This is a genomic window from Streptomyces sp. NPDC002446 (assembly GCF_053595675.1).
In genome coordinates this window covers 1-99,580 of the sequence record NZ_JBSFYC010000019.1, presented here as the reverse complement: position 1 = coordinate 99,580, position 99,580 = coordinate 1, and the positions used below count along the sequence as shown (strand labels likewise).

Here is a 99,580-nt window from a genome sequence, read left to right as displayed (position 1 = left end):
TGCCGTTCCGGCGAACCTGACCGACGCGGTTGCCGTTCCGGCCGTGCCTGCCGTTCCGGCGAACCTGACCGACGCGGTTGCCGTTCCGGCCGTGCCTGCCGTTCCGGCGAACCTGACCGACGCGGTTGCCGTTCCGGCCGTGCCCGCGGACCTCGCCGACCTCACCAACGCCGCCAACATCCCGGCGCTGCCGGCCCTCCCGGCCCAGCCGGCCGTCCCGACCCTCCCGGTCCAGGGCGTCTGAGCCGCAGCCTGACATCACCGGCTCGTCGGCCGCGGCGGCGGCCGACGACGCACCACCCATGAACAGCCGGGCGGACCTCTGTGGGGGAGGGCCGCCCGGCTTTGGTGCGTCCATGCCCGAGAGTGCGCCGGGCGCGGGGGCGGGTGGGGCGCGGGGCCCTAGGGGGCGGTCGCACACATCCCGTAGGGGATGCGGGCGCCCCTTGCGGGCCACAACGTGGTGGGTCCGGAGGGGTATTCCCGCGGTGCACCAGGTAAGGACAACCAGTGGGTGGGGAACCGGGGTGGGGAACCGGGGTGGGGCACCTGAGTGGGGCACCGGGTGCGGGACCCGGGCCTACTGGGGTACCCGAGCACGGCAAGCACAGCATCCAGACCTGCTACGGCATCCAGCCCCCGGCCCCCGGCCCGACGGTGCTCCCGTCCCCGCCTCCGGCCCTACGACTCGCCCGCCCCCGACGCCCGCAGCACCCGTAAGCGGTCCCAGCTGACTCGGCCCGGGATGCCGTCCGCGTCCTTGCCGCGGAAGCCGAGTTTGCGTTGCCAGGAGGCGTACGACTTGCGGTGTGCCTCGCTCCACTGTGGTTGCGGGCGGCCCTTGTAGTGGCCGCAGCCCTCGGCCGTCAGCCGCTCGCCCATCGCCGCGATCAGCGGGTCGGACGTCTCCGGCCGGAAGAAGTCGCGGCCGGGGAACGGCTCGTAGGGCGGATGCTGCGGTGCGGGTGATGCGGGTGATGCGGGTGATGCGGGTGATGCGGGTGATGCGGGCGGTACAGGCGGTACAGGCGGTGCGGGCGGTACCGGCACCCGCCGCCCGGTCCCGTCACCGGCCCCGCTGTCCCAGCCTCCCGAACCACTCGGGCCACCCGAACCATCCGAACCACCCGAGCCACCCGCCCCACCCGGCCCCCCGTCCCCCGCCCCCACCGGCCCCTGCGGACCGCCCGCCGCCCCCTGCGGACCGTCCGTCGCCCCCATCGCCCCCATCGCCCCCGTCGCCTCCGGGGCCCTCGACAGGCGCTGCTTGATGCGGGCCCGTAGTTCGTCCATCGTGAAGCCGCGGGGGTCGATCTTGCCCGGGCGCCACTCCTTGTGGGCGATCACCGAGCGTTCGGTCCAGCCGTGGGCGCGGCAGATCGCCGCCGATGCCTTCTCGATGGCGAGGCGTTGCTCGGGGGGCCACGGGTCGTGGCCGTCGCCGAGGTTGATGCATTCGAAGCCGTAGAAGTGCCGGTTGCCGTCGGTGTCCTTGGCGTTGTCCGCCGGTAGTTCGGGTGCCTCGTTGATGACCGCTTCCAGGACGTCGCGGTCGCCGAGGCCGGCGTGGTTGGCGCGGCCGTTGCCGACGAGGTGGATCTCGCCCCGTTTGTCGATCACGCCGTGGCAGAGCGGCCCGGGCAGGTCGGGGTGTCCGTCGTAGCACAGGTCGACCGAGTCCTTGATGCCGTCGGTGGCGGTGTGATGGATCATCACCCCGTGCATCGGGCCCCATCTGCCCTTGGTGTTGCGGTGGTGCTTACGCCAGTTGCGGACCTCGTGGACGACCAGGCCCTCCTCGCGCAGCGCCTGCAGCAGCCGGCTCGCGGTCAGGGGGGTGGCCATCAGCCGGCTCCGCCCTCGTCGACCGCGGCTTCGGCCGCCGCGGTGGTCTGCGACCTGCTCCGCGCGGGCTGCGCCGCGTCGCCGCCCGCGCCCGGCGCGTCGTACCCGGTGCCGGACGTGTCGTACCCGGCGCCGCCCGCCTGCTCCTCCGCCCGCGCCTCGGCCTCGGCGGCCAGCTCCGCGTCGTCCGCGGCCGGGATGGCCGCCGCCAGCGGACGGAACGCCAGGCGCAGATCGGGTTCGGCCTGCTCGCCCGCCACCCACGCCAGCGGCGCGAAGTGCACCGCGATGCCGGACGGCGGCTCCAGCAGCGGCCGGCGCGCCGCGTCCGCCGGCCACTCCACCCCGCCGGTGGCGGTACGGGCCGGGATCAGCCAGAAGTCGCCGGTGCGGTAGCGGCCGCCGGGCGCGAAGTACACCTCGACGCCGTCCTCCAGCGGCAGCCAGCGGCCCTCCTCGACCGGCAGCGCACCGTGCCTGAGCCGCCCGGCCGGCCCGCCGCGCCGGACGGTTTGGCGGGTGCCCTCGTGGTGGTCCCAGCGGCGCAGGAACGGATGGAGTTCCGGGCGCCGGCCGACGCCGGGCGCCGGCTCGTCGGACAGCCGCACCCGGCGGCCCGGCAGGTCGACCTCCTCCACCCGCAGCAGCGGCGCCGCCTCGCCCCGGCTGGTGTAGGCGGTGTCGACGAACTCGACGCGGTCGCCGACGTTCAGATCCAGCTTGTCGTCGCTGCCCAGTGACGCCAGCTCGACCCAGGTGCCGTCGAGTTCGTCGACCGGGAAGGTGACCGAGCCGTTCTCTCGGGACCATTTGAAGGTGGCGTCCTTGGCGCTGCCGGCGTCGTGCACCTCGACCCGGTAGAGCTGGTTCTCCGGTCCCCGGTAGCGGGCGTCCGGGGCGACCAGGCAGGGCTCGTCGTCCGCGTGGTCCGGGCGTTCGCTGCGTGCCGCCAGCCGGGAGGCGGGGGCGGCCTCCTTGCGCGCCCACTCGGCGAAGGCCTTGCGGACGTCCTCGGCCGGCGGGGTGTGGTCGGTGAGGCCCAGTTTCTCCGCGGGCAGCGGCAGCACCTGCCACACCACCTTCGTACGGGCCGCGGTGTCCGGCATCGCCGGGCCCAGCGCCACTTCGCGCAGCGCCGGGTCCTCGGCGGCGGTGACGACCCGCTCCCACACCTTCAGATACGCCAGGTACGGGAAGGCGCTGGGCAGCCGGTCGCCGGGCCGCTCCGGGTCGCGGAACCCGTCGGGCTGGTCCCAGTACGTCCAGGTGGTGGGCGGCGCGGCCGGTTCGCCCGCGCCCTGGCTGCCCGGCTCGTCCCGGTCGGCGGGGCCGTCCTGGCCGTCGTCGCCGTCCGTGCCGTGTGCGGGTACCGGCGCGCCGGGCTGCGGGCGGGTGGCGTCGCACAGGATGCCGTCGACGTAGTAGCGGCCGCCGCCGATGATCAGGTCGTCCAGTTCGCGGCTGCCGCCGCGCAGGGTGATCTTGAAGCCGGTGGCGCCGCTGGGGCCGCCGTGCGCGCCGATCAGGTCGGCGGCGAGGGTACGGGCCTGGAACAGCTGGATCGCGGTCTGCTCGTTGGCGTCCGCGTCCAGCTGGACGCGGCCCTGCTGGGCGAGCACCGCGGAGTAGCGGCGCTCCGGCCGGTGGGTGAGGCGCGAGAGATCAGCGTGCATGGGTGGGGTCCCCCTCGTACGGGATGTTCGGAAGGTCGGCGGTCGGGCCGCTGCAACGGCGCGCGGGGCGCGGGCGGTTCACGTCACGGACGGGCGGCCGGCTCATGTCACGAACACCACCCCCGCATCGCTGCCCGCCGGTGTGTACTCCGCCAGCCGGGCCCGCAGACTGTCCTCGCGCTGCGGCTGGTACAGGTCGTGGTACGCGCCCATCTCGGCGCCGTCCTCCGCGCCGCGCCGGATCTGCGGTGCGCAGGCCGACGCCAACTGCCCGTACCAGGGTGTGCCGTAGCGCTCGCCGCGCAGCAGCGGACGGACCCGCGCGGCTCCACCGGGGCCCGCGAGGTCCGGCTGGCAGCGGTGGCGGCGCGGGGTGCGCGAGCCCGGCGGTACGTAGCAAAAGCGCAGGCAGCCCGTGCCGCGCCGGGCGACGTGCAGCCGTCCGGTGAAGACGCTGTTCTCGGCGAGCTGCACCGCGTGGGTGTGGACCTCGCCGAGGACCGTGCTGCGGTGCGCGTACAGCACCGCGTGCGCATGCCGGCAGTCCGGTGCGGACAGTGCCGCACGGTCGGGGCCGGTGGCGTCCAGGATGCTGTCGCGCAGCTGGATGGGCAGCGGATCGGTGCCCACCTCGTCGCCGATCACCTCGATGGTGCCCAGGATCGTCCGGTCGATCTCCACGCAGGCGGTCGTCCGGTCCAGGACCAGGCTCGGCTCCTCGGGGGAGTGCGGAGCGCACTCCGGCTCCAGGGACCAGCCCGGCACCAGCGTGCAGTGCCGCAGCACCAGCGCGCCCATCGGGCCGGTGACGTTCAGCCCGCGCCCGGTGACCAGCAGCCCGTCGAGGACCATCCGCGGCCGCTCGCCGGCCGGGCAATCGGCCTCCCGGGCCCGGATGTTGAGCGCGTCGGGCCGGTTGCTGTACCAGTCGAGGAGGCGGATGACGGGCCGGGTGCCCTCGGCGGCGCGCAGCTCCAGCCGGTCGCCGGGGTCCAGGTCGAAGTCGAGCTGCTCCTGGTAGGCGCCGCTGTGGGTGATCTCGATGATGCCCTCGGGGCCGCAGTGCCCGGAGCGCCGGTCGTGCTGCCACGCCCCGTACGCGTCCATGATCCGCTGGAAGGCCTGGCCCGGCCCGACCCGGTAGACGGCGGCGCCGGCAGCGGTCTCCCTCTCGCGCGGGTACTCGCCGCCGCCCAGCTCGTCCCCGAACCCGTAGTGGTAGTCCACCCATACGCCCTGCCGGGGGGCGCAGCGCGCGCCGAACGCGATCCGGCCGAGCTCCGGGTCGACGGCGATCTGCCCGCGCTTGGGCCGGTAGCGCCAGTGGCTGAGGTCGGCGACGACGATGTCGGCGGGCGGGACGGGCGTGTCCTCGTCGTCGCGGCGGATGGTGAAGCTCTTGCCCGGCCCGTAGTAGTCGGCGGGCCGGTCGTGCAGCTGCCGGCGCCGGATGGCGGCCGGCACGTTGTCGAGGGTGGCGAGGTGCGTCGCGGACGGCTCCGGCTCCGGGCGGGTCACCAGCGGCGTGTCGTTGCCGAGGATCGAGAAGGTGTAGAGGTTGCGGGCCCGGTCGATGCAGTACGCGGGCGCCCGGGTCACTGAGTAGGGCCGCAGCCGCCATACGAACAGTCCGACGCCGGCCGGGGTGTAGCCGCCCTGGGTGCGGGTGGAGTCGGCGCGCCGGACGTCCACCGAGCGGGCGATGGTGCCGAACGGCCCGCCGGCCAGGTCGAGCGCAGCGCCGTCGCGCAGGTCCGCCAGCCGGCCGCGCCCGTGCCGCCGCTCGTTGACGGCCGCGGTGCCCGACCCGTAGAGCTTCACCGGCTGCTGGTGCGCGAGGAGCCGGGAGAACTCCACCGCCCGCGCCGGCCAGCCCGCGACCGACTGCGACAGTTCCTCCAGCAGCGCCAGGGTGCCCTTGCGCCGCCGGTAGCCGACCGTCGCCGCCACATCGCGGCGCGGCGCCAGCGCCTCGGCCAGCCGCCGCCGTGAGGAGTCCGGCAGCCCGCCGTCGCGCAGCCCGGTCGCCAGTACCCGCTCGTAGCCCGGCAGGGGGCGGTAGCCGACCAGGTCGCCGAGGTAGGGCAGCACCCACTCGGCGGCGCTCTCCACGAACCAGTCGTCGTACTGCTGGGCGACGCCGTCGCGCACCCGGTCCACCTGCTCGGCGATCACGGCCAGCAGCGCGCGCAGCGGCTCGCCCTCCTCCGCGTCGCGCAGCCGGTGCCACTGCGGAAGCAGCTCCGCGAGCCCGTCCGGCTCCCTGGCCGTGTTCATCGGGTCACCTCCGTGAGGATCAGGGTGTCGGGGACCTGCGGCGAGAACAGCGCGAGCTGCGCCGGCCGGATGCCGCGGAAGACACATACCGCGCGGCCCTTCGCCAGCGGCCGGGTGTCGGTGAGGTCGGGGTTGAGGCGCAGCAGTTCGGCCAGCGTGATGCCGTGGCGCCGGGCGATGGCGGTGAGGGTCTGTCCGCCGCCGTCGGCCACCTCGTGGATCCGCTCGTCGTACGTGGCGGGCCTGGACGGCACCGACGGCCGTGGCCCGTCGGTGAACTCGGCTGCCAGTGCGGCGAGTTCGGCGGGGGTGGCGGACGCCGGGACGCCCGTGAAGGTGTCGACGTCCACATGGTCGACGCCCGGTACGGACTGGGCCGCCGCCAGCACCTCCGACAGGTGCGCGCTCTGCCCCAGCTCCCGCCCGTCGTAGCCCAGGCGATCCAGCAGGGCCCGCCGCAGCCGCGGCTCGACCAGCGGCCACGCGTGGTCGGCGGCCACCTTCACCTTCGCGGCGCACAGCAGCAGCACCGGCTCGCGCACCGCGACGTGGACCGGCAGGCGGGCGTCGCCGTACTCGGCGAGGGCGGACCGCAGCGTCCGCAGCACCTTGGCGTCCGGCGCGATCGGGACGTCGTCCACCCCGGCCACCGTCACATGCAGCACCCGGCGCCGCCCGTCGAACAGTTCGCGGGCCGAGGCCCGGCCGATGCCGGCGCGTGAGCGGGCGAAGTCCTCGTAGTCGGCGAGGGAGACCAGCCGGTCCAGGGCGGAGACCGCCAGCGGGACGGTGCGCCGGGTCAGGCCGGGGCCGTCGGCGTCCGCGCCGCCGCTCGCGGGCTGCGGGTTGGTGACGCCGGTGACGCCGAGCGGCCGGGTGACCGCCTGGGTGATGCGCATCGCGGCGACGTTCGCGGCCCGGCCGGTGCCGAAGCGGTAGCGGGCCCGCACGTTGTCGTGCCCGCTCGGCAGCCGGGCGCCGTGCACCCCGTCCCCGAACGTGACCGTCGTGCGGCCGTCGCCCGTCGTCCCGCGCACATACACCCGCTCCCGGGGCCCGCGCCCGGCCAGGCTGTCCACCGCGTGCCACAGCAGGCCGTCGACCCGCACCTCCAGCTCCGGGGTGGCGCCCAGCTCGTTGTCGTCCGGCAGCCAGGTCAGCGGTGACTGCCACAGCGCGAACGTCTGGTGGGTGCGGGCGGCGTCGCCGCTGCCGATCGGCTCGTCGCGGCTCTCGCCGTGGGTGGCCGGTACGACGTTGCCCTGGATGCGGACGGTGTCGCGCCGGTACCGGTGGGCGAGGTCGGCGGTGAGGGTGAGCACGGTGTGCACATGATCGCCCGGCAGGTCCGGGTCCAGCCGCTGGTCGACCGCGGCGATCACGGCGAGTTCGGTGGCGCGCAGCCCGGCGGAGCCGGGGAGGTCGGTGCGTTCACCGGAGACGAGGAGGCGGCGGCCGGGCTGCAGCCCGTCGTGGAGCTCGGCCAGTTCCAGCTCGTTGCCGTGCACGTCCTCGCCCAGCGGCTCGTCCGCCGTCCGCAGCGCCTCGCCGCCCGCGTACACGGTCGTGTCCCGGATCGCGGAGAGCACCACGTCGTGCTCGTCCAGCCAGGGGTCGGCCAGCGTCAGCTCGGTGCCGCGGCCCGTGATGCCGAAGCGGGTGTAGGCGGCGGTGCGCAGGGCCGTCACCCGGGTGGTGACGGACGCCAGCCTCCGGTCGCCCGGGATGCCGTCGTCGCCGCCCGCGCCCTTGCGGGGACGCCGTACGACGACCCAGCTGCCGACCGTGATGCCGTCCTGCACCGAATCCAGCGGCAGTACGTGGCGGCCTGCGGGCCCGGGGACCGTGGCGATGCCGATCTCCACGGCGGGCGGCTCACTGCCCGGCGTGCGGCGCACCGTCACCTCGTACGCGCCGTGCCTGACCTGCCGCTGCTCGCCCGGCCTGAGGTGCCAGGTCTTCGTCTCGCCGTTGTGCACCGCGACCTCGATCCGGCCCTCCTCGTCCGGGCGCGCCACGAACAGGGTGCGTTCGGGCAGGCCGGGCAGCAGCCGGGCGGTGACGCCGGACTCCTGGGAGTCGGTGGGGCGGCGGCCCAGCCAGCTCAGATCGTGGTCCTGGCCGGTGCGGGTGGACAGTTCGACGCGGCCGGGGCCGAGGTCGAAGGGCTCGTCGGAGGGCAGGTTCACGGCGCGCTGCACCGAGGTGCCGGTCTGTTCGATGTGCTGGAACTCCGCTCTCACCGGCACCTTCCCGGCCGTGTCGAACACGACCCGCATGCCGGTCAGCGCGCCGCCGGTGAGCGGCCAGTCCGACTGCCGGATGACCCGGCCCCGGTCGTCCTGTACGGGCTGCAGCGGCGCCGTCGCCCCGAAGGGCGCGGCGGTCACCCGCATCGCCAGCAGTGCGCGCAGCGCGGCGGGGGCGTGCGGCGCGGCCTGCCGCCACGCCGCGTACATGCCGTCCGCGAGCCGCGGATCCAGCGCGGCGAGCAGCCGCGCCGGCAGATCCGAGCCGGACGTGAAGGCCCCGCCGGCGGCGCCGTGCCCGGTGCGGGTGCCGGACGGCGGACGGACGACGCGGGTACGCAGGGCGGGCAGCACGGCGTGGAGGGCCGCCAGCGCCGACGCCCCCTGGGCCGAGGCCCGCTGGGCCGCGCCGGACGCCGTCTTCGGCTGCGGCCCGCCGGGCACCGCGGGCGCCGGGTCCAGGTCCCCGGCCCGTTCCCGCAGTTCGCCGACGACCGCCTCCAGCTGCTCGAACCAGGCCGCGACCTCCTCGTACGGCGCGGCCAGCGCCTGCGCCTCGGCCAGGTGCTCATGGGGCCCGGCGAGCCGCTCGGCGAACGCGGCGGGGGAGGTGCCGGCCTCCCCGTCGAGGTCCTTGCGCAGCGGGGCCAGCACCTGGCGGTCGAAGGTCTCGATCAGTTTGCTGACGGGCCGCGGGTTCGGCGTCCGGGGGGTGGGCGGCCCCGGCTCGTCGGGGTCATCCGGGTCGCCGTCGTCCTGCGGCTCGGTGATCCACTGCCGCAGCTCGTCGACCAGCTCCTTGAGGGTGGGCGGCGCGGACCGTGGCAGGCCGATCGCGGTGAGGTCCTCGTCCCGGTCGATGCGCACCTTCGCGACCGGCAGCAGCAGCTGGCGGTCCCCGCCGAAGTCGAAGAGCAGCTGGTCGCCGGTCTGCAGCGACGCCGACGTGCCCGCGACGAACAGTTCCGACCGCTTCGCCAGGTCCTCGGGGACCAGCAGGGCCGGCCGCCGCCGGCGCACCTTCAGGTCGTTGAAGGCCCAGCGCGCCGTCAGATCCTCCGCCGTCTCGAAGGTCTGCGACTCCTCGCCGGTGGCGGCGGGCACGCTGTGGCTGCGCGCCCCGCGCGGGATGACCACCGGCAGTCCCCCAAGCTCTCGGCTCCGCTCGAGCAGGGAGGTGCCCCCATACGGCTCGTGCGGGTCCTTGTCGAGGGTGTACGCGAGGTGGGTGTCGGCGGCGACACCGGGCCGCGGCCGGTGTCCGACCAGCCGCCCGAGCAGCGCCAGCGACCGGTGTTCGTTGGCGGTCCGCAGATAGCCCTCGTCGGCGATCCGTTCGCTGTGGAAGGTCAGCGCGTCACCGAGCACCGCCCAGGCGTCCAGCAGCCCGATCGCCGGGTCGTCCGTTGTCCGCACGGTCAGGCCGCGCAGCGCCGGGTAGGCCGGTGAGGCGAGCCGGTCGAGCATCGCGGCGAGGAACGTGCCGTGGTCGCCGACGCGGTAGTGCAGGGCGGTGCGGCCCGGCGGGTTGTAGAGGGCGTCGGGGGCGCGGCGCTCGTCGTGGCCGCCCCGGCCCGTGCAGCCGCATCCGCAGTTCGACGCGTTCATCGGGTACCTCCGTGCTCCTGGGTTCCCGCGAGCCGGATCGCCAGGCGGCCGTTCTCCGGCCGCTCCGGGTCGTTGTCGCACACCGCGATCTCCAGCGGACCGAGCCGCAGCACACCGTCCTCCAGTGCTCTGTTGTCCGTGTGTTCCTGAGAGAAGAGCCGTTGCAGCCGGGTCACCCGTACGCTGCGCACACCGGGGACGGCCGCGGCCACCGCGGTCAGACGGCTCAGCCGCACCGGTTCGCCGAACGTCAGCGCGTCCGGGTGGAAGAAGCCGAGGCCGCCGCCCGGCAGCCGGCCGTTGCCCAGTACGCGCGTCAACTCGGCCGCGATCTGCCCGTGTTGGTGCCCCGGCTCGGCGCACACCTCGACGGCCAGGTCCACCGGCACCGTCCGGGCCGGCGCCACGACCAGGTCGTGCCCGATGCGCCGGTAGCTCTCCAGCGCGTGGGCGACCGAGTCCAGCAGCGCGGGGCCCGGCTCGCCGGTCCCCGCCGCGTCGATGGCGATATGCGCCTCCTGGACGCTGCCGGTCCAGCGGATCTCGGCCGCGGCACGCTGTACGCCGGGCAGCGCCGAGGCGAGTTCCGCGTAGTCGGCGGCGGTCACGGCCCGCAGCCGGGTCCGTTTGAGGTCCAGCGGCGCGAGCTGCCGCACCTGCTCGACGGGCTCCGGTGCCATGCCGCCGGTGGCGGGCAGCGGGTTGCGCACACCGGCCACCGGCATCGGGTCGGCGGCGCCGGAGGCCTGCGGGTCCCGGCTCAGGACGAGGTGGTTGATCGCCTCGGCGCCGACGTTGCCCGCCGTGCCGCCGCCCAGCCGGTAGTGGAGCGTCAGCCGGCTGCCGGGCTCGGGCCGGGCACCGTACCGGCCGTCGCCGAAGCGCAGCGCGATCCGCCCGCCCCCGCTGCCGGAGGTGCCCCCGTCCTCCAGCTCGCCGACGAAGTGCCGCTCGCGCGGGCCGCTGCCGAGCAGATCGCGGCGCGGCAGCCAGTCACCGCCGTCGTCCTGGACGCGTACGGCGGGCAGCGCGGCGCGCGGATCGGGCCGCAGGGCGTCGGCGGCCGGGCCGTGCAGCACCGGCTCGTGGGGATCGAGCCCCGCCGCGTACGCCGGGCCCCAGCTGTGCGCGATCTCCCAGGCGGTCCGCCCGTCCAGGACCGTGCCCGCCCCGGCTCGCGCGGTCAGCACCGCCAGGCGGCGCAGCTTGGCGGCCAGCAGCCGGTCGCGGCGGTGCAGCAAATCGCGCAGTGCCCGTACGGGATGGCGGCGCAGCTCGAACCGTTCGAGGGTCCTGAGGCCGAAGACCACGGCCAGCTCGGCGATTTCACCGTCCGACAGCCCGTCGTGGTCCCGGGCGCTGCGCCACAGCTCCACCAGCCGCGCCCGCACCCGTTCCGGTATGCCCGCCAGCCGGCCGGCCTGCCCCGCGGCCACGTGCGCGGGCTGCGGGAAGGGCACCGTCTGGGCGACGGGGGAGCGCTGGAGCACCGGCCGGAAGCGCGGCGCGATGCCCGGGTAGACGGACTGTGCGAGGAGCGTGCGCAGCGCCTCGGCCTGCGCGTGCACGGTGCCGGGGACGACCTTCTCGCGCCGCTGCCCGGCCAGCTCCAGCCCGAGCCCGGCCCGTGCGGCCGCCTCCCGGCCGACGGCGGTGAACAGCGCACGGATGTCGCCGGGGGTGAGCGGCGTGTGGCAAGCGGTCTTCTCCAGCAGGGCGTTGAGGGTGCGCGCGGGGGCGTTGCCGCTGCCCTCGCGGTCGCCGCAGCCGAAGGCCGGCGGCTCGCACGGGCGCAGGACGGCGGGGACGGGCGGGACGGTGACCGTCTCGGGTCCGGTTTCGTCGGCGGCCGCCCCGAAGGTCAGCGACCGCCCGTGGTCGACCAGTACGACGTTCCCGCGGGCCACGCTGACGTCCTCGACGACCGCGCAGTGGGGTCCGCCGCGCGTCGACAGGCGCAGCTCGAAGGCCAGCGCGTCCTGCGGCGCCCAGGTGACCTCCAGTACCGGCTGGTCGTCGAGCCGGTCCACGGCCGGGGTGACGGACGTCAGCCGCACCGTCTGCCGGTGGGTGGGGTCCTGGTCGCCGGGCGTGCCCGTCCGCGGCCCCTTGACCTCCTCGAACAGCAGCAGATCACCGGGGGACAGGCGCAGCGCGCGGCGTTCGCAGCCGTCGTCGGCCCACTCGTCCCGCAGCGTCGCGCCGGTGGCCCCCTTGGGCAGGGCGCAGACCTCCCCGCCCCAGGTCCACAGCCGGATGGCGTTGTGCTGGGGGAGCAGGCGCAGCGGCGCGTCCCGCAGGACCGGCTCGAAGACCTCCACCGCGCCGCGCTCGTCGAGCACCGCCAGGTCCCGGTCGTCGATGACGGTGCCGGCCTCCGGCCGGTCGCGCGGGCCGTACGTCCTGGTGTCGACGGCCGCGAACCGGAACTCGCCCGCAAGGAGCGTGAGTTCGTCCGCGGCCTCCACGGACACGAAGGCCCGCGCACTGCACCCGTCGTGCATCGGATAGTCGATGAGCCGTACGTGCCGCCGTACCGACACCCGCCGCCGCGCCGTGTCGAGATACGCCTCCGTGGCCACCGCGTCCTGCTGGTAGCTGATCTGGTCGGCGGTGTGGGCGAGCATCTCGACCAGCGTCGTCCCCAGGTCCGCCGGGTTGCGTTCGACCCAGTCGGGGGTGGTCAGCCGCAGCCGGTCCAGGACGAGCCGGCGCAGGGTGTCGTAGTCGCGGGCGGTGTAGTCGATGACGGGGGCCGGCGGGAAGGTGTCCGGGTGGCCGCCCGCGCCCGGGTCCCCGGCACAGGGCTCTTCGCCGCAGTCGAAGGGGCTGGGGCAGTCGGGCCGGAAGGAGAAGTCCTGGCTGAAGTACCGCTGGTCGAAGCCCTCGTACGGTTCGGTGCCCGGCCGGCCGTACGGATCGGCCTCGACGAGGGAGAGCCGGTAGCGGGTGGTGTCCCCGGTCCGGTCCAGCGTCACCAGCAGCCGGTCGTCGAGCTCGGGGTCCTCCTCCCGCTCGACGCGGACCTCCAGGGCCTTAAGCCCGGTGATCCGGCGCCCGCCGTCGATGCGGACGTTCTGCGGTCCCAGTCCGTGCGGCGCCTTGCCGAGAAAGGTGACGGTCAGCGTCACCCCGTCGTCGGCGGCCTCCACCGCGTCGACGCCGTTGAGACGCGCCGCCCTGACGCGTCCGCGACGCCCGTCGCCGCGGCAGGTCAACTCGGCGGCCACGCCGTGCTGTTCACTCATCCCTCGCCCCGTCCCTCGAACACCTCGTCGCGCCGGCTCTCGGTGGAGCGCACCACATAGCGCAGATGGACCCGTACGACGTTCTCCTCGCTCACCACGTCCAGCGACTCGACCTCGATGAGGTCCCCCAGCCACCGCTGCAGCGACGCCTGCACGGACAGCTCCAGCGCCGACACCAGCTCCGGGCTGTTCGGCGTGAAGACGAGCTCCAGCAGCCCGCACCCGAAGTCCGGCCGCATCACCCGCTCACCGGGACTGGTGAACAGCAACTGCTCGATCAGATCCCGCACATGGTCGTCGTGGTCCGCATGCGCGGTCCGTCCCCTCCGGTCGGCCCGGAACGGGAACGCGATCTCGGTACGGACCTGCCTTGTGGTCCTCATCGGCTGGAAACCCCCTGGTGGCCCCGCTGGCTGTGAGGGACGGACGCCACGACCGGCGGGCCCTGCGGCACCAGCCCGGCGCTGAAACACATCGCCGCCGCGGTGTCCAGCAGCACCGGCACCCCGTCGACGCGTACGCAGTCCGAGCCGGCGTCCGGCGTCCACCGGACGCCGGTGCACGGCTGCGGACGTCCGTCGACGCTGTGCGCGCATCCGCCGACCGTGAAAAGGTCCGCGGCGGTGGCCACCGGCGCGCCGTCGATCCGCACACCGCCCCGCGCGCCCCCGGACCGTCCGGACCCTCCGGACCCCCCGGATCCTGTGGACACCACCCGCCCGCCGTGCGGACAACTGATCACGACGCCGCCGTGCACGAGATTCCCGCTCGCCATCGTCCTGCCCCCTCCCCGTTCCTTTTCAGCGCCTCTTGGGAACCGTCAACCGGCCCTCGTTGATATCGACCTGATCTCCGACCATCGAAATCGACGCACCGTGCCCATTGCTGATATGGACACCCGCCGCATCGATCTTCACGTAGGCGCCGCCCGGTGCCTGCAGCAGAATTCCGTTCGTGGGCACGTCCGACATGACGATCTTGTGTTTCCCGGGCGTCTGCATCACCACCGGATGCGCCCCCGGGGGGTCGGTCCGCGCGTCCTCCGGCAATTCCTCCCGGCTGCCGTACCAGCACCCCACCCATATCGGATAACTGGGCTCGCCCTGCTCGAACTCCACCCACACACCCGCCCCGACCGACGGCACGACCACCTGCCCCGCCTGCGGCCCGGTGAACGGAAAACAGGGCAGCGCCCACGTGGACGGCTCGTCGCCGAGCACATCCGGAACCTGGACGATCAGCCGCCCCCGCCCCGTCGGATCGTTGTTGTCCACCACCCGGCCACGAAACTTCCCGAGAAAGCGGTTATTGGGTCCGCCGGCCATTCCTGCATCTCCTGGATCTAGTGAGTGCTGTTTGCTCTTATGAGTGGGATTAGGGGGCCGGGGGGGTTACGGCCTTACGGTGCCGCTGCGCGCAATCAGCCCTTCCCTCGACAGCGTGAAGTTCTGCTGATACGAGCCCGGCCGGATATTGGTCGTCACGCTCTTCACGTAGTAATCGCCGTCATAGGTGACCCCGGCACCCCGCACCCCGACCAACTCCCGGGGCCGCAGCACATATCCATGCCGATTGACATCCAGCGACCCCGACCCCGAAACGGCATCGGCGGACGTCGCCGCCCTGCCCAGCGCCTCGGCCTTCGCGATCGCCTCGTCCCGCTTGGCGGTCCCGCCCAGCGTCTTCCGCTTGAGCGCGGGCGAGGCCCGGCGCCCCAGCGGCGGCCGCAGCGGACTGATGTCCGGCTGCGCCAGCAGCGGCGCCCGCCGCGTCACGGGGTCCTGCACCCGCGCCTGCGGCTCCTCCCTCGCCGTCCCGTCATAGGCGAACGTCAGCTGGTCCACGGTCGAGTTGACGTCCATGTTCACGTTCAACGCGTGCTGCCGCTGCCCCAGCCGCTGCTCGGGCCCCCAGAACGCGGTCGACTTCCCGGGCACCGGCCCCGGGTCGAGGTAGAACGTGTACCCGTTGGCCCCGGCCAGCTCATTGACGTACTGCAGGTCCGTCCCCACCTGGTAATCGACCCGCACCTGCTCCCGCGGCGGCTGCGGAATCTGCTCCCGGATGATCCGCGCGTCGATCCCGTAATCCGCGTACTTCCCCAGAATCCGCTCGACCCGCTGCGACGGCGCCAGATTCGGATACCGGTCCGTCCGCTCCTCCAGATCCATCAGCAAGGTGAGGTCCTCACCGGTCACCGTCAGCGTCGTCTGCCCCGGCTGATTGCTGGCCCCCACCTCCTGCCGCACGATCAGCCCGTCCAGCAGCACAAACGGCGTCCCCTTGATCGCCACCGCCACAATCACCCGGGTCTTCGGATCGAAGAACCCCTCGGGCAGCAGCCGCTGGACGATCGCCCCCTTCTTGGTCAGATCGAACGCGATCTGAAACCCGCTCCGCTCACCCGCCGTACTCGTGATCTGCGCCGACAGCAACGCCTCCGTCACCTCGGGCGGGACGGGCCGCGCCGACTTCGGCCCCATAAACAGCGACACATGAATCGGGCCCCGCCCGACCGGTTCCTCAGCCATTCCGCACACCCGGCCCGCCCATACCGCCCGGGAATCCCCCCGGCAGCGGAACGGCTATCTGCTCGCCCGGCTCGTCCGTCAACTCCCGCGGATCGAGCGCGGGATTGGCATCGGCGATCCGCCACCACTGCCCCGGATCCCCGAAGTACCGCTGCCCGAGCTGATCGGCCCGCTCACCGGCACTGACGGTATGCGCCACCGTCCCCTCGTCCGCGGCCTCCGGCAACGGCGGCAGCAACCGCCGCTTCGCATACCGGATTTCGGTCCCGTCGGCCGCCCGGTGCACGCCGATCTCCACCCCGTGATACCGGCTGCTCCGCGGATACGGATGCGCCCCCGGAACGTCGTCCAACGCCCGCTCATACGGCTCGATCACGCTCAGATCCCCCTCCCGCCAAGCCCGAGCGCCGCGAAACTCCCACCCCGCGCGGTCCGCGCCAGCTGCTCCTTCTGCGCCAGGTGCGCGAGGTACAACTCGGCCCCCCGGTGCCCGGCCGGCAGATCACTCACCGTCAGAATCTTCATTCCGATACTGAGCGAGGCCCGAATCGGGTTCAGATTGACGTCGAACGCCGACTCGTTCACCGACAACTCGGTGAGCCGGACGGGCATGACGCGTTTGCTTCCCCAGGTGAACAGCGTCAGCGGCATCTCAATGGGACTGATCTCGATCGTCCCCTTCTTGCTGAGGCGCGAGGCGGCGCGAAGCTGCGCGGTGGTCGGCTGCACCAGCATCTCCAGCACGGCCAGCTGCGGATGAATCCCGTGCGGCGCCGCCACATCCAGCTGATCGGTGGCGTCGATCTCCGCGGTGAACTTCCACGTCTCCTGCGCCGGCCCCTTCAGCCTCAGCGCCTCATTCCGGTCACCCCCGCTGTCCCCGCCACCGCCGCCCCCCTCCCCGCCCGCAGCCTGCGGCGACACGGACCGCTCCAGCGTGTCCGGATTGAACTGCAACACGATGATGCGCCGGGGCGTGCCGAGCTCCGGGTCGACGATGACGATTCCGGAGCGGATGGGCTTGGGGATGTCGGCGTAGCGGGTCATATGCGCTCCCGGAGGCGGGCCTGGAGTTCCGAATAGTCGTAATCGGGGAAGAGCCGCGGGAAGGTCTCCAGCATGTGACTCAGTCCACGGGAGACCGGCGCGAACCCCGGATCGCCCGGCCCCGTTTCGCAGTACAGGTACTGCCAGCCGATGGTGCCTTTTGTGATGAGCAGGGTGTCGAGATAGGACCCGTAGTCCAGGTCCATGGGCATGGCTCCCTGCCGCATGTCGAAGAACCAGATTTCGGGGTCCGTGGTGCCGGGTTCGGCGCGCAGCAAGGTCATATGTCCGGATCCGGTGCGCGGTGTGTCATCGAAGAATCTCAGCTCTTTGTGGAGTTCGCGCTCCCGGTCGCTCTCGCCTGCCCAGATGAGATGCAGGCGGTTCTCCACGATGCTTCGCGACAGGTGGGTCAGATGGATTTCGCCGACCAGTTCCAGATCCCGGTCCGGTGATCGCCAGTACGCTTCGATCTCGTTGAACCGGAAGTAGTGGTCCCTGACCCCCGAGCTGAGGGGCATGTCGTCCAGCTCTGCGAGGTTGTCGAAGACACGGTCAGATTCTTCCCGGGATCTGGATATCTTGCCGAACTGTGCCGCTGAAACGCTGAGTGCGGAGCAGTCGCTGATCTCTTGCAATGCTCTGGCGCTGCGTTCTTCGAACGGGTGCCGGAAGTCGCCGCTGAAGTTCACTGTGCCCCCTTCTTTTTCCAGTTGACCTTCTTGGCGATCTGCAGGGCGGCGAGCTCACTGATCATGGCGTTGAGTTTTGCCACGGGCAGGGCGTTGGGGCCCGTCAGGGTCTTCCGGTACTCGTTCATACCGTCCCTGACGTCGTCTACATCGTCGAAACCGCCGTGAAGGTCGCGTGCCGCGATGAGGTGATCCGCGAGGCTGCGTTTGACTTTGAGCAGCCGCTCGATGTTGACGTGGCCCGTCGTGTTGATCGCGAGGGTTCCACCTTCGTCCTGGCCGGGCGGCTCGACGGGATCGCTGTGCTGGTCGATGGGCGTGGTGAGCTCTTCCCAGTCGCTGCGCTCCTCTCCTGTCCCTTTGATTTTCTTGTATCCGCCGTACGCGGCGTGGATGTGTTTGGGGAAGTCTGCGAATTCCGGCTCCGGGTGAGGTGGGTGGCCGAACTTCACCGTCGCCTCGTACCAGATGATTCTGTTCTTCTTCGGTATCGCCTGGTAAGCGGGGTTCTCGATCTCCCGGAAGAACTCACCGTTGGTCTCCGGCCCGCGGGCCGGGACCAGGTTGTTTCCCTTTGCCAGGCCGCCCATTCGTTCAGGCAGGAGGTGCATGCGCACCCAGGCGGAACCCGTCCCGAGGGTTTTGTCCTCGATGTAGCTCCAGCCGGGCGGCATTCCCGGGCTCGCATCCTTTGCGATCTGTCCCGGGCCGCCGAACACCGTCTTTGTGGATTCTTGTATGAACTGCCCCTTGATGCGGTCCGCTCGGGCGTCTTTGTAGTTCTGTGGCTCCAGGTACTTGGGGAGACCGTAGTAGCGTCGCTCCTTGGCGTGCCTGGCTACCGCGTCCATGGCTGACCGAAGGCGTTTACGGGCCGGCTTCCAGTTTTTGACTGAATTCTTCGGAGTGCGCTTGGGGATCCGCTCTTCCATGCTTTCCGCCACCCGGTGCCATCTCTCGATCAGCCTGATGTGCTCCAACTGCTCGCTCAGCTCGGCTGTTGTTCCCTGCTCTCTTATCTGCTTCTTGATGTCCGACGTCCAGTCGGCGATGAAGGGAGGGACCTCTTTCGGTGTGCTGTGTATGGAGAGGTCCTGGTTCTGGCCGCCGTCGAACTGCAGCGTGTGGAACTCACCGGTTTCGTCGCGGAAGGGGACGGTCGGCCGCTTGATCTCCACCTCGTTCTGCCGCTCCCGCCTGGCCCGGTCGCGCCGCCGTTCACGGTTGCGCCGTATCCGGTCCCGCCGGCGTCGCCACTGCTGCCTCAGCCGATGTGCCCGGTTGTTGAGTTTGCGGGTGAGTTTGCGGCCCTTGCCGAAGAGGCGGCGGGCGGCGCGGCGGGCGCGGTTGAGGGCGGACTTGATGGTCTGGCGGGCGCGGCGGAGGGTGCGGCGGGTGCGGGAATCGGGGCGGCGGCGCGGTTTCTTGGCGGTGGGCTTGTTCTTTCTGAGGTCGGGCTTCTTGGCGTCCTGCTTCTTCTTGCGGAGCGGGTCCTGGGTCCTGTCGTCGTCCCGCTTCCTGTCGGGGCGGTTCTTGCGGAGGGTGTCGCGGGCCGGGCCGCGGCGCTTGGTGAGGCGGGGCTTGTCGTCGTCGTGCTGCTTGCGCTGTGCGTCGCGGGCGCGGCGGCGGGCGGCGTTGACCTCGCGGCCGTCCTCGCGGCGTTCGTGCTCGTCGGGCTTCTTCTTCGACTTGGGCTGGGGCCGGTGTTCCGGGCGCGGCTTCTTCTCGGGGGAGGGGCGCTTGGTGAGGCGGGGGCCCTCCTGCGGGCGGGAGGCCTTGTCCGGGGAGGGCTTGCGCGGGACCGGGCGCTGGTTGGGCTTGTCGGTGGGGCCGGGCTTGTCGGCCGTCGGACCGGGCCGGTCGGCGCTGCCGGGGCGGCCGTCCCCGCCCGGCCGGTCGTGGTGGCCGGGCCTGCCGGGTGCGCCGGGCCCGTCCGGACCGTCCTGCCCGCCGGGCTTCCGCTTGCTGCGGATGTTCTTGAGCATCTCGCCGAGCTTGCCGGTGACCTTGCCCATGTACTTCTGGATGCCGTGGACCAGGGCCTGGTAGATCAGCTCCAGGAGGGCGACGACACCGGCCGCGACGGCCTTGGCGAAGGGGCGTGCCGCGTTCCCGCTCTTGACCGCCTTGAGGAAGTCCATGAAGAGGCCGAACGCGGCCAGGATCTCGCTGAGCGCGCCCCAGGCGGTCTTGAGGGCGTCGATGACGGCCATGGCCCAGCCGGCGCCGGGGATCAGTTTGGCCACGACCTGCTTGACGACCAGTTCGCCGATGATCAGGGGAAGCTGCGGGAGGGCCGCCTCCCAGGCCATCTTGCCCATCTCCTCGGCGGTGACATTGCCTTCGATCAGTGCCTGGAAGTCTTCGGGTGACAGGCCGGTGATCTCCTGGATCTTGTCGTTGATCCACTTCTTGACCGCGGCCTTCGTCTCCTCGAAGAGGTACTCCCTGGCTCCCGTGCGGGCGGCGTCGCCCGCCTTGCTGATCCAGCCGCCGGGGTCGGAGACGATGTCGTGGAAGATGGCGGCCCATTCGCCGAGGGCCTCGATGACCCCCTTCGCGAACTCCAGCGCCCCGACCACCGCGCCCTCCGCGATGTCGACGGCCTTCATGAGCCCGTCTTCCAGCACGTTCAGCCCCGCGACGAGCGCGTCGGACAGCCCGTCCAGCAGCCCTCCGACGACCTTCTTGAGCGCGCCGGCCGCCTCGTTGACCTTCCGTACGGCGTAGTTGCGCGCGCCGTTGATGGTGTTGCGCCACTTGTCGCGCATCGCCGGGTAGTCGGCGAGGAGTTCGTCACCGAGGGCGATCAGACCGTCGGCGAACTCGTTGATCCGGTCGACGACCCAGTTGCGGGCCTTGTCGATGAACTTGAAGACCTCGGTCTTGAACTTGTCGATGAGGCCGGTGACGGCCTTCCGTGCCTCCTCGAAGAACCCCTTGATCGCGTTCTTGATCTCTTTGAACCAGGACTTGAGCTCGTTGATCGCTCCGTCGAGCCAGTTGTCGGCGTTGTCCTTGCTGTCCTTCTTCTTCTGCTCCGCCTTCTCCTTCGCGCCGGTGTGGTGGCTCTTGATCTGCTCGTTGTCCTTCTTGGTGCGCTCCTCGACGTGGTCGTCGGTCTCCTTCTCCCGCTTCTTGATCTTTCCGCGGACCTCGTCGTACCGCTTGCCCTTCTTGCCGTCGATCTCCGCGACCTTGTCGTCCTGCTCCTTGCGCCACTTGTCGCGGTGGCCGGAGATCTCGGACTGGCCCTTCTCGCGCTCGCCGGCCTGGGCCTTGCCGCTGGCGTCGACCTCCCGCTTCAGGTCCCGGTCGTGTTTCTGCCGGTCGTCCCTGGCCTTCCGGTCCTTGGCCCGGCGCTCGTCCGTCATCTTCTGCCGGCCGCTGCCGAAGCCCGCCTGGATCTGCGGGCCCCGGTCGTGTTCGGCCACGGCGGAGGCGGACTCGACCGGTATGCCGCCGGCGGGGGCCTTGCGCCCGCCCGCCGTGCCGGCCTTCCTGCCCTTGCCGCCGAGTACCTTGCCGGTCAGGGTCTCGCGGGGGACGTCGGGGTAGATCTGGTCCTCGCCCATCGGCCGGGCGGCGTCCTCGCGGCCGGACCGGTGCAGTTCGTTCTTCCGCTCGTCGAGCTTCTGCCCCTGCTCGTCCGTACGCTGCGGGTCGGAGTCGTCCTGGAGCGGCAGCCCGGGGGCGTCGCCGACCCTGGTGCCCTGCATCCCCTCGTCCGCGGTGGGCAGTTCGAGGATCGAGTCGATCAGGTCGTCCAGCGGGAGGAGCTCCTTGAGGAGCTTCCCCAGCAGCTTGGCGCCGATCGTCACGCCGATGTCCCACCAGCTCGGCTCCGGCATGTCCGCGGTCGGCGGTTCGCCTTCCGGCCGCTGCTCGCCGTCGATCTCCGGCGTCCTGCCCTGCGCGGCCTCGGTACGGGAGACCTTGGCGTTGGTGTACGTCCCCGGAGCTGCGGCCTTCGGGCCTCCCGGCACGGTCTTCGGCGAGCCGGACGGCCGCTCCGTCTTCGGCGGCGCCTTGCGCAGCGCCGCACGCTCCTTGCCGACCGAGTGGCCCACCGCCCCGTCGACGCCCTTGAGCGTCTCCAGCGCGATGTGCGGCTTGAGCCCGGCCGCCGTGGCCAGTCCCGACTCGGGGGTGCCCTTGGAGACGTCGGGGGCCGGAGCCTCCTTCTTCGGCTTCGTCGCGCCGGACGCGGCGCCACGACCGCCACCGCCGCCCCCGCCTCGTGCAGGTGCCGGAGCCGGAGCGCTACGGGCGCTTGTGCCACCGCCGCCGCCCCCACGGCGGCCCGCGGCCTTCGCCGCCTGCCTGGCCGCCTGCCGCTTGGGCCCCGCGACGTTCGGCCGCACCGCGGGCTTCGCCGCCGCGGACCGGGGAGCCCCCGCTGCCGCGGGTGCGCCGCCCGCGGCCGGCGCCCCCGCGGACCCGGCCCCGGCGGAGCCACTGCCCGAGAGGAGCTTCGGCGCCAAGGAGGAGCCCGCGGCGGAGACCGTGTCGGGGCCGGCCGGTGAACCCGGCGTGGTCGCGGGCCCCTTCCCCTCGGTGACGTCCTGCGTCGCCGGGGCGTCCTTCGCCTCGGTGGCGCCCTTTCCCTCGGTGGCGTCCTTCGTCGCGAGGTCGTCCTTGGGCTGCTCGCCCGCGGCCGGGACCGCGCCGCCGGAGGCGGAGCCGCCCGAAGCGGAGCCGCCCGGGGCCGAGCTGCCGCGCGCCGTGCCCGCGGCCCGGTCGGCGGCCGGGCCGCCCGGGGCACCGGATGCCGTGCCGGTGTCCGCACCGGACGCCTCACCCGTGCGTGCCGCCTGGACTCCCGCGTCCGCGGCGCCGCCCGGGCCGCCGGCCGCGCTCTTCCCGTCGCCGGCACCCGTGGCCGAGGACGCCGAAGCCGTACTGACGGCCTGGCGGCGCGCGTCCTCGTCGGACTTCGCCAGCTGCCCCGTCGCGCCCGCACCACCGCCGAAGCCCGCCCCGCCCGACCCGGCGGTGGCCGCACGGGCCGCCTCGTCGCGCCGCTTGGCCTCCGCGTCCTCCCTGCGCTCCGCCGCCTGCTCCCGCTCCCGCTCGGCGTCGTCGGCATCGGCCGGGTCCGTGAGGTTCTCGCCCGGCTCCTCACCGGTCCTGTCGTCCGCCGACTCCTCCGGCTCGGGGCCGATCTCCTGCTCGACGGACGTGCCGGTCTGGAGGTCAGCGGAGAGCCGATCACCGGACGCGTTCTCCGGCGGGGCCGCCCCCGCACCGGCTCCGCCCGCCTCGCTCTCCGCCTGCCGCAGGTCCGCCGCCCGGTCCTCGTCGGCCGGGGACGTGCGGACACCGGGAGCGCCGTCCCGCCCGCCGCCGGCCGTGTTCTGCGCGTGCGTCCCGTTCGCCGCGGCACGGGCGGAGCCGTCGAGGCCGTCTTCGGGCAGCGAGTCGCCGGTGTCCCCCGCCGCCTCGCCGTCCGCCCCGTCGTCCGTCTCGTCGTCCGCGGCGTCCAGGGCGTCGTCCTCGTCGCCGTCCTCGGTGCCGTCGTCCCCGGCGTCCTCGTCGAGGTCCGCCGACTCCTCCTGGAGCCCCAGCGGCTCGTCGTCGGCGTCCTCTTCGTTCCGGGGGTCCCCGGCGCGGCGGTCACCGCCGACGCCCCGGCCGGTCCGGTCCTTCTCGCCGGGCTCCTCGGCGCTCCTGTCCAGGTCCTCCGGACCGGCCCCCCGCTCCTCGGCGGCCTGGTCCGCACGCTCGTCCCCGCCGCCCTCCGCCCCGTGCTCGGCAGCCTGTTCCGGCTGCCGGCCGGCGTCCTGGCGGTCCTCCTCCTGCCCGCCGGCCGCGCCCGCCGCGTCCTTCTGCGAGCGCTGTCGGGCGGCGCCGGTGTCCTGCTGCTTCTCCTGGGCCCTCGACTCCTGCTGCTCCCCGGCCGTCTCCCCGGTCCCGTGCACCGGCTGCCCGGACTCCGCCGCCGCCGTCTGCGGTGCAGCGGCCTTCGACGGGCCGCCCGCAGCGGACCGGGACGGACCGCCCCGCTCCACGGCACCCCCGTCGCCGGCCGGATCGGAGTCCTTGCGCTGCCGCTCGCGCGTGCGCCGGTCGTCGCCCTCCTTCTCCGCCTGCGCGCGCTCGCTCCGTTCGGCGGCCGCCCGCTGCGCCCGCTCCTGCCGCAGCGTCTCGGCCTCGTCGGGGACGGCTTCGGGGGCCGCGGCCGCGTCCAGCGGCAGCGCACCCGCCTGCTCGGCCTCCTCGACCAGCTCGTACAGCCGCTCCAGGGCGGGCGTCGGCAGCCGTGCCTCCAGCCGGTCCAGCACACGTTCCTGCACCTCCGGCGCCAGCCGGGCCAGTTGCAGGCGTACCCGGCCCGAAAGGTCCTCCGGGTCACCGCGCAGCGAGCGGAGGACACCATGGGCGAGGCGGTCCACCAGCGTTGCCGGGTCCAGCAGTTCAAAACGCCGGCGGTCGGCGTCGACCGTCGCATAGCGCAGCCAGCCGGGCGTGGCCTGCCCCGGCTCGATCTCCGCGCCCGGCGCCTCGGCACGCACCGACCCGGCCAGCGCCGCCCGTACGGTCTCCTGCGCCGCCGACTCCGCCTCCCGCTCGACCGCCTCCTGGGGAAGGCTGACCGAGCCCAGGTCGCGCCCGGCCCGCAACGCGCCCAGGCCGTGCGGGTTCTGGACGGTGTGCAGGAGCTCATGGGCCAGCAGCCGCTGCCCGTCCGCCGTTCCCGGGCGGAAGGCGCCCTCGCGGAAGAAGATGTCCTGGCCGACCGCGAAGGCGTCCGCGCCCATCAGCTCCGCCAGCTGCCCGGAATCGCGGTCGGTGTGCAGGCGGACCCGGCTGAAGTCGTGGCCGAGCTGCTCCTCCAGCTCGCGGCGGACCCCCACGTCCAGGGGCTGCCCGGCGCCGCTGACGATGTCCTTGGGCTCCGGCGTACGGGACGTGGCCGCCCGCTCCCTGCGCTTGCGGCGCTTGGCCTCGGCGGCCGACCGGGTGTCCTGCGTCGAGGACCGTGCCGTACTCATCGTGCCTCCCCCCGCCCCGCCAGCCCCGCGTGCACCGCCCGTGCCAGCGCCTCGCCCAGCCGTGCGGGAGAGGTGGTCGCGGGCAGCGGCGGCAGCCCGGCGAGCCCGTCCAGTGACACGGCGGCACCGTCGGCCGCCGCCAGCGGCACCCCGCGCTCGTGCACCAGTCGCGCCAACTCGGCCTGGAACGCGGCCGATACGCGGCCCGCGTCCACCCGGGCGTCGAAGCCGTCCAGGACCAGCTCGCCGATGTCGATGCGGAAGGAGCGTGGCGGCTCGGGCGGCTGCTCGTTCAGACCCATCCGTGGACCTCCGACGGTGTCAAGGAGCGCTCCAGCTTCAGGTACTCGGTGCGGGCCGCCGCCAGCATGTGACGCATCTGGAGGCGGTCCCCCTCCTCCGCGGCCAGGAAGGCCCCCGAGAGAGCGATGTTGCGGATCGAGCCGCCGGCGACGGTGAGCTGTGCGAGGAGGGACGGGTCGATGCCCTTCATGGGGGCCTGGGCGGGCAGGACCCGGCTCCAGATCTCCGCGCGCTCCTTCTCGCCCGGGAAGGGGAAGTCGACGACGAAACGGATACGGCGCAGGAACGCGGAGTCCAGGGCCTTCTTCATGTTGGTGGTGAGGACGGCCAGGCCGCGGTACGCCTCCATGCGCATCAGGAGGTAGCTGACCTCCAGGTTGGCGTAGCGGTCGTGGCTGTCCTTGACCTCGCTGCGCTTGCCGAAGAGGGCGTCCGCCTCGTCGAAGAGGAGCAGCGCGCCCCCGCGTTCGGCGGCGTCGAAGACGCGGCTGAGGTTCTTCTCGGTCTCGCCGATGTATTTGCTGACGACCTGGGAGAGATCGATGACGAAGAGGTCGAGGCCCAGTTCCCCGGCCATGACTTCGGCGGCCAGGGTCTTGCCGGTGCCGGAGCCGCCCGCGAAGAGCGCGGTGACGCCCAGGCCGCTGCGCAGCGCCTTCGCAAAGCCCCAGTCCTGGTAGACGGTGCTGCGCTGGCGTACGTGGGCGACGATCTCCTGGAGGATGCGCCGCTGCCGGTCGGCCAGCACCAGGTCGTCCCAGCCGGCCCGCGGTTCGATGCGGCGGCCGAGTTCGTCCAGGCCCATCCGGGCCTCGGTCAGGCCCGCCTGCCAGGCCAGTTGGGCGGCGTGGGACGCGTCCGCGTCCGGCAGGTCGCGGCGTACGGCGGCGGCGGCCGACCGCACCACGTGCGGCGGAAGCTGGAACTGGGCCACCAGGCCCTGAATGTGACGGTCCGTTACCTCGGGGACGTCCGCGAAGGCGTCCGTCCACAGGCCGAGCTGCTCCTCGTCGGAGAGTTTGGGGACGGTCACCCGCTCGCCGCGCGGATGGCCGGTCTGCCGCGGGTCCGGGCTGGAGACGACCAGGGGCACGGCCGCGCCCGCGATGAACGCGTCGGCCGCGGCGTGCTGCTCGCGGTCCAGCTCGCCGACCTCGATGAGCAGGGCGGCGGGGAGCAGGACGGCCTCCCGCTGCCACAGGCGGGCGAGCCGGTCGCGCTCGGCGGCGTCGGTCGGTATGTCGTCGGCGGCCATGGAGTACAGGCCCAGGCCCGAGCGGCGCGCGGCGGCCGCCGCGATGTCGGCGCGGCTGCGGAGGTCGGCACCGACCAGTTCGACGCGCAGGGGGCTGTCGGGGCCGGTGCCCGCCCAGCCCGCGGCGACCCGGTGCGCGGCCGCGTCGTACGAGGGCGGCAGGGAGCCGGGCGCGGTGGTGCGGCGCAGCAGCCCGTGCAGCCTGGCGTCCATATACGGCGAGCCCGCCAGGAAGTGCAGGATGCGTTCGTCGAGGCGGAGGCGGGTGGTGGTCAGGCGGGTCTCGTCGTCCAGGTCGATCAGGCGCCAGCGGCGCAGGGGGGCGACGGGGGTCAGGGCGCTCCAGTGCGGGTCGTCGAGCGCGGCCAGGGCCAGGGCGAAGGTGGGGTAGGTGTGGCCGGGGTCGGTGCTCGCGGCGGCGCAGCGGGCGCCGGCCGTCGGGTCCAGTTCGGCCGCCGCGGCGAGCAGGACGATCTCCCGTTCGAAGGAGCTCAGGCCGAAGCAGGAGGTCAGGGCGTCGAGGGCGGGGAGGGCCGCGGGCGGGCCGGCGGGGGAGGGGGCGGCCGGGGCCGTTCGGGCCGGGGGTGCGGGGGAGTCGGGGGCGGCCGCGGCGGCGTCGGCCGGGGCCGCGTCCGCCGCGCCGCCTGTGCCGCCGGTCCGCGCGGCGTGCGCGTCCACCCGCGCCAGTACGGCCCCTACGGCCGCGGACAGCGCGGCACCGTCCGTCCCGCCCGCCGCCATGCCCGCACCCTTGCCGCTGCCGCTGCCCATGCCTTCGGCTCCCCCCGTTCCCCGCACCCCGACTCAGCTCTCCCTGCCGTCATCCGAGCGGTCCGAGCTGCCCTTGCCGCCGGAGCCGGAGCCGGAGCCCGGTCCGGGCCGTTTGCCCTGCTGGGCGGCCGCGCCGGTCGCCTTCCGTGCCCGGGTGGTGCGTGAACGTGCGGGCGCGGCAGCGGACTTGGCGCCGCCCCTCGACGCGGCGCCGCCCGCAGCCTTGGCATGTCCCCCGGGCTTCTCCGCGGCCACAGCGGCCTCCGCCTCCGGGGCCTTCGCCTCCGGGGCCTTCGCCGCAGGGTTCCTCGCCTCTGCCGCCTCCGCCGCCTCCACCGCAGGCGCCCCGTCCCCGGCGCCCGGCCGCTGCGGTGCGCCCGGCGCCCCGAACGGCAGCACCGTCACCTCCGGCCGCTCCACCGGCTTCGCCGGCTTCGGCTTCTGATGGCCGTCGAGCAGCACCAGCGACGCCTGGTAGACGACCGACAGGGAGTACGGCGTGTTGTGGAGCATCCCCCAGAGCTTCGAGGCCTCGTCGACGTCCATCTGGGACGGCGTGAAGCGCACCTTCTGCGGCGACTCGGCGAGATCGCTGCCCGCCAGATACGGACGCTGCGCCGCCTCCTCGATCAACTCCCGTGGCAGCACCGGTATTTCGTGCAGCGTGCGCACCACGCTCCCGATCAGCCGCTGCCCGACCAGCTCGGTCTCCTCGCCGTACGCGCTGATGACGTAGTGCAGATCGACCGCCGCGGCCGGCCGTTTGAGCAGTGTGCCGTCGGAGGCGCGGGTGACCAGGTCGTTGTTGCGCATCGACGGGTTGTGGGTGACCTGGTACAGGAAGACCGTGATCGTCGGGTCGGTCGGCGGATCGGCCGGCGGCTTGCGGGTCTCCACCGACACCGCCATATCGATCTCGGGGTGCAGATGGTGCTCGATCAGCAGCGCAAGGGCCTGGGTGACCGTCGCGACGGCAAGTGCGTTGCTCATGAAGTCCGTCCCCCCGAAGCCGCCCTCGGCCCCGTCCTCGTCCGTATCGCTACCGCCGTCTGAGGTGCCACCGTCAGCTGGTCCTCTCCCCGCGCGCCAGGTAGTCCGCCAGGCTCAGCGAGGGCGCCCGCCGCTGGGCACGCGCCGGTCGGCCCTCCGCCGCGGGCCGCTCCGTACCGGCCGCGCTGACCTCCAGACGGCCGATCTGCACATGCACCACCCGTTCGGCGCCGCGCTGTCCGCGCCGCGCGGCGGCCGCGGCCCGCGCGGCGGGCCGGGCCGCGGCCGGCACGTCCCCGGCACGCGGGCGCAGCGCCCCCGCCGCGGCGGCGGGAGCCAGATCCCCGCCCGGCCGTACGGGCCCGGGCGACGCCGGGCCAGGGTTCCCGTCACCCGCCCGCGCATCCGCCCGCCGCCGCGCCGGCACGGCATCCGGCGACGCGCTGCCGCGCGGCCCGGGGCCGGGCGCCGCCGCAGGCCGCAGCAGCGGTCCCGCCGGCCGTACCTCCGCCTCGACGAGGCCAAAAGCCTCCCGCGGCGCCGCGTTCCCGAGGACGGTGGTGTGCCGCTCGGTGGTGGTCCTGATCTCCCGCTCGTAGCGGATCTGCGCCTCCGGCCCCGCGCCGGACGGCGAGGTCCGCGGCCCCTGCGGATACAGCGCCGCCGGTTCGTCCGGCCCCGCGGGCCCGCCGCCGAGCGCCTCGACGCGCTCGAACGGGCCCGGCAGACGCGGCCGGACCAGGGTGCGGCGGGCCCCGCCGGCACCGGCGCCGTCCCCATGGCCTCCGGCCCCGTCCGTACGGCCGCCGGGCACGCCCGCGAAGGGGTCCCGGGGCGTCGCCGGCGCATGCCGCGCCAGCAGCCGGTCGAAGTAGTCAGCCAGGTCAGGCATCTGCGCACAGCTCCAGGTAGTAACGGCGCCGCAGCGGGCTCAGCGCCAGGATCTGGGGCTCGCTCCAGCCGTAGGCCGAGGCGAGCAGATGGACGTCCAGCAGCACATCGCGCGCCCAGGCGTCCAGTTCGGTCCACAGGTACGCGGCGATGTCCAGCTCGGCCGGGGTGGCCGCGCCGCACGCGGGGCACGCGATGTTCAGCGTCACCTCGGCGGCCGGATCGGCCTCTTCGGCCGCCTCGGCGAAGCGCTTCAGGACCGGCTCGGGCAGCGCGGCCAGTTCCTCGTCCGTGGCCGCCCGGCCGCCCCGCCGCGCCGAGCGGGCGCAGCGGGCGCCGAGCAGCCGCCGGGCGTCCGGCCCGTCGGCGGCAGCGGAGGCGACCGCCATGAGGTCGGCGGGAGTGGGCAGCCGGAAGTGCACCACCCAGTCGCCCTCCGCGACCCGCAGCCCGTCCTCGGGCACCCGCGGCCCGGCGCCCAGCGCGGTCGCGTCGAGCTCGAACTCCATCGCCTCGCCGCAGTCCGCGTCCGCGCAGTCGAGCGTGACCTGCATGCGCGCGCCGAACAGCGCCCGGCGCAGCGCGAACAGGTCGGCCGCCCGCTCCCCGAGCGGCACCGACAGCAGATCGTCGGTGCAGGCTCCGGGGCGGGCCGCGCGGTGCAGCAGCAGGGCCCGGCCGCCGCCCTGCTGGGCCAGCCCGGCTTCCCAGGTGGCCAGCAGTTCAGCGGGCCCGGTCACCGCCATTCCTCACCTCGTCCCGCCGTTGCCGTGCCGTGCGCCAAGGGCGCGTGGACGTCGCCTCACGCCGGATGCGTGAACGACGGCTCCTCCGGCTCGGGCACCTCGTAGTCGCGCTCCCAGCCCTCGCACTCCAGCTTCAGGCTCTGGATGGCGACGGCGTTGGCGTTGGCGTCCAGCTCGCCCAGGACCTGGTACTCGCTCGGCCAGGAGCGGTAGATCTTGTGCGAGACGGCGACCTGGCCGGCCTCGTTGAGGACCTGGATGACGATGTCCTTGCGGAAGTCGGCCAGCGAGACCTCGGAGCCGAGGCCGGCGCCGACCTGCCAGACCTTGTTGGCCCAGCGGTCGAACTCCGGGTCGTGGGTGACGCCGCGCTCCAGGGTGATGCCCTCGAACTCGGAGCGGCCCGGGGACTTGCGCGGTGAGCTGGGGTCGCCGCCGTGCCGGTGCTTGACGACCTCGGTGGTGCGCTTCAGCGGGCTGATCTTGCTGACGCCCGCGACCGTACGGCCGTCCCACAGCACCAGGAACTTGAAGTTCTTGTACGGGTCGAAGCGATGGGCGTTGATCTGAAACTCAGCCATCGGATTCCTTCACGTCCTTCACGTCGTTCACGTCCGTCATGCCCGTCACATGCGTCACGTCCCTTGAGTTCACGTCCGTCGCCGTGGCGCCCCTAGACGTCGAACTGCCCGGCCATCTGCTGGATCTTGACGATCACGAACTCCGCGGGCTTGACCGGCGCGATGCCGACCACGACGTTGACGATGCCGCGCTCGATGTCCTCGGCGGTCGTGGTGTCCTTGTCGCACTTGACGAAGTACGCCTGGCGCGGGGTGCCGCCCTTGAACGCGCCCTTCTCGAAGAGCGAGTGGAGGTAGCCGGAGGCGTTGAGCCGGATCTGCTGCCACAGCTGCTCGTTGTTGGGCTCGAAGACGACCCACTGCAGGCCGCGCAGCAGGCTCTCCTCGATGTGCAGGGCCAGGCGCCGCACCGGGACGTACTTCCACTCGCTGTCCAGCGCGTCGGCGCCCTGCAGCGTGCGGGCGCCCCACACCAGCGGGCCGGCCATCGGGAAGGTGCGCAGGCAGTTGATGCCCAGCGGGTTGAGGAGCCCGTTCTCGCGGTCCGTCAGCTTCACGGTCAGCGAGTGGACCCCGGCCAGGCGGGCCTCGGTCCCCGCGGGCGCCTTCCACACCCCGCGCTCGCCGTCCGTACGGGCGATGACGCCGGCGACGGCACCCGACGGCGGGAAGGAGCGCAGCCGGCCGCTGAGCGGGTCGGTGAGCTGGAGGTGCGGGAAGTACAGGCCGGAGTGGTTGCCGCGGACGGGGTCGAAGGCGGCGATACCGGCCCGCGCGGCGTCCACGCTGCCCCAGGCGGCGGGCGCGTCGACCAGGAGGAAGATCCGGCGCTCCCGGCAGAGACGTTCCGCCGCGGACAGGACGGTGACGATGTCCTCGGTGTTCTCGTACGAGGCCAGCTCGGGCAGCGCGAGCAGATTGACGTCGTGGACGTCGCGCAGCGCCTGCAGGCCGCTCTTGCGGGCCTCGCTGCCGATGAGGTCGCGCGGTCCGGGCGGATCGCCGTCCTCGCCGCCGCACAGCGGGAAGACCGGCGGGTTGACGGAGGCCTCCAGGCCCAGGTCGTTGGCGCACTCGCCGAGGAAGCGGACCACGTCGCCGGGGTCGGTCGAACCGGCCACGACCTGGATGCGGCGGCCGAAGGCGGTGACCTCGGCGCCCGCGAAGGCGTGCTTGCCGGGGGCGTCCGGCAGGGCGCGCAGCTTGTGCTCCAGGAGGAGCGCCAGCTCGGCGACGTTGCAGGGCGCCTCGCCGTCGCAGTCCGGGTCGTAGAGCGTGAACTCGCGCTCGACCTCGCCGATCTTGACGGTCAGGTCGACGTTCAGGTCGGGGAGGTCGTGGTGGAAGGCCTTGGAGACGGTGCCGGAGGGGTCGGGGCGGCCCTCGCCGACGACGTGGACGCGGATCAGCGCGGAGCCGGCGTTGATCACCGTCTCGGCGTAGCGGCCGTGCCCGGGGTCCATGGACAGACCGGAGAAGGACTCACGGGCGGTGCCGCGGGCGTCGAGGACGTGGAGGTTGAAGGTCTCGTCGGGGCAGCGGGTGTCGTGGTCGATGGCGACCCGGAGGCCGGAGCCCCATACGCCGGGCTCCTTGGCGTGCACCTCCAGCACCGGGCACTGGCTGTGGCCCTCGGTGGACTCCAGGGTGACGTGGGCTTCCTTGCCGCTGCCGGCCTTGGCGACCCGTACGACGACGGCGACCGTGCCGCCGTTGCCGAAGAACTGGTGGACCGCGTACGAGACCGCGCTCTGCGAGGTCAGCCCGCCGAAGCGGCGCTCGAAGTCGGCGAAGCTGGTGATCCGTACCGGCTGGTTGAGCGGGCCGCGCCGGGTGTGGCCGACGAATGCGGTCACCGAAGTGGTGACGGTGGTGATGCTGCGGATGCTGCTGGGAAGCTCTTCGACATAAACACCTGGATAGGTCGTATGTGTCGGCATTCCCCCTCCAATCCCTTCAGGCACCGAGTGTGACGACACCAAGAAATCGAGAAAGCCGGAAGGGGCGGCGGGAAGAAGGGGGCGGAGCGGCGGGTACGGAAGAGGCCACGGCCGTACTCCGCCCGCGGCCGCGTATCCCCCCACAACCCATCAAGTTCCCCCGTCTGCACCCGGTGCGGAACGGTCTGCCGACCGGCCTGCACGGGACCAAGCCCGAAGCTTGTGACTCCTGATGCGTATGTATGTGTAAGTGCTCAACGCAGTTTCTGCTGTGGGCAGTTGGGGGTCAAGAGACCTTTCCGGACACCGGATGCGGAGGTCCTGTGAGGGAGCGTTGCGCGGCCTTCCCAAGCGGATTCCGCCGCCGCCGGAAGCGGAATCACCGGAGACCGGACGCGCGCGGACGTACCAGGCGCGGCTTCCGTACGGCGTGTGAAGCGGAGGTGTACGGCGGCCGGCACCGGAGCGGGCCGCTCACCCGGACGGCGTCGAAAAGCGGCCGACGACACACGGAAAACCCGTGGAGACGTAACGTGGCCAAAAGATCTGTGACCGTAATCACCGCCGGAGTGTGATCTGCGATTTAGGGCCGCACGTCCTGCGGCGATAACCTGCGAGACGGACATGCCGCGTATCCGGACACCGTGTACGCCTCCCCTGTGACAGCGCCGTCACGTTGCCCTTCGCGGCACGCCCATCGCAGACAACGAACCGCGATCACTACGGCGATTCTGAGAAGACAAGGGACGGACGCGCGTGGACCTGTTCGAGTACCAGGCGAGGGACCTCTTCGCCAAGCACGGTGTACCGGTGCTGGCCGGTGAAGTCATCGACACGCCTGAGGCGGCCCGCGAGGCGACCGAGCGGCTGGGCGGCAAGTCCGTCGTCAAGGCGCAGGTGAAGGTCGGCGGCCGCGGCAAGGCCGGCGGCGTCAAGCTGGCCGCCACCCCCGACGAGGCCGTCGCCCGCGCGACGGACATCCTCGGCATGGACATCAAGGGCCACACGGTCCACAAGGTGATGATCGCCGAGACCGCGCCGGAGATCGCCGAGGAGTACTACGTCTCGTACCTCCTCGACCGCACCAACCGCACCTTCCTGGCCATGGCCTCCGTCGCCGGCGGCATGGACATCGAGGAGGTCGCGGAGAAGACCCCCGAGAAGCTCGCCAAGATCCCGGTGGACGCCAACGAGGGCGTCTCCAAGGAGAAGGCCCAGGAGATCGTCGCCGCGGCGAAGTTCCCGGCCGAGGTCGCCGACCAGGTCGCCGACATCCTCGTCACCCTGTGGAAGACCTTCATCGCCGAGGACGCGCTCCTCGTCGAGGTCAACCCGCTGGCCAAGGTCGCCAGCGGCCAGGTCCTCGCCCTCGACGGCAAGGTCTCCCTGGACGAGAACGCCGAGTTCCGCCAGCCGGAGCACGAGGCCCTCGAGGACAAGGACGCAGCCAACCCGCTCGAGGCTGCGGCCAAGGCCAAGGGCCTGAACTACGTCAAGCTCGACGGCCAGGTCGGCATCATCGGCAACGGCGCGGGTCTCGTCATGAGCACCCTGGACGTCGTCGCCTACGCCGGTGAGAACCACGGCAACGTCAAGCCCGCCAACTTCCTCGACATCGGTGGCGGCGCCTCCGCCGAGGTCATGGCGAACGGCCTGGAGATCATCCTCGGCGACCCGGACGTCAAGTCCGTGTTCGTCAACGTCTTCGGCGGCATCACCGCCTGTGACGAGGTCGCCAAGGGCATCGTCCAGGCCCTGGAGCTGCTCAAGTCCAAGGGCGAGGACGTCACCAAGCCCCTGGTCGTGCGCCTCGACGGCAACAACGCGGAGCTGGGCCGCCAGATCCTCTCCGACGCCAACCACCCGCTGGTCCAGCGCGTGGACACCATGGACGGCGCGGCCGACAAGGCCGCCGAGCTGGCTGCGAAGTAAGGGACGAGGACACTTAAACCATGGCTATCTTCCTCACCAAGGAAAGCAAGGTCATCGTCCAGGGCATGACCGGTGCCACTGGCATGAAGCACACCAAGCTGATGCTCGGTGACGGCACCAACATCGTCGGCGGTGTCAACCCGCGCAAGGCCGGCACCTCCGTCGACTTCGACGGCACCGAGGTCCCGGTCTTCGGCTCCGTCAAGGAGGCGATGGAGAAGACGGGCGCCGACGTCTCCGTCCTCTTCGTGCCGCCGGCCTTCGCCAAGGCCGCCGTCGTCGAGGCGATCGACGCCGAGATCCCCCTCGCGGTCGTGATCACCGAGGGCATCGCGGTCCACGACTCCGCCGCCTTCTGGGCGTACGCGAAGTCCAAGGGCAACAAGACCCGGATCATCGGCCCGAACTGCCCCGGTCTGATCACCCCCGGCCAGTCCAACGCCGGCATCATCCCCGGCGACATCACCAAGCCCGGCCGCATCGGTCTCGTGTCCAAGTCCGGCACGCTGACCTACCAGATGATGTACGAGCTGCGTGACATCGGCTTCTCCTCGGCCGTCGGCATCGGTGGCGACCCGGTCATCGGCACCACCCACATCGACGCGCTCGCCGCGTTCCAGGCCGACCCCGACACCGACCTGATCGTGATGATCGGCGAGATCGGCGGCGACGCCGAGGAGCGCGCGGCCGACTTCATCAAGGCCAACGTCACCAAGCCGGTCGTCGGCTACGTCGCGGGCTTCACCGCGCCCGAGGGCAAGACCATGGGCCACGCCGGCGCCATCGTCTCCGGCTCCTCCGGCACCGCCCAGGCGAAGAAGGAGGCCCTGGAGGCCGCCGGCGTCAAGGTCGGCAAGACCCCGTCGGAGACCGCCCGTCTGGCCCGCGAGATCCTCGGCGGCTGACCCGCACCTCTCCCGCACCGCCGGACCCGTCCTGCGGCGCAGTGCACGGACACGGGCCCGTACCCCTGGTGGGTACGGGCCCGTTCCCGTACCGGGACCGGCCCGCTCCTCACCGGGACTCGGGGACCAGACGCGCCTCGTCGGCCGTGACCGGGGCGGGCGGCGCGACCGACGACGGCGGCCGGTGCGGCGGGGCGTGCCGGTCCGCCGCGGTGACGCCCACGAACAGGGTGACCAGGGCGAACAGCCCGGTGGCCGCGAGGGCGCCCCGGGTGGTGCGGCGGGCGCTGCGCTCGCCGCCGGCCCGTACGCGCCGCGCGGCCGACGGCGCCGCCTCCCGCTCGTCCACCAGCTGGGCCAGCTCGTCGAGCAGCCCGGCCAGGCGGTGCCGCAGGGACCCGCCCTGCCCCGCGGGCAGCTGCCCCGGCCGGGCCGGCAGCCGGGCGGCGACCCGCCCGCGGGCCTGCGCCAGCCGCGCGGCGGTGGCCGGCACGCTCGCCTCGGTCTCGGCCGCGGTCCGCTGCAGCCCGAGCCCGACCCCGTCGTGCAGCAGCAGCGTCCGGCGGTACCTGGCGGGCAGGCCCAGAACCGCTTCCGCCAGCTCCCGGTCCGCGGCCGCGACCGCCCGCCGCAGCCGCGGCGGCTTCCGGTCGGTCCGCAGCCAGGGAACCAGCCGGTGCCACGGCGTCAGCGCGTACTCGTAGACCGCCGCCCGCACCCACCCCGCCGGGTCCGGGTCCACCGCGACGGCGGGCCACTGCTGCCAGGCGAGCCGGAATCCGCGCCGCACGGCGCGCCGCGCGAGGCCGGTCCGCCCGGTGAGCAGATATGCCTGCCGGCCGAGCGCCGCGGCGTGGCGGACGTAGAGGTCGTCGAAGGCGGTGGCGGCCGGGGCCTGCTCGCGCGGGGTCGTGGAGAGCAGTGGCTGGGTCATACAGAGCAGTGTGGAAACCGGCGTCCGCGGATACTTCCCGACACACACGTCATACGCGACACGTCGATCATTTGCCCAGTACCTGGATGAACGGGGCGTTGTTGGCAGCATGGCGGCGTGAGCCAGTTGATCGACCGCGGCACCACGTTGTCCTCACACGGCCGGATCGCCGCCCAGCGCTCCGCCGCGATCGGCGCGGCCTTCCTCGGCGGGGTCACGGCCGCCGGCCTCGGCCTCGGCGCGCTGACGGTCGCGGTGCTGCTGCTGTGGGTCGCCTCCCCCTACCCCGACCGCGACCCCTCCGGGGCGCTGCACCTCGCCGCCGACCTGTGGCTGCTGGCGAACGGCGGCGACCTCGTCCGCTCCGCGGGCCCCTCCGGCGCGGCCGCCCCGGTCGCCGTGCCCCCGCTGCTGCTCGCCGTACTCCCCGTCTGCCTGCTGCACCGCGCCGCCCGCCACACCCTGGCCACCGCGGCGCGCGGCGGCCAGGACTGCGTCAGCGGAGACGGCCTCATCGGCCCGGCCGCGCCGCGCACCCTGCTCGGCGCGCTGCTCACCGGCTATCTGCTGGTCGCCGCGGGCGTCCTGCTCTACGCCTCGGCCGGGCGGCTGGCCGCCGAGCCGCTCAGCGCCCTGCTGTACGTACCGGCCACCGCCGCCGCCACCCTGGCGGGCACGACCTGGTACATCCTGGGCGAGGCCGGCGCCGAGCTGCTGCCCGACCGGGTCCGGCACGCCTGGGCCGCGGTGCCGGACCGGCTGCGGTCCGTGTTCCGCGGGCCCCGTTTCGCCGCCGCCCGCCGGGCCGCGGCCACCGCCGTGGTCGCCCTGCTCTGCTGCGGCGGGCTGCTCACCGTCCTTGCGCTCGCCCTGCACGCCGGCCCGGTCTACCGGGAACTCCTCAAGCTGGCGCCGGACTGGGCCGGCCGCGCCACGGTGGTGCTGCTGTGCCTCTTCCTGCTCCCCAACGCGGCCGTCTGGGGCGCCGCGTACGGCCTGGGGCCGGGCTTCACCCTCGGCGCGGGCAGCACGGCAGGACCGCTCGGCACCACCGCGCACCCGCCGCTGCCCCTGCTCGGCGACCTCCCGGCCCCGGCCCCGGGCACCCCGCTGACCTGGTCGGCGGCCCTGGCCCCGGTGGCCGCGGCGGTACTGCTGTCCCGCCATGTGGCCCGCTCCGCCGCCACCTCCTGCGCCCCGCCCGAACCGTGCTCCACACCCCCGCCCGTCCCCCCGGGCACGGCCGCCCCGGACGCCCCCTGGTCCTGGTGGACGACGGCCTGCGCGGCGGCCCTGGCGGCCGGTGTCTGCGGCGTCCTCATGGCGCTGCTCGCGGCCCTGTCCGGCGGCCCCCTGGGCACCGGCGCACTCGCCGCCTTCGGCCCGAGCTGGTGGCGCACGGGCCTGGCCGCGGCGGCCTGGACGGCCCTGCTCGGAATCCCGGGCGCACTCGTGGCCCGCTCCTGGCACCTGCGCGGCCGCCCCCGGCCACGGCGCACCGCCCGCCCCACCGCCGCCGACACCCCGCAGACCGCGGCCGCCCCGGCCCGGCAGCCCGAACCCGCAGAACCCGCAGAACCCGCGCCACCGAAGACCGGCCCGAAAACCGGCACGGAGACCGGCCCGACGACTGGCACGGAGACGGAGGCCCCGGTCCCGTGACCCCGGTCCGGTGACCCCGGTCCGGTGACCCCGGGCGGGGCGCGACCGGGCGGAGCGCGACCGGAACCTACTTCTCCACGCTCAGCAGCGGTCGCAGCTCCTTGGGCAGGAGGTTTTCGCAGGACTTGCCGGCCGACTGGGTCAGGGCGTCGTTCACGCAGGTGAAGTAGTCGCGGTAGACGATCTGGACGGTGAAGGTCGCGGCCACCATCATCAGGGCCAGCGAGCCGGTCACCAGGCCCGCGATCGCCGCGGTGACCTGGGGGCGGGCGCTGCCCGGCGCGGAGGACGGGGCGGCGGGGGGCTGCTGGCCGGGGGCCGGGCGGCCCTCCATGGCGGCGGTGGTGGCCGCGGCGGAGGCCTTCGCCGGGTCCGGCTTGGCGCGCAGTGAGCTGATGCCCCAGTAGAGCGCCAGTGCGCCCAGGAGCATGGCGACCTCGGGCAGGCTGAAGAGGACGAAGAAGAACCCCCACATGCCCGCGAGCAGGGCGTAGCGGGCGCGGCGCTGGGCCGGGTCGGTGGGGTCCCAGCGCAGATTGCCGGGGCCGCCGGGGCCGCCCTGCTGCCCGTTGCGGCCGCCCGGCCGGGTGCCGAACCCTCCGCTCTGCCGGCCCGGCTGCCGCGGGCTCCACTGGCTGCCCCAGCTCGGCGTCGGCTCGTCCTGGCGCGGCCGCTCCTCGTCGCCGCCCTCGCCCTGGTCCCGGGCGTGCGGGGCGCGCGGCCGCCACTCCTGGTCGGGGGCGTCGGCCGGCGGCGGCGCGAAGGGGTTGTCCCGGTCGGCGGACTCGGAGGACGACGGCTTGCGCTCGCGCGGCAGCAGCACCGCCCCCGGGGAGGTGGCGGGCAGCAGGAGCAGGAGGGCCGCGCGGCGGCGTCGGTCCGTCATCTGGAGTGCGTCTTCCCCTTGTCTCGTCCGTACGCGGGCCAAGTGACCGGCGGCCGGTTACCACGAACTGCATGCAGTCTTACGCCCGACGCTACCTCCCGTCCCCGCCCCCGTCCCGCGGGGGCCGCTCGGTGTGCCGGTATCGTTGCTGACGGTCGGCGCCTTCGTAGGGTTCCCTGGATTTGCGGTACCCGCGGTCTTGTACGACCACACAAAGCAGGTGAGCGTCCCGCACGCGAGATCGGAAAAGAGCCCCGCCGTGGCTTCGTCCCCAGCCCCCGCCCGAGCCGGCCGCCCGGCCCGCGTCGTCGTCCTCGTCTCCGGTTCCGGTACGAATCTGCAGGCGCTGCTGGACGCGATCGCCGAGCAGGGCCCGGAGGCGTACGGCGTGCAGATCGTGGCGGTCGGCGCCGACCGCGGCGCCATCGCGGGCCTGGAGCGGGCCGGGTCCGCGCGGATCCCGACGTTCGTCTGCCGGGTCAAGGACTACGACAGCCGCGCCGACTGGGATGCCGCGCTCACCGAGGCGACCGCCGCGTACGAGCCCGACCTGGTGGTCTCGGCCGGCTTCATGAAGATCCTGGGCAAGGCCTTCCTGGCCCGTTTCGGCGGCCGGATCGTCAACACCCACCCGGCGCTGCTGCCGAGCTTTCCCGGTGCCCACGGCGTGCGCGATGCGCTCGCGTACGGCGCGAAGGTCACCGGATGCACCGTCCACTTCGTCGACGACGGCGTCGACACCGGCCCGATCATCGCGCAGAGCGTGGTCGAGATCCGGGACGAGGACGACGAATCCGCGCTGCATGAGCGCATCAAGGAAGTCGAGCGATCGCTGCTCGTCGAGGTCGTGGGGCGTCTGGCCCGGCACGGCTACCGCATTGAGGGACGAAAGGTACGTATCTCGTGACCGCCACCGAAGGTACGCAGCGGCCCATCCGCCGCGCGCTGGTCAGCGTCTATGACAAGTCCGGGCTGGAGGAGCTGGCGCAGGGGCTGCACGCGGCGGGCGTCGAGCTCGTCTCGACGGGGTCGACGGCCGCGAAGATCGCCGCAGCCGGGGTGCCGGTCACCAAGGTCGAGGAGCTCACCGGCTTCCCCGAGTGCCTCGACGGCCGGGTCAAGACCCTGCACCCCAAGGTGCACGCCGGCATCCTCGCCGACCTGCGGCTGCCCGACCACCAGAAGCAGCTGGCCGACCTCGGCGTCGAGCCGTTCGACCTCGTCGTGGTGAACCTCTACCCGTTCAAGGAGACCGTCGCCTCCGGCGCCACCGCCGACGAGTGCGTCGAGCAGATCGACATCGGCGGCCCCTCGATGGTCCGCGCCGCCGCCAAGAACCACCCCTCCGTCGCGGTCGTCACGGACCCGGCCGCGTACCCCGCGGTCCTCCAGGCGGTCAAGGAGGGCGGCTTCACGCTGGGGCTGCGCAAGCGGTTCGCCGCGGCGGCGTTCCGGCACACCGCCGCCTACGACGTCGCCGTGGCCTCCTGGTTCGCCGAGGACTACGCGGCCGCCGACGAGTCGGGCCTGCCCGACTTCCTCGGCGCCACCTACGAGCGCAAGAACGTCCTGCGCTACGGCGAGAACCCGCACCAGGGCGCCGCGCTGTACGTCAACGGCCAGGGCGGCCTCGCCGAGGCGGAGCAGCTGCACGGCAAGGAGATGTCGTACAACAACTACACCGACACGGACGCCGCGCGCCGTGCCGCGTACGACCACGCCGAGCCCTGCGTCGCCATCATCAAGCACGCCAACCCGTGCGGCATCGCGATCGGCGCGGATGTCGCCGAGGCACACCGCAAGGCGCACGCCTGCGACCCGCTGTCCGCGTTCGGCGGTGTGATCGCCGTCAACCGCCCGGTGTCCGTGGCGATGGCCGAGCAGGTCGCGGAGATCTTCACCGAGGTCATCGTGGCGCCCGACTACGAGGACGGCGCGGTCGAGATCCTCGCCCGCAAGAAGAACATCCGGGTGCTGCGCGCCCCGGGAGCGCCGGCCAACCCGGTCGAGGTCAAGGCCGTCGACGGCGGTGCGCTCCTCCAGGTCACCGACCGGCTCCAGGCCGACGGCGACGACCCGGCGAACTGGACGCTGGCCACCGGCGAGGCGCTGTCCGCCGGCGAGCTGGCCGAGCTGGCCTTCGCCTGGAAGGCCTGCCGCGCGGTGAAGTCCAACGCGATCCTGCTCGCCAAGGACGGCGCCTCCGTCGGCGTCGGCATGGGCCAGGTCAACCGCGTCGACTCCGCGAAGCTCGCCGTCGAGCGCGCGGGCGAGGAGCGGACCCGCGGCTCCTACGCCGCCTCGGACGCGTTCTTCCCGTTCCCGGACGGCCTGGAGATCCTGACCGCCGCGGGCGTCAAGGCCGTGGTCCAGCCGGGCGGTTCGGTCCGTGACGAGCTGGTCGTCGAGGCCGCACAGAAGGCCGGCGTGACGATGTACTTCACGGGGACGCGGCACTTCTTCCACTGATCTGCCGCCGCCCGAAGACGGCGTGAGGCCCGCACCGGATGTGTCCGGTGCGGGCCTTCGCGGTGCGCGGCGCGCGCGGTGTCAGTAACGCGGCCGGTTGAACCAGGCGTTGCCGTCGTCCTTGGAGACGAAGACCAGCACCAGGATGCCCAGGACCGTGTGGACCAGGCCGATGGGGAAGCTGAACAGGCTGAGCATGATGGTGGCGACGCCGAAGATGATCGAGCCGACGCGGACCCCGCCGCCGCCGTTGGCGAACTGCACGGCCAGCGTGATCGCGGCCGCGGTGAAGACCACGATGACCACGATGACCGCGATCAGCAGGCCCTTGCCGATGTTCATCGCCAGGATGTCGTCCTCACCGGCGTACGGCGAGGCGTTGTGCGAGGCCTTGCTGACGCCGCCCAGCCCCATCACGGCGAGGACCAGACCGATGAGGTTCAGACCGGCGAGCACGAACAGCAGCACCCGGGCGGCCTTGACCCCGCCGGGCATCACCGTCGGGTACTGCGGCTGCATCGGCTGCATCGCGGGCACGGCGCCGCCCGGGTAGGGGCCGTACGGGGACGGAGGCTGCTGCTGGGGGTAGCCGTAGCCGGGCTGCTGGCCCGGCGGCGGACCGTAGGGGTTCTGATTGGGGTAACTCACGAGCAGTGTCCTTCAGGCGAGTCGGACGGAGCGGTGAAGGCCCCGATCGCGCAGTTGCGAGGGGGCCTTCGACGGGTGGCGCACAGCGGGCCAGGGGGTGTTTCCCCGGCGCCTTACTGGGACTTGACGACCACCGTGCCGGCGATCTTGTCCGCGAACGTCTGGGACTTCTCGTCCCACAGCGGCCACAGGTAGCCGATGTAGCAGATCCCGTCGAGGAAGTGGCACAGCTTGCGCACGAAGGCCATACCGAAGCCGATCGGCTGGCCGGTCGCCTCCTTGACCAGGCGGATCTTCAGGGCGCTCTTGCCCGGGGTCTGGCCCGTGCTGCCTTCCTTGACGAGGAGGAAGATCCCCGCGGCGAAGCCGATCAGACCGGCGAGCACGATCATGATGATCGAGCCGACCGGCATGACGCTGGCCGAGTCGTACGCATCACTGATGCACTGGTAGTCGCCGGGCGGGCAGGACGAGGTGTCCACGCTCACCGAGGAGCTGCTGGCGATGATCACGGCGATGATGTACAGGATGCCCGGAATCGCACCCACGATCAGGCCGTCGATCAGGTACGCGCCGACGCGCGCGCCCCAGCTCGCGTAGCCCTGCGGCATCCCCGGCATACCGGGCTGGCCGTAGGGGGCCGCCTGCTGCGGGTAGCCGCCGTAGGGCTGCTGCGGGGCGGCCTGCTGCTGGGGGTAGCCGTACGGCTGCTGCGGGGCCTGCGGCTGCTGGGGGTAGCCGTAGCCGGGGCCGCCCTGCGGGGGCACCGGCGGCTGCTGCCCGTAGGGCGCCTGCGGGGCCTGCGGCTGCTGGCCGTACGGGTTGTTCGGGTCACCAAAGCTCATCTGCTGTTTTCCTCCGTTGGGTCAGTGGGGGACGACGCGGCATGACTCGGAGGAAAAACAGGTTTCACTGGCCACCCCCCGACGAAGCCTGCGGCACTGCGCGTCAATCCTTCTAGTTGCGCATTCACTCTGTCCAGTCAAGACCCCCGGCTGTTGTGCAAGTGCAATGATCAATTCCGGCCACCGGCGCCCCGGGCGCCCTGATTGGAACGTGGCCGCCCTCATCCGGGAGGATGGAGGCATGACTGCCCAGATTCTGGATGGCAAGGCCACCGCAGCCGCTATCAAGTCCGAGCTCACCGCCCGCGTCGAGGCGCTGAAGGCCAAGGGCGTGCAGCCCGGGCTCGGCACGCTCCTGGTCGGCGACGACCCGGGCAGCCGCTGGTACGTCAACGGCAAGCACCGCGACTGCGCCCAGGTCGGCATCGCGTCGATCCAGCGCGAACTGCCCGAGACCGCCACCCAGGAGGAGATCGAGGCGGTCGTACGGGAGCTCAACGAGGACCCGGCCTGCACCGGCTACATCGTCCAACTCCCGCTGCCCAAGGGCATCGACGCCAACCGCGTGCTGGAGCTGATGGACCCGGCCAAGGACGCCGACGGGCTGCACCCGATGAGCCTGGGCCGGCTGGTGCTGGGCATCGAGGGCCCGCTGCCGTGCACCCCGTACGGCATCGTCCAGCTGCTGCGCCGGCACGACGTCGAGATCAAGGGCGCGCACGTGGTGGTCGTCGGCCGCGGCATCACGATCGGCCGTCCGATGCCGCTGGTGCTGACCCGCAAGTCGGAGAACGCCACGGTCACGCAGTGCCACACCGGCACCCGGGATCTGTCGGCGCACCTCAGGCAGGCCGACATCATCGTCGCCGCGGCCGGTGTGCCGCACATCATCAAGCCCGAGGACGTCAAGCCGGGCGCCGCGGTGCTGGACGTCGGCGTCAGCCGGGACGAGAACGGCAAGATCGTCGGCGATGTGCACCCGGGCGTCGCCGAGGTGGCCGGCTGGGTCGCCCCCAACCCGGGCGGCGTCGGCCCGATGACCCGCGCCCAGCTGCTGGTCAACGTCGTCGAGGCCGCCGAGCGCGCGGCCGGCTGAGGCCGGGCCCGGGATCTGAGACCCTGTCCTTGTCAGACCAGCCGGCCGCACCGGCCGCACCGGCCACCGGAAGGGACCTGCCAGCCATGGCTGCCGAAGCGCATTCGGACGGCGCCTCCGAGCCCCAGCGCTCCTCCCGCCGCTTTCCGACGCTGACCCGCGACACCGCCCGCCCCGAAGGCGGCGGCCGGGCCGCGTCGGGCGACTACCCCGCGCCGGCCCGGCAGTGGCCGCTGCTCGCGGTCATGGGCGGTGTCGCGGTCGGACTGCTGCTCGTCGCGCTCGACGCGTTCCGCATCGGGACGCTGGTGATCGGCCTCGCGCTCCTGGGGGGCGCCGTGCTGCGGTGGGCGCTGCCGTCGGTGGGCATGCTCGCCGTCCGCTCCCGCTTCACGGACATGGCGACGTACGGGCTGCTCGGCTTCGTGATCGTGGTGCTGGCGATGATGGTGCAGCCCAAGCCGTGGATCCACATCCCGTTCCTGGACGACATCGTGCACTTCACCGTGCGCTGAGCGGCGACGGCAACGGCGGCGGCCCGCCCTCTCCCCCGTGGGAGGGCGGGCCGCCGTGGTTCAGGTCCGGCTCAGCACCACTTGTTCGAGTAGATGGTCATGAGGTTGGAGCCGATGAACTTCCAGCCCGTGCCGCGGTTCAGCTTCGCCTTGCCCCCGCGGTAGTTGGGCTTCTCGTAGACCGTCACATTGCACTGGGTGCCGTTGTTGTACGCCGACAGCGGGTAGTTGAAGGCACCGCCGTAGCGCCTGAGGTCGCGGTTGTTGCCCGCGACCTTCTTCGGCGTCCCCCTGTAGTCGGCCTTCGGGTAGACGCACAGGTAGCCGCGGGGGCAGTTGGCCGGCGCGCGCTGGACGGTGACCGAGCTCCCCTTGGCCGGTGCGGGCGCGGCGGCCGCACCGGCGGCCGGAGCCAGGGCCAGCCCGCCGGTGACGGCCGCGGCCGCCGCGGTGAGCGCGAAACGCTGACGAGCGTTCATGGTGTGGATTCCTCCCCGTATGTGATGGAGGCGGCGCGGGGTGGACCGCGCCGCCCGGTGGTGCGCCACAGACTGTGCGCCACCGGGCGGCAGGCGGCCACCAGCGGCGCACCGATGGGGAACGCGTGGGACGTCCCACCCTCTGACCTGCGGGGACCTGGCCCGTGAGGACGTCGCGCTGGGACGGGGAGGGGAGGGAAGGAGAGGGTACGCATGTCCCGATACCGTGCGGAAAATGCAAAAACGGGAACCGGAGGTCCCGTCCGCGCCATCATCGGGCAGAGGGGGCCCTGGGCCTCGGGGGGATCGAACGCGTGTGGGGTGGAACATGTCGCGTTGGAAAGGGCTGCCCGAATCGCTTGACCAGCGGGGGCGGCAGCTCGTCGTACAGCTGCGCAGGCTGAAGGACCACAGCGGGCTGAGCCTGGCCGCGCTGGCCACCAAGACCGCGTACAGCAAGTCGTCGTGGGAGCGCTACCTCAACGGCAAGAAGCTGCCGCCGCGCGAGGCGGTGGAGGCGCTGGCGCGGGTGTGCGGCACCGATCCGACCCGGCTGCTGGCGCTGCACGAGGTCGCGGCGCAGGCGTGGGAGGCGAAGCCGGCAGGGGCGGCAGGGGTGGCAGGGGCGGTGACCGGGCCTGACGGTCCCGTGGACGCCGCCGGTGCCACGGACCCCGCCGGTCCCGCGGACTCTGCCCGCCCGCCCGTGACCGGCCGTCGCCGCCCGCGCGTCGGCCGGCTCGTCGCCCTCGGCGTGCTGGCCGTGCTCGTCGTGGCCGGTCTCGCGCTGCTGGTCGCCCGGCCCTGGCAGGACGACGGCGCGGCCGGGCGGGGGACGGGCACCACGGCGGCCGGCCGGAACCCGGGCGCCGCACCGGAGTTCAGCCGCCGGCCGGGGGAGACCTTCGCCTGCCACGTCCGGCGTGCGCACGGCGCGCTGTACGCCGGACGCAGCCGTACGGCCACCGCGATCCTGGGCAACGGCGGGAGCGGCTGGGAGGTCGTCGAGGCGCAGTGCCTGCTGCGCCACCGCGGTTACGACCCGGGGCCGGTGGACGGCATCGTCGGCGAGAAGACGATGCGCGCCGTCAAGCGCCTCCAGCAGCGGGCGGAGCTGCCGACGGACGGGATCGTGGGCCCCGACACATGGAAGGTGCTGCGCCGGTGAGCGGGCCGGGAAGCGAGCTGCACGAGGGTGTGGAGGGCGCCCGACTGGCCGCCGGGATGCGGGAGTTGCGTGGACGTACGGGGCTGAGCCTGGCCGCGCTCGCCGCCAGGACCGCATACAGCAAGTCGTCGTGGGAGCGCTACCTCAACGGCAAGAAACTGCCGCCCCGGGACGCGGTCGAGGCGCTGTGCCGGCTGGCGGGTGAGCCGGCCGGGCGGCTGGTGGCGCTGTGGGAGCTGGCGGACGCGGCATGGAGCCGGCGGGCCGCACCCGCCGCGCCCGCTGCGCCCGCCGCACCCGCCGCAGGGCCGGCCGCCGTCGAGGAGGCCGCCGCCCCGCCGGCGGCCGGAGCCCCGGGCGGGCGCTCGCCGTGGCGGCGGCCGCGGTGGTTCGTACCCGTGGCGGCCGGGGCCTGCGCGGCGGTGCTGGCCGTCGTTGCGGTGCTGGCGTTCCGTACGGCGGAGGGCGGCGCGGACGGCGGCCCGGCGGGGAACGCCGCGCCCACGTCGTCCGTGGTGACCGGCTGCCGGGGCAAGGCGTGCGAGGGCAAGGACCCGCAGTCGATGGCCTGCGGCGGGCAGGGCCTGGTGGAGACGGTCGTGGAGCGGACGGCCGCCCGGGGACGGCATATGGAGATCCGCTACGCCCGGGCGTGCGGCGCCGCCTGGGGCCGGCTCCGCGGCGGCCGGATCGGCGACCGGATCGAGGTGTCGACGCCGGGGTCGGGGCCGCGTGCGGCGCGGGTGCAGGACCGCTTCGACGCCGAGGGCTATCTCGTCACGCCGATGACGGCGGCCGCCGCCCCGCGGGACGTCCGGCTGTGCCTGCACCCCGCGGGCGGCGCCGCCAAGGAGTGCTTCCCCCGCTAGCGAAGCGCACGGCCTTCCCTCTGAAGGAGCCGCTAGCAGAGCCGCTAGCCTCCCGCGCGCCGTCTCCGTTGCTGCCTTCCGTCATTTGGCCGGTTCTTATCGGGATACGTACAGAACTCGTATGTACCCCGGCGGAAATGTCACACTGCAGGGGGCCCACGGGGCGCGCACGGGTGTGCGAGCTATGCCCTGAATGCTCCCGTGCGCCCAGGAAAGGGGAACTGCCTCCTGGCCGGAAGCATCCCTAGGGGTAGTCATTGAGGGCGGGCGCGCCGGGGGGAGTTGCGCCGTCGCGCGTGGGGATAGGGGGAGGCCATGCCTCGCTGGAAGGCGCTGCCGGAGGAGCTCGACCCGCAGGTGGGCGAGTTCACCGGCCGGCTGCGTGGACTCGTGGACCGCAGCGGACTGAGTGTGGCCGCCGTGGCGGACCGGACGGGTTACAGCAAGACCTCGTGGGAGCGGTACCTCGACGGGCGGCTGCTGCCGCCGCAGCGCGCCGTGCTCGCGCTCGCCGAGGCGACCGGTACGCACCCCGGGCACCTCACCACGCTGTGGGAGCTGGCCGAACGCGCCTGGAGCCGGGCCGAGATGCGGCACGACGTCACCATGGAGGCGATACGCGTCGCCCAGGCGCGGGCCGCGCTGGACATCGAGGCGCAGCCGTCGGAGGAGAAACCGGCCAAGGCCGCGAAGGCGGTGAAGGCCGCACGGTCCGCGAAGGGCGTGAAGGTCGCCGACCCGCCGCAGACGGACCGGGCGCCCCGGATCCCGCCGGTGCCGCACCAGAGGAACGCCGAGGTGCCGTCGGCGTCGGACTTCCCGGAGTGGGCGGCGGCCGCGGCGCCGGCTCCCGCCCCGCCGGCCGCGCCCGCCGCCGGCGGACAGCCACCCGCCCGCCGCGGCCGGGTGGTCATGTTCACCGTCGGCGCGGTCGGCGCGCTGCTGCTGGCGCTCGCCGCCGTACTGCTGCTGAATCCGGCCACCGGCAATGCGAAGAAGGCGGCACCGCCCGCGTCGGCGCCGACGGCCGCCAAGCCTTCGGCGCTGCCCGCCGGGGTGCGCTGCGCCGGTGCCGACTGCCTGGGCAAGGACCCGGAGTCGATGGGGTGCGGCGGGCCGCGCGCTGCCAGTCCGTCGCGCGGTATGGCGGGCGGCGCGCTGATCGAGATCCGCTACAGCGCGGTCTGCCGTGCGGCCTGGGCGCGGATCAGCGGCGCGGCGCCGGGCGACCGGGTCACCATCAGCGCGGCCGGCCACAGCCTCGCGGCGCGGGTCGAGCAGAACGGCGCGGCGTACACCGCGATGATCGAAGTGCCGGGTGATCCGGCGCAGGTCACGGCCTGCGGTACGACCGTGGCGGGCGCCAAGGGCTGCGCCCGGCCGACGGCGGCCCGCTAGCGCCCGTCCCGATGGGCCATGGCCGGGAATCACCGTTCGCGGGGAGGCTTTGTGAAGGGGGCGCATGCCCCTCGTCATCGGGGGCATGCGCTCCCTACCCCCCCACGGGTGTGCACCACTCGGCGGCCGCCCGCGCCCCCTCCTTCAGCGGGTGGCCGCCGCACCCGGTGAGGCGTTCCACACCGGTCCGTCGCCTGTGCCGGTCAGGGGTCCGATAGCCTGACGCCCGGGTCTCTCGATACCAAGAGACCTCGATGAGACCTCGATAATGAGACCTCGACAAATGGGCAGGGACACCCGCCGCCACCCATGGTGGTCTGGGGCTTGCCCCCAGAAAACGTCGCGCAGGAGATCGCCATGACCCGCACTCCCGTCAATGTCACCGTCACCGGCGCCGCCGGCCAGATCGGTTACGCACTCCTCTTCCGCATCGCCTCCGGTCATCTGCTCGGCGCGGACGTGCCGGTCAAGCTGCGCCTCCTGGAGATCCCGCAGGGTCTGAAGGCCGCCGAGGGCACCGCGATGGAGCTCGACGACTGCGCCTTCCCGCTGCTGCGCGGCATCGACATCTCGGACGACCCGAACGTGGCCTTCGACGGCGCGAACGTCGCCCTCCTCGTCGGCGCCCGCCCGCGCACCAAGGGCATGGAGCGCGGCGACCTGCTGGAGGCCAACGGCGGCATCTTCAAGCCGCAGGGCAAGGCCATCAACGACCACGCCGCGGACGACATCAAGGTCCTGGTCGTCGGCAACCCCGCGAACACCAACGCGCTGATCGCGCAGGCCGCCGCGCCGGACGTACCGCGGGAGCGCTTCACCGCGATGACCCGGCTCGACCACAACCGCGCCATCTCCCAGCTGGCGCAGAAGACCGGCACCCCGGTCTCCGAGATCACGAAGCTGACGATCTGGGGCAACCACTCCGCCACCCAGTACCCGGACATCTTCCACGCCGAGGTCGCCGGCAAGAACGCCGCCGAGACCGTCAACGACGAGAAGTGGCTGGCCGACACCTTCATCCCGACCGTCGCCAAGCGCGGTGCGGCGATCATCGAGGCCCGTGGCGCGTCCTCCGCCGCCTCCGCCGCCAACGCCGCCATCGACCACGTCCACACCTGGGTCAACGGCACCGCCGCCGGCGACTGGACCTCGATGGGCATCCCCTCGGACGGCTCCTACGGCGTCCCGGAGGGCCTGATCTCCTCGTTCCCCGTCACCACCCGGGACGGCGCGTACGAGATCGTCCAGGGCCTGGAGATCAACGACTTCTCGCGCGAGCGCATCAACGCGTCCGTGAAGGAGCTGGAGGAGGAGCGCGAGGCCGTTCGCGCACTCGGCCTCATCTGAGCCGGCGCCGCGGCCGTCCCGCGCGGACGGCACCGCAGCCACCCGAGCCCGCACGGCCTTGAACGACCGTGCGGGCTCGGCCGTTTGTCTTAAGGGCCTGTCCGAGGCGCCCCGGCCCGGCTACCCGGGCAGCTCGGTGCGCTCCCACCACTCGTAGACGGGGAGCGCCCCCTCGGGGGTGTCCTGCTGCCGGCTGGTGGCCCGGAAGTGTTCATAGCCGCCACGGAACGGAATCTTCAGGTCCGCCCCGGACGGATCGACCGGCATGATCCGTTCGGGCAGCTCCTCGGGGCCGCCCTCCAGCACTGCCTTCGCCGCTGTCTCAGCCATGCCTGCATTGTCGCCCCGCGATGTCACATCGGCCGCTGCCGGTACGTCAATGGAGTGAGCGGCCCCCTCCCGGGCCCTCATGACCGGACGAACCAGGAGGCAGTCCCATGGCACGCATCTCGCTCACCCCGCCCCGCACCCTGACCCTGCGGTTCGCGCAGTGGTACTCGCGGCGCGCCTACGGCAAGGTCATGGAGCCCGCACTGGCCATGGGCCACCACCCGAAGCTGCTGCGCTCGTACTTCTCCTTCGAGAACAAGGTGGCGCGCTGGAAGGCGCTGGACCCGGCCCTGAAGCACCTGGCGGTGATGGCGTCGGCGGCGGCGATCGGCTGCTCGTGGTGCATGGACTTCGGCCACTGGCACGCCGACAAGCTGGGCCTGCCGCTGGAGAAGGTCAGCAAGGTGCCGGACTGGCGGGCCCACCGCGAGTCCTTCACGGAGCTGGAGCGGGCGGTGATGGAGTACGCGGAGGCGATGACCCAGTCGCCGCCGGACGTGACCGACGAACTGGCCGAGAGCCTGCGCGGCCGCCTGGGCGAGCAGGCGTTCGTGGAGCTGACCATGATGGTGGCCGTGGAGAACCTGCGCTCCCGGGTGAACAGCGCGATGGGGCTGCGGAGTCAGGGGTTCTCGGAGAGCTGTGAGATTCCGCTGGCGCAGGGGCCGGGGCGGGGCTAGTCGCGGGGGAAGTCGTCGGTGGAGAGGGTGAGGCCGACGACGGTGTTGGTGAGGTCGATCGGGTCGCCGTACGGGATCGTGATCTCGCCCGTGTACTTGCCGTTTTGCGGGTCCGTGAAGACCCGGCACTCGCGGGTATACGGGTCGCTGATTACGTAGACCGGGACCTCGGCAAGGGCGTAGACATCCTTCTTCGGGCCGTAGTCGTTGGCTGCGGTGTCTTTGGAGATCACTTCGGCGACGAAGTCGATGCAGTCGTAGCGCCAGCGGCCCTTCTCGTCCTTCTCGGATCCCTCGGAAATTGCCACCACGTCGCAGCAGAGTGCAGTTCGGCGACCGGGAAAGTCGATGCGTACGTCGGACAGCACGCGCTTGCGCGGGTAACGCGCGCGTAGCTGCTCGACGATGTCCAGGATGATTTCCCAGTGTGTGGCCCGCTGTGGCGACATGATGAAGATTGCCCCCCCGATGATCTCGATCTTGTGTCCCTCGGGGATGGCCCGCTCCAGCCACTCGAACAGCTCGTCCAAGCTGGGCTCGTTCTCAGTGGGCTCTGCCATCTCCATCACGTCGCTCGCGATCGTCTCGGTCTGCTCAAGGCTGATGGTCATCGTGCCCTCCTCCCCGCTGCCACGCCATATGGGCAGCCGCACGGTTCAACGATATGTACGTACGAACGGTTACGCGTTGTAGCGGCATATGCCAATCTCTGCCGCCGTCACGTGCCACCCGTCCCCTCCAGCAGCTCCTCGAACACCGCAATGTCGACGGTATCGCCCGCGGCGGGCGTCTTGGCGGGAACCGGGCGGCCGTAGTTGCTCAGCAGGATCGTGCCGGTCTCGTGGTCGATCTCGGCGGTGAGCTTGAGGGGGTAGGGCTTGCCCTTGACGGCCACGTAGAGGGTCTGGACGACTCCGTCGATCTTCTTGACGACGGGCAGGACCCGGGTGCCCTCGTGGAGCGTCGGGCGGCCCTTGGTGAGGGTGGGGGTGACCTTGGGTGAGGGGGCGTCGGAGGGCGGCTCCTCGTCGCCGGCGGCCGACTTCTGGAAGGCGGTGAGGTCGCAGACGGCGGACAGGCTCTCCAGGAAGCCGTCGCGGGTGGTGCCGTGCAAGTAGGTGTCCTTGTACTTCGCGGCGGCCTCGGTGCCCTCGCTGCCGGGCAGCTGGGTCTTCCAGAAGGCCGCGTCCGGCTTCATCCAGACCTGGTTGCCGCGCTTGATGATCTCGACGCGGCCGAACGGGCCCTTGCTGATGGCGCCGGCGCAGTTGCCGGCCCGGTCGAGGGTGATGTCGAGCTGGGTGGGGGCGGCGGTGGTCCGGGTGCGCAGCCGCAGGGACTTCGCGGCGAGGAGCTCGTGGAGGGCGTCGTCGGAGATCTGCTGGGCCGATTTGCCCGCGAGATCGCCCTCGTCGTCGGGGTCCGGGTCGCCCGCCGCCGCGGCGCCGGCGCAGGCGGCCCCGGCGAGCAGGGCCGCGCCACAGGTCAGGGCGGTGGCGGTGACGGCATGGCGTCGGCTGGTCATCTCGGCACCTCCGGTCCGGAGGGGGCGTACGAGGGACGTACCGCGTGGACATACGGCTATTCAGGGTACGTTCTGGGACATTCGGCTGCACTTTGAGTGAGTCGGCTCACTTTCCATGAATGTTTGGGCATAGGTCGGTCGCTTCCGGGGAGGGCTCCTTGTTGCTGGTGACGCCAGTGGTTGCACCAGTGGGAACAAATCAGTAACCGGAAGGCAGAACGACGTGTCGTCAATCGAGACCATTCACGTAGACGGGGTGTGGCTGCCCGCCGCATCCGGCGCCACGCGGGAGGTCCTCGACCCCGCCGACGCGACGACGCTCCAGCTGGTGTCCGAGGGCGGCGCCGAAGACGCCGACGCGGCGGTCGCGGCCGCCCGGCGCGCCTTCGACGGCGGCGCCGGCGCCTGGCCCCGTACGGCCGTCGCCGAGCGCTCCGCGCTGCTGCGCCGGGTCGCCGACCTGCTGCAGCGCGACCGCGAGGAGATCGCGCTCATCGAGAGCCGGGACACCGGCAAGACGCTGGAGGAGGGCCGGGTCGACGTCGACGACGTCACCAATGCCTTCCGGTACTTCGCCGACGTGGTGATGAACGAGAGCGGCGGGCGGGTCGTCGACGCCGGATCGCCGGACGTGCACAGCGTGGTCGTGCACGAACCGGTCGGCGTCTGCGCGCTGATCACCCCGTGGAACTACCCGCTGCTGCAGGCCAGTTGGAAGATCGCGCCGGCCCTCGCAGCCGGCAACACCTTTGTGATCAAGCCCAGCGAGGTCACCCCGCTGTCGACCGTGCACCTGATCAAGCTGCTGGTCGAGGCCGGGCTGCCGGCCGGGGTCGCCAACATCGTCACCGGCGCGGGCGTGCCGGTCGGCCAGCGGCTGGCCGAGCACCCGGACGTCGACCTGTTCTCCTTCACGGGCGGTCTGGTCAGCGGTACGAAGGCGGGCGCGGCGGCGGTCTCCGGCGCCAAGAAGATCGCGCTGGAGCTCGGCGGCAAGAACCCCAACGTCGTCTTCGCCGACGCCTGCGCCACCGAGGAGGGCTTCGACACCGCCGTCGACCAGGCGCTGAACGCGGCGTTCATCCACAGCGGGCAGGTCTGCTCGGCCGGCGCCCGGCTGATCATCGAGGAGTCGGTGCGCGACCGCTTCGTCTCCGAACTCGCCCGCCGCGCCGAGAAGATCAAGCTGGGGCGCGGCACCGAGGACGGGGTGGAGTGCGGTCCGCTGGTCTCCCAGCAGCAGCTGGAGAAGGTGGAGGCGTACGTCGCCTCCGCGCTGGCCGAGGGGGCGCAGCTGCGCTGCGGCGGCTCCCGGCCCAAGCCCTCGGACGTGCGCCCGGCCACCGGCTACTTCTACGCGCCGACCGTGCTGGACGGCTGCCACCGCGAGATGAAGGTGGTCCGCGAGGAGACCTTCGGCCCGATCCTGACGGTGGAGACCTTCACCACCGAGGACGAGGCCGTCGCGCTCGCCAACGACACCGAGTACGGCCTCGCCGGCGCCGTCTTCTCCGCCGACACCGCCCGCGCCCGCCGGGTCGCCGCCCGCCTGCGGCACGGCACGGTCTGGATCAACGACTACCACCCCTACCTCCCGCAGGCGGAGTGGGGCGGTTTCGGCAAGTCCGGCATCGGCCGGGAACTGGGCCCCACGGGTCTGGACGAGTACCGCGAGAGCAAGCACATTTACGAGAACCTGCGGCCGGCGCCGGTGCGGTGGTTCGCGGGCTGACCCGCCCGGACCACGCAACCCCGCACCCGCACCCGCAGTAAAGGAGTACCCCTCATGCCCGTGTACGACTATGTCGTCGTCGGCGGTGGCACCGCCGGTTCCGTCATCGCCTCCCGCCTCACCGAGGACCCGGCCGTCTCCGTCGCCGTCATCGAGGGCGGTCCCTCCGACATCGACCGCGAGGACGTGCTGACGCTGCGCAAGTGGCTCGGCCTGCTCGGCGGTGAGCTGGACTACGAGTACACGACCACCGAGCAGCCGCGCGGCAACTCGCACATCCTGCACAGCCGCGCCAAGGTCCTCGGCGGCTGCTCCTCCCACAACACCCTGATCTCCTTCAAGCCGCTGCCGTCCGACTGGGACGAGTGGGAGGAGGCGGGCGCGGCCGGCTGGGGCGCCAAGGAGATGGACCCGTACTTCGGCAAGCTGCGCAACAACATCGTGCGGGTGGCGAAGAAGGACCAGAACCAGATCGCCACGGACTGGATCGAGGCGGTCAAGACGGCGCTCGACGTCCCGGAGGTCGTCGGCTTCAACGACCAGCCCTTCGAGGAGGGCGTCGGCTTCTTCGACCTCTCCTACCACCCGGAGAACAACAAGCGCTCCTCCGCGTCCGTCGCCTACCTCCACCCGCACATCGAGGCTGGCGACCGCCCCAACCTCACGCTGATGCTGGAGACCTGGGCGTACAAGCTGGAGCTGGACGGCACGAGGGCCAAGGGCGTCCACGTCCGCACCAAGGACGGCGAGGAGGTCTATGTCGAGGCCGCCCGCGAGGTGCTGGTGTGCGCCGGCGCCGTCGACACCCCGCGGCTGCTGATGCACTCCGGCATCGGCCCGGAGAAGGACCTTCAGGCGCTGGGGATCCCGGTCGTCCACGACCTGCCGGGCGTCGGTGAGAACCTGATCGACCACCCCGAGTCGGTGATCGTCTGGGAGACCGACGGGCCGATCCCGGACAACTCCGCGATGGACTCCGACGCGGGCCTGTTCGTCAAGCGGGACCCGGAGCACAAGGGCCCCGACCTGATGTTCCACTTCTACCAGATCCCCTTCACCGACAACCCGGAGCGCCTCGGCTACGAGCGCCCCGAGCACGGTGTGTCGATGACCCCGAACATCCCCAAGTCCCGCTCCCGCGGCCGCCTCTACCTCACCTCCGCCGACCCCGAGGCCAAGCCCGCCCTCGACTTCAAGTACTTCGAGGACGAGGGCGACTACGACGGGCAGACCCTGGTCGACGGCATCAAGCTGGCCCGCAGGGTCGCCCAGGCCGAGCCGTTCAAGAAGTGGCTCAAGCGCGAGGTCTTCCCCGGCCCGGACGTGACCGACGACGCGGAGATCAGCGAGCTGGTGCGCAAGGCCGCGCACACCGTCTACCACCCGGCCGGCACCTGCAAGATGGGCGCCGCCGACGACCGACTGGCCGTGGTCGACCCCGAGTTGAAGATCCGCGGCCTGGCCGGCATCCGCATCGCCGACGCCTCCGTCTTCCCGACGATGCCGGCCGTCAACCCGATGCTGGGCGTGCTCATGGTGGGGGAGAAGTGCGCCGACCTGCTCCGCAAAGCCCCGACCCAAGGAGGTGATGCGTGATGGCTACCACCTCCGCCGGCGCATCCGAGATACCCAGCACCCGTAAGCCCGAGGACGCCTCCGAGGACGGCCGCGACGTCGTCTTCTCCGTCCGCCACCTCTGGAAGGTCTTCGGCCCCAAGGCCGACAAGATCCCCGGCGACTCCTCCGTCGCCGAGCTGAGCGCCCAGGAGCTGCGCGAGCAGACCGGCTGCACCGCCGCCGTCCGCGATGTCTCCTTCGACGTCCACAAGGGCGAGGTCTTCGTCGTGATGGGCCTGTCCGGCTCCGGCAAGTCCACCCTCGTACGGTGTCTGACCCGGCTGATCGAGCCGACCAGCGGCGATCTGGAGATCGACGGCGAGGACGTGCTCGCCATGGACCGGACCTCGCTGCGGGAACTGCGCCGCCGCCGCGCCGCCATGGTCTTCCAGCACTTCGGCCTGCTGCCGCACCGCTCCGTCGTCGACAACGTCGCCTACGGCCTGGAGATCCAGGGCGTCGGCAAGGCGGAGCGCCGTGAGAAGGCCGGCGAGATGGTCGACAAGGTGGGCCTGGCCGGGCTGGAGAAGCGCCGCCCGGGACAGCTCTCCGGTGGTCAGCAGCAGCGCGTCGGCCTGGCCCGCGCGCTCGCCGTCGACCCCGAGGTGCTGCTCTTCGACGAGCCGTTCAGCGCCCTGGACCCGCTCATCCGCCGCGACATGCAGGAGGAGGTCGTCCGCCTGCACCGCGAGGAGGGCCGGACGATGGTCTTCATCACCCACGACCTCGCCGAGGCGCTGCGGGTCGGCGACCGGATCGCCCTGATGCGCGACGGCGAGATCGTCCAGCTCGGCACCCCCGAGGAGATCGTCGGCTCCCCGGCCGACGACTACGTCCGCGACTTCGTCCGCGACGTCCCGCGCGAGCAGGTGCTCACCGTCCGCCGTGCGATGCGCCCCGCCAAGGACGGCGAGGCCGACGAGGGCCCCGCGCTGACCGCTGACACCCTCATCGCCGACGCCATCGAGGCGGTCGCCCGCTCCGGCGGCGCGGCCCGCGTCGTCGACGACGGCCGCTGCCTGGGCATCGTCGACCACGCCTGCCTGCTCAACGTGGTCGCCCGGATCGACCACCCGCAGCACGGCGAGGTGGCCGCCTGATGTACGCCGCGACCCCCCGAGGCGGCGCCGTGCGCGCCGTCGGCTCCAGAGCCCCCGCGGCCTCCCCCCGGGCGCGGCTGCGCGCCGCCCTGCTGCGCCAGTGGCGCGAGGCCCAGCGTGCCGCCGCGATGAACGTGCCGGCCGGAACCGTGAAGCGGGGGCGGGCATGAGTACCGCTTCCGCAACTCCCGTTTCTGCGCGCGGCACCCTCGGCGTCGACACCCCCAAGGGCCCGGCCCAGGCGCTGCTGCGCCGCCGCGGCCTGGCCAAGCTGCTGGTGCTCGCCGTCGCCGCGGCCGTCCTCGTCCCGCTGCTGCACGCCAAGTACGGCGCCGCCTGGCCGTCCTCGCTGACCGTCGACGTCTCCGGCCCGCTCGGCAGGACCAGCGACTGGATCATCGACAACCGCGACAGCCACCCGCTGTTCGTGTACTTCCTCGGCCACCTCTCCAACGCCGTGGTCATCTCCGTACGCGCCGTCTATCTGGTGCTGCTCGCGCTGGGCTGGACCGGTGTGACGGCCGGCGTGACGCTGATCGCCTGGCGGGTGGCCGGTGTCCGCATCGCCGCCACCGCGCTGATCTCCTTCCTGGTCAGCGGCCTGCTCGGGATGTGGATCCCGACCATGCAGACGCTCGCGCTGATGATCGTGGCGGTCGCCGCCTCGGTCGCCGTCGGCGCCCTGCTCGGCCTGGCCGCGGGCCTGTCCGACCGGCTCTTCAGGCTGCTGCGCCCGGTCCTGGACACCATGCAGGTGCTCCCGGCCTTCGCCTACCTCCTGCCCGTCGTGCTGGTCTTCGGCATCGGCGTACCGGCCGCGCTGCTGGCCACCGTCGTCTACGCGGCTCCGCCGATGGCGCGGCTGACCGCGCTCGGCCTGCGCGGCGCGGACCCGGGCGTACTGGAGGCCGTCTCCTCGCTCGGTGCCACCGGCCGCCAGCGGCTGCTGACCGCCCGCCTGCCCCTGGCGCGCAAGGAGCTCCTCCTCGGCGTCAACCAGACGATCATGATGGCGCTGTCCATGGTCGTGATCGCCTCGATGATCGGCGCCGCCGGCCTCGGCGACCGGGTCTACCAGGCCCTCGCCTCGGTCGACGTCGGTGGCGCGCTCGCCGCCGCGATCCCGATCGTCCTGCTGGCCATCGTCATGGACCGCACCACCGCGGCGGCCGGCGCGCGCCTGGGCGCCCAGAGCGAGCCCACCGGCCCGAAGCTGCTGCGCGGCTGGCCGGCCTGGGCGGGCGTCGCCGTGGTGACCGCCGTCCTCGCCCTCGCCGGGCGCCTCGCCGGCTCCCTGGTCTGGCCCACCGGCTGGGCCGTGGACATCGCCCGCCCCGTCAACGACTTCAAGGAGTGGATGGTCGACCACCTCTACTCCGGCGTCCCCGTCATCGGCGGCACCGCCGACTGGGCCGCGCACTTCACCAACTGGGTGCTCAACCCGCTGCGCGACGGCCTGACCGCGCTGCCCTGGTACGGCACGCTGCTCATCGTCGCCGCGCTCGCCTGGCTCATCGGCACCTGGCGCACCGCCCTGACCGCCGTCCTCGCGATGGCCGCGATCGGTGTGCTGGGCGTGTGGAAGCCGTCCATGAACACCCTCTCCCAGGTGCTCGCCGCCCTGGTGGTGACCCTGGTGCTGGGCGTCGGCGTCGGCATCCTGGCCGCGGGCAGCAAGCGCTTCGAGGCGGTGCTGCGGCCGGTCCTCGACGTCATGCAGACCATGCCGCAGTTCGTGTACCTGATCCCCGTGGTGGCGCTGTTCGCCGTGGGCCGCGCCCCGGCCGCCGCGGCGGCGGTGGTCTACGCACTGCCGGCCGTCATCCGCATCACCACCCAGGGCCTGCGCCAGGTGGACCCCGCCGCCATGGAGTCCGCCCGCTCCCTGGGCGCCACCCGCTGGCAGATGCTGCGCCAGGTGCAGCTTCCGCTCGCCCGGCCGGCGCTGCTGCTGGCCGTCAACCAGGGCGTGGTCCTCGTCCTCGCCGTCGTCATCATCGGCGGCCTGGTCGGCGGCGGTGCCCTCGGCTATGACGTCGTCACCGGCCTCGCCACCGGAGACCTGGCCCTCGGCCTGGTCGCGGGTGTGGCGATCGTGTGCCTGGGGCTGATGCTCGACCGGGTCACCCAGCCCACGGAACGCCGTACGACGGGGAAGGGAGCCTGACCATGTCCCGCAAGCGCACCACGATCCTCGGTACCGCCGCGCTCGCCGGCACCGCGGCCCTGACGCTGTCCCTGTCCGCGTGCGGCAAGGCCGACATGACCAAGCAGTCCTCGCCGTTCGCCGCGGCCCAGGGCTCCAAGTCGGTCACGCTGTCCGTGCAGACCTGGGTCGGCGCCCAGGCCAATGTCGCCGTCGCCAAGTACCTCCTGGAACACGAGCTGGACTACCACGTCGACACCGTCCAGGTGGACGAGATCCCCGCCTGGGACGCCCTCAGCCAGGGCCGGGTCGACGCGCTCCTGGAGGACTGGGGCCACCCCGAGCAGGAGCAGCGCTACGTCAAGGACAAGAAGACGATCACGGCGGGCGGCGGCAACGGCGTCACCGGCCACATCGGCTGGTACGTCCCCAAGTACTGGGCCGACAAGCACCCCGAGGTCACGAACTGGAAGAACCTCAACAAGTTCGCCGACCAGCTGCGCACCTCGGAGAGCGGCAACAAGGGCCAGCTGATGGACGGTTCGCCGTCCTACGTCACCAACGACAAGGCGCTGGTGAAGAACCTGGATCTGAACTACGAGGTGGTCTTCGCCGGCTCCGAGGCGGCGCAGATCACCCAGATCCAGCAGTTCGCCAAGGAGAAGAAGCCCTTCCTGACGTACTGGTACGAGCCGCAGTGGCTCTTCAACCAGGTGCCGATGGTGGAGGTCAAGCTCCCGAAGTACACCGACGCCTGCGCGGAGAAGGGCGCCAAGGACCCGCAGTCCATCGACTGCGCGTACCCGACCACCCCGCTCCAGAAGTACTTCAACACCGAGTTCGCCCAGAGCGGCAGCAGCGCCGCGGCGTTCCTGAAGAACTTCAAGTGGAACAAGGACGCCCAGAACGAGGTCTCCGAATCGATCGCCTCGGACGGCCTGTCGGCCGACGAGGCGGCGAAGCGCTGGGTGCACAAGCACCCGGACGTCTGGAAGTCCTGGCTGCCGAAGCAGAAGTAGCCACCACACGGGCCGGCGCGGGCCGTCGCACACAGGGTGCGGCGGCCCGCGCCGACGTGTGGGACTGCGCCCCCGGGCCGACCGGCGGCCCCGCTGTGACGGCATAGTAGAGCGCAGTCCGACGAGGAACATGACAAAAAGCGGCGCGGTGCCCGTGCGGCCCGCCGCCACGTATCGGGGGGACTCGCTCCATGCCATCCAACCGCCACTCCACCGCCGCGGCCGCTGCCCTGGCCGCGCTGCTCGCGGTCACCGCCACCGCCTGCGGCCCCGGCGACGACAAGGCCGCCGGGCCCGGAAGTTCGGCCGCCGCCGACCAGAACAACCAGGGCGAGGGGGGCCTGGGGCTCCCCAAGGGCGTGCCGACCAGCATCGACGACCTGAAGAAGTGGAAGGACGGCGGCTGGCAGAACTGGGACGAGTGGGCCCGCAAGGCACAGGACTTCGCCAACCCGATCATCAAGGACCACTGGAAGAACGACCGGCTGGCGAAGGCGAAGGCCGCCCCGGAGATCGGGGTCAAGGCCACCGGCGCGGGCAGCGAGTTCGGCGCCACCGACCCCGAGCCGCGCCCGGTGAACGCCATCGAGGTCGGCCGCCCGTACCACCGGAACATGGCCCCGGTCGGGAAGATCTTCTTCGACAGCCCCAAGGGCCCGATGGTCTGCTCCGGCACGGTCGTCCAGGACCCGGCACACCCCGGCAAGTCCAACCTGGTGTGGACCGCCGGGCACTGCGTGCACTCCGGCAAGCGCGGCGGCTGGATGCGCAACATCGTCTTCGTGCCGTCGTACAACGACAACGGCGTGCCGATGAACCAGGTCGGCAAGACGCCCGCGCAGCAGGTCACTCCGTACGGCCGCTTCTGGGCGGACTGGATCACCACCTCCGGTGAGTGGATCAACATGGGCAGCGAGGAGAGCGGCAACGGCGGCTCCGCCTACGACTTCGCGGTGCTGCACGTCAAGCCGGAGAACGGCGGCGGCAAGTCGCTCCAGGAGACCGTGGGCATCGCCCTCCCGGTCTGGTTCGACGCCCCGTCCGCCGAGGGCATCAACTTCGTGCGGGCCGTCGGCTACCCGGCGGCGCCGCCGTACGACGGCGCGCGGATGATGGCCTGCCAGGGCCGCCCGGGCCGCCTCGTCATGGAGCAGGGCACGCCCGCCATGGACCGCATCGGCTGCACCATGACCGGCGGAACCTCCGGCGGCGGCTGGTTCGCCGAACGCGGCGGCAAGCTGGCCCTGGTGTCCAACACCTCCATCAGCTCCAACGCCCACACCTGGCTGGCCGGCCCGCACCTGGGCCCCGAGGCCCGGCGCGTGTTCGACGGCATCAGCCGGAAGTTCGCGAACCAGTAGGCCCAGCAGGGGAGTTGGCGATCCCCGCTTGCGGCCCCGGCGGCAGCGCCCGGCACAGCGCCTCCAGGGCGGCCGGGAAGGCGCTGTCGGCCGGGGTCGCATAGCCGACGACCAGACCGCGGCGGGGCGGCATCGTGGCCTGCGGATGGCGGTAGTCGGACAGCACGTCCAGGGCCAGGCCCTGCCAGCGGGCGGCGCGCAGGGCCGCGGCCTCCTCGGAGCCGGTGGCACCGTCCGGCAGCTGGACGACGGCGTGCAGACCGGCGGCGATGCCGGTCACGCCGAGGTGCGGGGCCTGCGCGGTCACCGCGCGGACGAGCTGGTCGCGGCGCCGGCGGTAGCGCTGGCGCATCCGGCGGATGTGCCGGTCGTAGGCGCCGCTGGTGAGCAGCTCCGCGAGGGTGAGCTGGTCGGTGACCCCCGCCCAGGCCTCGCGTTCCCCCTTGGCCGTAAGGACGGCGTCGACGAGGCGGCCGGGCAGCACCATCCAGCCCAGCCGCACCGCGGGGGACAGGCTCTTGCTGACCGAGCCGATGTGGACGACCCGCTCCGGATCCAGGCCCTGCAGCGCACCGACCGGCTTGCGGTCGTAGCGGAACTCCCCGTCGTAGTCGTCCTCCAGGGCATAACCCCCCGTGCTGCGCGCCCAGTTGACGGCGGCGGCCCGGCGGTCGGGGTGCAGCGGCACGCCGGTGGGGAACTGGTGGGCGGGGGTCAGCAGCACCGCCCGTACGTCGTCGAGGGCGGCCAGCCCCTCCGTGTCTGCGCCGTGTCCGTCGAGGGGGAGGGGGCGGGTGCGGATCCCCGCCGCGGCCAGGAGCTCACGGTGGAAGGGCAGCCCGTACGACTCCACGGCCAGCGGGCCGGGGAGCACGGCGGGGAACAGCAGCCGCAGCGCGTGCGCGAAGCCGGAGCAGACGACGATGCGGTCGGGGTCGGTGCGCACCCCGCGGGTGCGGGCCAGATAGTCGGTCAGCGCGCGGCGCAGCTCGGGGCGGCCGCGGGGGTCGCCGGGCCCGAAGGCGTCGTTGGGGGCGGCGGTCAGCGCGCGGCGGGCGGCCGCCAGCCAGGCCGTGCGGGGGAAGGACGCGGCGTCCGGCTGGCCCTGGAGGATGTTGTGCACGGGACGGGCCACCGGGGCGCGGCGGGCCGGGGCGCGGGTGGGGGACAGGGGTTCGGCCCGGTGCGCGACGCGCGTACCGGAGCCCTGGCGGGCGGTCAGCCAGCCCTCCGCGACGAGTTCGGCGTAGGCGTCGGCGACCGTGTTGCGGGCGATGCCGAGGTCGGCGGCGAGCGACCGGTAGGGCGGCAGCCGGGTGCCGGGAGCCAGGCGCCCGGACCGTACGGCGTCCCGCAGCGCCCGCAGGAGAACGGCGCGCCGCCCGCCCGGCCCGCTCAGCTCCAGATGCAGATCGGCACCGAGGCCCTCGGCAGAATTGACCCATGATTCCGGCATGGAAATGCACCCTACAGCCGGTCGCCCGGGCCCATAGATTCAAGGCATGACGAACGAAACGCACCGCAACGACGCAGCCGTCCGCACCCCCCGGGTGGACTTCGCCAAGACCGCCCCCAAGGCCTTCAAGGCCCTGATCGGCTTCGACGCCGCCGCCCGCGAGGGACTCGACCCCTCCCTGGTCGAGCTGGTCCAGATCCGCTCCTCCCAGCTCAACAAGTGCGCGTACTGCCTGCACATGCACACCACCGACGCCCGCAAGGCCGGTGAGAGCGAGGAGCGGCTGCACATGGTCGCCGTCTGGCAGGAGGCCGCACACTTCTTCACCGAGAAGGAGCGGGCGGCGCTCGCCCTGACCGAGGCCGTGACGCTGGTGGCCACCGGCGGCGTACCGGACGAGGTCTACGAGCGGGCCGCCCGGCACTTCGAGGAAGCCGAACTGGCCCGCCTGCTGGCGCTGATCTTCACCATCAACACCTGGAACCGGATCGCCATCAGCACGGGGAAGGTGCCGGGGACGGACGAGCGGTGAGATCCGGCAGGGAGGCGGGCGAATCCTGACGGGCGAACCCTGTACGCCCGCCCCTGCCGCCGGACCGGCAGGGTCCAGCTGCCCTAGCCTCCGGTCTCCTGCCGCAACCGCCGCGCGATGTCCGCCAGCGCCGCCATCGCCTGGTCCTGGAGCCCCGGGCCGAACGTGACCCGGGCCGCGCCCAGGGCGCCGAGCTCGCGGGGGCCGGGGCCGTCCGGCAGGGCCACGGCGTTGACGGGGAGCCCGATGGCGGCGGCCAGTTGGGCCAGTTCGCCGGGTGGGGCGGCGATCGGGTAGACGCAGTCGGCTCCCGCCTCGGCGTAGAGCCGGCCGCGGCGCACCGTCTCCTCCGTGTCCGGCACACCGCGCAGGTAGGTGTCGATCCGGGCGTTGATCACCAGCGCGTCGCCCGCCTCGGCGCGCACCTGCGCCAGCCACTCCGCCTGCTCGTGCGCGTCCCGCAGCGCGCCGGTGGCGTGATCGGTGTCCTCCAGGTTGCAGCCGACCGCCCCGGCGTCCGCGAGCCGGCCCACCAGTTCCTTCGCGGACAGCCCGTAACCGGCCTCCACATCCGCCGAGACCGGGACGCCGACGGCCCGCACGATGCGGGTGACGGCGGCGAACATCTCGTCCGGCGGCGTCTCGCCGTCCTGGTAACCGAGGGCGGCGGCGACGCCCGCGCTGGGGATGGCCAGGGCCGGGAAGCCGGCGTCCGCGAAGACCCGGGCGCTGGCCGCGTCCCAGGGGCCGGGCAGCACCAGCGGCAGTCCGGGGCCGTGGTGCAGGGCGCGCAGCGTCGCGGCCGCGGTCATGCCTGTCCCGGGGTCATGCGGGTGGTGACGCCGAAGCGGTTCCAGGCGTTGATGGCGGTGATCATGGCGATCAGCTGGGCCAGTTCGGCGTCCTCGAAGTGGGCGGCGGCGCGGTCGTAGACGGCGTCGGGCACAAAACCGTCGGTCAGCACGGTGATCGCCTCGGTGAGCGCGAGCGCGGCCTGCTCCTTGGCCGAGTAGAAACCGGTGGCCTCCTCCCAGGCGCCGAGGAGGTGGATGCGCTCCTCGCTCTCGCCGGCCTTACGGGCGTCGGTGCTGTGCATATGGATGCAGAACGCGCAGTGGTTGAGCTGCGAGGCGCGGATCTCGACCAGCGCGACCAGCGCCGGGTCGAGGCCCTTCTTCGCCGCCGCGTCCAGCGCGATCATGGCCTTGTACACGTCGGGCGCGAGCTTCGCCCAACGCATCCTGGGTCCGTGGTGGTGTGCACTCTGCGGCGCCGTGTCCGTGTCGTTCGTGTCGTTCGTGTTCTGTGTCTTGTTCGTGTTCTGGGTCGTCATGGGAACGACGCTACGGCGGCAATGGCGCAGCTGTATGGTCCACTTCCATGGAGGATTCCTGGGCCACTTTCGGCCGCGATCTGCATCTGGACCTCACCGGCCCCGGCGGGCTACGGGCCGCCCTGCTACGGGCGCTGCGCGATGCCGTACGGTCCGGGCGCCTGGCCCCCGGCACCCGGCTGCCGTCCTCCCGCTCCCTCGCCGCCGACCTCGGCATTGCCCGCAATACGGTCGCCGACGCCTACGCCGAACTCGTCGCGGAGGGCTGGCTCAGCGCCCGCCAGGGCTCCGGCACCCGGGTCGCCGAGAGGGCGCTGCCGCGCACCGCGCCCGCCGCCCGGCGCGCACCCGGCCCCGCGGCGCCCGCCGGCCGGCCGCGCTTCGACCTCACCCCCGGCACCCCCGACGTCGCCGCCTTCCCCCGCACCGCCTGGCTGGCGGCCGCCCGCCGCGCGCTGACCGCCGCCCCCAGCGAGGCCTTCGGGTACGCCGACCCGGCCGGCCGCCCCGAACTGCGCACCGTCCTCGCCGACTACCTCGCCCGCGCCCGCGGGGTGCGCGCCGACCCCGACCACATCGTCGTCTGCACCGGCTTCATGCAGGCACTGGCCCTGCTCGGCCGGGCGCTGGGCGGCGGCCGGGGCCGGATGGCGGTCGAGTCGTACGGCCTCGACTTCCACCGCGAGGTCATCGCCCGCGCCGGCCTCGGCACCGTCCCCCTCACCGTCGACGAACACGGCGCCCGCACCGAGGAGCTGACCGCACTCGCCGACGTACGCGCGGCCCTGCTCACCCCCGCCCACCAGTTCCCCACCGGCGTGCCGCTGCACCCCGACCGCCGCGCCGCCGCCGTCAACTGGGCCCGCACCAGCGGGGGTTACATCCTGGAGGACGACTACGACGGCGAGTTCCGCTACGACCGCCAGCCCGTCGGCGCGCTCCAGGGCCTCGACCCCGACCACGTCGTCTACCTGGGCACCGCCAGCAAGAGCCTCGCCCCCGCGCTGCGGCTCGCCTGGATGGTCCTGCCGGACCGCCTCATCGACCCGGTACTCGCGCTGAAAAGCGCCGGCGAATGGGCCTCCGGCGCGCTGGAGCAGCTCACCCTCGCCGAGTTCGTCTCCTCGGGCGCCTACGACCGGCATCTGCGCGGGATGCGGCTGCGCTACCGGCGCCGCCGCGACCAGCTCGTCGCGGCGCTGGCCGAGCGCGCCCCGCACGTCCATGTCTCCGGCATCGCCGCCGGCCTCCACGCCGTCCTGGAACTCCCGCCCGGCACCGAACGCTCCATCATCCAGGCCGCCCGCTGGCAGGGCCTGTCCCTCGAAGGCCTCACCCGCTTCCGCGCCCCCTCCTCCCCACCACCCCCACGCGATGCCCTCGTCGTCTCCTACGGCACCCCGCCCGACCACTCCTTCACGGGCGCCCTGGACGCATTGGTCAGGGCGCTGCCGCCGGGGGAGTAGGGGGTGGCGCTGTCGACGAACGACCGCCCTGCGTACGGTCGGCGGCTCAGTGCCACACAGGGACGAGCTGTGGTGGCCGCCTGTGTCAGGAATTCGTAGCTCCAGCGAACACCAACGGCCGACGGCTAGGCTCGCCGTATGGCTGACTTCCTCCAGGTGTCCACCGCGACGGAGACGCGCGAGCAGGCGGTAGAGCTGGCCCGTTCCGTGGTGACAGGTCGACTCGCTGCCGGGGCCCAGATCGTTGGCCCCGTGGTCACCGCCTTCTGGCATGAGGGTGAGTTCGGGACGGGCGAGGAGTGGCAACTCCTGTTCAAGAGCCGGGCTGACGGATACGCCGCGCTGGAGGCGCACCTCCTGGAACACCACCCGTGGAAGAACCCCGAGGTCTCGGCCGTGCCCCTCGTGGCCGGCTCGGATGCGTACCTCCGTTGGATCGCTGCGACCGTCGGGCCGGCCCTCGGCGAGTAAGTGTCAGGGGCGGGCCTTCTCCATGACCTCGGCGACCGCGGGCACCGTCCGGTGCTTGCCGAGCTGCCGCAGGACGGGTGCAAGCCGTCCCGGTGCGTGGCTGTGGTCGTACCGGTTGCGGACCGGTCGTCGTTGACCGGCAGCAGACAGCGGTTCTCGCCGCTGGCAGTTAGCCCAGATACGGAGTGGAACGGCTTTCTAGGAAGTGCTGAATCCGCAGCCGCTGTGTGTGGTGCATGGGGAGCGCATCGATTTCATCGGGTGCTACGAATCGAATTTCAGTGGACTCCGTAGAGATCGCCAGCGAGCCGCCTACTACACGCGCGGTGAAGCACACATTGAACTGCCGCCTCACCTCTCCGTTGCTGTACGCGATGATGTGGTGCGGATCTGTGTATGTGCCGACAAGCCCGGTGATCTCTACGTCCAGTCCCGTCTCTTCCTTGACTTCCCGTACGGCCGTTCCCGGCAGGGAATCTGTCATATCCATTCCGCCACCGGGGAGCGCCCACAGGCCGTTGTCGGTTCGCTGTTGCAGCAGAATGCGTCCTTCGCCATCCGTAACGACGGCCGATGCAGCGACGACCAGACTGTTCGGCCTGGGGGCGTCAGGGTCGTCGTAATACTCGGTCCGCACCACTGCTCATCCTCCCTGCATGGGTGTCGCCGTAGCCCATACGGCATCGAAACTCCCGGCGTAGCCGTCGAACATGCCCCCGTCGTCGTTGCGTCGGAGGTGCCACACGGGCGCAGCATAAGCATTCGCACCCCACACGTGGGCGTTCACCAGCATCTGGTCATCGGCCCGGTAGATGCTGTTGTAGAGGGTCGTTCCGTGTGTCCGTAGCTCGATTCCCGGCGTGCCGACGAGCGGCCGGTAGTGCAGGATTGCCAGTCGGCAGCGCGATTCGATGCCGTGGCCGAAATCCTCTTCCTGACCGCGCTGTTGAACGTTGATGCTGCCTGCATCGCCTACCGCAATCCGTACGCTGCACCCTTCAGTGGCGCGCTCGCGCAAGAGGTGGTTGAGGTGCGGGTACGCCTCATGCAGGAATACGGCCGCGTATACGAGTACATCGATGCGCTTCCGTGCCTGAGTGAAGAGATCGATGAACGTGGAAACGGGGAGGTCTGCCCGCTGGGGGTAGAGCGCGACCAGTTCGGGGCTGACGGCCCTTGCTGCGCGTGCCTGCCTCAGCTTTGGCCAGAGTGCAAACACGTCTTCTCCTATCGCCTCGGCGGCTCGTATGGCGGTTTCCCGGCGCGGCGTGCGCCCCAGGTTGACCCACCGTTCTACTGACTTGGGATCAACATCGACCTCCGCTGCCAGGCGCGCATGAGTCCAGCCGCCTGCCGCCATTGCGGCCCGAAGTCGTTCGTTCGGCACTCCGCCCCTCCCCGGACGCTCGTAGGGACGCTCTACCCGTCGCGGGACGTCCCTAAGTGTCCGTTGTCCGCGGTTCCGGCGTCCCCTGAGGGCCAGCGATGCTCGCGGACAGCAACGACCCCCGCGACGTGTTGCGTGCGTCCGGGCGAACGGCCGTCAACTATTGAGGAATTGACGAGATGAAAAGCGCTACAGCGAGGTTCTTCATCCCGCTGCTGCAACTGCTGTTTCCTGCGCGGGGCTGCCACCGGTCGGCCGGCGTGCTACCCGGCGAGAGGCGCGGGGACGCGCCGAGGTTCACCTTTCCCCGTGTCCCCGTGAGTCAGCCTGAGCTGCTGCGCGGCGAGGACTCGGCGCTGATCCGCCCGTACATCCTCACGCCCGAGGAACGGCGGGAACGTCGATTGCAGCGTGGGTGGCCGACGGCACTGTTGCTCGCCGCGTACGGGGTAGACGCCGGACCGCGCTGGATTCGCAGCGTGGAGGTGAGGGGCTGATGGCCCGTACCTGCCGCCCCGTTCATCTGTGGGAACCGGCATCGGTGCCGGAGCCCGAGCCGGTCGCCGGGTGCGATGTGTGCGTCGCCCTGGCCGGGCAGCGTACGGAGGCGCGCGCCGTCGGGGACAAGTCCAAGGCAATCGACTGCAATGTAGAGATGCGCCGTCACCCCCACCCGAAGCGGGGGCGGGGGTGAGGTCACGGCCTTGCGCCCAGGAATCCGCGCCGCACCCTCGCGGCGACGGCCGCCGACCGTCCTACTCCGCGATCTCCATCGGCGGACCCATCCAGATCGCGTCCTCGCAGATGCTCATCTGGGCCCGTCTGCCCGCCTCGTCCCGGGCCGTTATCGGCCGGCGGTCCCGGGGGTCGTGTGGTGCGGCGACGACGGCCGTGTCGTTGGTGACCAGGCAGCCGTCGGGCTGCATGGGCAGGTCGGAGTCCTTGTAGCGCAGCGCGGTCGTCACCGTGCCGCCGCGCCGCAGGTCGATGGGCACGGTCCGGCCGTGCCCCTGCGCGTCAGACTCGGGGCCCTTGCCGACATGGACCTCGAAGACCGGGAAGCCGCGGAAGACGCAGGGGCCCGGGCCCTTGTTGGCGATGGACAGGCGGGCGTTGCGGTGGGTGCTGTGCGGCTTCTTCTTCAGCAGGGTGAGCTTCCAGCGCAGGCTCTTCGTCGTGCAGTCGTCGTGCAGGGCCACCATCCGAGGCGAGCCGCAGCCGGCCAGTCCCAGGCCGAGGGCGATGGCCACAGCGAGCGCGGCCGCGGTGGCGGCGAGTGAACGTCGACGCACGACTCCCCCTGGTCGTTCCCTGGTCGTTCGGCAGAAGATTCCCTGTTCATAAGGAAGGGTTTCGGGGGGCTGGGGTTGCCTCCGCCGTCGCAGTGATCGATTCGGTTCGATTGGATTGGATTGGATTCGATGGGATTCGATTCGATTCGATTCCGGGCCGGGTGCGGCTACAGGTCCCGTACGAAGGACACCCGGTCCAGTCCCGGGCCGTCGTAGTCCGTGTGCACCGGTACGCCGTCGTCGTCGATCCGGTCTCCCGGTTCCAGGCGGAAGCCCATACGGGTGTGGTACGCGATGGAGTCGCGGTTGTTGGGGCTGGTGATGCAGCGGACCCGGGTGCGGCCGGCCTCCCGGGCGAGGGCGAAGAAGTGCTGGTAGAGGGCGCTGCCGACACCGCTCCTCTGGCCGTCCGGGCACACGCCGACGAAGTGGATGTAGGCCGTGCGCGGGTCGGTCTGGGACAGGAAGCCGATCAGGAAGGCGTGCAGGGTGCCGTCGGGGCGCTCGGCGAGGAAGCTGGTGTCGGCGAAGTGCTGCAGAAACAGGCGCGGGACCAGCAACTGCCGCTGCAGCGCGCCCGCTTCACCGCCCAGTCCGCCCCACCATCCGGCCAGTGCCACCTGGAGGCGCGGATGGTCCGACGCGGCAGGGTGACGCAGCGTCAGCTCGTCGGATATCGGGCCGGGCGCCGGGGTGTTCTCCGTCATGGCGGCAGCCTAGAGGGCCGTGCGGAACGCCCGGTCAGCCGTCGTCCTTCGCCGCTTCCGGCGCCCTGCCGGGCCAGACGGTGGTCACCACGGGCCAGATCAGGCTGTAGATGAGGATCTTCGTGAGCGGGTTGAGCCAGACGAGCAGCGGGGCGCCCTGGTCGAGGCCGCCGACCATTGCCACCAGCCCGAAGAGCAGGGCGGCGCTGAGGGTGTAGGCCAGCAGGAACCTGAACCAGGATTTCCAGGCGTCCGCGACGGCCGCGCGGCCGTGGAGTACCGGGCGCGGCGGAGCGGCGGGGCCGCCGAAGCGGCCGGCGAACTTCGCGTCGGCCCAGCGGACGGTGCGGTGGCCGTAGACCACGGTGATGCCGAGGTAGGCCGCCGACAGGCCGTGCCAGACGGTCGGCTCGGCGCCGTCCCGGATGCTGAGGACGGTGGCCGCCAGCAGTACGACGTCGATCAGCGGGACGCACAGCAGCAGTGCGCCGCCGAGGGCCGGCCGGCCGGCGGCGTAGCGGGCTGCCAGGCCGCCGGCGAGGAGGACCCAGAAGAGCACGTCGCAAGCGAGAACGAGGTGAAGGATGACGTGCCCCCTGGTGGCTGGTGACTGGTTGATCGCCATTGTGCGGGTGGCCCGGGGGCGGTGCCTCGGGCCTGCCGGTCCCGCCGATCCTGCCGGTGCCGGTCCGGGCGGCTGGCCCGGCGTCCGGGCGGCAGGCCGGGCGATCGGCCCGGTGATTGACAGGGCGACTGCCCGCCCGCAGTCGCTGCCGTGGCGCACCGCGAACGGTGGCACACAGCGGACGGGAGTGCGCAGATCCGCCCCAGGGCCGTGAGCCGACCGCAGTGGGACGAGTCGGAATCCGGACGGGGGCGTATCCGGGGCGAGGGGACCGGTTCTCTAGGCTGGCCTGGCTCACAAAGATGTCCGTCCACGGGGGAAGCGGGAAAGAGATGGCCGAAAAGGCACGTCGGCGGCTGCGGTCGAGCACGGTGATCCTGGGAGGCATGGGCGCGCTCGCCGCCGCCCTGACGTCCTGCGGCTCCGAGCCCGACAAGCGCTGCGTCGACCGCAACAGCTACGACACGCTCAAGGGCTACCGCATCGTCGACTCCAAGAACTGCTCGTCCCGCGGCGGCTCGTCCTCCGCGAGCGGCGGTTCGAGCGGCGGCGGGTACGGCACGAGCGGCCGGGGCGGCGGGACGGCCAAGCGGCCCGTCGACGGCCAGTGGTACTACGACCCGAGCAACAAGGGCGGCAAGTACGCCGACAGCGGCACCTTCAGCAAGAGCTCGGCCGTCAACCGCGGCGGCTTCGGCTGCTCGGGCTCGGGCGGTTCGCACGGCCGCATCGGCGGCTGAGCGAGCGGACGCGGACACCGCACGGCCATGGAACGCCACACCATCGAGCCCCGCCCCGGCTGGCAGCAGACCGTCGAGGCGCAGGGGCTGATCTACCCGCTCACCCGCTACCCGGACGACTCGCTGCGGCCGTACTGGGACGAGAGCGCGTACTACGAGTTCACCCTCCCCGAGGTCGAGGCCCTCGAAGAGGTCGTCGAGGAGCTGCACGGCATGTGCCTGGCCGCGGCCGCGCACATCGTCGAGCGGGGCCGCTTCGCCGACCTCGGCATCGACGACCCGCGCCTGGCCTCGCTGGTCGCCGAGTCCTGGCGCCGGCGCGCGGAACTCCCGTCCCTCTACGGGCGGTTCGATCTGCACTACGACGGCACCGGCCCGGCCAAGATGCTGGAGTACAACGCCGATACGCCGACCTCGCTGGTCGAGGCCGCCAGCCCGCAGTGGTTCTGGATGGAGGAGCGCTTCCCCGGCGCCGACCAGTGGAACTCGCTGCACGAGCGGCTGGTGGCGGCCTGGAAGCGGCAGGCCCCGCTGCTGCCGCCCGGCGCACCGCTGCACTTCGCGCACTCCGCGGGCGACGAGCTCGGCGAGGACCTGATGACCGTCGCCTATCTGGAGGAGACGGCGCAGCAGGCGGGACTGGAGACGGTCGCCATCTCGATGGAGGACATCGGCTGGGACCGGCTCGCGGGCCGCTTCGTCGACCAGCGGCTGCGCTTCATACGGGCCTGCTTCAAGCTCTATCCGTGGGAGTGGCTGGCCACCGACGACTTCGGCCCGCACGTCCTGGACACGCTCGACAACGGCGGCGGCACCGGCTCCACCCTGTGGATCGAGCCCGCCTGGAAGATGCTGCTCTCCAACAAGGCGCTGCTGGCGGTCCTGTGGGAGCTCTACCCCGGCCACCCGAACCTGCTGCCCGCCTACCTGGACGGCCCGCGCGAGCTGGCACGTACGAAGGGATACGTCGCCAAGCCGCTGCTCGGACGGGAGGGCGCAGGCGTCACGCTGCACGAGCCGGGTGCCGACCCGGTGCTGCGCGGCCCCGAGGACCCCTGCTGCTACCAGGAGCTGGCGCCGCTGCCGGACTTCGCCGGCAACCGGGTGGTCCTGGGCGCCTGGGTCGTCGAGGACGAGGCGGCGGGGCTGGGCATCCGCGAGTCCGCCGGGCCGGTCACGGACGAGTACGCGCGCTTCGTGCCCCATGTGATCCGCTGAGCCGCGCCGCCGCCCCCGCCGCGCCCGCATGGAGCAGCGAGCGGCCAGGACCTCCGTCGCCCGCCGGCCGCCCGCTGCACGTGCGCGGCACCGCCCGCCGTCCGTCCGGCTACCCCTCCAGCACCTCCCGCAGCTGGGCCAGCCCCCAGTCCAGGTCCTCCTTGCTGATCATTAGCGGCGGGGCGAGCCGGATCGTCGTGCCGTGGGTGTCCTTGACCAGCACCCCGCGCGCCATCAGCTGCTCGCAGACGTCCCGCCCGGTGCCGCGGGACGGGTTGATGTCCACGCCCGCCCACAGCCCCCGGCCGCGTACCGCGTCCACCGTGCCGTCGCCCACCAGCAGCCCCAGCTCGCTGTGCAGATGCCCGCCCAACTCCGCTGCCCGCTGCTGGAATTCGCCGGTCCGCAGCATCGCGATGACCTCCAGCGCCACCGCGCAGGCGAGCGGGTTCCCGCCGAACGTCGAGCCGTGCTCGCCGGGCGCGTAGACGCCGAGCACCTCGCGCGAGGAGACCACCGCCGACACCGGCACGACTCCGCCGCCCAGCGCCTTGCCCAGTACGTACATGTCGGGCACCACGCCCTCGTGCTCGCAGGCGAAGGTCCGGCCCGTCCGGCCCAGCCCCGACTGGATCTCGTCCGCGATGAACAGCACGTTCCGGCGGCGGGTCAGCTCCTGCACGCCCGCCAGATAGCCCGGCGGCGGCACCAGCACGCCCGCCTCGCCCTGGATCGGCTCCAGGAGGACGGCGACGGTGCGGTCGTCGATGGCCGCCTCCAGCGCCGCCAGGTCGCCGTAGGGGACGATCTCGAAGCCGGGGGTGTACGGGCCGAAGCCGGCGCGGGCCTCGGGGTCGGTGGAGAAGGAGACGATGGTCGTGGTGCGGCCGTGGAAGTTGTTCTCCGCGACGATGATCTTGGCCTGGCCGTCCGGGACGCCCTTGACCTGGTAGCCCCACTTGCGGGCCGTCTTCACGGCCGTCTCGACCGCCTCGGCGCCGGTGTTCATCGGTAGCACCAGCTCCATCCCGCACAGCTCGGCCAGCTCGGCGCAGAAGTCCGCGAACCGGTCGTGGTGGAAGGCGCGTGAGGTGAGCGTGACCCGCTCCAGCTGGGCCCTGGCGGCGTCCAGCAGACGGCGGTTGCCGTGCCCGAAGTTCAGCGCGGAGTACCCGGCGAGCAGGTCCAGATAGCGCCGGCCCGCCACGTCCGTCATCCAGGCGCCCTCGGCGGTGGCCACGACGACGGGGAGCGGGTGGTAGTTGTGCGCGCTGTGGGCTTCGGCGGCGGCGATGCTGCGTTCCGTGGACGTCACCGTGACTCCGTTTCGGTAGACCGTACGGGACATCCGGGTCATATGCCCCGAGGTGTCCCTCTATATTGCCGCGTGGGTGGTTTGCGCGGAAGGTGTGGGGGCGGGTGGAAGGTGTGGCGGCGGGCGGAAGATGTGGCGGTGGAAGGTGTGGCGGGCGGAACGTGTGGCGGCGGTCCGCGCGCTTCCGGCACCGGCGCGCAGGGCGGTTGTCTAGACTCAGCGGTGCGCATCGCGACTGGCGTACGGGGAATCGACCCCGAGGGAGCGGTGCGCGGACACCATCACGCGGTGCCGCCCGCCTGGGCACCCGGGACCCGACCGGAGAACCGATCGAGCGCCCCGGAGGACGCCATGTCACAGCCCCTCACGTCCCAGCCCCTCTCCCATCCCGCGCTGCACGCCGCCGACCCCGAACTGGCCGCTCTCGTCGGCGCAGAGGAGCAGCTCCAGGCCGACACCCTGCGGCTGATCCCCAGCGAGAACTACGTCTCCGCCGCCGTCCTGGAAGCCACCGGCACCGTCCTGCAGAACAAGTACAGCGAGGGGTACGCGGGCCGTCGCTACTACGAAGGCCAGCAGAACATCGACCGCGTCGAGACGCTGGCCGTCGAGCGCGCCAAGGCCGTCTTCGGCGTCGAACACGCCAACGTCCAGCCGTACTCCGGCTCGCCCGCCAACCTCGCCGCATACCTGGCCTTCGCCGAGCCCGGCGACACCGTGCTGGGCATGGCGCTGCCGATGGGCGGCCACCTCACCCACGGCTGGGGCGTCTCGGCGACCGGCACGTGGTTCCGCGGCGTCCAGTACGGCGTACGCGCCGACAGCGGGCTCATCGACTTCGACGAGGTGCGCGACCTCGCCCGCAAGGAACGCCCGAAGATCATCTTCTGTGGCGGTACGGCCGTCCCGCGCACCATCGACTTCGCCGCCTTCGGGGAGATCGCCCGCGAGACCGGCGCCGTGCTCGTCGCGGACATCGCCCACATCGCGGGCCTGATCGCGGGCGGCGCCCACCCGTCCCCCGTCCCGCACGCGGACGTGATCTCCACGACCACCCACAAGACCCTGCGCGGGCCGCGCGGCGCGATGCTGATGTCCCGGGCGAGCCACGCCAAGGCCCTCGACAAGGCCGTCTTCCCGGGCCTGCAGGGCGGCCCGCACAACCACACCACCGCCGCCATCGCGGTCGCCCTGCGCGAGGCCGCCGCGCCCGCCTTCCGGGACTACGCGCACGCCGTCGTCGCCAACGCCAGGGCGCTCGCCGAGGCGCTGCTGGCCCGCGGCTTCGACCTGGTCTCCGGCGGCACCGACAACCACCTGGTGCTGATCGACCTCACCTCGAAGGAGGTCCCCGGCAAGGTCGCCGCCAAGGCCCTGGACCGGGCCGGCATCGTCGTCAACTACAACACCGTCCCCTTCGACCCCCGCAAGCCCTTCGACCCCTCCGGCATCCGCATCGGCACCCCCTCCCTCACCTCCCGCGGGCTGGGTACGGACCGGATGCCGCAGGTCGCGGAGTGGATCGACCGGGGCGTACGGGCCGCGGCCAAGGGCGACGAGCAGGCGCTGACGGTGATCCGCAGCGAGGTCGCCGAGCTGATGGCGGCCCACCCGGCACCGGGCCTGCCGGTCACCGGCTGAGCCACCGGAATCCGGTCACCGGCTGAGCCCCCGGAATACCGCCCCACCGCCGTCGCGTTGTGGCCCCGCAGGGGGCCTTCGCAACCCTTAGGGGATGCGTTCGGCCACCCCCTGGGGGCCTCCACGCCCGGGCAGCCCACGCGACCTGAGACAATCGGGCCATGCCTCTCGATCGCCCGCGCGTCCTCTCCGGCATCCAGCCCACCGCCGGCTCCTTCCACCTCGGCAACTACCTCGGTGCGGTGCGCCAGTGGGTGGCGCTGCAGGAGTCCCACGACGCCTTCTACATGGTCGTCGACCTGCATGCGATCACCGTTCCGCAGGACCCCCAGGAGCTGCGCCAGAACACCCGGATCGCGGCCGCCCAGCTGCTGGCCGCCGGCCTCGACCCGGAGCGCTGCACCCTCTTCGTGCAGAGCCATGTGCCCGAGCACGCCCAGCTCGGCTGGGTCATGAACTGCCTCACCGGCTTCGGCGAGGCCTCCCGTATGACCCAGTTCAAGGACAAGGCCGCCAAGCAGGGCGCCGACCGCACCTCCGTCGGCCTGTTCACGTACCCGATCCTGCAGATCGCCGACATCCTGCTCTACCAGGCCCACCAGGTCCCGGTGGGCGAGGACCAGCGCCAGCACATCGAGCTGACCCGCGACCTCGCCGAGCGCTTCAACGGCCGCTACGGCGAGACCTTCACGATCCCGGCGCCGTACATCCTCAAGGAGACGGCCAAGATCTACGACCTCCAGGACCCGTCGGCCAAGATGAGCAAGTCGGCCCCCAGCCCCAAGGGCCTGATCAACCTCCTCGACGAGCCGAAGACCTCCGCGAAGAAGGTCAAGAGCGCGGTCACGGACACCGACACGGTGATCCGCTACGACGCCGAGCACAAGCCGGGCGTCTCCAACCTCCTGACGATCTACTCCTCCCTCACGGGCACCTCGATCCCGGACCTGGAGCGCGCCTACGAGGGCAAGATGTACGGCGCTCTCAAGACCGACCTCGCCGAGGTGATGGTCGAATTCGTCACACCGTTCCGGGACCGTACGCAGGAATACCTCGACGACCCCGAGACGCTGGACTCGATCCTGGCCAAGGGCGCCGAGAAGGCCCGCACGGTGGCCGCCGAGACCCTCGCCACCGCCTATGACCGGCTCGGATTCCTGCCGGCCAAGCACTGACGGGACGGTCCGCGCGACCCGCGCAGGGCGGGTGCGCGGGCCGTACACAGCCCCCGGTCCCCTCCTGCGGGGGCCCGTGGGCCCGCCCGGGACGGGGCCGGGGACGCTCCCCGCGAAGGGCCCGCACCCGGCACACTAGGAGGGTGCGCGAGCGCGCCGCACACACGTCAGGAGGGAGAACGCAGTGGGGACCGTAACGCTGGGCGTTTCGATCGCGGTCCCGGAGCCGTACGGCAGCTTCCTCCAGAGGAAGCGCGAGGGCTTCGGGGACCCCGCCGCACACGGCATCCCCACGCACATCACCCTCCTGCCGCCGACGGAGGTGCACGCCGACGCCCTCCCGGCCGTCGAACGCCACCTGGCCGAGGTCGCGGCCCTCTCCCGCCCCTTCCCCCTGCGCCTCGACGGCACCGCGACCTTCCGCCCGCTCTCCCCGGTCGTCTTCGTCAAGGTCACCGAGGGCGAGGCGGGCTGCGCCGCCCTCCAGGCCCGCGTCCGCGCCGCCTCCGGCCCCTGCGCCCGTGAGCTGCAGTTTCCCTACCACCCGCATGTGACCGTCGCCCACGGCATCGCCGAGGACGCCATGGACCGCGCCCAGAGCGAGCTCGGGGACTTCTCCGCGACCTGGACCATCGACGGCTTCGCCCTGTACGAACAGGGCGCCGACGCGGTCTGGCGCCTGGAACGCGAGTACCCCTTCGGCCCCCAGACCCCCGGCGTCCCCCGCCAGTCGGTCGATCTCACCCGCCCGCCGGCGCCGTCCTGCTAGGGCCTATTCCGACCCTGACCCATCGGACAGGCCCTGGCTCCCGCTGCCGGGGCGCGCCCTCGCCCGGGTGCAGTCGTGCTTCCCGGGGTACCCGGAGGCTAGTGTTCCGGACCGGCCGGAACGCCGGCCGTACGACCTGCCGAAACCGGCGGGCGGCCCGGGCACGAGGGGAGCGCCATGGACTGGCTGAGCAGGCTGCCGGTGATCGGCCCCGCCGTCACCTGGCTGATGACCACCCGCCTCTGGCACGCCTGGGAGCGCATGCTGCGGGTGCACTGGACCAGGCTCGCCGCCGCGATCACCTTCACCAGCTTCGTCGCCCTCTTCCCGCTGCTCACCGTCGCCGCCGCGATCACCGCCGCGCTGCTCGGCGACAGCGAGCTGCGGCGGCTGCAGGCCAAGCTCGCCGAACAGGTCCCCGGCATCTCGGGCCAGCTCGACCTCGCCACCTTCGTCGACAACGCCGCCACCGTCGGCCTGGTCGCCGGCGCCGCGCTGCTGCTGACCGGCATCGGCTGGGTGGAGTCGCTGCGCGACTGCCTGCGCGCCGTATGGGAGAAGGACGACGAGGACACCAACTTCTTCCTCGGCAAGCTCCGGGACGGCGGCGTACTGCTGGGGCTCGGCGGCGTGGCCCTGCTCTCGCTGGGCTGCTCGGCCTTCGCCGGCGCGGCGGTCGGCCGGGCGGCCGAGGCGATCGGCCTGCCCGAGGGCGGCGCCGGCGCGGTCCTGCTCTCCGCCGCCGGCTTCTGCATCGCCGTCCTCGCGGACTTCGTGCTGCTCGCCTACGTCCTGACCAAGCTCCCCGGCGTCCACCCCCCGCGCCGCGCCGTCGTCCTCGCGAGCCTCATGGGCGCGATCGGCTTCGAACTGCTCAAACTGCTGCTGAGCGGCTATCTGCGGGGCGTCGCAGCGCGCAGCATGTACGGCGCCTTCGGCACCCCGATCGCCCTGCTGCTGTGGATCAACTTCACCGCGAAGCTGCTGGTGTACTGCGCCTCGTGGACCGCGACGGCGGGGGAGCGGGACGGGGAGGAGTGACCCGTCACCCGTCCCGTCCCGCCGCGGCTCACCCGTCGGAGGAGCGCCGCCCCCGCCCCTGGCTCCGTACCCGCTCCGGCAGCGGCCGGCGCCGGTGCACGGCCAGCGCCACGACCCCCACCAGCGCCAGCGAGCCGCCGGCGACCGCCACCGCGGTCCAGGTGCCGCCCGAGCCGCCGGCGCCGTTCAGCGCGGCCTGGGTGCTCTCGTGCCCGCGCTTGCCCTTGGAGCCCACCGTGCCCAGGCCGTCGTCCTCGCTCCGCGGCCCGACGAGCCGGCCGACCGGCTCCACCTTGTCGGCCGCCGCAAAGCCCCAGTCGAGCAGCTTGGCGGCCTCCTTGTAGGCCTCGTTGTGCTCCTTCTTCGACGGGTTCATGACCGTCACCAGCAGCTTGCGCTCGCCCCGTTGGGCCACACCGGTGAAGGTCGACCCGGCGTGGGTGGTCGACCCGTTCTTCACCCCCGCGATCCCCGGGTACGGCTTGATGTCGTAATCGCCGCTGAGCAGCCGGTTGGTGTTCTGGATGCCGAACGTGGCCCGCTTGCCGTCCTTGCCCTTGTCCCCCGGGAACTGCGCGAACGCCGTCGAGCAGTACTCGCGGAAGTCGGCGTTCTGCAGCCCCGCGCGGGCGAACAGGCTCAGGTCGTAGGCGCTGGAGACCTGCCCCGGCGCGTCGTAGCCGTCCGGCGTCACGACATGGGTGTCGTTGGCGTTCAGCTCCTTCGCGCGCTGCTGCATCTGCCGGACGGTGGCCTCCGTCCCGCCGTTCATCGCCGAGAGCGTGTGCACCGCGTCATTGCCGGACCGCAGGAACACCCCGAGCCAGAGGTCGCGGACCGTGTAGCTCAGGTTCTCCTTTATCCCGACGAGGCTGCTGCCCGCGCCCATCCCCGCCAGGTCGGCCGGCTTGACGGTGTACTTCCGGTCCTTGGGGAACTTCGGCAGCACCGTGTCCGCGAACAGCATCTTCAGCGTGCTGGCGGGCGCGAGCTGCCAGTGCGGGTTCTTGGCGGCCAGCACCTTCCCGGACTCGGCGTCCGACACGATCCACGAGCGGGCGGTCAGCGCGTTAGGCCCCGGCAGCTTCGGCGCACCGGGCTGCGGCGCCACCTGCACGCCGGGCGTGCCCAGCCGGTCCCCGCCGATCCGCGACATCTTCGCCGGCGGCGCGGGCGCCTTGGGATCGGCGTACGCGGGACCGGCCAGCAGCGGGGCCGCCAGGAGCCCGGAGGCGGCCAGCGCGGCGGCGGTGCGCAGGGACAGGCCGCCGCGCGCCGCGCGCCCGGCGCCACCGGGCGCGACGGGTGCGGCCGGCACGGCGGAGGCGGGCGGGGCGATCGGGTCGTGGGAAGCCGGGGAAGCACGGAAGGTCGTCGGCACGTCGCTGAACGTACCCCCCATTGCCCGCGATGCCGACAGCACCCCACGGAAGAGTGCCCCTGCCGACCGCCGGATGGAGCCGCTGCCCATACTGGAACTCATGAAGCTCTCTCGCCCCGTGTCCTGGTTCCTGCTCGCCTTCGGGGTGTGGAGCTGGGTCATCTGGATCACTTTCGTCAAAAACCTCTGGAAGGACGGGAGCGGACTCGCCTTCGACGACGCGGGTGACCCGACCGCCTACTTCTGGGTGCATCTGCTGCTCGCGGTGGCTTCCTTTCTCTTGGGGACGGCAATCGGCGTGATCGGGTTCCGCGGCGTACGGGCCCTGCGCCGCGAGGCGTCGAAGGCGGCGCGGCCGGACCGCGCGGACGACGACCGGCCGGCCGCTGGCTGACCGGCGGATCCCGGGTGACGGCGGGTCACGCCGTCCGCAGGAGGACGGCCGCGAGCGCCAGCAGCCCGAGCCCGGCCAGCAGGCAGTCGACCGCCGCCCGGATCAGCCGGAACTTCCGGGCGGCGAGCGCGGCCATGAACCTCAGGTGGTCCACCTCGTGGCCGGCCGCCAGCCGCTCACGCAGCTGCTCGGTGCTCAGCCGGGGCCAGCTCGTCCAGCCGTCACCCCCGAGCTGCGGACGGACCGCGAGCAGCAGAAGCACCGTCGCGGCCAGCAGCGCGGCGGTCCCGAGCGCCCCGGCCACGGCGGCGGGCGCCGTCAGACGCAGGTTCCCGGCCGCCGAGACCAGCGCCACCAGCGCCGCCCCGGACAGCGCCAGCAGCAGGCTCGCCTTGCCCTCGGACCGCGCCAGGTCCCCCTGGAGCGCACTCACCGTCGCCGCGATGCGGTCCTGCATCCGCTGCCCGTCCTGAGCCGCGCCCCGTGCCCCGTCGCGCCGCGGGTCGGGTGTGGTGGTCGTCATCCGTACGTCGCCTCCCGCTGTCCCCGGACGTCCTCAACCCGCCCAGGATCCCGCCCCACCGTGGGACCGCACACGGCTACGGACGAAGACGCACGTCAGGGGCCCGCAGCGGAGAGCCGCGGGCCCCTGAAGCAAATCCCCCTGTGCCATGGGCCGTTCGACGACACATTTCGTCGAACCCCGTGTGCGAAAAGGATTCCGGAGTACCGCCGCAGAAGTCGTTAGCACTCGGTCCACAGGTTGCTTAGCCGTGCGTCCACTTCGACGCCGCGAGGTTCTGCCGCCGGTAGTCGTTCGGCGGGATGCCGTACGCGGTGCGGAAGGCGCGGGTGAAGTCCGCCGCGCGGGGAAAGCCCCAGCGGGCGGCGATGGCGTGGATCGGCGTCGCGCACAGGGCCGGGTCGGTGAGGTCGCGGCGGGCGGCGCGCAGGCGCCGCCGGCGGATCCAGGCGGCGACGGTGGCCTCTTCGTCCTGGAAGAGGCGGTGCAGGTAGCTGGTGGAGATGTGGTGCGCGGTGGCGACGGCGGCCGGGGTGAGGTGCGGGTCGTGCAGATGCTCCAGGATGAAGCGCTTGATGCGCAGGACGAGGGTCCGCCGGTGGGTCTCCGCGGGGAGGGCGTGGGTGGTTTCGAGGGTGTGGGCGAAGAGCGCGGCGATCAGATCGGTCAGGACCGTGCCCAGCCGCGGCCCGTCGGAGGGCTGGTACGGGGTGGTGTCCGTGGTCAGCCGGGTGAGGAACTCCGCCAGCAGCGCGCCGATGCCCTCCCCGGTCGGCATCTGGCGTGGAATGGCCCGGCTGTTCATGCCGCGCGGCAGCGGCAGTAGCGATTTGGGGATCTCCAGCCCCACCGCCGTGACCGGGGACGCGCCGGTGTGGATCTGCCAGGGCAGCGAGGAGTCGTTGAGGTGCAGATCGGCCGGCCGGTAGACGGCCTCGCGGTCGTCCCAGGTGCACCCCGCGGTCCCGCCCACGACGAGCGAGAGGTGGTAGAGCTCCGGGTCGGACTGCCGGATCAGTTTCGGCGTGCGCCGGATGACCAGTTGCTGGAAGGTCGCCGGCCACAGGGTCACCGCCCCCAGGTCCAGTACCCGCTGGACCGCCCGGAAGTCGTGGGCGTGCTCGCTGCTCATGCGCACCGGAGCATGGGTCTGCCCCACCCGCTCCTCCCAGCAGGCCAGCCGGTCCCGCTCCGGCACGTCCTCGCTCCGGAACACCGTCTCGTTCAGCACACGTCTCCCTACCCCTGCCTGCACCATGCATCACCGGAGATCCCACAGCGCACCGATAAGCGCGTGCAAAACGACCGGCCTTCGGGGCGGGCCGCACGGACCCGAATCAGCCACGCCCGAGGTGGCCGAACCGGTTTCCCTGCGGGCGTGATCGGCCCGTTCCGGCAGGGTTGCGCCAGGGTTGCGCCACCAGGTAACAACCCGTCGACAAACTCGGGCCCCATCCTGCGGCAAATCGGACAGATCCTGACTTTCGATCTTGCGATCGAGTGCGCCGACTCCCTAGTATTTATTGACTTTACGTTGCCCTTACCGTGGCGGATTCATGGGCGGTGCGAGGGGGACGAGCGGGGTACGCGGGTAACGGGGAGAGCGGTAATGAGTGAGCGGTTCAAGGTCGACCTCGACGAACTGGACAGCGTCGTGCGCCAGCTCCGACGCCTGCGGGCCGACATGGACGAACCCAGCCAGAAGGTGAAGTACAGCACCGCGATCCCGAAGTCGGCGTTCGGGGTGGACTTCCTTGAGGCCGGCGAACTCGCCAAGGCTCACGATGACATGCAGTCGTACATGTCGCAGGTCATCAACGCGCTCCAGGACCTCATCCACAAGTTCGGTGAGAAGACGGAAGCCAGCCGGGGCGCGTACGAGGACCAGGAGCACGCCACCAAGACCTCGATGAACGGCTGAGTGGCTGCGGCCACGCATGGGCAAGCGGCGGATGACGAAGACGAAGGGGGGCCTGCATGGTTGACGCCAGGCAGGAGCGCGAGAGCGCCAAGGCGATGGAGCAGCAGCGCAAGAACCGTGAGCGGGAAGAACGGCTGAAGTCGTTCAAGGGCCAGCGCCTCACTCCGCGGTCGCCCTCCGACTTCCACCACCACGGCATCAACGCGCTCCGAGCGATGATCGAAAACGCCAGCCCCGAGACCATCGAGACCTCGGGCAGGCACTGGCGCGCCTCCGCCGACCGGTTGGGCGGCGATGACGGCCACGGCGGTATCCGCAAGGCCTTCATGGACGCCGTGGACCACGCCACGGCGCACTGGGAGGGTTCGGCAGCCCAGGCGTTCCGCAGGGAAGCCGTCAAGGTGCTCGAGAAGATCGACCGGACCTACCAGCACTCCCGGAACGTCGAATCCACGCTGATCGGTTCCCGCTCGTCGGGGCCGGAGATCGGCGTCGCCCACAGTCTCCGCGAGGCCAAGAAGGCCATGTCGAAGATCCACGACCCGGGAGTCGTGGACCGGGCGACCGACGACAGCGGCGATGACAGCCAGTTCAAGCGGGACATGGCGAATCCCAAGATGGACACCCGCATGGCGCTGGAGCTCAACCGGGACAATCTGTCCCTGACCAAGGAGCGCCAGGTCGAGGCGGTCATCGTGATGGATGAGCTGGCCGCCAACTACGACGGCCACAAGAGCTTCCTCAGGGAGGGCGTCGACCCGGGCGGTCCCTCGGGTGACTGGCCCAAGCAGCCGCCGACGCATACGCCGCCGCCTCCGGTGCGCATGCCCGTCACTGGCGGTGCCCACCCGCACCCGTCGTCGTCGCAGATGCCGAACATGCCCAACGGGGCGGGCGGCGGCGCCGTACCGGAAGGGTTCGACGGCCCGAAGCTCAACCGGCCCGAGGTGCCGGTGAACACCGGACTCGACGGCGTGCAGGGCGGCACCCTCGCCCCGCCGGCGGGTGGCGGACACGGCGTCAGCGGCGGGACCCCGGGCGGCGGTCACGGCGCGCCGGGCGGTTCGGGGGGCTTCCCCGGCGGCCTGGTCGCGCCCGGAGTCGTCGGTGTGCCGGGCGGCAAGGGTGCCGGTGGCGTACGCGGCACGGGCGGTATGCGCGGCGGTATGCCGGGCGCCGGAGCGGGCGCGGCAGGCGGTGCCAAGGGCGGCGCGGCCGGGCGCGGCGGTCCGCAGGCGCGTACCCGCGGCGGCGTGGTCGGCAAGCCGGGCGGCCCGGCCGGCGGCGCCAAGCAGGGCGGCTCCGGTCTGCACCGCAGCCGTGGCGGCATGCAGGCGGCGGCGGGTGCCGCCGGCGCCAAGGGCAAGGACAAGAAGGGCGATAAGGAGCGCACCACCGGGCAGCGCCCCGACTACCTCGTCGAGGACGAGGAGACGTGGGCCTCGAAGCGTAATGTGGCCCCTCGCGTTATCGAGTAGGCCGACGATAACGTCGCATGCGGCCAATGAGGCATGGCCCCGCACTCAGGAGTGCGGGGCCATTTCTCGGACGGAACAATGCCGCCCGGGCAGCACAGCAAGAAGGAGCGAAGGATGAGGGTCACCCGAACACTGCGCGCGACGGTGGGTGCTGCGCTGACCGGAGCGCTGCTGCTGGCCGCGGGCGGAACCGCATCCGCAGACCAGGTACGCAAGGACCTGTGGCCGCTGGAGGCGTTCGGGGCCCGGCAGCTGTGGAAGGAGGCCACCGGTAAGGGCGTGACGGTGGCGGTCCTGGACAGCGGCTTCCGTACGACGCACCAGGACCTCAAGGGCCAGTTCCTGCCCGGTCCGGACTTCGGCAAGGCCATTGAGGCCGAGCATGCCAGGCACCTCGAGCCGGGTGAGGACGTCCGCGACCACGGCACCGCGATGGCCGGGATCATCGCCGGCCGCGGACACGGCCCGCAGGGATCTCAAGGCGTCAGGGGGCTGGCGCCCGAGGCCAAGCTGCTTCCCGTCCCGGAATACAAGAACAGCGGGCAGGCCACGCGGTGGGCAGTGGACCATGGCGCTGACGTCATCAACATGTCCTACGGCGAGACCATGCGCGCTGCGGACACCTGCGAGTCCATCCACTACGCCCTTGAGAAGGGCGCGGTGGTCGTGGCCGCCGTGGGCAACGACGGCTCGACCCGCAAGAGCTACCCCGTGGCCTGCCCCGGCGTCATCGGGGTGGGCTCGGTCGACCAGTACGGCAAGGCGGCCGACGCCAACAACTACAACGCGGACACGGACCTGCTCGCCCCCGGCGAAGAGGTCCCCGTAGCGACGGGCAAGAGCGACTCCGCCTACCGCACCGAGGCGAACGGCAGCTCCGCGGCGAGTGCCTACGTCTCCGCCGCCGCCGCCCTCCTCAAGCAGAAGTTCCCGGATCTCACCCCGGGGCAGATCGCCAACCGGCTGGTGAAGACCGCCGGTCTGGCGCAGGCCGAGAAGGACAAGCACCTCAAGCTGCCGGACGCCCGCTACGGCTACGGCTTCATCCAGCCCGGCCCCGCCCTCCGGCGGGACATCGCGGCCGGCCCCGCGCAGGGGCCCCTGCCGATGCCGCAGGGCAAGGCGCCGCAGAAGGCCGTGGTGCCCGGCGCCGACAAGGGGTACGACGCCGACCCGCCCATGAGCGGCAAGGAGCGGGTGATGCTCATCGGGGGCATCGCTCTGGGCGTACTGGTCGTCGCCGGCATCGTCATCGGCGTGGTGGTCGCCGTCCGCCGCCGTGGCAACACCGGCGGACAGGCCTGGGGCTGACCCCACCGGACCCACCCGGACCCGACCAGGCCCACCCGGACCCGCCCCGGAGACCCACCCCCGCGGCCCCGCCGCGCGAGGAAATTCGCGCGACGGGGCCGCAGCCACGCTGTTAGCTTGGGCCGTTATGGAACCCCTAGGCGAAAAAGCCATACGTGCCTCCTTTGTCAACTGTTCGAAGGGGGAGGCGAGCAGGATCAATCTGCCCGTGGGGCTGGCCGGGCGGCCCTGGGAGGACCTGGACTTCCTGGGGTGGCGGGATCCCGGGGCGCCGGACCGGAGCTATCTGGTCGCGCCGCGCGGCGAGGGGCTGCTCGGGGTGACGCTCCGGGTTCCGCAGGGCGTGCGGCGCAGTTTCACCAAGACGACGGTGTGTTCGGTGTGCATGACCGGGCACCCGGGGTCCGGTGTCAGCCTGCTCGCCGCGCGGCGGGCCGGGCCCGCGGGGCGGCAGGGCAACACCGTCGGGACGTACCTCTGCGCCGACCTCGCCTGCTCGCTCTACGTACGGGGACGCAAGCAGTCGCGGCTCGCCGGGCGGCACGAGGAGACGCTGCCGCTGGAGGAGCGGATCGCGCGCACCGTGCGGAACCTGGACGCCTTCCTGGACAAGGTGCTCAACGGGGAGTAGCCGCTCGGCCCTCCTCGCCGCCCGTCCTCACAGGCCGTGCCTGGTGAGGAAGTCCTGGATGAGGCCCTGCCACTCCTTCGGGCTCTCGACCATCGGCAGATGGCCGGTGGCCAGCTCGGCGTACTCGGCGCCGGGGATGTGGTCGGCCAGGTAGCGGGAGTTGGACGGGGGCACCAGTGCGTCCAGTGTGGTCGCGATGACCAGGGTGGGAACCGTGATGCCGGGCAGGTCGGCGGTGGTGTCCACGGTGCCTACGAGGGCGGCCTGGTCCGCGGCGCCGATGGGGGCCGGGTTGGCGTCCGGGTCCAGTACGGTCGCCAGTTCCGCCGGTGACAGGGCGTTGAGGAGGGCGGGGGAGAAGGCGGCCAGGGCCCCGGTCTGGGCGAAGCCCGTGTGGTCGCCGCGGGCGAGCAGGCGCAGCCACAGCTCCATCCAGACGGTGGTGTAGTGGTCGGCCCTGGCCAGCCCGGCGGTCAGGACCAGGCCGCGTACGCGTGCGGGGTGGCGGGCGGCGGCCCGTACGGACACGGCCGTGCCCAGCGAGTAGCCGATCAGGGTGAAGGTCTCCAGGCCCGCCGCGGTGGCCTCGGCGACCACGGCGTCGGCGAGGGCGTCCAGCTCCAGGGGGTCTGTGGCGCGCGGCGTTTCGCCCGAGCCGGGGTAATCGGGGGCGACCACCCGGTGGCCGGAGGCCGCCAGTGCGGGGATGAGGGCGCCGTAGTTGCTCTGGACGCTGCCGGTGGCGCCGTGCGCCAGGAGGATCCCGGGGCCGGCCGGGTCTCCGGCGACGGTGGTGGACAGGGGCGGGAGCGGAGCGGAAGCCGAAGGACGGGACGGGGCCTGGGCGGCGGGAATCTGTGTCATGGGGAACACGTTGCAGCTTGACGTCGGTGTCAAGGTCAAGTCCAAGAGGGGGGCATGTGCGGATCGGTGAGCTGGCGCGCCGCACGGGCGTCAGTACGCGGGTGCTGCGCTACTACGAGCAGCGCGGGCTGCTCCGTGCGGAGCGGGATGCGAACGGCTATCGGCGGTACGGCGAGGGGGCGGCCGAGACCGTCGGGCGGATACGGGAGCTGCTCGCCACGGGGCTGAACACAGACGACATCCGTGAGCTGCTGCCGTGCGCGCAGGGCGGTCCCGCGCTGACGCCCTGTGCGTTCTCCTACGGGGTCGTGGCGCGGAAGATGGCCCAACTGGACGCCGAAATGGCGGAGTTGGCGCGTCGGCGGGCCGCGCTCGGGGAGTATGTGCAGGTCATGAGGGAGCGGCAGGAGCAGGACGAGGCGCTGGCGCGGATGGCGCTGCGCGCGTCGTGACGAGGTAAGGGGTGCGGGGCCCGAAGGGTCCCGGTCGTGCGGGGGCCGAAGGGTCCCCGCACGACGCTTGCCACAAGCCACCCGTCGGCCAGATCCTCGTGTGCATGCCGTTCGGGGGAACGGCAGGGACGCAGGGGGCCGATGTGCTGCGAGTGCACTTCACCGGGCAGGATCTGGCGCGTACGCGAGTGGCCGACGGGGCCGACCCGCTCTGGGAGACGGTGCTGAGCCTGCACAGTCTGCGCGTCAGCCGCAGCGAACCGGCGCTCGCGGCCTGGCGGCAGCACGCGGTGCGGCACGGCCCGGGGCCGCTGCGGACCCTGCTGCCGCTGGTGCCCCAGCACGGGTACTTCCCGGACTTCCTCACGCCCTTCGCGGCGCTGGACGGGGTCGAACCGGGGCTGGAAGCCGTGATGAGCACCCCGCGCAGGCGGCTGCGGGCCGAGCTCGCGCTGCTGTCCGGGCACCGGGCGCTACCGGGGTGGGCGCGCGGGATCGGGGAGGGCGAGCCGGCCGCGCTGCGGCAGCTGGCGCGGAGCCTGCGTACGTACCACCATCTGGCGATCGCGCCGAGCTGGCCGCGGATCGCCGGGCGGGTCGGCGCGGACCGGGCGCTGCGGGTGCATGCGCTGGGGCAGTCCGGGACGGAGGCGATGCTGCGGACGTTCGGGCCGGTGATGCGGTGGCGGCGGCCGGTGCTGGAGGTCCGCTATCCGGTGGAGCGGGAGCTGCATCTGGCGGGGCGGGGGCTGGTGTTCGTGCCGTCGTACTTCTGCCGGGACGAGCCGGTGGCGCTGGTGGACGAGGAGCTGCCGCCGGTGCTGGTCTATCCGGCCGCGGCTTTGGGGCACGCCGAAGGGCCCCGCTTCCGGCGTTGCGGAAGCGAGGCCCTTCGGGACGTACCGGCACTCATCGGCTCACGGGACGGAACCCGTATCGCCGCGGGCCTCTGACGCCCGGGGCGCCGCGGGTGTCAGAAGCGCCGGGTGATCAGCGCGCGCTTGACCTCCTGGATCGCCTTGGTGACCTCGATGCCGCGAGGGCAGGCGTCCGAGCAGTTGAAGGTCGTCCGGCAGCGCCAGACGCCGTCCTTGTCGTTGAGGATCTCCAGGCGCTGCTCGCCGCCCTCGTCACGGCTGTCGAAGATGAAGCGGTGCGCGTTGACGATCGCCGCCGGGCCGAAGTACTGGCCGTCGTTCCAGAACACCGGGCACGAGGACGTGCAGGCGGCGCACAGGATGCACTTGGTGGTGTCGTCGAAGCGCTCGCGGTCCTCGGCGGACTGCCGGCGCTCGCGGGTCGGCTCGTTGCCCGTCGTGATCAGGAACGGCATCACATCGCGGTACGCCTGGAAGAAGGGCTCCATGTCGACGACAAGGTCCTTCATCACGGTCAGGCCCTTGATGGCCTCGACCGTGATCGGCTTCTCCGGGTTGATGTCCTTGATCAGCGTCTTGCAGGCCAGACGGTTGCGGCCGTTGATCCGCATGGCGTCCGAACCGCAGATGCCGTGGGCGCAGGAGCGGCGGAAGGTCAGCGAACCGTCCTGGTCCCACTTGATCTTGTGGAGGGCGTCCAGGACGCGCTCCTTGGGGTCGATCTCCAGCTGGAAGTCCTGCCAGCTGGCGTCCTCGGAGACCTCCGGGTTGAACCGGCGGATCCGGAAGGTGACCGTGATGTACGGGGAGTCGGCGAAGCCGGGCTCGGGCTGGCCGGCCTCGGCCGCCTTGTCCAGGGTCGGGGTTGCCATCAGTACTTACGCTCCATCGGCTGGTAGCGGGTCTGCACGACCGGCTTGTAGTCGAGGCGGATCGACTCGGCGCCGTCTGCGCCCACCTCGCGGTACGCCATGGTGTGCCGCATGAAGTTGACGTCGTCGCGGTTGGGGTAGTCCTCGCGGTAGTGACCGCCGCGGGACTCCTTGCGGGCCAGCGCGGACACCGCCATGACCTCGGCCAGGTCGAGCAGGTTGCCCAGCTCGATCGCCTCCAGCAGGTCGGTGTTGAACCGCTTGCCCTTGTCCTGGATGGACACGTTCTGGTATCGCTCGCGCAGCTCGCCGATCTTCTCGACCGCGGTCTTGATCGTCTGCTCGGTGCGGAACACCATCACATTGGCGTCCATGGTCTCCTGCAGCTCCTTGCGGATCTCGGTGACCCGCTCGCTGCCGGTGGAGTTGCGCAGCCGCTCGACCTGGTCGACGACCTGCACGGCCGGGTCCTCGGGCAGCTCGACGAAGTCCGCCTTCTGGCTGTACTCCGCCGCCGCGATGCCGGCCCGGCGGCCGAAGACGTTGATGTCCAGGAGGCTGTTCGTGCCCAGGCGGTTCGCGCCGTGGACCGACACACAGGCGACCTCGCCGGCCGCGTACAGGCCGGGGACCACCGTCGTGTTGTCGGCCAGGACCTCACCCTCGACGTTCGTCGGGATGCCGCCCATGGCGTAGTGCGCGGTCGGCTGGATCGGGATCGGGTCCGTGTAGGGCTCGATGCCGAGGTACGTCCGCGCGAACTCGGTGATGTCCGGGAGCTTGGCGTCCAGCTGCTCCGGCGGGAGGTGGGTGAGGTCGAGGTAGACGTGGTCGCCCTCGGGGCCGCAGCCGCGCCCCTCGCGGATCTCCGTGTAGATGGAGCGCGAGACGACGTCACGCGAGGCGAGGTCCTTCATGACCGGCGCGTACTTCTCCATGAAGCGCTCGCCGTCCTTGTTGCGGAGGATGCCGCCCTCACCGCGGGCGCCCTCCGTCAGCAGGATGCCCATCCGCCAGATGCCGGTCGGGTGGAACTGGAAGAACTCCATGTCCTCCAGCGGCAGCCCGCGGCGGTAGACGGCGGCCTGGCCGTCACCGGTCAGCGTGTGCGCGTTGGAGGTCACCTTGAAGAACTTGCCGCAGCCGCCGGAGGCGTAGATGACGGCCTTCGCCTGGAAGACGTGGATCTCACCGGTGGCGAGCTCGTAGGCGACCACACCCGCCGACTTCTTGACGCCGTCGACCTCGGTGATCAGCTGGTCGAGGACGTAGAACTCGTTGAAGAACTCCACGCCCTCCTTGACGCAGTTCTGGTACAGCGTCTGGAGGATCATGTGGCCGGTGCGGTCGGCCGCGTAGCAGGACCGGCGGACCGGGGCCTCACCGTGGTTGCGGGAGTGACCGCCGAAGCGGCGCTGGTCGATCGTGCCGTCGGGCGTCCGGTTGAACGGCAGGCCCATCTTCTCCAGGTCGAGGACCGAGTCGATGGCCTCCTTCGCGAGGATCTCGGCGGCGTCCTGGTCGACCAGGTAGTCACCGCCCTTGATCGTGTCGAAGGTGTGCCACTCCCAGTTGTCCTCCTCGACGTTCGCGAGGGCGGCGGCCATACCGCCCTGGGCGGCGCCGGTGTGGGAGCGGGTCGGGTAGAGCTTCGTCAGGACCGCGGTGCGGCTGCGCTTGGTCGACTCGATGGCCGCGCGCATGCCCGCGCCGCCGGCGCCGACGATGACGGTGTCGTACTTGTGGATCTTCATGGTTCCAGTCAGCCCCGGCTTCAGGAGATGTTCGGGTCGAAGGTGAAGATCACCAGCGTGCCCAGAAGGACGGTGAACACCGTCGCGGTGTACAGCAGCATCTTCAGCCAGAAGCGGGTGTTGTCCCGCTGCGCGTAGTCGTTGATGACGGTGCGCAGGCCGTTGGCGCCGTGCAGCATGGCCAGCCACAGCATCAGCAGGTCCCAGGCCTGCCAGAACGGCGAGGCCCAGCGGCCGGCGACGAACGCGAAGCCGATCTTGGAGACGCCGCCGTCGAGGACGAGCTGGATCAGCAGGTGGCCCAGGACCAGGACGACCAGCACGATGCCCGACAGCCGCATGAACAGCCAGGCCTGCATCTCGAAGTTGCCCCGGGAGGCGCGGCCGGTCTTGTGGGTGCGCTTGCGCGGCGCCTCGATGACCGGGGCCGGGTTGTCCACGTCATAGAGCGAGACGCCGTCGGTCGCGGTGGCACCCGCGGAGGTGGTTTCAGCAGACATCTGGCGTCAGCTCCCGAACAGCGTGCGCAGGGTGTGCTGCAGCACGGGGTAGAAGGCACCGGCCATCAGCACGACCCAGACACCGACAACGGTCCACAGCATCTGCTTCTGGTACTTCGGGCCCTTGGACCAGAAGTCCACGGCGACGACCCGCAGGCCGTTGAGCGCGTGGAAGAGGATGGCGGCCACCAGGCCGTACTCCATCACGTTGACGATCGGCGTCTTGTAGGTCGCAACGACGTCGTCGTAGGCCTCGGGTGAGACACGTACGAGCGCGGTGTCGAGGACGTGTACGAACAGGAAGAAGAAGATGAGGACGCCGGTGACTCGATGAGCCACCCAGGACCACATGCCTTCCCGGCCGCGGTACAGCGTTCCAGCCGGCACGGAAGAACCCTCCGGGAGCGGGGACTAGGGCCGCGCCGGCTTCTCTGTCGGTCGGGCCCGGCCGGGTACGGTCCACCGGCCGCTCGTCATCGTATCGACGAGTTGTCGGTTCCTCGCGCGGGGGTCCTTAGGTGTGATCAAACAGGCACCAACGGGCTATCACACAAGGACGAAGCGGACTTTGCGGGGCGTACGGCATGAGCCGCCGGCCTGCGGGGCGTGTTCCGCGCACCGGCCCGGAGGTGCTTTCAGGCCGCGAGCCGGGCGAGGCGGCCGCGGGCCAGCCGGCGCAGTTCGTGGGCGGTGACGGTCCGCTCCGCGGCCGGGTCGTTGCCCAGCCGGGCGCGCAGGGCGCAGAGCACCCGGTCGAGCAGTTCGTCCTCGCGGTGGCCGTCCAGGCAGATCACGAAGACATGGCGGAAGCGCCGCTCGTACTCGGCGTGCGCGGCGCGCAGCGCGGTGTGGGCGGCGAGCATGCCGGGGCCGCGGGCGGCGGCCAGCGGCAGCGGGGAGCGGGACTCCCCGGCCAGCGCCTCCTCCAGCTCGGCCGCCGTGAGGTCGTCGCAGGCCTGGTCGCCGGCGGCGAGCAGGGAGTCGGCGTCGGCGTACGGGCGGTGCGCGGCGAGGCGCTCGGCCCAGCGGCGGCTGTGGCAGCAGCCGAGCAGCGCGGTCAGCGCGTCGTCGCCGGTCAGCGCGTTGAACCGGGCCAGTCCCCGGGCCCCGTGGCGGGGCCGCGCCAGGGCGCTGCCGCGGGCCTGGGAGGGCAGGCCGCACCACGGCGACCGCGGGGGGTGCAGCGTCGTCGGCCGGGCGGCCGGGGTGTCACCGGACAGCATGGGCTCCTCGGACGGATGCGAATGGATCTTTTCGACGGGTGCGGGGCGGGCTGCTGACGGAAGCTGGGGGGAGCGGACCGAAGCCGGGACGCGTGAGGCGGCGGCGGCGGGTGCGGCGGTGTACGGGTGACACGACACCCCGGCGGTATCCGGCGGTTCCAGGCGAGTTCTGGGAAAGGCGGTGACGAAAACAGAGCGCCACGCTAACGACGCCTGTCGATCACTGTCCGACGGATGCGCGAATTTCACCCGGATGAGAGAGCTTTCGCGCGTTCGGTGGACGACCGGCTCCGCACACCTGGCAATGCCTTCGCACCGAAAAGTGAGGATTGCACGATGTCGAACCCGATGCGGCCGCCGCGCGCCGCACTCTTGGCGGTGGCACTCACCGGCGCCCTGCTGCTCGCCGGCTGCACCGACACCGCGGAAACCGAAACGCCCGGCAGCACCAGCGCCAAGGTCAACCCCGAGGTGGCCGCCACCCCGACCTGGGCACCGGTGACCGGAACACCGCAGGTCATCCCCGCCGTACGCGAGTTCCGCCAGGCAGCCGGCCGCGGCTGGCGGCCGACCGAGCAGGCCCGCGTGGTGGTCCCGGCCGGCGCGAAGAGCACGGTTGCCGACGAGGCGCAACTGATGGCCCGTGATCTGGGCGGGCTGTCCGTCGTCTACGGCGACGAGACCGTACGGCCCGGCGACATCGAGGTGAAGCTGTCGGGGCAGAACGGGACGGCCACCGGCAACAACGTGCCGGTCAAAGGAGCCGCCGACGAGGCCTACACGCTCACCGCCCGCGGCACCCGGCTCACTCTGACGGCCCCCACCGACGCCGGAATCTTCTACGGCACCCGCACCGTCAAGCAGGCCGTGCACGCCGCCGGCGGCCTGCCCGAGGGCACCATCGAGGACCGCCCGGACCGCCCGCAGCGCGGGATGTCGCTGGACAACGCCCGCAAGCCGTTCACCCAGGACTGGATCGAGGCGCGCCTGCGGGAGCTCGCCGACCTCAAGTACAACCAGTTCCAGCTGCACTTCTCCGACGACCAGGGCTTCCGCATCCAGAGCGACACCCACCCCGAGGTCGTCTCCCAGGACCACCTCAGCAAGGCCCAGGTGCGCGAGATCATCAAGCTCGCGCGCAGCCTGCACATCTCCGTCGTCCCGGAGCTGGACTCGCCCGGCCATCTGGGCGCCGTGCTCGCGCACCATCAGGACCTGCTGCTGCGCAAGGCGTCGGGCGCGGTGGTACCCGGTGCGATCGACATCTCCAACCCCAAGGCGGCCCCGCTGATCGATTCGCTGCTGAAGGAGATGAGCGACCTCTTCACCAACCCCAAGGGCGCCCCCGCCTACTGGCACCTGGGCGGCGACGAGTACCAGGCGCTGCTGTCCTCCACACCGGCGACCACCTATCCGCAGCTCACCCGGGCCGCACAGCAGAAGTACGGGGCGGACGGCACCATCAAGGACCTGGCGACCGGCTGGCTCAACGACCGGCAGAAGACCGTCGAGGCGAAGGGCAAGAACCGGATCGAGGCCTGGAACGACGGCTTCTTCTCCAGCGCGGCGGTGAGCGCCGACAAGAACCGGATGGTCGACTACTGGACCGGCAAGGAGTTCGGACAGCGCGACCCGGCGAAGTTCCTGAACGAGGGCCGCAACGTCCTGAACTTCAACGACGAGTACCTCTACTACGTCCTGGGCGAGCCCCACCAGTTCTTCTACCCGACCGGCCAGCGGATCTACGAGAGCTGGACCCCGCGGGTGCTGCGCAAGACCCAGCCGGTGGACGTGCCCGCGAGCATGACCGGGCCGGACCGCATCCCCGGGGCGCGCTTCGCGATCTGGTGCGATCAGGCGCAGGCGCAGACGGCGCAGCAGGTGGCCGCCGGGATCCGGCTGCCGCTGGCGGCACTGGCGCAGAAGACCTGGGACCCGCGGACGCCCGCCCTGTCCTGGACGGAGTTCAAGGCGCTGGCCAACCGGGTGTAGAGCCACCGCGGTGCGGGGCGGGGAGAGAAACGAGGACGGCCGGGGCCGCCACCCCCCACAGGAGAGGCCCCGGCCGTCGTTCGCGAAGGGCCGTGACGGCCCCCTACTCGATACAGCGCCAGACGGCGCGAAAGCGTCACACGCGGTGCGGTCCGGGGTACGGCCAGTGGTCTGGACGCCGGACCGGCCAGGCCCGTAACGTGCGGATCTGCCCCGGCCGGCCCGCCTGCCGCGCCGCCGGGGCGGCGGCCGGCGCGGCAGCGCCGTCCCGGGTTCGGCGCTGATGCGTTCTCGGGTTACCGTCTGCGGGACCGCCGGGTTACCGGGGGTTCCCGGCGCCCCTGACCAGCGGCGGGCGGTAAGGCGGCGGCGCGGCCGGCGAAGAAGCAAAGCAGCAAGGACCGGGCGGCGGACATTCCAGGTGCGACAGGATGGACCCGTGCGAGGGGACGACATTCAGCCGGACGACCGTCGGCTGACGGTGGCCGTGCAGGCGGCGCAGGGCGGCGACGAGGCGGCGTTCCGTACCGTCTACCGCGCCGTGCATCCCCGCCTTCTGGGGTATGTGCGGACGTTGGTGAGCGAAGCGGACGTCGAGGACGTCACCTCGGAAGCCTGGCTTCAGATAACCCGCGACCTGGCCCGCTTCAGCGGCGACGCGGACCGCTTCCGCGGCTGGGCCGCCCGTATTGCCCGTAATCGCGCCCTCGACCACATCAGGATGCGCGGCCGGCGCCCGGCGATCGGCGGCGACGAGAGCGAACTGGCCGACACCCCCGCGGCATCCGACACCGCCGGCGAGGCGCTCGAAGCCCTCGGCACCGGCCGTGCCATGCGGCTGATAGCCAGGCTGCCGCAGGACCAGGCGGAGGCCGTGGTGCTGCGGGTGGTGGTCGGACTGGACGCCAAGAGCACCGCACAGGTGCTCGGCAAGCGGCCCGGGGCGGTGCGCACCGCGGCGCACCGCGGACTGCGCCGGCTCGCCGAACTGCTCGGCGACGGGGCGGGCGGCGCTCAGGGGGGTGGCGACGCCGCGGCCGACGGCGGCGTCGGCGACAATGTCACCGACAGTAGCGGTGGCGGCGGCGCCGGCGGGGGCGAGGAAGACCCGCCCGGCAGCCCCCAACGCCCGCGCGGAGGCGGCGGGACGGTGAGCGGGGTGCCTGTTCAGGGCCGCAGACGCCGCAACGGCGTGGCGGAATCGTACGTACCAGGTGTGACGGAAACGGCCGCACGGACGCAGAAGGACATGTGATGGCCGACGACCGGTACGACTGGCTCGACAAGGACACCGCGGAGCATTTGCTGCGCGGTGACCCGGTCAGCGCCCGGCGCGGTGACGGCGCACGCGAACTGGAACAGCTGCTGGAGGCCGCCGCGGCGGTCGGCGCCAAGGCGCCCCAGGCGGCCCCGCTGCCGGGCGAAGAAGCCGCGGTCACGGCGTTCCGCCAGGCCCTCGGCGACGGCTCCGGCGCCCGCTCGCGGGGCCGCGCCGCAGCCGGCCCCCCGGCCGTGCGCACCGCACACTCCACCGGCGTCGCCGAACGCACCCGGGTCGCCCGCCCCTTCCGGCGCGGCCTCGTCGTCGCCCTCGCCGCGTGCGCCATCGGCGGTGTCGCCGTCGCGGCCGGCACCGGCGTACTGCCCGGCCCCTTCCGGGGCAGCGAGGACCCCGAACCGGCCGCCACGGTCTCCTCCGGCGAGACCCCCGGGCCGCTCGACACCCGCGAACCCAGCGGCGCCCAGACCCAGGGAACGACGGCGCAGACGCCCGACCCCACGCACAGCGGCGAGAGCACCGGACCCGGCCGCAGCCCGACGCCCGGCAGCAGCCACGGCGCGAGCCGCAAGCCCGGCCGGGGCGAGCCCGGCGGCGGTGACGGCGACGCGGACGACAAGCCCCGTGACGGCGGGAAGGGCGAGCCCGGAAGCGCCGACAAGAAGAAACTTCTGCTCAGCCTCTGCCAGGCCTATGAATCCGGCAAACGCGGCCAATTGGACCGCGAGACGGTGCGGCAACTGGAGCGCAAGGCCGGCGGCCCGGAGAAGGTGCACGCCTTCTGCCGCGCCTACCTCGCGCGGTACCAGCTCGGCGGCGGCTCGGGTGACAACGATGGCTTCGGCGGCGGACCGAGCGATTCCGGCCAGACCGGCGGCAGCTCCGGCGGCGACGAAGACGACGACGAACACCCCTCCCAGCCGCCCGCCACCACCCCCGCCCCCGGCGCCTCCGCCCCGGCCCCCGCGCCCCCGGCACCCGCCACCACACCGGGAGACGCGACTCCCAGTACGACGCCCACCAGCTAGGTGTGACGTTTTCCGGGACCGTGACGCAGTACTGAGTGAAGCCGACTGGTCATCGGCTGCGCGAAGAGCCGGGGTTCCCCCCGTACCTACGGCTCAGCGCACTCGGCGCGGGCGGGGCACGTTCCCCCGGCCCTGCCCGCGCCCCATCTCCCCTTTGCGCCTAAGCCGGCGCCGCTTTCGCGGAGGTGGATCCGTGGGTGGGGGTGGCTCAATTTTCGCTTCTGTCAAAGAAACGGGCCGGGGCCGACACTCGAAGTACTGGTCGACAAGTACTGGTCTAGAAGCACTGGTCGAGACTGGTCGAGAAGTACGGGCTTACCGGTAGACGACGACCTTCGTCCCCTTCCTCACCGCGTCGAACAGGGCGGCGATCCTCGCCCTGTCGCGGACGTTGACGCAGCCGTGCGAGGCGCCGGTGTAGCCGCGGGCGGCGAAGTCCGCCGAGTAGTGGACCGCCTGGCCGCCGCTGAAGAACATCGCGTACGGCATGGCCGTGTGGTAGATCGTCGAGACGTGCCGGCGGCTCTTGAACGTGAGGCGGAAGGTGCCCTCGCGGGTGGGGGTGTACTGGGAGCCGAAGCGCACATCCATCGCCGAGACGATCCGGCCGTCCACGATCCAGGCGAGGGTGAGGGTCCGCTTGCTGATGCAGATCACCCTGCCCGTCATGCAGCGCGGGTCGGGCGTGCCGATCGGCCTGGTGGTGGGCGGGTGGAGCTCCGTCCGCGACGGCCGGCGGGTGTGGGCGCGCAGGGCGCTCCAGACGGCCGGCTGCACCGCGCCCGTACGGGACAGGCCCCGGCTCCCCTGGAACGCGCGGACCGCGGCGGTGGTGACCGGCCCGTAGTAGCCGGTCGGGGAACGGTCGAAGAGGCCCAGCTGGGCCAGCCGCGCCTGGAGTTCGCGGACCTGCGCGCCCCGTGAGCCCGGCGCCATGACCGGGTCGGTGGCGGAGCGCGTGGGACGGCCGGTGTGCGCGGGGGCGGAGTGGGTGGCGCGGGGCGGCGGCGACGCGCTGGAGCCCAGCGGCGGGGGAGCGGGGGTGGTGGGCGCGTACCGGGCCCCCTTGCCGTCCGGCGCACCGGCTTTGGCGACCGTCACCGGGCGGCAGCCCACCGCCAGCGCCGCCGCCATCAGCACCGCGGCCCACACCTGCGCCGTACGTCTCTGGCTGCTCCGCGTCATGCGTTACCCCCGGATCTCGGCGGTCCGACCGGCCACCGGAGATGCTTCCCAGCGCTGCGGCGTGGCGAACCTGCGGGCATGCTGAGGGCAAGGCGTAAAACAGCGGGTAAAACATGACGGAAGAGCGGATAACGGTCACCCAGTGGGAGGCGTACGTCCATGGCGCAGGAATCGGGCCGGTACAACGAGAGCGGTCTGCCCGTCGAGCCGGTGTACGGGCCGCAGGCGCTGGAGGGCTGGGACCCCGGGGACCGGCTCGGCGCGCCCGGCGGCTACCCCTTCACCCGGGGTGTGTACCCGTCGATGTACACCGGACGGCCCTGGACGATGCGGCAGTACGCGGGCTTCGGCACCGCCCGGGAGTCCAACGCCCGCTACCGGCAGCTGATCGCCCACGGCACGACGGGCCTGTCGGTCGCCTTCGACCTGCCCACGCAGATGGGCCATGACTCGGACACCCCGATCGCCTCCGGCGAGGTCGGCAAGGTCGGGGTGGCCATCGACTCCGTCGAGGACATGCGGGTGCTGTTCGGCGGGATTCCGCTGGACAGGGTGTCCACATCGATGACGATCAACGCGCCGGCGGCGCTGCTGCTGCTCCTCTACCAACTGGTGGCGGAGGAAGAAGGAGTGACGGCCGGTCAGCTCAAGGGGACGATCCAGAACGACGTACTCAAGGAGTACATCGCGCGCGGGACGTACATCTTTCCGCCGCAGCCCTCGCTGCGGCTGACCGCCGACATCTTCCAGTACTGCCGGGCCGAGATCCCCCAGTGGAACACCATCTCGATCTCCGGCTACCACATGGCCGAGGCCGGCGCCTCGCCCGCGCAGGAGGTCGCCTTCACGCTCGCCAACGGCATCGAGTACGTACGCACCGCCGTGGCGGCCGGCATGGACGTGGACGACTTCGCGCCGCGCCTGTCGTTCTTCTTCGTCTCGCGCACCACGCTGCTGGAGGAGGTCGCCAAGTTCCGTGCCGCGCGCAGGATCTGGGCCCGCGTCATGCGGGAGGAGTTCGGCGCGGCGAACCCCAAGTCGTGGATGCTGCGGTTCCATACGCAGACGGCCGGGGTGCAGCTCACCGCCCAGCAGCCGGAGGTGAACCTCGCCCGGGTCACCGTCCAGGCGCTGGCCGCGGTACTCGGCGGCACCCAGTCGCTGCACACCAACTCCTTCGACGAGGCCATCGCGCTGCCCACGGACAAGTCGGCCCGGCTGGCGCTGCGTACGCAGCAGGTGCTCGCCCACGAGACCGATGTGACCGCCACCGTCGACCCGTTCGCCGGTTCCTACGCCGTGGAGTCGATGACGGACGACGTGGAGGAGGCGGCGCTCGCGCTGATGGAGCGGGTCGAGGAGCTGGGCGGCGCGGTGGCGGCCATCGAGCGGGGCTTCCAGAAGGACGAGATCGAACGCAACGCGTACCGGATCGCCCAGGAGACCGACGCCGGTGAGCGGGTGGTCGTCGGCGTCAACCGCTTCCAGCTGGACGAGGAGGAGCCGTACGAGCCGCTGCGGGTCGACCCGGCGATCGAGGCCCAGCAGATCGAGCGGCTGGCGCAGCTCCGCTCCCGCCGCAACCGCCGCGCGGTGACCGGCGCCCTGGACGACCTGCGCAAGGCCGCGGAGGGCACGGACAACGTCCTCTACCCGATGCGGGAGGCCCTGCGGGCGAGGGCGACGGTGGGCGAGGTGTGCGACGCGTTGCGGAACGTCTGGGGCACCTATGTGCCCCAGACGGCGTTCTAGCCCTCGCGCCGGCCTCATGACGGCCGCATTCCGGACTGGGTCACACTGATGTCATGTCGTCACCCCGCCGCGCGTGCCCCGTCTGCACCCGAGAGATCGCCGTCGTCGGCGGCCGCTTCGCCCGCCATGACCCTCCGGGCCGCCGCACGGGACTTGAGCTGATCTCCTGCCCGGGCTCGCGCAAGATCGCCCCGCTGATGGCCCCGGCGGAGCGGCTCTTCGACCCGGAGGAACCGCCGTTTCCGGGCCAGCAGCCGCTGTTTTGAGGCGGCGCACGTTTTCGGCTGTCCCGCCGTGGGGGTTGCTGTGGGTTCGCCTGCGGCGGGCCCTTCCGCTGCGCTTTGCCTTGGCCGACGTTTTCGGGTTTCTCGCCGTTGCGCCTGTGGCGGGCGTTGCCGCTGCGCGGGGCTGTTCGGCTGCCGGTGACGGTCCTCCGGGGCAGGGGTTTCGGACTGCTTCGCTTTACGTCCGAAACCCCTACCCCTCCGGCCCGTCCCCTCCCGTTGTGGGTGGGTGGGATTTTCTTCTGCCGTCGTTGATGCTGCCGGACCCTCGCCGTCGTGGCCGATCGCCGTTGCGGCAGGAGGGGTGCCCCGGTCCCGCCCCTTCCCGAAACCGCCGACACCGACAAGTTCGCCCGGGTACCGGGGGACTACACCCGGATCGCGGTCGGCGGCGCGCCGGACGGC

88 protein-coding genes, 2 pseudogenes and 1 riboswitch are annotated in these 99,580 nt (G+C 72.3%); of the genes and pseudogenes, 42 read left to right on the top strand and 48 right to left on the bottom strand.

Annotated features, from left to right (window positions below):
* Positions 1–244: pseudogene (locus ACWD6P_RS14115) on the top strand (hypothetical protein); the annotation flags it as partial.
* 437 nt (positions 245–681) lie between these two features.
* On the opposite strand, the gene ACWD6P_RS14110 reads toward ACWD6P_RS14115, so the two are convergent.
* The 21 genes and pseudogenes from ACWD6P_RS14110 to ACWD6P_RS14010 all read right to left on the bottom strand — a co-directional run bounded on the left by ACWD6P_RS14110 (position 682) and on the right by ACWD6P_RS14010 (position 31,642).
* Entirely contained in the window at positions 682–1,221 is a 540-nt protein-coding gene (locus tag ACWD6P_RS14110; RefSeq protein WP_451444348.1) for a peptidoglycan-binding protein, read from the bottom strand.
* Between the two features lie 21 nt (positions 1,222–1,242).
* A pseudogene (locus ACWD6P_RS14105) lies at positions 1,243–1,845 on the bottom strand (N-acetylmuramoyl-L-alanine amidase); the annotation flags it as partial.
* Complete coding sequence (locus ACWD6P_RS14100; RefSeq protein ID WP_451444333.1) at positions 1,845–3,518, bottom strand: DUF6519 domain-containing protein; 1,674 nt, start codon at positions 3,516–3,518, stop codon at positions 1,845–1,847. The pseudogene ACWD6P_RS14105 and the gene ACWD6P_RS14100, both read right to left, overlap by 1 nt.
* Before the next feature lie 102 nt (positions 3,519–3,620).
* Positions 3,621–5,795 carry a hypothetical protein gene (locus tag ACWD6P_RS14095; protein WP_451444332.1) on the bottom strand — a complete coding sequence of 725 codons (2,175 nt, stop codon included), beginning with the start codon at positions 5,793–5,795 and terminating at the stop codon, positions 3,621–3,623.
* Positions 5,792–9,652: a putative baseplate assembly protein gene (locus tag ACWD6P_RS14090; RefSeq protein ID WP_451444331.1), complete on the bottom strand. Its 3,861-nt coding sequence runs from the start codon at positions 9,650–9,652 to the stop codon at positions 5,792–5,794. Before ACWD6P_RS14090 ends, ACWD6P_RS14095 begins: the two co-directional genes overlap by 4 nt.
* Positions 9,649–12,900, bottom strand: coding sequence for a putative baseplate assembly protein (locus ACWD6P_RS14085; protein ID WP_451444330.1), 3,252 nt, complete (start codon positions 12,898–12,900; stop codon positions 9,649–9,651). The genes ACWD6P_RS14090 and ACWD6P_RS14085 overlap by 4 nt, the downstream gene beginning before the upstream one ends.
* Positions 12,897–13,283, bottom strand: a complete 387-nt coding sequence (locus tag ACWD6P_RS14080) for a GPW/gp25 family protein (RefSeq protein WP_451444329.1) — start codon at positions 13,281–13,283, stop codon at positions 12,897–12,899. The genes ACWD6P_RS14085 and ACWD6P_RS14080 overlap by 4 nt, the downstream gene beginning before the upstream one ends.
* Complete coding sequence (locus ACWD6P_RS14075; RefSeq protein ID WP_451444328.1) at positions 13,280–13,552, bottom strand: hypothetical protein; 273 nt, start codon at positions 13,550–13,552, stop codon at positions 13,280–13,282. Before ACWD6P_RS14075 ends, ACWD6P_RS14080 begins: the two co-directional genes overlap by 4 nt.
* A 148-nt stretch (positions 13,553–13,700) precedes the next feature.
* The gene (locus ACWD6P_RS14070) at positions 13,701–14,225 is read right to left on the bottom strand and encodes a phage baseplate assembly protein V (RefSeq protein ID WP_451444327.1); all 525 of its coding nucleotides are present in this window, start codon (positions 14,223–14,225) and stop codon (positions 13,701–13,703) included.
* 66 nt (positions 14,226–14,291) lie between these two features.
* Complete coding sequence (locus tag ACWD6P_RS14065) at positions 14,292–15,431, bottom strand: hypothetical protein (RefSeq protein WP_451444326.1); 1,140 nt, start codon at positions 15,429–15,431, stop codon at positions 14,292–14,294.
* Complete coding sequence (locus tag ACWD6P_RS14060) at positions 15,424–15,813, bottom strand: hypothetical protein (protein ID WP_451444347.1); 390 nt, start codon at positions 15,811–15,813, stop codon at positions 15,424–15,426. The genes ACWD6P_RS14065 and ACWD6P_RS14060 overlap by 8 nt, the downstream gene beginning before the upstream one ends.
* Positions 15,810–16,478, bottom strand: coding sequence for a hypothetical protein (locus ACWD6P_RS14055; RefSeq protein ID WP_451444325.1), 669 nt, complete (start codon positions 16,476–16,478; stop codon positions 15,810–15,812). Before ACWD6P_RS14055 ends, ACWD6P_RS14060 begins: the two co-directional genes overlap by 4 nt.
* The gene (locus tag ACWD6P_RS14050) at positions 16,475–17,170 is read right to left on the bottom strand and encodes a hypothetical protein (RefSeq protein WP_451444324.1); all 696 of its coding nucleotides are present in this window, start codon (positions 17,168–17,170) and stop codon (positions 16,475–16,477) included. The genes ACWD6P_RS14055 and ACWD6P_RS14050 overlap by 4 nt, the downstream gene beginning before the upstream one ends.
* A complete protein-coding gene (locus tag ACWD6P_RS14045; protein ID WP_451444323.1) occupies positions 17,167–24,165 on the bottom strand; it encodes an eCIS core domain-containing protein in 6,999 nt (2,332 codons plus the stop codon). The genes ACWD6P_RS14050 and ACWD6P_RS14045 overlap by 4 nt, the downstream gene beginning before the upstream one ends.
* Positions 24,162–24,467 (bottom strand): hypothetical protein, encoded by a 306-nt coding sequence (locus tag ACWD6P_RS14040; RefSeq protein ID WP_451444322.1) that lies wholly within the window; start codon positions 24,465–24,467, stop codon positions 24,162–24,164. Before ACWD6P_RS14040 ends, ACWD6P_RS14045 begins: the two co-directional genes overlap by 4 nt.
* Positions 24,458–26,494 (bottom strand): ATP-binding protein, encoded by a 2,037-nt coding sequence (locus ACWD6P_RS14035; protein WP_451444321.1) that lies wholly within the window; start codon positions 26,492–26,494, stop codon positions 24,458–24,460. The genes ACWD6P_RS14040 and ACWD6P_RS14035 overlap by 10 nt, the downstream gene beginning before the upstream one ends.
* A 33-nt stretch (positions 26,495–26,527) precedes the next feature.
* The gene (locus tag ACWD6P_RS14030; RefSeq protein ID WP_451444320.1) at positions 26,528–27,484 is read right to left on the bottom strand and encodes a DUF4255 domain-containing protein; all 957 of its coding nucleotides are present in this window, start codon (positions 27,482–27,484) and stop codon (positions 26,528–26,530) included.
* A gap of 73 nt (positions 27,485–27,557) precedes the next feature.
* A complete protein-coding gene (locus ACWD6P_RS14025) occupies positions 27,558–28,376 on the bottom strand; it encodes a hypothetical protein (RefSeq protein ID WP_451444319.1) in 819 nt (272 codons plus the stop codon).
* Entirely contained in the window at positions 28,369–29,121 is a 753-nt protein-coding gene (locus ACWD6P_RS14020; protein WP_451444318.1) for a hypothetical protein, read from the bottom strand. Before ACWD6P_RS14020 ends, ACWD6P_RS14025 begins: the two co-directional genes overlap by 8 nt.
* Before the next feature lie 56 nt (positions 29,122–29,177).
* Positions 29,178–29,702: a phage tail protein gene (locus ACWD6P_RS14015; RefSeq protein ID WP_384425300.1), complete on the bottom strand. Its 525-nt coding sequence runs from the start codon at positions 29,700–29,702 to the stop codon at positions 29,178–29,180.
* 92 nt (positions 29,703–29,794) lie between these two features.
* Entirely contained in the window at positions 29,795–31,642 is a 1,848-nt protein-coding gene (locus ACWD6P_RS14010; RefSeq protein ID WP_451444317.1) for a phage tail sheath family protein, read from the bottom strand.
* 756 nt (positions 31,643–32,398) lie between these two features.
* On the opposite strand from ACWD6P_RS14010, the gene sucC reads away from it, so the two are divergent.
* Both sucC and sucD read left to right on the top strand, forming a co-directional pair.
* Complete coding sequence (sucC, locus tag ACWD6P_RS14005) at positions 32,399–33,574, top strand: ADP-forming succinate--CoA ligase subunit beta (RefSeq protein ID WP_451444316.1); 1,176 nt, start codon at positions 32,399–32,401, stop codon at positions 33,572–33,574.
* A gap of 20 nt (positions 33,575–33,594) precedes the next feature.
* Positions 33,595–34,479 (top strand): succinate--CoA ligase subunit alpha, encoded by an 885-nt coding sequence (gene sucD, locus ACWD6P_RS14000; protein WP_451444315.1) that lies wholly within the window; start codon positions 33,595–33,597, stop codon positions 34,477–34,479.
* A gap of 109 nt (positions 34,480–34,588) precedes the next feature.
* Here the strand turns inward: sucD and ACWD6P_RS13995 are convergent, their stop codons facing one another.
* On the bottom strand, positions 34,589–35,413 hold the full coding sequence (locus tag ACWD6P_RS13995) for a hypothetical protein (protein ID WP_451444314.1): 825 nt from the start codon (positions 35,411–35,413) through the stop codon (positions 34,589–34,591).
* A 117-nt stretch (positions 35,414–35,530) separates the two neighbouring features.
* On the opposite strand from ACWD6P_RS13995, the gene ACWD6P_RS13990 reads away from it, so the two are divergent.
* A complete protein-coding gene (locus tag ACWD6P_RS13990) occupies positions 35,531–37,075 on the top strand; it encodes a cell division protein PerM (RefSeq protein ID WP_451444313.1) in 1,545 nt (514 codons plus the stop codon).
* Between the two features lie 67 nt (positions 37,076–37,142).
* On the opposite strand, the gene ACWD6P_RS13985 is transcribed toward ACWD6P_RS13990, so the two are convergent.
* Positions 37,143–37,961, bottom strand: a complete 819-nt coding sequence (locus tag ACWD6P_RS13985) for a hypothetical protein (protein WP_451444312.1) — start codon at positions 37,959–37,961, stop codon at positions 37,143–37,145.
* Positions 37,962–38,220: 259 nt separating this feature from the next.
* Between ACWD6P_RS13985 and purN the strand changes: the two genes are divergently transcribed.
* Together purN and purH are read left to right on the top strand one after the other, a co-directional pair.
* A complete protein-coding gene (gene purN / locus ACWD6P_RS13980; protein WP_451444311.1) occupies positions 38,221–38,868 on the top strand; it encodes a phosphoribosylglycinamide formyltransferase in 648 nt (215 codons plus the stop codon).
* Positions 38,865–40,430, top strand: coding sequence for a bifunctional phosphoribosylaminoimidazolecarboxamide formyltransferase/IMP cyclohydrolase (purH, locus tag ACWD6P_RS13975; protein WP_451444310.1), 1,566 nt, complete (start codon positions 38,865–38,867; stop codon positions 40,428–40,430). Before purN ends, purH begins: the two co-directional genes overlap by 4 nt.
* 81 nt (positions 40,431–40,511) lie before the next feature.
* Here the strand turns inward: purH and ACWD6P_RS13970 are convergent, their stop codons facing one another.
* On the bottom strand, positions 40,512–41,078 hold the full coding sequence (locus ACWD6P_RS13970; protein WP_451444309.1) for a hypothetical protein: 567 nt from the start codon (positions 41,076–41,078) through the stop codon (positions 40,512–40,514).
* A 113-nt stretch (positions 41,079–41,191) separates the two neighbouring features.
* On the bottom strand, positions 41,192–41,923 hold the full coding sequence (locus tag ACWD6P_RS13965) for an RDD family protein (protein WP_451444308.1): 732 nt from the start codon (positions 41,921–41,923) through the stop codon (positions 41,192–41,194).
* A gap of 241 nt (positions 41,924–42,164) precedes the next feature.
* On the opposite strand from ACWD6P_RS13965, the gene ACWD6P_RS13960 reads away from it, so the two are divergent.
* Together ACWD6P_RS13960 and ACWD6P_RS13955 are read left to right on the top strand one after the other, a co-directional pair.
* The gene (locus tag ACWD6P_RS13960) at positions 42,165–43,019 is read left to right on the top strand and encodes a bifunctional methylenetetrahydrofolate dehydrogenase/methenyltetrahydrofolate cyclohydrolase (protein ID WP_451444307.1); all 855 of its coding nucleotides are present in this window, start codon (positions 42,165–42,167) and stop codon (positions 43,017–43,019) included.
* Positions 43,020–43,105: 86 nt separating this feature from the next.
* Positions 43,106–43,534 (top strand): DUF3017 domain-containing protein, encoded by a 429-nt coding sequence (locus ACWD6P_RS13955; RefSeq protein WP_451444306.1) that lies wholly within the window; start codon positions 43,106–43,108, stop codon positions 43,532–43,534.
* Positions 43,535–43,605: 71 nt separating this feature from the next.
* On the opposite strand, the gene ACWD6P_RS13950 is transcribed toward ACWD6P_RS13955, so the two are convergent.
* Positions 43,606–44,013, bottom strand: a complete 408-nt coding sequence (locus tag ACWD6P_RS13950; protein ID WP_451444305.1) for a peptidase inhibitor family I36 protein — start codon at positions 44,011–44,013, stop codon at positions 43,606–43,608.
* 328 nt (positions 44,014–44,341) lie between these two features.
* Here ACWD6P_RS13950 and ACWD6P_RS13945 point away from each other — a divergent pair, with 328 nt between their 5' ends.
* From ACWD6P_RS13945 to ACWD6P_RS13930, 4 genes are all read left to right on the top strand, one after another.
* Complete coding sequence (locus tag ACWD6P_RS13945; protein ID WP_451444304.1) at positions 44,342–45,181, top strand: peptidoglycan-binding protein; 840 nt, start codon at positions 44,342–44,344, stop codon at positions 45,179–45,181.
* A complete protein-coding gene (locus ACWD6P_RS13940; RefSeq protein ID WP_451444303.1) occupies positions 45,178–46,050 on the top strand; it encodes a helix-turn-helix domain-containing protein in 873 nt (290 codons plus the stop codon). Before ACWD6P_RS13945 ends, ACWD6P_RS13940 begins: the two co-directional genes overlap by 4 nt.
* A 315-nt stretch (positions 46,051–46,365) precedes the next feature.
* Positions 46,366–47,448, top strand: coding sequence for a helix-turn-helix domain-containing protein (locus ACWD6P_RS13935; protein WP_451444302.1), 1,083 nt, complete (start codon positions 46,366–46,368; stop codon positions 47,446–47,448).
* A 357-nt stretch (positions 47,449–47,805) separates the two neighbouring features.
* On the top strand, positions 47,806–48,795 hold the full coding sequence (locus ACWD6P_RS13930; protein ID WP_451444301.1) for a malate dehydrogenase: 990 nt from the start codon (positions 47,806–47,808) through the stop codon (positions 48,793–48,795).
* A 120-nt stretch (positions 48,796–48,915) separates the two neighbouring features.
* Here ACWD6P_RS13930 and ACWD6P_RS13925 read toward each other — a convergent pair whose 3' ends face one another.
* Positions 48,916–49,125, bottom strand: a complete 210-nt coding sequence (locus ACWD6P_RS13925) for a DUF5988 family protein (protein ID WP_451444300.1) — start codon at positions 49,123–49,125, stop codon at positions 48,916–48,918.
* 107 nt (positions 49,126–49,232) lie between these two features.
* Between ACWD6P_RS13925 and ACWD6P_RS13920 the strand changes: the two genes are divergently transcribed.
* Positions 49,233–49,805 (top strand): carboxymuconolactone decarboxylase family protein, encoded by a 573-nt coding sequence (locus ACWD6P_RS13920; protein WP_451444299.1) that lies wholly within the window; start codon positions 49,233–49,235, stop codon positions 49,803–49,805.
* On the opposite strand, the gene ACWD6P_RS13915 is transcribed toward ACWD6P_RS13920, so the two are convergent.
* Entirely contained in the window at positions 49,802–50,416 is a 615-nt protein-coding gene (locus tag ACWD6P_RS13915) for a Uma2 family endonuclease (protein ID WP_451444298.1), read from the bottom strand. The genes ACWD6P_RS13920 and ACWD6P_RS13915 overlap by 4 nt on opposite strands.
* 107 nt (positions 50,417–50,523) lie before the next feature.
* On the bottom strand, positions 50,524–51,330 hold the full coding sequence (locus tag ACWD6P_RS13910) for a hypothetical protein (protein ID WP_451444297.1): 807 nt from the start codon (positions 51,328–51,330) through the stop codon (positions 50,524–50,526).
* A 223-nt stretch (positions 51,331–51,553) separates the two neighbouring features.
* Here ACWD6P_RS13910 and ACWD6P_RS13905 point away from each other — a divergent pair, with 223 nt between their 5' ends.
* The 7 genes from ACWD6P_RS13905 to ACWD6P_RS13875 all read left to right on the top strand — a co-directional run bounded on the left by ACWD6P_RS13905 (position 51,554) and on the right by ACWD6P_RS13875 (position 60,305).
* Complete coding sequence (locus ACWD6P_RS13905) at positions 51,554–53,062, top strand: aldehyde dehydrogenase family protein (RefSeq protein WP_451444296.1); 1,509 nt, start codon at positions 51,554–51,556, stop codon at positions 53,060–53,062.
* 54 nt (positions 53,063–53,116) lie between these two features.
* Complete coding sequence (locus tag ACWD6P_RS13900; protein WP_451444295.1) at positions 53,117–54,658, top strand: GMC family oxidoreductase; 1,542 nt, start codon at positions 53,117–53,119, stop codon at positions 54,656–54,658.
* Entirely contained in the window at positions 54,658–55,779 is a 1,122-nt protein-coding gene (locus tag ACWD6P_RS13895) for a quaternary amine ABC transporter ATP-binding protein (RefSeq protein WP_451444294.1), read from the top strand. The genes ACWD6P_RS13900 and ACWD6P_RS13895 overlap by 1 nt, the downstream gene beginning before the upstream one ends.
* Positions 55,779–55,949 carry a hypothetical protein gene (locus tag ACWD6P_RS13890; RefSeq protein ID WP_451444293.1) on the top strand — a complete coding sequence of 57 codons (171 nt, stop codon included), beginning with the start codon at positions 55,779–55,781 and terminating at the stop codon, positions 55,947–55,949. The genes ACWD6P_RS13895 and ACWD6P_RS13890 overlap by 1 nt, the downstream gene beginning before the upstream one ends.
* Positions 55,946–57,946: an ABC transporter permease gene (locus ACWD6P_RS13885; RefSeq protein WP_451444292.1), complete on the top strand. Its 2,001-nt coding sequence runs from the start codon at positions 55,946–55,948 to the stop codon at positions 57,944–57,946. Before ACWD6P_RS13890 ends, ACWD6P_RS13885 begins: the two co-directional genes overlap by 4 nt.
* A gap of 2 nt (positions 57,947–57,948) precedes the next feature.
* Positions 57,949–58,944 (top strand): ABC transporter substrate-binding protein, encoded by a 996-nt coding sequence (locus ACWD6P_RS13880; protein ID WP_451444291.1) that lies wholly within the window; start codon positions 57,949–57,951, stop codon positions 58,942–58,944.
* Positions 58,945–59,135: 191 nt separating this feature from the next.
* Positions 59,136–60,305 (top strand): trypsin-like serine peptidase, encoded by a 1,170-nt coding sequence (locus ACWD6P_RS13875; RefSeq protein WP_451444290.1) that lies wholly within the window; start codon positions 59,136–59,138, stop codon positions 60,303–60,305.
* On the opposite strand, the gene pdxR (ACWD6P_RS13870) is transcribed toward ACWD6P_RS13875, so the two are convergent.
* Positions 60,280–61,761, bottom strand: coding sequence for a MocR-like pyridoxine biosynthesis transcription factor PdxR (gene pdxR, locus ACWD6P_RS13870; protein ID WP_451444289.1), 1,482 nt, complete (start codon positions 61,759–61,761; stop codon positions 60,280–60,282). The two genes, ACWD6P_RS13875 and pdxR (ACWD6P_RS13870), sit on opposite strands and share 26 nt — an antisense overlap.
* 46 nt (positions 61,762–61,807) lie before the next feature.
* On the opposite strand from pdxR (ACWD6P_RS13870), the gene ACWD6P_RS13865 reads away from it, so the two are divergent.
* Positions 61,808–62,293, top strand: coding sequence for a carboxymuconolactone decarboxylase family protein (locus ACWD6P_RS13865; protein WP_451444288.1), 486 nt, complete (start codon positions 61,808–61,810; stop codon positions 62,291–62,293).
* An 83-nt stretch (positions 62,294–62,376) separates the two neighbouring features.
* Here the strand turns inward: ACWD6P_RS13865 and ACWD6P_RS13860 are convergent, their stop codons facing one another.
* Both ACWD6P_RS13860 and ACWD6P_RS13855 read right to left on the bottom strand, forming a co-directional pair.
* A complete protein-coding gene (locus tag ACWD6P_RS13860) occupies positions 62,377–63,105 on the bottom strand; it encodes an isocitrate lyase/PEP mutase family protein (RefSeq protein ID WP_451444287.1) in 729 nt (242 codons plus the stop codon).
* Positions 63,102–63,626 (bottom strand): carboxymuconolactone decarboxylase family protein, encoded by a 525-nt coding sequence (locus tag ACWD6P_RS13855; protein ID WP_451444286.1) that lies wholly within the window; start codon positions 63,624–63,626, stop codon positions 63,102–63,104. The genes ACWD6P_RS13860 and ACWD6P_RS13855 overlap by 4 nt, the downstream gene beginning before the upstream one ends.
* A 47-nt stretch (positions 63,627–63,673) precedes the next feature.
* Here ACWD6P_RS13855 and pdxR (ACWD6P_RS13850) point away from each other — a divergent pair, with 47 nt between their 5' ends.
* Positions 63,674–65,092 (top strand): MocR-like pyridoxine biosynthesis transcription factor PdxR, encoded by a 1,419-nt coding sequence (gene pdxR, locus ACWD6P_RS13850; protein WP_451444285.1) that lies wholly within the window; start codon positions 63,674–63,676, stop codon positions 65,090–65,092.
* Between the two features lie 138 nt (positions 65,093–65,230).
* Positions 65,231–65,563 (top strand): divalent-cation tolerance protein CutA, encoded by a 333-nt coding sequence (cutA, locus tag ACWD6P_RS13845; RefSeq protein WP_451444284.1) that lies wholly within the window; start codon positions 65,231–65,233, stop codon positions 65,561–65,563.
* Between the two features lie 169 nt (positions 65,564–65,732).
* Here the strand turns inward: cutA and ACWD6P_RS13840 are convergent, their stop codons facing one another.
* Both ACWD6P_RS13840 and ACWD6P_RS13835 read right to left on the bottom strand, forming a co-directional pair.
* Positions 65,733–66,203, bottom strand: coding sequence for an NUDIX domain-containing protein (locus ACWD6P_RS13840; protein ID WP_451444283.1), 471 nt, complete (start codon positions 66,201–66,203; stop codon positions 65,733–65,735).
* Positions 66,204–66,206: 3 nt separating this feature from the next.
* Positions 66,207–66,923: a helix-turn-helix domain-containing protein gene (locus ACWD6P_RS13835; RefSeq protein WP_451444346.1), complete on the bottom strand. Its 717-nt coding sequence runs from the start codon at positions 66,921–66,923 to the stop codon at positions 66,207–66,209.
* A 344-nt stretch (positions 66,924–67,267) separates the two neighbouring features.
* Here ACWD6P_RS13835 and ACWD6P_RS13830 point away from each other — a divergent pair, with 344 nt between their 5' ends.
* Positions 67,268–67,447 (top strand): hypothetical protein, encoded by a 180-nt coding sequence (locus ACWD6P_RS13830; RefSeq protein ID WP_451444282.1) that lies wholly within the window; start codon positions 67,268–67,270, stop codon positions 67,445–67,447.
* A 258-nt stretch (positions 67,448–67,705) separates the two neighbouring features.
* Here the strand turns inward: ACWD6P_RS13830 and ACWD6P_RS13825 are convergent, their stop codons facing one another.
* The 3 genes from ACWD6P_RS13825 to ACWD6P_RS13815 all read right to left on the bottom strand — a co-directional run bounded on the left by ACWD6P_RS13825 (position 67,706) and on the right by ACWD6P_RS13815 (position 69,508).
* The gene (locus tag ACWD6P_RS13825; RefSeq protein ID WP_451444281.1) at positions 67,706–68,242 is read right to left on the bottom strand and encodes a DUF4232 domain-containing protein; all 537 of its coding nucleotides are present in this window, start codon (positions 68,240–68,242) and stop codon (positions 67,706–67,708) included.
* Between the two features lie 167 nt (positions 68,243–68,409).
* Complete coding sequence (locus ACWD6P_RS13820) at positions 68,410–68,949, bottom strand: GNAT family N-acetyltransferase (protein WP_451444280.1); 540 nt, start codon at positions 68,947–68,949, stop codon at positions 68,410–68,412.
* 34 nt (positions 68,950–68,983) lie between these two features.
* The gene (locus tag ACWD6P_RS13815; RefSeq protein ID WP_451444279.1) at positions 68,984–69,508 is read right to left on the bottom strand and encodes a hypothetical protein; all 525 of its coding nucleotides are present in this window, start codon (positions 69,506–69,508) and stop codon (positions 68,984–68,986) included.
* Between the two features lie 398 nt (positions 69,509–69,906).
* On the opposite strand from ACWD6P_RS13815, the gene ACWD6P_RS13810 reads away from it, so the two are divergent.
* Both ACWD6P_RS13810 and ACWD6P_RS13805 read left to right on the top strand, forming a co-directional pair.
* Complete coding sequence (locus ACWD6P_RS13810; protein ID WP_451444278.1) at positions 69,907–70,314, top strand: hypothetical protein; 408 nt, start codon at positions 69,907–69,909, stop codon at positions 70,312–70,314.
* A 27-nt stretch (positions 70,315–70,341) separates the two neighbouring features.
* On the top strand, positions 70,342–71,532 hold the full coding sequence (locus ACWD6P_RS13805) for a glutathionylspermidine synthase family protein (RefSeq protein WP_451444277.1): 1,191 nt from the start codon (positions 70,342–70,344) through the stop codon (positions 71,530–71,532).
* Positions 71,533–71,641: 109 nt separating this feature from the next.
* Here the strand turns inward: ACWD6P_RS13805 and rocD are convergent, their stop codons facing one another.
* On the bottom strand, positions 71,642–72,880 hold the full coding sequence (gene rocD, locus ACWD6P_RS13800) for an ornithine--oxo-acid transaminase (RefSeq protein WP_451444345.1): 1,239 nt from the start codon (positions 72,878–72,880) through the stop codon (positions 71,642–71,644).
* A gap of 188 nt (positions 72,881–73,068) precedes the next feature.
* Positions 73,069–73,159: riboswitch (ZMP/ZTP riboswitch) on the top strand.
* Positions 73,160–73,198: 39 nt separating this feature from the next.
* Between rocD and ACWD6P_RS13795 the strand changes: the two genes are divergently transcribed.
* The 4 genes from ACWD6P_RS13795 to ACWD6P_RS13780 all read left to right on the top strand — a co-directional run bounded on the left by ACWD6P_RS13795 (position 73,199) and on the right by ACWD6P_RS13780 (position 77,473).
* A complete protein-coding gene (locus tag ACWD6P_RS13795) occupies positions 73,199–74,488 on the top strand; it encodes a serine hydroxymethyltransferase (RefSeq protein WP_451444276.1) in 1,290 nt (429 codons plus the stop codon).
* A 161-nt stretch (positions 74,489–74,649) separates the two neighbouring features.
* Positions 74,650–75,663 carry a tryptophan--tRNA ligase gene (gene trpS / locus ACWD6P_RS13790; RefSeq protein ID WP_451444275.1) on the top strand — a complete coding sequence of 338 codons (1,014 nt, stop codon included), beginning with the start codon at positions 74,650–74,652 and terminating at the stop codon, positions 75,661–75,663.
* Positions 75,664–75,847: 184 nt separating this feature from the next.
* The gene (locus tag ACWD6P_RS13785) at positions 75,848–76,432 is read left to right on the top strand and encodes a 2'-5' RNA ligase family protein (protein ID WP_451444274.1); all 585 of its coding nucleotides are present in this window, start codon (positions 75,848–75,850) and stop codon (positions 76,430–76,432) included.
* Between the two features lie 177 nt (positions 76,433–76,609).
* Entirely contained in the window at positions 76,610–77,473 is an 864-nt protein-coding gene (locus ACWD6P_RS13780; RefSeq protein WP_451444273.1) for a YihY/virulence factor BrkB family protein, read from the top strand.
* 28 nt (positions 77,474–77,501) lie between these two features.
* Here the strand turns inward: ACWD6P_RS13780 and ACWD6P_RS13775 are convergent, their stop codons facing one another.
* Entirely contained in the window at positions 77,502–78,944 is a 1,443-nt protein-coding gene (locus ACWD6P_RS13775) for a D-alanyl-D-alanine carboxypeptidase family protein (protein ID WP_451444344.1), read from the bottom strand.
* 10 nt (positions 78,945–78,954) lie between these two features.
* Between ACWD6P_RS13775 and ACWD6P_RS13770 the strand changes: the two genes are divergently transcribed.
* The gene (locus tag ACWD6P_RS13770; protein WP_451444272.1) at positions 78,955–79,248 is read left to right on the top strand and encodes an SCO4848 family membrane protein; all 294 of its coding nucleotides are present in this window, start codon (positions 78,955–78,957) and stop codon (positions 79,246–79,248) included.
* Positions 79,249–79,273: 25 nt separating this feature from the next.
* On the opposite strand, the gene ACWD6P_RS13765 is transcribed toward ACWD6P_RS13770, so the two are convergent.
* A complete protein-coding gene (locus tag ACWD6P_RS13765) occupies positions 79,274–79,771 on the bottom strand; it encodes a Pycsar system effector family protein (RefSeq protein ID WP_451444271.1) in 498 nt (165 codons plus the stop codon).
* Between the two features lie 244 nt (positions 79,772–80,015).
* Positions 80,016–81,002, bottom strand: a complete 987-nt coding sequence (locus tag ACWD6P_RS13760; protein ID WP_451444270.1) for an AraC-like ligand-binding domain-containing protein — start codon at positions 81,000–81,002, stop codon at positions 80,016–80,018.
* Between the two features lie 378 nt (positions 81,003–81,380).
* On the opposite strand from ACWD6P_RS13760, the gene ACWD6P_RS13755 reads away from it, so the two are divergent.
* From ACWD6P_RS13755 to ACWD6P_RS13740, 4 genes are all read left to right on the top strand, one after another.
* The gene (locus ACWD6P_RS13755; protein WP_451444269.1) at positions 81,381–81,692 is read left to right on the top strand and encodes a hypothetical protein; all 312 of its coding nucleotides are present in this window, start codon (positions 81,381–81,383) and stop codon (positions 81,690–81,692) included.
* Between the two features lie 56 nt (positions 81,693–81,748).
* Positions 81,749–83,170 carry a hypothetical protein gene (locus ACWD6P_RS13750; protein WP_451444268.1) on the top strand — a complete coding sequence of 474 codons (1,422 nt, stop codon included), beginning with the start codon at positions 81,749–81,751 and terminating at the stop codon, positions 83,168–83,170.
* A gap of 114 nt (positions 83,171–83,284) precedes the next feature.
* Positions 83,285–84,481 (top strand): S8 family serine peptidase, encoded by a 1,197-nt coding sequence (locus ACWD6P_RS13745; protein WP_451444267.1) that lies wholly within the window; start codon positions 83,285–83,287, stop codon positions 84,479–84,481.
* Between the two features lie 127 nt (positions 84,482–84,608).
* Complete coding sequence (locus tag ACWD6P_RS13740; RefSeq protein ID WP_451444266.1) at positions 84,609–85,112, top strand: FBP domain-containing protein; 504 nt, start codon at positions 84,609–84,611, stop codon at positions 85,110–85,112.
* Positions 85,113–85,139: 27 nt separating this feature from the next.
* Here ACWD6P_RS13740 and ACWD6P_RS13735 read toward each other — a convergent pair whose 3' ends face one another.
* Complete coding sequence (locus ACWD6P_RS13735; RefSeq protein ID WP_451444265.1) at positions 85,140–85,976, bottom strand: alpha/beta fold hydrolase; 837 nt, start codon at positions 85,974–85,976, stop codon at positions 85,140–85,142.
* 56 nt (positions 85,977–86,032) lie between these two features.
* Between ACWD6P_RS13735 and ACWD6P_RS13730 the strand changes: the two genes are divergently transcribed.
* Both ACWD6P_RS13730 and ACWD6P_RS13725 read left to right on the top strand, forming a co-directional pair.
* Complete coding sequence (locus ACWD6P_RS13730) at positions 86,033–86,428, top strand: MerR family transcriptional regulator (RefSeq protein WP_451444264.1); 396 nt, start codon at positions 86,033–86,035, stop codon at positions 86,426–86,428.
* Between the two features lie 104 nt (positions 86,429–86,532).
* Positions 86,533–87,381 (top strand): hypothetical protein, encoded by an 849-nt coding sequence (locus ACWD6P_RS13725; protein WP_451444263.1) that lies wholly within the window; start codon positions 86,533–86,535, stop codon positions 87,379–87,381.
* Between the two features lie 20 nt (positions 87,382–87,401).
* Here the strand turns inward: ACWD6P_RS13725 and ACWD6P_RS13720 are convergent, their stop codons facing one another.
* The 5 genes from ACWD6P_RS13720 to ACWD6P_RS13700 all read right to left on the bottom strand — a co-directional run bounded on the left by ACWD6P_RS13720 (position 87,402) and on the right by ACWD6P_RS13700 (position 91,655).
* Complete coding sequence (locus ACWD6P_RS13720) at positions 87,402–88,178, bottom strand: succinate dehydrogenase iron-sulfur subunit (protein WP_451444262.1); 777 nt, start codon at positions 88,176–88,178, stop codon at positions 87,402–87,404.
* Positions 88,178–89,932: a succinate dehydrogenase flavoprotein subunit gene (gene sdhA / locus ACWD6P_RS13715; RefSeq protein ID WP_451444261.1), complete on the bottom strand. Its 1,755-nt coding sequence runs from the start codon at positions 89,930–89,932 to the stop codon at positions 88,178–88,180. Before sdhA ends, ACWD6P_RS13720 begins: the two co-directional genes overlap by 1 nt.
* Before the next feature lie 20 nt (positions 89,933–89,952).
* Positions 89,953–90,432 (bottom strand): succinate dehydrogenase hydrophobic membrane anchor subunit, encoded by a 480-nt coding sequence (locus ACWD6P_RS13710; protein ID WP_451444260.1) that lies wholly within the window; start codon positions 90,430–90,432, stop codon positions 89,953–89,955.
* 6 nt (positions 90,433–90,438) lie between these two features.
* A complete protein-coding gene (gene sdhC / locus ACWD6P_RS13705; protein ID WP_451444259.1) occupies positions 90,439–90,819 on the bottom strand; it encodes a succinate dehydrogenase, cytochrome b556 subunit in 381 nt (126 codons plus the stop codon).
* A 248-nt stretch (positions 90,820–91,067) separates the two neighbouring features.
* Complete coding sequence (locus ACWD6P_RS13700) at positions 91,068–91,655, bottom strand: 2-oxo-4-hydroxy-4-carboxy-5-ureidoimidazoline decarboxylase (RefSeq protein WP_451444258.1); 588 nt, start codon at positions 91,653–91,655, stop codon at positions 91,068–91,070.
* Positions 91,656–91,991: 336 nt separating this feature from the next.
* Between ACWD6P_RS13700 and ACWD6P_RS13695 the strand changes: the two genes are divergently transcribed.
* From ACWD6P_RS13695 to ACWD6P_RS13685, 3 genes are all read left to right on the top strand, one after another.
* The gene (locus tag ACWD6P_RS13695) at positions 91,992–93,647 is read left to right on the top strand and encodes a beta-N-acetylhexosaminidase (protein WP_451444257.1); all 1,656 of its coding nucleotides are present in this window, start codon (positions 91,992–91,994) and stop codon (positions 93,645–93,647) included.
* Positions 93,648–94,086: 439 nt separating this feature from the next.
* The gene (locus tag ACWD6P_RS13690; protein WP_451444256.1) at positions 94,087–94,902 is read left to right on the top strand and encodes an RNA polymerase sigma factor; all 816 of its coding nucleotides are present in this window, start codon (positions 94,087–94,089) and stop codon (positions 94,900–94,902) included.
* Complete coding sequence (locus ACWD6P_RS13685) at positions 94,902–95,954, top strand: hypothetical protein (RefSeq protein WP_451444255.1); 1,053 nt, start codon at positions 94,902–94,904, stop codon at positions 95,952–95,954. The genes ACWD6P_RS13690 and ACWD6P_RS13685 overlap by 1 nt, the downstream gene beginning before the upstream one ends.
* A 315-nt stretch (positions 95,955–96,269) precedes the next feature.
* Here the strand turns inward: ACWD6P_RS13685 and ACWD6P_RS13680 are convergent, their stop codons facing one another.
* Positions 96,270–97,139: a L,D-transpeptidase family protein gene (locus ACWD6P_RS13680; RefSeq protein ID WP_451444254.1), complete on the bottom strand. Its 870-nt coding sequence runs from the start codon at positions 97,137–97,139 to the stop codon at positions 96,270–96,272.
* Positions 97,140–97,298: 159 nt separating this feature from the next.
* On the opposite strand from ACWD6P_RS13680, the gene ACWD6P_RS13675 reads away from it, so the two are divergent.
* Positions 97,299–98,891 (top strand): acyl-CoA mutase large subunit family protein, encoded by a 1,593-nt coding sequence (locus ACWD6P_RS13675; RefSeq protein ID WP_451444253.1) that lies wholly within the window; start codon positions 97,299–97,301, stop codon positions 98,889–98,891.
* A gap of 53 nt (positions 98,892–98,944) precedes the next feature.
* On the top strand, positions 98,945–99,157 hold the full coding sequence (locus ACWD6P_RS13670) for a hypothetical protein (RefSeq protein ID WP_384425488.1): 213 nt from the start codon (positions 98,945–98,947) through the stop codon (positions 99,155–99,157).
* Positions 99,158–99,580 lie beyond the last annotated feature (423 nt).

What these genes read in the sequence shown, in the direction of transcription:
- ACWD6P_RS14110 (WP_451444348.1), bottom strand. Translation starts at nt 1,221, where the DNA reads ATGGGGGCGACGGACGGTCCGCAGGGGGCGGCGGGCGGTCCGCAGGGG.
- ACWD6P_RS14100 (WP_451444333.1), bottom strand. Translation starts at nt 3,518, where the DNA reads ATGCACGCTGATCTCTCGCGCCTCACCCACCGGCCGGAGCGCCGCTAC.
- ACWD6P_RS14095 (WP_451444332.1), bottom strand. Translation starts at nt 5,795, where the DNA reads ATGAACACGGCCAGGGAGCCGGACGGGCTCGCGGAGCTGCTTCCGCAG.
- ACWD6P_RS14090 (WP_451444331.1), bottom strand. Translation starts at nt 9,652, where the DNA reads ATGAACGCGTCGAACTGCGGATGCGGCTGCACGGGCCGGGGCGGCCAC.
- ACWD6P_RS14085 (WP_451444330.1), bottom strand. Translation starts at nt 12,900, where the DNA reads ATGAGTGAACAGCACGGCGTGGCCGCCGAGTTGACCTGCCGCGGCGAC.
- ACWD6P_RS14080 (WP_451444329.1), bottom strand. Translation starts at nt 13,283, where the DNA reads ATGAGGACCACAAGGCAGGTCCGTACCGAGATCGCGTTCCCGTTCCGG.
- ACWD6P_RS14070 (WP_451444327.1), bottom strand. Translation starts at nt 14,225, where the DNA reads ATGGCCGGCGGACCCAATAACCGCTTTCTCGGGAAGTTTCGTGGCCGG.
- ACWD6P_RS14065 (WP_451444326.1), bottom strand. Translation starts at nt 15,431, where the DNA reads ATGGCTGAGGAACCGGTCGGGCGGGGCCCGATTCATGTGTCGCTGTTT.
- ACWD6P_RS14055 (WP_451444325.1), bottom strand. Translation starts at nt 16,478, where the DNA reads ATGACCCGCTACGCCGACATCCCCAAGCCCATCCGCTCCGGAATCGTC.
- ACWD6P_RS14045 (WP_451444323.1), bottom strand. Translation starts at nt 24,165, where the DNA reads ATGAGTACGGCACGGTCCTCGACGCAGGACACCCGGTCGGCCGCCGAG.
- ACWD6P_RS14040 (WP_451444322.1), bottom strand. Translation starts at nt 24,467, where the DNA reads ATGGGTCTGAACGAGCAGCCGCCCGAGCCGCCACGCTCCTTCCGCATC.
- ACWD6P_RS14035 (WP_451444321.1), bottom strand. Translation starts at nt 26,494, where the DNA reads ATGGGCAGCGGCAGCGGCAAGGGTGCGGGCATGGCGGCGGGCGGGACG.
- ACWD6P_RS14030 (WP_451444320.1), bottom strand. Translation starts at nt 27,484, where the DNA reads ATGAGCAACGCACTTGCCGTCGCGACGGTCACCCAGGCCCTTGCGCTG.
- ACWD6P_RS14025 (WP_451444319.1), bottom strand. Translation starts at nt 28,376, where the DNA reads ATGCCTGACCTGGCTGACTACTTCGACCGGCTGCTGGCGCGGCATGCG.
- ACWD6P_RS14020 (WP_451444318.1), bottom strand. Translation starts at nt 29,121, where the DNA reads ATGGCGGTGACCGGGCCCGCTGAACTGCTGGCCACCTGGGAAGCCGGG.
- ACWD6P_RS14015 (WP_384425300.1), bottom strand. Translation starts at nt 29,702, where the DNA reads ATGGCTGAGTTTCAGATCAACGCCCATCGCTTCGACCCGTACAAGAAC.
- ACWD6P_RS14010 (WP_451444317.1), bottom strand. Translation starts at nt 31,642, where the DNA reads ATGCCGACACATACGACCTATCCAGGTGTTTATGTCGAAGAGCTTCCC.
- sucD (WP_451444315.1), top strand. Translation starts at nt 33,595, where the DNA reads ATGGCTATCTTCCTCACCAAGGAAAGCAAGGTCATCGTCCAGGGCATG.
- ACWD6P_RS13995 (WP_451444314.1), bottom strand. Translation starts at nt 35,413, where the DNA reads ATGACCCAGCCACTGCTCTCCACGACCCCGCGCGAGCAGGCCCCGGCC.
- ACWD6P_RS13985 (WP_451444312.1), bottom strand. Translation starts at nt 37,961, where the DNA reads ATGACGGACCGACGCCGCCGCGCGGCCCTCCTGCTCCTGCTGCCCGCC.
- ACWD6P_RS13965 (WP_451444308.1), bottom strand. Translation starts at nt 41,923, where the DNA reads ATGAGCTTTGGTGACCCGAACAACCCGTACGGCCAGCAGCCGCAGGCC.
- ACWD6P_RS13960 (WP_451444307.1), top strand. Translation starts at nt 42,165, where the DNA reads ATGACTGCCCAGATTCTGGATGGCAAGGCCACCGCAGCCGCTATCAAG.
- ACWD6P_RS13955 (WP_451444306.1), top strand. Translation starts at nt 43,106, where the DNA reads ATGGCTGCCGAAGCGCATTCGGACGGCGCCTCCGAGCCCCAGCGCTCC.
- ACWD6P_RS13950 (WP_451444305.1), bottom strand. Translation starts at nt 44,013, where the DNA reads ATGAACGCTCGTCAGCGTTTCGCGCTCACCGCGGCGGCCGCGGCCGTC.
- ACWD6P_RS13945 (WP_451444304.1), top strand. Translation starts at nt 44,342, where the DNA reads ATGTCGCGTTGGAAAGGGCTGCCCGAATCGCTTGACCAGCGGGGGCGG.
- ACWD6P_RS13935 (WP_451444302.1), top strand. Translation starts at nt 46,366, where the DNA reads ATGCCTCGCTGGAAGGCGCTGCCGGAGGAGCTCGACCCGCAGGTGGGC.
- ACWD6P_RS13930 (WP_451444301.1), top strand. Translation starts at nt 47,806, where the DNA reads ATGACCCGCACTCCCGTCAATGTCACCGTCACCGGCGCCGCCGGCCAG.
- ACWD6P_RS13925 (WP_451444300.1), bottom strand. Translation starts at nt 49,125, where the DNA reads ATGGCTGAGACAGCGGCGAAGGCAGTGCTGGAGGGCGGCCCCGAGGAG.
- ACWD6P_RS13920 (WP_451444299.1), top strand. Translation starts at nt 49,233, where the DNA reads ATGGCACGCATCTCGCTCACCCCGCCCCGCACCCTGACCCTGCGGTTC.
- ACWD6P_RS13915 (WP_451444298.1), bottom strand. Translation starts at nt 50,416, where the DNA reads ATGACCATCAGCCTTGAGCAGACCGAGACGATCGCGAGCGACGTGATG.
- ACWD6P_RS13910 (WP_451444297.1), bottom strand. Translation starts at nt 51,330, where the DNA reads ATGACCAGCCGACGCCATGCCGTCACCGCCACCGCCCTGACCTGTGGC.
- ACWD6P_RS13900 (WP_451444295.1), top strand. Translation starts at nt 53,117, where the DNA reads ATGCCCGTGTACGACTATGTCGTCGTCGGCGGTGGCACCGCCGGTTCC.
- ACWD6P_RS13895 (WP_451444294.1), top strand. Translation starts at nt 54,658, where the DNA reads ATGGCTACCACCTCCGCCGGCGCATCCGAGATACCCAGCACCCGTAAG.
- ACWD6P_RS13890 (WP_451444293.1), top strand. Translation starts at nt 55,779, where the DNA reads ATGTACGCCGCGACCCCCCGAGGCGGCGCCGTGCGCGCCGTCGGCTCC.
- ACWD6P_RS13885 (WP_451444292.1), top strand. Translation starts at nt 55,946, where the DNA reads ATGAGTACCGCTTCCGCAACTCCCGTTTCTGCGCGCGGCACCCTCGGC.
- ACWD6P_RS13880 (WP_451444291.1), top strand. Translation starts at nt 57,949, where the DNA reads ATGTCCCGCAAGCGCACCACGATCCTCGGTACCGCCGCGCTCGCCGGC.
- ACWD6P_RS13875 (WP_451444290.1), top strand. Translation starts at nt 59,136, where the DNA reads ATGCCATCCAACCGCCACTCCACCGCCGCGGCCGCTGCCCTGGCCGCG.
- pdxR (WP_451444289.1), bottom strand. Translation starts at nt 61,761, where the DNA reads ATGCCGGAATCATGGGTCAATTCTGCCGAGGGCCTCGGTGCCGATCTG.
- ACWD6P_RS13865 (WP_451444288.1), top strand. Translation starts at nt 61,808, where the DNA reads ATGACGAACGAAACGCACCGCAACGACGCAGCCGTCCGCACCCCCCGG.
- ACWD6P_RS13860 (WP_451444287.1), bottom strand. Translation starts at nt 63,105, where the DNA reads ATGACCGCGGCCGCGACGCTGCGCGCCCTGCACCACGGCCCCGGACTG.
- ACWD6P_RS13855 (WP_451444286.1), bottom strand. Translation starts at nt 63,626, where the DNA reads ATGACGACCCAGAACACGAACAAGACACAGAACACGAACGACACGAAC.
- pdxR (WP_451444285.1), top strand. Translation starts at nt 63,674, where the DNA reads ATGGAGGATTCCTGGGCCACTTTCGGCCGCGATCTGCATCTGGACCTC.
- cutA (WP_451444284.1), top strand. Translation starts at nt 65,231, where the DNA reads ATGGCTGACTTCCTCCAGGTGTCCACCGCGACGGAGACGCGCGAGCAG.
- ACWD6P_RS13835 (WP_451444346.1), bottom strand. Translation starts at nt 66,923, where the DNA reads ATGGCGGCAGGCGGCTGGACTCATGCGCGCCTGGCAGCGGAGGTCGAT.
- ACWD6P_RS13820 (WP_451444280.1), bottom strand. Translation starts at nt 68,949, where the DNA reads ATGACGGAGAACACCCCGGCGCCCGGCCCGATATCCGACGAGCTGACG.
- ACWD6P_RS13810 (WP_451444278.1), top strand. Translation starts at nt 69,907, where the DNA reads ATGGCCGAAAAGGCACGTCGGCGGCTGCGGTCGAGCACGGTGATCCTG.
- ACWD6P_RS13805 (WP_451444277.1), top strand. Translation starts at nt 70,342, where the DNA reads ATGGAACGCCACACCATCGAGCCCCGCCCCGGCTGGCAGCAGACCGTC.
- rocD (WP_451444345.1), bottom strand. Translation starts at nt 72,880, where the DNA reads ATGTCCCGTACGGTCTACCGAAACGGAGTCACGGTGACGTCCACGGAA.
- ACWD6P_RS13795 (WP_451444276.1), top strand. Translation starts at nt 73,199, where the DNA reads ATGTCACAGCCCCTCACGTCCCAGCCCCTCTCCCATCCCGCGCTGCAC.
- trpS (WP_451444275.1), top strand. Translation starts at nt 74,650, where the DNA reads ATGCCTCTCGATCGCCCGCGCGTCCTCTCCGGCATCCAGCCCACCGCC.
- ACWD6P_RS13780 (WP_451444273.1), top strand. Translation starts at nt 76,610, where the DNA reads ATGGACTGGCTGAGCAGGCTGCCGGTGATCGGCCCCGCCGTCACCTGG.
- ACWD6P_RS13775 (WP_451444344.1), bottom strand. Translation starts at nt 78,944, where the DNA reads ATGGGCAGCGGCTCCATCCGGCGGTCGGCAGGGGCACTCTTCCGTGGG.
- ACWD6P_RS13770 (WP_451444272.1), top strand. Translation starts at nt 78,955, where the DNA reads ATGAAGCTCTCTCGCCCCGTGTCCTGGTTCCTGCTCGCCTTCGGGGTG.
- ACWD6P_RS13765 (WP_451444271.1), bottom strand. Translation starts at nt 79,771, where the DNA reads ATGACGACCACCACACCCGACCCGCGGCGCGACGGGGCACGGGGCGCG.
- ACWD6P_RS13755 (WP_451444269.1), top strand. Translation starts at nt 81,381, where the DNA reads ATGAGTGAGCGGTTCAAGGTCGACCTCGACGAACTGGACAGCGTCGTG.
- ACWD6P_RS13750 (WP_451444268.1), top strand. Translation starts at nt 81,749, where the DNA reads ATGGTTGACGCCAGGCAGGAGCGCGAGAGCGCCAAGGCGATGGAGCAG.
- ACWD6P_RS13745 (WP_451444267.1), top strand. Translation starts at nt 83,285, where the DNA reads ATGAGGGTCACCCGAACACTGCGCGCGACGGTGGGTGCTGCGCTGACC.
- ACWD6P_RS13740 (WP_451444266.1), top strand. Translation starts at nt 84,609, where the DNA reads ATGGAACCCCTAGGCGAAAAAGCCATACGTGCCTCCTTTGTCAACTGT.
- ACWD6P_RS13735 (WP_451444265.1), bottom strand. Translation starts at nt 85,976, where the DNA reads ATGACACAGATTCCCGCCGCCCAGGCCCCGTCCCGTCCTTCGGCTTCC.
- ACWD6P_RS13725 (WP_451444263.1), top strand. Translation starts at nt 86,533, where the DNA reads ATGCCGTTCGGGGGAACGGCAGGGACGCAGGGGGCCGATGTGCTGCGA.
- ACWD6P_RS13720 (WP_451444262.1), bottom strand. Translation starts at nt 88,178, where the DNA reads ATGGCAACCCCGACCCTGGACAAGGCGGCCGAGGCCGGCCAGCCCGAG.
- sdhA (WP_451444261.1), bottom strand. Translation starts at nt 89,932, where the DNA reads ATGAAGATCCACAAGTACGACACCGTCATCGTCGGCGCCGGCGGCGCG.
- ACWD6P_RS13710 (WP_451444260.1), bottom strand. Translation starts at nt 90,432, where the DNA reads ATGTCTGCTGAAACCACCTCCGCGGGTGCCACCGCGACCGACGGCGTC.
- ACWD6P_RS13700 (WP_451444258.1), bottom strand. Translation starts at nt 91,655, where the DNA reads ATGCTGTCCGGTGACACCCCGGCCGCCCGGCCGACGACGCTGCACCCC.
- ACWD6P_RS13695 (WP_451444257.1), top strand. Translation starts at nt 91,992, where the DNA reads ATGTCGAACCCGATGCGGCCGCCGCGCGCCGCACTCTTGGCGGTGGCA.
- ACWD6P_RS13685 (WP_451444255.1), top strand. Translation starts at nt 94,902, where the DNA reads ATGGCCGACGACCGGTACGACTGGCTCGACAAGGACACCGCGGAGCAT.
- ACWD6P_RS13680 (WP_451444254.1), bottom strand. Translation starts at nt 97,139, where the DNA reads ATGACGCGGAGCAGCCAGAGACGTACGGCGCAGGTGTGGGCCGCGGTG.
- ACWD6P_RS13675 (WP_451444253.1), top strand. Translation starts at nt 97,299, where the DNA reads ATGGCGCAGGAATCGGGCCGGTACAACGAGAGCGGTCTGCCCGTCGAG.
- ACWD6P_RS13670 (WP_384425488.1), top strand. Translation starts at nt 98,945, where the DNA reads ATGTCGTCACCCCGCCGCGCGTGCCCCGTCTGCACCCGAGAGATCGCC.